Here is a 115,343-nt window from a genome sequence, read left to right as displayed (position 1 = left end):
CGCGTGCGGTAGAAACCCGTGGATCGAGTAAAAGACCTTTGCTTTCGGATCTTCGTGAATCTGGAGCGATTGAGCAGGATGCGGATATTGTTTCCTTTTTATACCGTCCAGAATATTATAAAATTGATGAATGGGATGATGAAGAAGCATCTCCAACGGCTGGACAAGCAGAAATCATGATCGCCAAACATAGAAATGGTGGTATCGAAAACGTTCGTTTGAAATTTATTGGACATTTAGGACGTTTTGATAATCTAGAAGATCATAGTGGTGGTTATGACGATTTACCTTCGAGTATGAACCATGACGAAAATTCGTTTATCACTAAAAATCTTCCTTCGGCAAATGATGCTTTTGGAAGTAATTTTAATAATGATGATGATGATGATATGCCTTTTTAAAATATAAAGAAGCATAACAATTAAATATTTGTTATCTATTTAAAATATTGAAATAAAAGTAGAAAAGGCTGTTTCGCAAGATGTGAAATAGCCTTTTTTGTACTTTGACTGTTTTAGAACTATTAAATCTATTGTTAAGAATAAGGATTTATTATTAATGTGAGATGTTATAAATCGTGTAGTTTTAACTATTTTTGACAGAAAGAAAGTAAATTGGCAGCGTGCAAATAAAAAAAATAAAATGGTTTTGAAGAAGATAGTTTTTATTGTTTTAATCCTAGTTTCGTTTTCAGTCAAGGCTTCTTTTATTTTGTTGCCAATGGATGAAACTACGCAGAAAAATCACCTTAAAGCTTACGGGATTACCTATTGGTGTTTAGCCAAAAATTACAAAGCAAGTTGGTTACTCAATTATCGCGGCGGTTCTTTTTTATTGCCAGATGCTGATGAGATTAGGAAAGAATGTCAAATTCGTGGCGTAAGTTTTGAAGTGCTTTCGGATGCAGAACAAGCCTCAATACTGAATGAAATTGCAAGTCCTTCTCAAAACATGGAAGCTGTAATTTTAGAAAAAGCACCAAAAGTTGCCGTTTATACTCCAAAGGGAAAACAACCGTGGGATGATGCTGTAACGCTGGTTCTGACTTATGCCGAAATTCCGTTTACACCTATATATGATGAAGAAGTTTTAAGTGATCAATTGGTATTGTATGATTGGTTGCATTTGCATCATGAGGATTACACTGGTCAGTATGGAAAGTTTTATGGAGCCTACAAGAATGTTCCTTGGTATATCGATCAAAAACGAGATGCGGAGGCTCTGGCTAAGAAGTTAGGATATGAAAAAGTGTCTCAGGAAAAAGGGGCTGTCGCCAAGAAAATACGTGATTTTGTAATTGGAGGTGGATTTTTGTTTGCGATGTGTTCAGCTACTGATAGTTTTGATATTGCATTGTCAGCAGATGGAGTAGATATTTGTGAAGCGATGTTTGATGGAGATCCTAGTGAGGCCAATTACCAATCCAAATTGAATTTTAATAATACTTTTGCTTTCAAAAATTTTACTTTGGAAAGAAGACCAGAGGAATACGAGTTTTCGAATATCGATATGACCACGAAAAGAAGGATTCCAATGGAAAAAGATTATTTTACACTGATGGAATATTCAGCCAAATGGGATTTTATTCCCAGCATGTTGTGCCAAAATCATACGCAATTAATCAAAGGATTTATGGGGCAAACTACCGCATTTGATTCTGAATTAATAAAATCGAATGTTTTGAAAATGGGTACTTGTGAACTCGATGGTGAAGCTCGCTATATTCATGGTGAAAAAGGAAAAGGAATGTTTACTTTTTATGGAGGCCACGATCCGGAAGATTACCAACATCAGGTTGGGGATCCCGCAACAGTCCTAGACTTGCATCCCAATTCTCCAGGTTATCGTTTGATTTTGAATAATGTTTTGTTTCCTGCTGCTAGAAAGAAAAAGCAAAAAACGTAGGAATTATCTAATTTACTCATTATCTAATTATCTAATTTTTTAATGAGAATTCGACCCAAATCGGAATATGATCTGATATTTTTCGGGCTTCCTTTAGAGTTGTGAATTTTTGATAAAATAAAATAGCGCCTGCATTTTCAATAGTTACTTTTGTAGTATTGTAAAATATATTATCAAATTCCGAAGCTAGACACTCATTCTTTTTGCAGGTTTCTTTCAAAGAAGTTTTTTGATTTTTCAAAATAGGAGAGTAGCCCATTTTCTTTAAAGGTATAAAAACCGAATGCGATTGCGGGCAATTGAAATCTCCTGCAAAGAGCAAATTTAAATCAGGATATATTTGCGGTAAAAATTTGAAATATTTAATCTCAGTTTCGGGCTGTTTGTTTTTTGTGATGGCATGAAAAGAGGCAATCGTAATGGATTTTCCTTTTATTTCAAAAGTAGCAAAATAAGGTTCGCGGTCAATTTCCAAATGATAGTTGCGTTCCAGCCAAGGTTTACCTTTTAATTTTATCGAGTTAGTTTTCCAAAGAAAAGCATATCTTTCGGTTTTATAAGCACTGCTGGATGTGGGTTCACTTATGCGATAATCCCATTTACTTCCTTTTCGATTGAGTTCATCTGCTAATCTCGCGACTGCTTGAGTTCCTCCATTTCCAGCTACTACTTCTTGAATGGTCACAATATCAAAGTCTTTTATCGTATTGGCAATAAATGTAATTTCATTATCAGATTTAGATTTTCCAAAGTTTTCAAGATTCCAGGAAAGGAGTTTGGTTTGAGAATAAAAAGTATTAAAAGAAAATAAAAAGAGAAGGCAGAATATTTTGTTCATTGTTAAAGAATAATTCACAAATATAAAAATTGTGGAAGTAGTATTAGTATTCAAATGGGTTCTTGAAAAATTAGTCAATTAGGATTGCAATTCGATTCCAAGCATTTAATAAATAAATTCGTTGTACGGTTTCTTAGGCGATATAAAACAAGAAACCCAATCTTTCGATTGGGTTTTCTTTATAAGTAAGTAATTCTAAATTGAGTTTATATAACGTTTATTTTACTTTATTAAGTACTGCTTTGAAAGCTTCAGGGTGATTCATTGCTAAATCTGCAAGAACTTTACGGTTCAATTCGATTCCATTAGCTTTTACTTTACCCATGAATTGAGAATAAGACATTCCTTCCAATCTAGCTCCAGCGTTAATACGTTGAATCCATAATGCACGGAAATTTCTTTTATTCACTTTTCTGTCACGGTAAGCGTAGCACATTGCTTTCTCTACCGCATTCTTAGCAACTGTCCAAACGTTTTTACGTCTACCAAAGAAACCTTTGGCTTGCTTCATTATTTTTTTTCTTCTTGCTCTTTTAGCAACTGAATTTACCGATCTTGGCATAATTTTATTGTTTTTTTGTAGCTGGCGTCCTGAATTTAATCAAAGGAACTTAAGGCCATACTCCAAGGTTATTGAATTTGTTTTTAACCTAAAGATTATTTAGTCAAAAGTTTTTAAAGTCTAATGTCGAAAGTCTTTAAGACCTTTGACTTTGAAACTTTAAGACTTAATTAAATAATTCTTAATTGTTGTTTGATACTTTTCATATCTGTTTTGTGAACTAACGCTGAGTGAGTCAAAGCTAATTTACGTTTTTTAGATTTTTTAGTCAAGATGTGACTTTTAAAAGCATGCTTTCTCTTAATCTTTCCAGAACCAGTAACTTTAAAACGTTTCTTGGCGCTAGATTTGGTTTTCATTTTAGGCATTTTTTCCTAGTGTTTTAATTTATTCTTACTTACTTATATTTTTAAAAGCTTTAGGCTTTAGTCTTTAAGCTTTAGGCAAATGTTTAAGAAACTTTTTGCTTAAAACTTAAAGCTTATTGCTTACAGCAAATAATTATTTTTTCTTCTTAGGAGCAATAAACATAATCATTCTCTTTCCTTCAAGAACTGGCATTGCTTCAACTTTTCCGAATTCTTCTAAATCTGTAGCTAATCTTAATAATAAAATTTGCCCTTGATCTTTGTAGATAATAGAACGTCCTTTAAAGAATACGAAAGCTTTTAATTTAGCTCCCTCTTTCAAGAATTTTTCAGCGTTCTTTCTCTTAAATTCGTAATCATGCTCATCAGTTTGAGGACCAAAACGTATTTCTTTTACTACCACTTGAGTAGATTTTGCCTTCAGAATCTTATCACGTTTCTTTTGTTCGTAAACAAATTTCTTGTAATCCATGATTTTACAAACTGGCGGCTCTGCGTTTGGTGAAATCTCAACTAAATCCAATTCAAATTGGTCAGCTAATCTCAAAGCTTCTGCAAGTTTAAAAACTCCAGGCTCTATGTTTTCACCCACAAGTCTTACTTCTTGTACACCACGAATAAAATTGTTTATTCTGTGTGCATCCTTCTTTTCTACGCGAGGTTGGTAACCTCTGTTGCTTCTTATTGCTATGACTTTATAATTTAAGTTAAACTGTAAATACTTTTAATGTTTTTTTGATTTCCTCGTCAACAATCGAAGCAAATTCTTCTATGGTAACGCTGATATTCCCTTTTCCTTCTTGTCCATGACGACGTATTGAAATGGTTCCGTTTTTCTCTTCTTCTTCACCTACAATCAGCATAAACGGGATTTTTTGCATTTCTGCATCTCTAATTTTCTTCCCAATCGTCTCGCTTCTGTTGTCAATTAGGGCGCGAATTTCGTGATTTTCTAGCAGATTTAAAACTTTTTTAGCATAATTTTCATATTTCTCGCTCAAAGATAGTATAATAGCCTGTTCTGGCATCAACCAAAGCGGGAAATTTCCTGCTGTGTGCTCTAATAAAATTGCAATAAAACGTTCCATAGATCCAAAAGGTGCTCTGTGGATCATTACAGGTCTATGTAATTCGTTGTCAGATCCTTTGTAAGTCAATTCAAAACGCTCCGGTAAATTGTAATCCACCTGAATCGTACCTAACTGCCATTGTCTGCCTAAAGCGTCCTTTACCATGAAATCCAGTTTTGGACCGTAGAAAGCAGCCTCTCCGTATTCAACAACTGTGTTTAGTCCTTTGTCTGCTGCTGCATTGATAATAGCATTTTCTGCTTTCTCCCAATTTTCATCAGAACCAATATATTTATCTCTATTCTCCTTGTCTCTTAATGAAATCTGAGCTGTAAAGTTTTCGAATCCTAAAGAACCGAATACATAAAGTACCAAATCAATTACTTTTTTAAACTCTTCATCCAATTGCTCTGGAGTACAAAAAATATGGGCGTCATCCTGAGTAAACCCACGTACACGAGTTAAACCGTGTAATTCACCACTTTGTTCGTATCTGTAAACTGTTCCAAATTCAGCATAACGCTTTGGTAAATCTTTGTATGACCAAGGTCTTACATTATAGATTTCACAGTGGTGAGGGCAGTTCATAGGTTTTAATAAAAACTCTTCTCCTTCAGCAGGAGTATTGATAGGCTGAAAACTGTCTGCTCCGTATTTCGCATAATGACCAGAAGTTACATACAGTTCTTTCTGTCCAATATGTGGGGTTACAACTTGCTCGTAACCTGCTTTTTTCTGTGCTTTCTTCAAAAACTGTTCCAATCTGTCTCTCAAGGCAGCTCCTTTAGGTAGCCATAGTGGCAAACCTGCTCCTACTTTTTGAGAAAAAGCAAACAACTCCAATTCTTTTCCTAGTTTTCTGTGGTCACGACGTTTCGCTTCTTCAAGTAATTCTAGGTATTCAGTTAAGTCTTTTTGTTTTGGAAATGATGTTCCATAAACACGAGTTAATTGTTTGTTTTTTTCATCACCTCTCCAATAAGCACCAGCAACACTCATTACTTTCATTGCTTTGATGATACCAGTATTTGGAATGTGACCTCCACGGCACAAGTCCGTAAAAGTATCATGATCACAAAAAGTGATAGTTCCGTCTTCAAGATTAGTAATTAATTCAGTCTTGTAAACGTTGTTTTTGTATATTTCTAACGCTTCTGCTTTAGTAACAGGACGCAATTTAAATTCATGTTTACCTCTTGAAATTTCAAGAACGCGATCTTCGATTTTCTTGAAGTCAGCATCCGAAATCTTTTGATCACCAAAATCTACATCATAATAGAAACCGTTAGAAATTGCAGGTCCGAGAGTTAATTGTATACCAGGATACATTTCTTCAAGAACTTGTGCCATAACGTGTGAAGTAGAATGCCAAAAAGCTTTCTTACCATCAGCATCATTCCAAGTGTATAATGTAAGACTGCCGTCGGTCGTCAATGGTGTAGATGTTTCAATAGTTGTACCATTAAAGGATGCTGAAATTACATTTCTTGCAAATCCTTCGCTAATGCTTTTTGCTACATCCATCGGAGTTACTTCTGGAGCAAACTCTCTAACTGACCCATCGGGCAAAGTAATCTTAATCATTGTTTTTTATATTTTAAGATTGCAAATATAAAGTATTAACAAAACACATACAATAGGTATATAATGTTTGTTCTATATATAAGTATGAAATCGAATTGAGTGTTGTTGTAAAAGAAGGATCTGAATTTTTAGGAGCTATTTCCTGCTATTCGTTACAATCTTGTGTGCCGAACCCCGGCCCACAAGGATTTCCACTGCTATCAGGACTAGGGCATCAGGTTTTATAATAAAGAAAGTAGAAAACCATACCTTATATATAGTATAGAAGCAACAAAAGAAAAACCCTGTTTCATGCATATACATACAATTCCAACGGAATCCACACTACCACCACCCAAGAACCTCAAGTAATAAAAGAAAAAATCCGTGTAAATCCGCTTGATCCGTAAAATCTGTGGCCTATGCCAAAGTGATACACCCCGCATAAAAACCAAAAAACTGCTTCAAATCCCATTAAAACGTCAAAAAGCGCAATAAAAGGCGGTTCTAAATTACGAACTCATCAAAAAGCACTACCTGTAACCTACGAAAAACCAGTGTATTAAAAAATAAACAAAAAATAGTTGCGAAAAGGTATTGTAGAAACGAATAAACTGACTACTTTTGCACCCGCAACAACTGCTACGCTCTTAGAAACACTGACAAGTTAAAAAATCAAAGTGAAAAAATATTTTCAAAAAAAGATTTAAAAAAGCTTGTGAGATTTAAAAGAGTAGTTTACTTTTGCACCCCGCAAAACACGCAACGTTCCTTGAGATACTGATAAGAAAAAGAGAAGAAATTGAGAATTAAATTTTTCAAAAAAAACTTTAAATTTTCTTGCCAGTTAAAAAGAAATTGCTACTTTTGCACCCGCTTTGAGAAACAAACGAGAGGCGAAAATAATAAAGAAGACACGTTCCTAGACATATTGAATTGACAGCCGTTTTTATCGCAAGATAAGAACAAATAAAATAAGAGTAATAGAATCGTATAGATTTGAATAAATACCGATAGAGACTGAGTCGAATAATAATTAGTTCCGATTTATCGGAACAAACAATATACGATGAAGAGTTTGATCCTGGCTCAGGATGAACGCTAGCGGCAGGCTTAACACATGCAAGTCGAGGGGTATTGTTCTTCGGAATGAGAGACCGGCGCACGGGTGCGTAACGCGTATGCAATCTACCTTTTACAGAGGGATAGCCCAGAGAAATTTGGATTAATACCTCATAGTATTATGACTCGGCATCGAGATATAATTAAAGTCACAACGGTAAAAGATGAGCATGCGTCCCATTAGCTAGTTGGTAAGGTAACGGCTTACCAAGGCTACGATGGGTAGGGGTCCTGAGAGGGAGATCCCCCACACTGGTACTGAGACACGGACCAGACTCCTACGGGAGGCAGCAGTGAGGAATATTGGACAATGGGCGCAAGCCTGATCCAGCCATGCCGCGTGCAGGATGACGGTCCTATGGATTGTAAACTGCTTTTGCACAGGAAGAAACAACATTACGTGTAATGTCTTGACGGTACTGTGAGAATAAGGATCGGCTAACTCCGTGCCAGCAGCCGCGGTAATACGGAGGATCCAAGCGTTATCCGGAATCATTGGGTTTAAAGGGTCCGTAGGCGGTTTAGTAAGTCAGTGGTGAAAGCCCATCGCTCAACGGTGGAACGGCCATTGATACTGCTAGACTTGAATTATTAGGAAGTAACTAGAATATGTAGTGTAGCGGTGAAATGCTTAGAGATTACATGGAATACCAATTGCGAAGGCAGGTTACTACTAATGGATTGACGCTGATGGACGAAAGCGTGGGTAGCGAACAGGATTAGATACCCTGGTAGTCCACGCCGTAAACGATGGATACTAGCTGTTGGAAGCAATTTCAGTGGCTAAGCGAAAGTGATAAGTATCCCACCTGGGGAGTACGTTCGCAAGAATGAAACTCAAAGGAATTGACGGGGGCCCGCACAAGCGGTGGAGCATGTGGTTTAATTCGATGATACGCGAGGAACCTTACCAAGGCTTAAATGTAGATTGACCGGTTTGGAAACAGACTTTTCGCAAGACAATTTACAAGGTGCTGCATGGTTGTCGTCAGCTCGTGCCGTGAGGTGTCAGGTTAAGTCCTATAACGAGCGCAACCCCTGTTGTTAGTTGCCAGCGAGTCATGTCGGGAACTCTAACGAGACTGCCAGTGCAAACTGTGAGGAAGGTGGGGATGACGTCAAATCATCACGGCCCTTACGCCTTGGGCTACACACGTGCTACAATGGCCGGTACAGAGAGCAGCCACTGGGCGACCAGGAGCGAATCTACAAAACCGGTCACAGTTCGGATCGGAGTCTGCAACTCGACTCCGTGAAGCTGGAATCGCTAGTAATCGGATATCAGCCATGATCCGGTGAATACGTTCCCGGGCCTTGTACACACCGCCCGTCAAGCCATGGAAGCTGGGGGTGCCTGAAGTCGGTGACCGCAAGGAGCTGCCTAGGGTAAAACTGGTAACTAGGGCTAAGTCGTAACAAGGTAGCCGTACCGGAAGGTGCGGCTGGAACACCTCCTTTCTAGAGCCTTAGTGTTAGTTGATTTATCAACACGGTAAGGAAAGAAGACGAAGAATTTATGGGTTACAAATTAAAGATTATATTACTCTTGCTGTTAATTTAAAAAAAAAGAATAAATGTATAGACGTTGCATTGCAACGACTGTTACAATTTAAGAATAAAGAGTGTCTCGTAGCTCAGCTGGTTAGAGTACTACACTGATAATGTAGGGGTCGACAGTTCGAGTCTGTCCGAGACAACTATTTAAGCTTAATAAAAAGGAAATTCTAGAGTTGAGAGGTTATGAAACAAGATTCATAATTCATAATTCACAATTCATAATTAAATTGGGGGATTAGCTCAGCTGGCTAGAGCGCCTGCCTTGCACGCAGGAGGTCAACGGTTCGACTCCGTTATTCTCCACAAATCAAAAGTTGATTTGTTTATTTGTTGAATCGGTTAAACGATTAAACAAAAATAGGATTAAACTAGCGATAAAAGTTCATTGACATATTGAGATAAGAAATAATAAAAGTAGAAAGCGTTTTTTACTATTTATAGTAAAAGACAAAAACAACGGTCATAATTGATTTTATGATTGGTACAATAAGCAAAATAAGGGCGTATGGGGGATGCCTTGGCTCTCAGAGGCGATGAAAGGCGTGATAAGCTGCGAAAAGTTACGGGGATTGGCACACACGATACGATCCGTAAATACCTGAATGGGGCAACCCACTATGTTGAAGACATAGTACACCGATAGGTGGGCAAACCCGCTGAACTGAAACATCTAAGTAGGCGGAGGAGAAGAAAACAAAAGTGATTCCGTAAGTAGTGGCGAGCGAACGCGGATTAGCCCAAACCAATGTTGTTACGGCAATGTTGGGGTTGTAGGACCACGATATTTTATGCAAACTGAACAAGAAGTTACTGGAAAGTAGCGCCAAAGAGAGTGATAGCCTCGTATTGGTAAGGGATGTAATAGATAGTGGTATCCTGAGTAGGGCGGGGCACGTGAAACCCTGTCTGAATTTGGCGGGACCATCCGCTAAGGCTAAATACTCCTGAGAGACCGATAGTGAACCAGTACCGTGAGGGAAAGGTGAAAAGAACCGTGAATAACGGAGTGAAATAGATCCTGAAACCATACGCTTACAAGCGGTCGGAGCCCTTTTGTGGGGTGACGGCGTGCCTTTTGCATAATGAGCCTACGAGTTAACGTTGCTGGCAAGGATAAATGGTTAAGCCATGGATCCGTAGCGAAAGCGAGTCTGAATAGGGCGCTTTAGTCAGTAGTGTTAGACGCGAAACCGTGTGATCTACCCATGGGCAGGATGAAGCGCTGGTAACACAGTGTGGAGGTCCGAACCGGTTGACGTTGAAAAGTCTTCGGATGACCTGTGGGTAGGGGTGAAAGGCCAATCAAACTCGGAAATAGCTCGTACTCCCCGAAATGCATTTAGGTGCAGCGCATATTATAAGTTATATAGAGGTAGAGCTACTGATTGGATGCGGGGGCTTCACCGCCTACCAATTCCTGACAAACTCCGAATGCTATATAATGTTTTTATGCAGTGAGGGCTTGGGTGCTAAGGTCCAAGTCCGAGAGGGAAAGAACCCAGACCATCAGCTAAGGTCCCCAAATATATGTTAAGTTGAAAGAACGAGGTTTGTCTGCCCAGACAGCTAGGATGTTGGCTTGGAAGCAGCCATTCATTTAAAGAGTGCGTAACAGCTCACTAGTCGAGCGGACGAGCATGGATAATAATCGGGCATAAACATATTACCGAAGCTATGGATTTGTAATTTATTACAAGTGGTAGGGGAGCATTCTAACAGGGTTGAAGGTGTGTTGTAAAGCATGCTGGACTGGTTAGAAAAGAAAATGTAGGCATAAGTAACGATAATGCGGGCGAGAAACCCGCACACCGAAAGACTAAGGTTTCCACAGCTATGCTAATCAGCTGTGGGTTAGTCGGGACCTAAGGCGAACCCGAAAGGGACAGTCGATGGACCACGGGTTAATATTCCCGTACTACTAATTACTGTGATGGGGTGACGGAGTGATGAAAGCGCCGCGAACTGACGGAATAGTTCGTTGAAGTACCTACCTATAAGCTGCGCAGGCAAATCCACGCGGCTTGGGGAAATACGATAGTACTCGGAGTCTTCGGACAAAGAGATAGTGCGCCTAAGGGCTTCCAAGAAAAACCTCTAAACTTCAGGTAATTAGTACCCGTACCGCAAACCGACACAGGTAGTCGAGGAGAGAATCCTAAGGTGCTCGAGAGATTCATGGCTAAGGAATTAGGCAAAATAGACCCGTAACTTCGGGAGAAGGGTCGCCCCGAGTAATCGGGGCCGCAGTGAAGAGGTCCAGGCGACTGTTTATCAAAAACACAGGGCTCTGCAAAATCGTAAGATGAAGTATAGGGCCTGACACCTGCCCGGTGCTGGAAGGTTAAGAGGAGATGTTATCTTCGGAGAAGCATTGAATTGAAGCCCCAGTAAACGGCGGCCGTAACTATAACGGTCCTAAGGTAGCGAAATTCCTTGTCGGGTAAGTTCCGACCTGCACGAATGGTGTAACGATCTGGACACTGTCTCAGCCATGAGCTCGGTGAAATTGTAGTAACGGTGAAGATGCCGTTTACCCGCAGTGGGACGAAAAGACCCTGTGCACCTTTACTATAGCTTAGTATTGACCTTGGATAAATGATGTGTAGGATAGGTTGGAGACTGTGAAGTGGCGTCGCTAGGCGTTGTGGAGTCATTGTTGAAATACAACCCTTTGTTTATCTGAGGCCTAACCCCATTTTGTGGGGGACATTGCTTGGTGGGTAGTTTGACTGGGGTGGTCGCCTCCAAAAGAGTAACGGAGGCTTCTAAAGGTTCCCTCAGTACGCTTGGTAACCGTGCGTAGAGTGCAATGGCATAAGGGAGCTTGACTGAGAGACATACAGGTCGATCAGGTACGAAAGTAGAGCATAGTGATCCGGTGGTTCCGCATGGAAGGGCCATCGCTCAAAGGATAAAAGGTACGCCGGGGATAACAGGCTGATCTCCCCCAAGAGCTCATATCGACGGGGGGGTTTGGCACCTCGATGTCGGCTCGTCACATCCTGGGGCTGGAGAAGGTCCCAAGGGTTGGGCTGTTCGCCCATTAAAGTGGCACGCGAGCTGGGTTCAGAACGTCGTGAGACAGTTCGGTCTCTATCTACTGTGGGCGCAAGAAATTTGAGTGGATCTGATTCTAGTACGAGAGGACCGAATTGGACTAACCTCTAGTGTATCTGTTGTCCCGCCAGGGGCACCGCAGAGTAGCTACGTTGGGAAGGGATAAGCGCTGAAAGCATATAAGCGCGAAACCCACCACAAGATGAGATTTCTTTTAAGGATCGTGGGAGATGACCACGTTGATAGGCTATAGATGTAAAGGCAGTAATGTCATAGTCGAGTAGTACTAATAATCCGTAAGCTTATGTACACCCTTTTCCCCCGATGCAAATCGGGGGGAGAAACTTTCTAATAAAATACTTTTATATTCTTTATCTCAGTATGTTAAAATATTGGTTTATGGTTGATAGTTGTCGGTTGACAGGCTATCATCAATAAACAAGTTGTCCAAAGCAACTAACAACCTTAAGGTGGTTATTGCGGCGGGGCTCACCTCTTCCCATCCCGAACAGAGTAGTTAAGCCCGCCTGCGCAGATGGTACTGCAGTTATGTGGGAGAGTATGTCGCTGCCTTTTTTTATAAAAACCCTGTTTCAATATGAAACAGGGTTTTTTTGTTTGTAATAGTTTTCAAGAATAGCGTATTTTGTATATAAATCTAATTTAAATGAAAAATAAAAAAGTTGTAGATATGACAAGTGGGCCAATTGCTCCTCAAATTGTTCATTTTACTATGCCATTAATTATTGGTAATTTTTTTGTTCTAACATACAACGCAACAGATTCTATCATTGTGGGACATTATATTGGTGCTAATGCACTAGCCGCATTGGGAGCGGCAAGCCCTGTAATGAATATTATGCTTTTTTTGATTATTGGAATTTGTTTAGGGATGTCAATTCTAATGGGAAATTTTTTTGGCGAAGGTGATATTGCTAAACTTAAACGTGTTATTTCGACTTCATTAATAACAGGTGGAATTTTTACATTAGTTTTGGTAGTATTGGGCTTTTTGTTTTCTAGGAATATACTAGAATTGATGAATACACCTGCCGAAATTTTAGATGATGCAACTTCTTATTTGCAAATAATTTTTGTAGGCTTAATTTTTACTTTTATTTATAATATTTATGCTTCTACATTACGAAGTATGGGGAATTCAAGGGTTTCTCTTTATTTTTTAATTGCTTCTGCTTTATTGAATGTTATAATGGACTTTCTTTTTGTTGTAGAATGGAAACTAGGTGTTGCAGGAGCTGCTTATGCAACTGTTATAGCTGAGGCTTTTGCAGCTTTATTTTGTATTATTTATGTGCGAATTCAAATCCCATTTTTAAGTTTTAAAAGGCATGAGTTTGTTTTCGACAAAGTGTTGTTACGAACAATAGTTAGTTATAGTTCTGTTGCTGCTATGCAACAAATAGCATTGCATATTGGTAAGTTTTTGATACAAGGGGCAGTAAATCCATTGGGTGTTGTAACTATTGCTGCCTTTAATGCTGTTACGCGCATTGATGATTTTGTTATGATTATTCAGCAAAATATTGGTCACGGAACCACTGGATTTTTGGCACAAAATAAAGGTAAAGGTATTTTTGATAGAATACGGAAAGGCTTTTTTGTCGGAGTAAAAATGGAAGCAATTTATACAATTATAGTTTCTGTTATTGTGTTTTTATTTGCAGCGGAGTTGCTTAGTTTGTTTACTGGTAAAGGAGAGATAGCTGTTGTTGAAGCGGGTATTCGTTACTTACGTATTATGTCACTTTTATATCTGTTGCCTGCTTTAACTAATATTATTCAAGCGTATTTTAGAGGAATTGGAAAAATGAAGATCACATTAAATGCAACAATTGTACAAATTATTGGTCGTGTTATTTCTGCTTATTTTATTGCCCCTTACTTCGGTATTGAAGGTTTTGCACTGGCTTGTTTAGTAGGCTGGATTTGTATGCTGTGGTATGAATTTCCTAAATTTTGGAGAAGTTGGAAAAATATTGAAATTTAAGCATAATTTAAATTTATTTTGAACTTAGTAATTTGTTGGTTTGTAATAGAAAACAAAGAAATTTTTTAGAATCTATGAGTGTTATTTTATCTTAAAAAGATGGTATTTTTTCTTTTTTGTGTATATATCGTTTTCGTGAAGGTAAAATAACAACTACATCAGAATATACAGTTGCGTTTTGAAAAGAATTATGAGGGTACTTTAGCAGTATAAAATAATTACTAATTTAAAACGACATTATTATGAAAACGATTTTAAAACTTAGTTTAATAGTATTAATTACTATGGTTAGCATGAAAACTTATGCAAATAATGATGATTTTTTGCTTCATGTAAAAAAAGGAGAAGGTAAAGATATTAGTTTTTCAGTTAATGATATTCAAAAAGCGAGTGTAACGATTTATGGTAAATATCATGATGTGATTTATAATGAAACGGTAACTGGAAAAGTTGGAATAAAAAGAGTATATAATCTTTCTGAATTTCCTGATGGAGTTTATTATTTGGAAGTAGAAACTAATATGAAAAAAGTGACTCATGAGATTGTAGTTACTAATGAAGCTATTATTCTATCCAGAAAATCGATTGCTGCAGTGTATAAAGGTGAGTTGAAAATTAAAAGTCAAAATGTGGCAGAGGCCAATTAATTTTTTTAGATTTTCTAAATTACTTACTTTGGATTTATAAGAAACAGTTCTTTTGGGCTGTTTTTTTTATGTTATTTAATGAATTGTACAAATGGATGTTATGAAACTTGAGTTGCATGAGGGATGGAAATGGCATCCTTTTCTTTTCCTTCTTTAGGAAAAGAAAAGATATAATGGACAGCCCGGCCCTTAGGACATGCCCAAAATAGAATAAATGAAAGAAGTTTAATTCAATTTATTAATTTTATAGTAGGTGCAAATTGTATTAATTGGACATTCTTCACATTTGGGCTTAGGCCTGCAAATTTCTCTTCCTAAAAAAGAAAAAGCCATACCAATTTCGCCCCAAATGGTTTTAGGAAGGATTTGCATGAGTAGTTTTTCGACTTTGATACCGTCTTGAGTTTCTGGGATTAATCCAATTCTGGGTGTCACACGGATTACGTGCAAATCGGCAATAATTCCTTCGGGTGGAACTCCTGCTTCCCGCATAATTACGTTGGAAGATTTTCGTCCGATTCCTTTTAAGGCTGTCAATGTCTCCATTGCCAGGGGAATATTTTTTTCTTCTTGAATTGTTTGTGCGATTTCGATTAACCAATTAGCTTTGGTTGCAAAATTTCGGACTTTTGAAATATGAGGTATAAGATTTTCTACATTTGACGATGCCAATCGTTTCATATTTGGAAAAATTTCAAAAAGCGATGGCGAGATAGCATTAACATTTGCATCCGAATCTTGAGCGGAAAGAACTACCATTACGACCAACTGATATAGATTTTTATATTCTAAAGGATGTTTTCGACCTTTGTATTTTTCAAGAATTGGGGCTAAATTAGTTACCCAATTATTTGTTTCTCCAAATAAATCCATATCGAAATTTTTTTGAGTTATTCCTTTATCTATTTCTCGACGTCTTTTATAAAATCATCATATTCTAAATAGAATATTTCTATTGCATTCATTTTTTCATTGAAAAAATCAAATATTTCATCCCAATATTTACGGTTACTTACGCTAACATTTAATTTTTCAACCCAAATACGGCTAATTGTTTTTCCATTCTCAAGAGTATGATTTTTTTCAAAAACCAAATCTTTGATAAATTCTTCTTCGAGTATATTTTTTAGAGCTACGAGTTTTTCGAAATATTGTAGGCGTAATTCGTTGTTTCTCATTTCGATATCGATATGTACTTGGGCTTTAGTATTTTCGACATAGAATTTAAACGAGAAATCTTTTATTTTAGTGTCATATAAAAGCCATTTTCTTGGGTATTTTTGAGCGAATTCGACCCAAAATTCGTGTTTTAGTTTTTGATTTTCTTCTTTACTATACATATTATTGGGTTTTGAATGTTTAAAATTTGTTTGACACTTTTTTCTAAAGTATATTTAGGTATTCTTTTATTTGCAAAAATAACCTTTGATTATGAATTTTCAAGACTTTTTACAAATTGTTCCTTATTTCGATACAGTAAATCTTCCTGGAGAAGAGGCACACAATATTATGGTTCCTCAGGAGCGTCTTAAAATTACGAAGAGTTTAAATTTTGATCAAATAAAACCAAAAAATGCGGGCGTAATGATGTTGTTTTATCCTAAAGCAGAGAAAACACATTTGGTTCTCATTGTCCGTAATTCCTATGAAGGGGTTCATTCTTCTCAAATTGCTTTTCCCGGAGGAAAGTATGAAAAAGAAGATGTCAACTTAGAACAAACTGCGTTGAGAGAAACCTTTGAGGAAATTGGTGTTCAGTCAGATAAAATTAATGTTGTGAAGGCTTTTACTCATTTGTATATTCCACCAAGTAACTTTATGGTTCACCCTTTTTTGGGAATTTGCAAAGAGGAAATTATTTTTTATCCAGACTCCAATGAGGTAGCGGGTATAATTGAGCTGCCTTTAACTATTTTTTTGAGCGAATCCATTGTTGTTAGTGCAACTATTAATACTTCCTACGCAAAATCGATTGCCGTTCCTGTTTTCAAAATTGATGAGCATCTTGTTTGGGGGGCAACTGCTATGATGTTAAGTGAATTGAAAATTGTTTTGAATTCTATTTTGAATAAAGTTAATTTTTGAACCGATTGTTTTGTTAAAAGCATAGCTCTTTAATATTAAAAAAGGAAAAATAATCGTAATTTTGCATTCCCAAATCGAAAAAATAAACAAGAAATCTTATGGGATTATTTAAACGAAATCCTTTTGGACACATACTATTTATAAAAAAATGGCTGATTCGAATTTTCGGATTTATTAGCCACAGGCGTTATCGTGGATTTAATGAATTGCAAATAGAAGGTTCTGAAATTATTAAAAAACTTCCTGATACAAACGTTCTTTTTATCTCTAATCATCAAACGTATTTTGCAGATGTAACTGCCATGTTTCATGTATTTAATGCTAGTTTAAGTGGACGTGAAGATTCTATTAAGAATGTTTGGTATATGTGGAATCCAAAACTTAATATTTATTATGTGGCTGCCAAAGAGACTATGAGAGCTGGTTTTTTGCCTAGAATTATGTCTTATGCAGGTGCAATTACTGTAGAACGAACTTGGCGTGCTAAAGGGCAGGATGTAACCGAAAAAAAGGATGTGAATCCAAATGATACTGAGAATATTAAGATTGCTTTGGCTGATGGTTGGGTAATTACTTTTCCGCAAGGAACGACCAAATCGTTTAAGCCAGTCCGAAAGGGGACAGCACACATCATAAAACAGCACAGACCAATAGTTGTACCTATAGTAATTGATGGTTTTCGACGCTCATTTTGCAAGAAAGGGTTGTATATGAAAAAGAAGGGAATTCTACAGTCACTTGTTGTAAAAGAGCCTTTGGATATTGATTATGATAATGATACTATTGAAGAAATTGTTGAGAAAGTAGAATATGCTATTGAGCAACATCCTTCTTTCTTAAAAGTAATTCCAGCAGAAGTTTTAAAAGAACAAGAGGAACTGAATAAAACGAGACAATGGGAATATTAAAATAGAAAAGAGGCATTAGCCTCTTTTTTTTATAAATCTATTTTCTTTAATTCTTCGTAGTTATTTTGCAAACGCTTTAATAAAATACCGTAGATTAATTTATAGACCAGCCAGAAAGCAAATGTGAATAGGGCGGTCGCCAAAATCAATACAACAAAGGATATCAAAGCAATATTTAAAGGCATTTCGGCATTGATCGTCCCATTTTTTGAAGCGTTTTCTAAATAGCCTTCATAAAATAAATAGCCACCAAATACTATAAAAAACACAGCAGAAAATGATAAGTTAAACGCGATGTATTGCTTTACTACTTTTCGGGTTTTTAATATCGTAGAAATCAGTTTTTTGGTGTTGTCATCTACCGCAATTTTGCGATACATGGTGTAGAACTTAAAAATAAAGTATAAAATAACAGCATACAACAAAACGGTTGCAGCTATATAATAACCATAAACCCCCAAATGCTTGATTAATTCCACATTTTTTTCGTCGTATTTAGTAAAGGACAAAATCAATCCCAATACCAATCCCAATCCGAGTTCTATGATGCTCACTATAAAAATCCACTTCACTATCGAAGATGATTTTTTATGAATCATTTTATAAATGTCACTTTCCGATACCTGTTCAAAAGAATCTGAGTTCTTTTTCCAGTCTTTTTTTAATAAATCCAACTCTTTCATACGCCTAATGGATTTAATATTTTTTTTAATTTCCCTTTTATCCTATTCATTTTTACCCTTGCATTCACTTCGCTAATTCCTAAAGTTTCCGATATTTCGGTATAATCTTTGTCTTCTAAATACATAAATACCAACGCTTTTTCGATGTCATTTAATTGATAAACTGCCTTGTACATCAATTTCAACTGCTCTTCCTCTTCATAATTGTATTCAATGTCATGCGTAAAATGCTGTCGACCTTCATATTCGACGGTGGCTATACTGCGTTTGTTTTTTCGATATAATGTAATGGCAGTATTCAAGGCGACTCGATACGCCCAAGTCGAAAATTTGCTTTCGCCTCTAAATTTTGGAAAAGCCTTCCATAATTGAATCGTGATTTCCTGAAACAAATCCTTATGCGCATCCTCACCAGCAGTATACAATCGACAAATCTTGTGGATTATATTCTGGTTTTCTTGCAGTTGCTTGACAAAAGAAGGTTCTAGATTTTCACTCATATTCCATTAGTAGGCCGGATGTACATTTTGTTACAATGCTACACTTTTTTTAAAATAATTAGGAGCACAAACTCCCATTTCATGAAAACACTCTTCCCGCTATTCGTTACAATCTTTTTATTTTTAAAGAAAAAATAAAAAGGATTTTCACTGCTATCGGGGCTATTCCAGAAATTTAGTTTTTCATGAGATCTTTTAAAGAAAAAAATATCTTTAACACCACAAATCAACAACTTACAATGGTCTTACTTTATAATAATTCACCATTAAATTCACGAACTTACTGTAACTATCCATGCCATCTTTTTGCTGATTGATTTTCAAAAAACGATCATAAAAAGCATGAAAACCAGTTTCGATTGGAGTTTGGTACTCTTCCCAAAAATCTCGACTTTCTTTATAGTTTTTTAGAATTCCTGGATGAACGGTTTTTAATAATTGATCAAAAGTATTTTCATTTCTAACTTGCCAATTATTTAAACAATAGCGCAGAGCCATGCTGTATCCCGAATATTGAATGTATAAATCATCATTATTTATAGACGACATAAAACCAATAAAATTACATTCACTTTCGCTTGCATATCCCATTTGATGAGCCATTTCATGATTTGTAGTCATCGGAAAACTGTACATTGGACCTAAATCATTTACCTGTGCTTCATTGGTAAAAGGATTTAAATATCCACTAAAACCCATATAAGTCAGAGGCAAACTAAAAAGAGATTTTTTGATGCTCAAATGGGAGTAGGTGAAAAAAGCATATTTTTTGGAAAGGTTTTTATATCCATTTTGATTCATCTCAAAAACTTGGTTTTGCGAATAGGGAAATGTAACTTTCAGGCTATCATTTTTTGTAATCTGACTTTGAATTGTATTTGTTTTAGTTATTAATTTTTTTGTAAACGCTAATAAATCCGCATCAGTATAATCTCTTTCAATATTCATTTTTTCAAACAGAGGTTCGCGGTAATAATTTAAAGCCCAGAGAAAATGAAAGAAAAAATAAAAGACAGATAAAACACTCAAAATGGATAAAATATTGTTTTTCCATTCTAGTGTCCAAGATTTTCTTTTTGTCCAAAACCACTTTAACGCGAAAACAATTAGAATAAAATAAATGCAATCTCCTACTGAAAACGGAATTTTACCTAAAACAATTCTTGAAAATTTAGAGATATAAACATAGATTCCATTGCTGTAAAAAAGTTCAACGTATTCTGGGAAAAACCGAATGATTTTTAAGGCTATGATTTGAACCAAGAAGAGTAGGGGCAGAATGTATTTACGTTTCACAAGTTAGATTTTGGAAATGTAAATATAATATTATTGTCTTTAAATCAGTAAAAGTGTTTATTTAATCTATGGGTTTTTAAGGAATGAAAAGTTTTTGTTTATTGTGATTTCTTGCGTTAGGGATGGCAGTGGAGCTCTTTTTTATCAATTGCCACGGGTTTAAACCCGTGGCAATTGATAAAAAAAGCGGGAACGAACAGCCCGACCTTTAGGGAACGCCCAAAACAATTTTAAAACAAATTTCCTTAGTTAATTACTGCCGAAAAGAATTTAAACTTTGTAACTTTGAAGCTTGTAAATGTTAAACCTCAAACAAAAAATAAATGAGTCAAGAGATAAGAAATCTAGAACCAAAAGCACTTTGGAACAAATTTGCCGATTTGAATGCGGTGCCTCGTCCTTCCAAAAAAGAAGAGCGTGTAATTGAGTTTATGAAAGACTTCGGTACTAATTTGGGGCTTGAAACTTTTGAAGATGAAATCCGAAATGTAATTATCCGTAAACCTGCCACTCCTGGCATGGAAAATAGAAAAGCACTTGTTTTGCAGGGGCATTTGGATATGGTGCATCAAAAAAATACGGATACAGTTTTTGATTTTGATACTCAGGGAATTGATATGTATGTTGATGGAGACTGGGTTCGCGCTAGGGGAACGACTCTTGGTGCCGATAACGGTCTTGGTGTAGCGACTATTATGGCAATTTTGGAAAGCAAAGATATTCCACATCCGGCGATTGAAGCTTTGTTTACGATAGACGAAGAAACTGGAATGACAGGAGCGTTGAATTTACAAGGAGGAATTCTTCGTGGAGATATTTTATTGAATCTGGATACCGAAGAGGATGATGAAATTGGTATTGGATGTGCTGGAGGAATGGATGTTACCGCTACTGCCGAGTATGATGAAGAGGAAACTCCAGAAGGTTCTGTTGGTTATATCATTAAGGTAAAAGGGTTAAATGGAGGACATTCCGGGATGGATATCCACAAAGGTTTGGGTAACGCCAACAAAATTATGAATCGTTTATTATTTGACGGTTTTGATAATTTTGGATTGCAGATTTCTGAAATAAATGGAGGAAGTCTTCGCAATGCAATTCCGCGTGAAAGCACAGCAAAAGTAATTATTGCGGCGGTTTATGATGAGGCTTTTGTTTTTGATATGCAACAAATTGTAAACGAAATCAAAGCGGAGTTTCAAACAACCGAGCCTAATTTGGAAGTGGTTTTTGAAAAATTAGATTCTGTTCCTGCAACTGTAATGCCTACGATTGCTCAGTTTTATTTCGTTCGTTCGATGTACACTGCGCATAATGGCGTTTATAGAATGAGTGCTGATTTTGATAATCTTGTTGAAACTTCCAATAATATTGCCAAAGTTGTGCTAGGTGAAGGGAAACTTTCAGTGCAATGTTTGACGCGTTCTTCAGTAGAATCGTCCAAATTTGATTTGGCAAATGCTTTGCGTTCTGCATTTGAGCTTATGGGTTGTGAAGTGGAATTCTCTGGTTCATATCCAGGATGGACACCAAATCCTAAGTCTGAGATATTGGATGTTTTGGTTTCTGTTTATGAAAAACAAAATGGAGAAAAACCAAACGTAGCGGCTTGTCATGCAGGATTGGAATGCGGAATTCTAGGAACAAATTATCCTGACATGGATATGATTTCTTTTGGGCCAACTATTCACGGTGCACATTCACCAGACGAAAGAGCGAGTATTTCTTCTTCTCAAAAATATTGGAAATTTATATTGGAAATTTTGAAAAATATTCCAGTAAAATAGTATTCAGTGTTCAGTTAAAAAAAAGTGTTCAGTTATGTTTTAACTGAACACTTTTTTTAATACTAAAAAATTAACGGTCAGTTAAGTAAATTGATTACTGAAAACTGGCCACTGCCGACTACTTTTTTAGTCTCTTTTAGGACTGTTTTTCTTTTCTCTCTTCTCTTCCTTTTTTTCTTTTGCGGTTTTAAGAGGCTCTTTTTTGACGGTTTTCTTTGCGTCTTGACTTTTTGCCATGGTAGTATATTTTTAGTTGTTTATTATAAAATTAATCTAGTAAAGTTACTATTTTTATTTCTTCTTTAAAAATAATATGAAACCTAGAACACTCACTATTAAGATTGTTAATGCAGCTAAAACCATTGTCAGGTCGCGAACGTTTTTACCTGCCCAGTCCATAAATAAAAATTTATGAAATATGGCAAAAGAATAACCCTCGGCTACATCTGCATTTTCGATAACTGCTGCTAGTCTGGAGGTGGAAGTCTCTATGAAGTAAGTTGTCTTTTCGGGTGTGTCAAACGCTAGTTTTATTACAGGTAAACGTTTGTTAGCGAAACCATATTCGCGACTTTCGAATTCAGTGATCGCTTTGGTTTCTAATAAAGTTGCTTTTTCAAGACTTGGTTTACTTTCGGTATCGCTGTCCATTTCACAACAACTAGGTTTACCGCCATTGGTATCACTAAAATAGAATGCAAGAAATTTAGCGTATTCTAAATCAAGGTTTGGCGTTACTTTGTTGGTTAAAGAGTTGATGTAAATAATTTCGTTTTTTGGATTTTCTTTTTTGTCCCATTTCGATTTAGAATCTGTTTTGGGAGTGTCATATTTAACTTTGGATTCTGCCAATTGGGCTCTGTAATAGATGCTATCGTTTAAAGTGATAATGCTTAAGTTTTCCAGTCGATTCCAATCTAAATGAATTTTGTTGCTAGATATTGAAAGGTCTTTCGTTTCAAAAATTGGTTCATAGACCATTTTATCTAAAGTATACGGCTCCCATTTTGTGGTGGCATGATAAGCTCCGCTAAAGGCAAATGTCAACGTGAATAATGAAACCCAAATTCCGATTTGGCGATGGTATTTTCGTAATCCTTTTTTAGAAGTCAAACTATCGGTTTTTTTGAATTGCTTCCAAAATAAACCATATATTACAATGCCACTTAGAGCAGAAAAGAATATAATTGAAAGGAATAAAATCATAAAAACGATGCGAATGCTATTATTACTGATAGCATCGACAAAAGACCAATTATGGAAAGTATCGAAAAACCAAATGAACGCTTGTCTTGATTTTGGATTGTAAGTAGCCAATTTACTCGAAGCCGTTTCTACATACACTTCCATTCCGTCAGGACGATTAAAAGAGGTTTTGTAAACCGGTAAATAACGATTGATATATTTGTATTGCGAAGTAAATTCGGTTAGTAAATCAGTTTTTTCAATGGAACTTTTTTGATCGTCTAGAAAATAGCGGGAAAGCCAATGAGCGTATTTTTGATCGCCATTTTCTAGTTTTTTTGCATCTAAAGTGTTGAAATACAAAAGATCGCCTTGTACTGTTTTTACTTGATAAAAAGTTGCGTTTTCAAACGAAACGATTCTGAAATTTTTAAACTCGGTTATATTATTTTTTGCTAAAACTTCTTGAATTGAAAAAGTTAATTGTGCTTTGTCAATTGGTTTTGCTTCAAGGCGTTCATGGGCGATGGTAGGTTTGAAAAAATGCGCCATAAAAGGATGCATTAATCCAGACAATGTCCAAAAAATAACTGGAATTATTGTGATAATTCCAATAGTACGATGCCAAGCATATATTTTTTGTTTTATTTTTTTAACGAACTTGGAATCTTTCTTTTTTGAAGATTTTCCTTCTTTTGGTGTATGACTCATAGTTTCCTTTTTTAGCCCCGGTATCCAATTGCTCTCGCAATTACCTTTTGTGGCGGTGTTCGCCACAAAAGATACAGCGGATGACGGGATTAGCTCCTGATTTTTATTTTCTTAATGAAAAATTATATTGTAAACCGATCAAAAACGTTCTTGGTGCAGCTGCGGTATAACTCGGTTGAGAGCTTGTTGTGTTTGCTCTAGAGACATTATAAGCGTATAATTTATCAGTAATATTGATGATGTTGCCGTAGATTTCAATGCCTTTCCATTCATAACTTGCTCTGAAATTAAAAATATCATAACCTGCATATTTTACGGTATTGATTTGGTCTTGGTAATAATTTCCAACTGATTGCCATTCTAACGATGTTCTAAATTTTGGAAACCAATTTGGATAATAACTGATTTCTGAATTTCCAGACCATCTTGGAGCTTGTGGCATTTCTTTTCCGTCTAGGTTTTGTAAAGCATCGGTTGGATTGTCAGAAACTTTGAAATCAATAAAAGTGTGTTTGGCAAAAGTACCTCCAAATCGGATGTTTAATTGATCGTTTACTATTTTGTAATTACCACCAAATTCAACTCCTTTATGACTGGTTTCTCCAACAGAACGGTAGTCGGTAGAATTGTCTGGTAAACGAACACTCAATAATTCGTTTTTACCTTCCATATAATATACTGCATAGTCAAGGTTTAATTTGCCTTTGAATAATGATAACCAGCCTCCAACTTCATAATTATTGAAGGTTGCTGGCTCTAGGTTGTAATAGAATTCTGCCGGTTTTCCTGTTGTTCCGCCTGTTCCAGGTTTCGCCTTAAAAATATAAGTGATTCCAGGAGGTGAAAAACCTTGGGCATAATTAGCATAAATTCCAGTGAATTGAACTGGATTATAGTTGATACCTGCTTTAAAAGTAGGCTTGTCATACGTTTTTGTTCCTGTTGAGTGATCCAAAGCATTATTATAATCCACTTTCATGTTATCATAACGTGCTCCAGCTGTTACAATTAATTGTTGAATTGGATTGATGCTTACTTGTGCATATCCAGCAGTATTGTAAATGTCAGCAGTGTAATCTGTTAATCTTACGTCAGGGCGCTCGGACGTAATTTCATAATAATTTACGGTTTGTTTCCCAGGAATTCCAGGATTTAGGGTTGCTTTCATTTCTAATAAATAAGCCCAATAGGTTACAGGCGAATAATCGTATAATGCGCCTGCTACAATTTTAGTATTTAGAAAATCGAATTTTTGAGTGTGTTGTCCAATGGCGCCATAGCTTTTGAAATTATTCGAGTTAACTTCACCAGTTGCAGTAGTAGGATTCACTGTTGGACTCCATTTTATTCCATAAGTTGGATTTTGTCCTAATTTATTGTCTCGATAATAGGCAGTAATATAACTACTGGCGTTGTCATTCCAGTCGTGCTCTAAGGTCAATCGTGTTCTTAAAGCATCTGATTTTCGATACGTAAAATCAGTTGTGCTTTTATAGGTTCGGTTATAAAAAGCTTCTTCATTTACACCTCCGCTCATGTCCGAATAATACTTACCCCACATCGTATTACTGATTAATCGTGTTTTAGAGCTGATATTGTAATCAATTCGTGCGTTTAGGTTGTCTTTGTTATAATCGGAATAGGTCATCCAGCCATTTTCTTGTAAACTAGAGATTCCTGCAATATGAAAACCAACTTTACCAATAGTTGTCCCGCCAGCAACTTGAATTCGTCTATAACCAAATTGGTCAGCTTGGATTCCAAATTTGAATTCTGGGTTAATGGAAGGTTTAAGTGAAATTAAATTGATTGTACCCCCAACAGCTTCAGGTCCGTATAAAGAAGAAGCAGGTCCTTTTACCACCTCAATGTTTTGAAGATTGAATTGATTGATTTCTAATAAAGCGTTGTGGTTAAAAATTCCCATTGGTCGAATAGGTAAACCGTCTTCCAGATATAAATAATAGGCATTTGTTGTCATTGGTTGACGAATGGACATCATGTGTTGTTCATTACCTAAATTGACCATCAATACACCAGGTGTTTTATTAATGATTTCATAAGCAGCTACGGCTTTAGTTTCATTAATGGTTTTTGAGGTGATTTTACTGATTGCTACTGGTGTTTCTTTACGTAATGTTGCAGAACGATTGGCGGTTACAAAAACATTTTCCAGTTCTGTAGATTTTATAGTGTCCTTTTCGATTTTATTTTGCGCAACAGTAATTTGTCCTAATAATAGGAAACTAAATAGTATTTTCTTCATTTAATGATTTATATAAATTGTAGATAATAATAATTACTTTATTGGTTTAGTGCCAATAAAATAAGCTTTTCAAGAAGATTGAAAAGTGAAACTAGAATTTATATAAAATAGGAAGGAGGACGAAAATTTGATAAAGCAATCGAGATTGGTTTTTTATCAAAAGTAATGTAGTTTTTTTGTGTTGAAAAATAGGGAATTACAACTGAGTGATTCATTTCAGTATTGTTTTGAACATACACCAATTCTGTTTTTTCTTTAAGATGGTTGTTCATTTTTTTCTCGTTGTCTTCGAATTGCTTTAAACTTTTTTGAAGTTCACAACGTCCATTACAAGTGTTAAATTCTAATTTTTTTTGTACACAAATGGTTTTTGAAATTTCGTCTTGGTTTATTTTAAAATTTGCATAGACTATCATATTACCCAAAGAAGGTAGTAGTAATAGTGTTGAAAGTGCTATGGCAAAAAGAAGTTTCAATGAAAAAATTTTTGCAAATATAGGGAATTTGATTCTAACCAAAACTTTAAAAAGAAAAAATCCCCAACCATTTTCATAGTTGAGGATTTTCAAATATTTAAAACGAAATATTATTCGTTAACAATTACCCATTGTCCTGACGCCAATAAACTTTCAGCTTTTTTGAACTTCATTTCTTGGGTTTGTCCGTTGGCAACATTTTGTATAGTTACGTTGTCATTACGGTTTATTTTTGGCATATCGCGAACAATAGTTTCAGTTACTTGTCGTTGTTGAGTTTCCCCAGCTTCACGATTTGCATTTTCGCTATTTGGAATTTCGTCTTTGCTTAATTTATAATCTTCAACTTGACGCTCGATTCTCGCTTCTTCAATAACAGGAGCGTTTTGAGCAGGAAGATCACCTTTGAACAAGAACGAAATTACTTCTTTGTTCACATTGTCAAGCATACCGCGGAACAAGTTGAACGCTTCTAATTTGTAAATAAGCAATGGATCTTTTTGTTCGTGAACGGCTAATTGAACAGATTGTTTCAACTCGTCCATTTTACGCAAATGTTTTTTCCAAGCTTCATCAACAATAGATAAAGTGATGTTTTTTTCAAAATCAGCTACCAATTGATTTCCTTCTGTTTCGTAGGCTTTCTTTAAATCAGTTACTACGTTAAACATTTTGATACCATCTGTAAATGGAACTACAATACGTTCAAATTGGTTATTTCTGTCTTCGTAAACATTTTTAATGATAGGGAAAGCTTCTCTAGCACTTCTCTCTGTTTTTTGAGTATAAAATTCAAGGGCTGCTTTATATAGTTTTCCTGTAATTTCAATTTCAGTCAGTTTAGAGAAATCTTCTTGTGAAACTGGTGAAGTGAATGAGAAATAACGAATAATTTCAAATTCAAAATCTTTGAAACTATTTTTAGCTTTATTTTCATCAACAATTAGTTCGCAAGTATCGTAAAGCATGTTGGCAATGTCCAGTTTCAAACGCTCACCAAACAAGGCGTGACGACGACGTTTGTAAACTACTTCACGCTGTGCATTCATTACGTCATCATATTCTAATAAACGTTTACGAGTACCAAAGTTATTTTCTTCTACTTTTTTCTGAGCACGTTCGATAGATTTGGTCATCATAGAATGCTGAATTACTTCACCTTCTTGCAATCCCATTCTGTCCATTACTTTTGCAACTCTTTCAGAACCAAATAAACGCATCAAGTTGTCTTCAAGAGAAACATAAAATTGAGAACTTCCTGGGTCACCTTGACGTCCTGCACGACCACGTAACTGACGGTCAACACGACGTGAATCGTGACGCTCCGTACCTACGATTGCTAAACCTCCAGCAGCTTTTACTTCTGGGGTAAGTTTGATATCTGTACCACGACCCGCCATATTGGTTGCAATAGTTACGACTCCTGCTTTACCAGCTTCTTCTACAATTTGAGCCTCTTGTTTGTGCATTTTTGCATTCAATACGTTGTGAGTTACACCACGCATTTTCAACATACGGCTTAATAATTCTGATATCTCAACAGAAGTAGTACCAATAAGAACTGGTCTTCCTGCTTTCGATAATTCGGTTACGTCTTCAATTACTGCATTGAATTTTTCACGAGTAGTTTTGTAGATAAAGTCTTCTTTGTCTATACGAGAGATTCCTCTGTTAGTTGGAATTTCAACAACATCTAGTTTGTAAATTTCCCAAAGTTCTCCAGCTTCAGTTACAGCTGTTCCAGTCATACCTCCCAGTTTGCTATACATTCTGAAATAGTTCTGTAATGTAACCGTTGCAAATGTTTGAGTAGCTGCTTCAATTTTTACATTTTCTTTGGCTTCAATCGCTTGGTGTAAACCGTCTGAGTAACGACGACCATCCATAATACGACCTGTTTGCTCATCAACAATCATGATTTTATTGTCCATGATAACATATTCTACATCTTTTTCAAAAAGAGAATATGCTTTCAAAAGTTGAGTCAAAGTATGGATACGTTCGCTTTTTACTCCAAAATCTTGGAATAATCTTTCTTTTTCTTCTGCTTCGGCATCTTTGTCTAATTTTTTCTTTTCGATAGCAGCAATTTCAGTTCCAATGTCTGGAAGGACAAAAAAGTCAGAATCAGTATCTTTTGAAAGAAAGGCGACACCATTATCAGTTAAACTAACTTGGTTGTTTTTTTCTTCAATTACAAAATACAATGCTTCATCCACTTTCGGCATTTCACGATTGTTATCCTGCATGTAAGAGTTTTCGGTTTTTTGAAGCAATTGTTTAATTCCTTCTTCACTCAAAAATTTAATTAAAGCTTTGTTTTTTGGTAAACTTCTATAAGCTCTCAATAATTGGAAACCACCATCTTTAGTATTTCCTTCTTTGATTAATCTTTTTGCTTCGGTAAGAAAACCATTTGCCAGTTGACGCTGTAAGGCAACCAAATTTTCGATTTTTGGTTTTAACTCATTAAATTCATGACGGTCTCCTTGTGGAACTGGCCCAGAAATGATAAGTGGTGTACGGGCATCATCAATTAATACAGAATCGACCTCATCGACAATTGCATAATTGTGTTTTCTTTGAACTAAATCTTCAGGAGAATGAGACATGTTATCTCTTAGGTAATCAAAACCAAATTCGTTATTCGTACCATAAGTAATGTCTGCATTATAAGCATTTCTTCTTCCTTCAGTACTTGGCTGATGATTGTCAATACAGTCAACAGTCAAGCCGTGAAATTCGAATAAAGGCGCTTTCCATGTACTATCACGTTTTGCTAAGTAATCATTCACAGTTACCAAATGCACACCGTTTCCAGTTAAAGCATTTAAATATAATGGCAAAGTAGCCACCAAAGTTTTACCTTCCCCTGTTTGCATTTCTGCAACTTTACCTTCGTGCAACACCATTCCACCAATTAATTGAACATCATAGTGAATCATGTCCCAAGTAATTTGCTTCCCTGCCGCATTCCAAGTGTTAGCCCAGATTGCATTGTTTCCATCAAGGGTAATATAACTTTTTGAAGCAGAAAGCTCTCTATCTTTTGGAGTAGCAGCTACAGTAATTTGAGTATTATCTTTGAAACGTCTTGCAGTTTCTTTAACTACTGAAAAAGCTTCTGGAAGAATTTCTAGTAATGTTTTTTCAGAGATATCGTAAGCTTCTTTTTCAAGAGCATCAATAGCAATATAAATATCTTCGCGTTTGTCGATGTCTTCAATGCTTTCTACTTCTAGTTTAAGGGAAGCAATTTTAGCATCTTTTTCAGAACGAGCCTGTTTTATTTTTTCTTTAAAAAAAACGGTTCTAGCTCTTAATTCGTCATGTGACAAAGCTTGTAAAGTGCTTTCAAAAGTCTTTATTTTATTTAAATACGGTTGTAAAGCCTTTACATCTTTCTCGGATTTATCTCCAACAAAGATTTTAATAATACTGTTTATGAAACTCATGATCTGTTTTTATTTCTATTTTAATATATCTGCGTAAATTTAAACAAAAAAAAAGCCTCTTTTGAGACTTTTTCTTGGTTTACTTTTTAATATTCATCCTCATTCCAAAGATAATCTTCGTCCGTTGGATAATCTGGCCAAATTTCTTCCATTGATTCATATATCTCGCCTTCATCTTCAATTGATTGAAGGTTTTCTACTACTTCTAATGGAGCTCCAGCTCTAATAGCGTAGTCAATAAGTTCGTCTTTGTTAGCAGGCCACGGCGCATCGCTTAAATATGATGCTAATTCTAATGTCCAATACATATCTGTCGATTTAGTTTTGTGCAAAAATAAATTTTTTACTGAAAAAGACAAGTAAAAAACGATTTATTTTTTATAAAGTTAAGAACGTTTTGTTGATTGCTGATTTTTGATGTTGGATTAACGATTTTTGATTTAAATAAATAATTCTATTGAATATTTAAGTTGTTGATATTTAGTTTTTTAAATATTTTTTTTTATTTTTAATAAATCTGAAATCAAAAATCGTTACTCTTCAATCTGAAATCTATTTCCTCGGTATCCATTTTACTTCATCAGCGTTTAAATCAAATGACAACTTTCGTGCCAATACAAAAAGGTAGTCAGAAAGTCGGTTTAAGTATTTAATTGCTATTTCGGCAACAGGTTCATTATGACTTAAATGCACCGCTAATCGTTCTGCACGACGGCAAACGCATCTTGCTATATGACAATATGACACTGTTTGATGTCCTCCAGGCAATACAAAATGAGTCATTGGCGGAAGTACTTCTTCCATAGTGTCTATTTCTTTTTCTAATAATTCGATATCGGATTCAGTTATACCGAGTTTTTTTAATCGAAGTTCACCATTTTTCATAACTTCTTTTTCAGGAGGAGTTGCTAAAATGGCCCCGATAGTAAATAAACGATCTTGAATTTCGATTAAAATATCTTTGTAATGATTGTTTATTTCTTGGTCACGAATGAGTCCAATATAGGAATTCAATTCGTCAACCGTTCCGTAACTTTCTATGCGAATATGGTCTTTTGGTACTCGGGTGCCTCCAAAAAGGGCTGTAGTTCCTCCGTCACCTGTTTTGGTGTATACTTTCATTTTTGCTGTTTAATCGGTTATTTGTTTAATCGGTTATTTGTTTAATCGGTTATTTGTTTAATCGTTTATTCAATTCAACGATTAAACAAATAAACAGTTAAACTTTACTAGTGTCGCTTTCAATAATTCCATCTCTCAAACGAATTACTCTGTGAGCATAAGCTGCTATTTCTTCTTCGTGAGTTACAAGTATAACAGTGTTTCCGTTTGCATGAATATCACCAAAAAGTTTCATGATTTCTAGAGATGTTTTACTGTCTAGATTTCCTGTTGGTTCATCAGCAAGTATGATAGATGGTTTGTTTACCAATGCTCTGGCTATAGCCACACGTTGGCGTTGTCCTCCAGAAAGTTGATTGGGTTGATGGTCCATTCTATCGCTAAGATTTACTTGAGTTAAAACTTCGGTGGCGCGAATAGTACGTTCTGATTTTGAGTATCCAGCATATATCATAGGTAGTGCTACATTATCAAGTGCTGTTGTTCTTGGTAAAAGATTGAATGTTTGAAAAACAAAACCAATTTCTTTGTTTCTGATTTCGGCCAATTCGTCGTCTTTCATATGGCTTACATTTTTCCCATTCAAAATATAAGTACCAGATGTAGGAGTGTCTAAACAACCTAATAAATTCATTAATGTAGATTTTCCAGATCCTGAAGGTCCCATTAATGCTACATATTCCCCTTTATTAATTTCTAAATCTATGCCTTTGAGTACATAAACGATTTCGTTTCCAAGAACAAAATCTCTTTTGATATTGGTGATTTTTATAAGTGGGTTTTTCATCAGAATTTTATATTGTTGATTTTATTTTAAAAGTACAAAAGACTTTTAATTTATGATAAGTAGTTGTTGCTGGTTTTTTGTTACAATTTAATAAAGCTAATATCATGTAGGAATGGGCTATTATGAATTTATTGGTCAGAAATGGATTTTGAGCGTATAGACGGTTTTGTTATTAAATTGTAGGAATGGAGATTTTTGTTTATTTTGAAACAATAAATTTGTAGTAATAAAAATACAAAAAATAAAAAAGTATGTATTTTGGCGATTTTATATTTATATTAACGATTTATTTTGCTTTATTTTTAATTTCATATTGTACATTTGTATAAATGTAAGGGTTGAAATTATTTTTGGTTAGTTAAATAATAATTTAGCCTATATCATTAGATTAAAATTGGTTATTTGGTTTAAAAAAGGCAGTCATGGGGGTGACTGCCTTTTTTTACGCCAAATTTGTATTAGAAAAAGCTAATGTTTTGCTTTTAAAAGGCAAGAGATATTAGTCTGCTATTGTGTAAATCTGAGTGATATCTTTCAAAATCTCTGTAAAGTTGATTTTCAAGTCAATTAATTGTCCGCTGTGAATATCAAAAATCCATCCGTAAACTTTTAAGTTTCGGTCTTTGAAAGCTCTTTGTACTTCGGCTGTTTTGATAACGTTGATACATTGTTCCTGAACGTTTAATTCTACCAGTTTTTTATATTTTTCTTCTTCGTTCTCTATCTTGTCCAATGTTTTTTGATGAAGTCGGTACACGTCTCGAATGTTTCTCAGCCATGGATTTAAAATCCCTAAATCCGATTGTTGCATAGCCGCAAGAACACCACCACAGCCATAATGACCACAAACGACGATGTGATTTACTTTTAAATGAACAACTGCATAATTAATAACCGACATGGAATTGAGGTCGGTATTAGGAACCATATTAGCAATGTTACGGTGTACGAATACTTTTCCAGGTTCTAAACCCATCAGTTCCTCGGCAGAAACGCGACTATCCGAACAACCGATATAGAGAAATTCTGGTGACTGTCCTTTTCCTAGTTTGTCAAAATACTGATCATCTATTTCGAGTTGTTTGATGATCCAATTTTGGTTGTTTTCAAAAATTTGATTGATATCCATAAGGCTAATTTTAAATCTAAGTTCTTATAATAAAATGTTGTTTGGGTTGTTCGTATCTAAAGAATACCAATCCCCATTGAAAAGTGTCAATACTTACAGTAACTTTTGGATGTTTTTTAATGATTTCCCAAGCTTCTTCCATATCTGCAGACCAATGAATGTCATCAAAAATCCATACAGTTTCGTTGGTAATTGTAGGTAATAATAATTCGAAATAGTCTAAAGTCGCTTTTTTAGAATGGTTGCCGTCGAAGTATATTAGTTGATGGTTGGTGGTTGATAGTTGATGGTTTTTAAAGTAATTATTAAATTCCGTTATTACAGATTCGACATTATTGAAATTGAATTTTTGAAATTGCAATTGTGCTTGTTTTGCTGTTTCTGGACAACCTTCTAAAGTTACAATAGATGCTTTTGGATTTCCTAAAGACAGGGCAGAAGTGGCTAATCCAAGAGATGTTCCAATTTCTAAAATACTTTCAGTCTGAAAATAATTGACAAGTCGAAATAATAATTCAGCACGTTTTGGAGAAATTCCTGCGGTTTTAGCAATCTGAGCAATTTGCCTGGTATTCGATTTAAAAACTCTGGAGCCTGCACCAAAATCCGTTACTTCAATAGTATTTTTATTTTCTAAAAGTGAATTTCTATATTCCTTTAAAATAGTATATTCTGATTTTGATTTTTTATCATAAAAGCATTTGGTAATCAAAGTAAAGACAAATGGCGAATGTACAGCATGTTCGTTTTTGGAATGCCAAAGGAATTTAATATAGGATTTGATTTGGAAGAGCATAGGAATTATTTGGACTTTTAAAAAGAAGCCACGAAGATACGAAAAAGGCGTAATTCTCTTAATTGAATAATTTGCATAAATCTGCGTGAAAATATCAGCACACAGATTTTGCAGATTTGTACAGATTTTTTGAAGTCTGAATAATTTGGAGCAACTTATTACTATTCAGTTTAAACACTATATTTGCACCCTTGGTATTTTTGCTAATGAAAATACTTGTTTTTTATAATGATGATTAAAGAAAAAGAAAATAAAACCGCCATCACTTCGGGAGAAATTGACCGATGTATTGCTATTTTGGCGCAATTAAACACCGATACCGATCAAATTTTTGATATTCCAAAAGAACAACGAACAGCTTTAATTAAGGCTGCGGGTCAATTTTCACGCCCAGATCGTGATGAACTTGCTAAAAGAAAAAAAGACGGAAAGGCCGTTGCCAAGCGCAAACAGGAAAAGAAAGACAGAACTGCTCGTAAGGAAACCGGAATTCGTTCGGCGAGAGAAGCCAGTATTTTTGTTGCCCCAAAATTATTGGCAATGAATGATCTTTCTAATAAAGAACAACTGGAACTGGAAACGCCTAGAAAATGCTATGTATGTAAAACGGAGTTTACTAAAATGCATCATTTTTACGATACGATGTGTTCCGATTGTGGTGATTTTAATTATGCTAAACGTTTTCAAACTGCCGATGTAAAAGGACAAATTGCCGTGATTACAGGTTCTCGCCTAAAAATTGGCTACCATATCACTTTGATGCTTCTAAGGGGTGGGGCTACAGTAATTGCTACAACTCGTTTTCCTGTAGATTCGGCTTTGCGTTTTTCGAAGGAAGAGGGTTTTAATGAGTGGGGACACCGATTAAAAATTCACGGATTGGATTTGCGACATATTCCAAGTGTGGAGATTTTTTGCAATTTTATTGAGCAAAAATACGGTCGATTAGATATACTGATTAATAATGCTGCGCAAACGGTGAGAAGACCAGCAGGATTCTATACGCATTTGATGGAAAACGAAGAACTGCCAATACCTGCATTGCCACAACAAGCGCAAGAATTATTATTGGATCATACTAATTGTTTGGATGAATTAAAAGTATTGACTTCTGGAGCTTCTTCCAACCAGAATATGCCAGTAACTTGGCACGGACCCGAGCCTGGAATTGGTTTAAGGGCTTCCGCCAAATTATCGCAGATTCCATATTCTTTTGATAATGCATTGGTCGCACAAGAAGTTTTTCCGGAAGGAGAACTCGATGCCGATTTACAGCAAGTCGATTTGCGAAAAGTTAACAGCTGGCGATTGAAATTGGGACAAATTGAAACTACCGAGATGATTGAAGTGCAATTAGTGAATTCGGTAGCACCTTTTGTGTTGTGTAATCGGCTTTCGGAAGTGATGAAAAAAGACAATACAGGCAAAAAACATATTATTAATGTTTCAGCGATGGAAGGGAAATTTTACAGAGATTTTAAAGAAGATCGTCACCCGCATACCAATATGGCGAAAGCCGCCTTGAATATGCTTACACATACTGCCGCTGGAACTTTGGCTAAAGACGGGATTTTTATGAATGCCGTTGATACTGGTTGGGTAACCGATGAAGATCCGGCAGAATTAGCAAAAAGAAAACAAGAAGAACAAGATTTTCAGCCACCATTGGATATTGTTGATGGTGCTGCACGCGTTATGGATCCTTTGTTTGATGGTATTAATACTGGAAAACATTGGTGCGGAAAATTCTTGAAAGATTATAATCCAATTGCTTGGTAGTACTTATCATGTTTATAAATTGAAACCACAACAGAGTAAGACTTAGTTGTGGTTTTTGTTTATATATACGATTTGTATAGTTTATATATACACATCGTATAGAACAACTATGTATATCGTATAGTTTATATACACATATCGTATAGTAGAACTATATACATCATATAGAACAACTATATATATCGTATAGTAGAACTATGCAAATCATATAGTAGAACTATACAAATCGTATAGAATAACTATATACATCGTATAGAATAACTATACAAATTGTATACTTTTAAAACAAGAAACCACAACAAAGTAGACTTTGTTGTGGTTTTTTTTGTTCAAAGGAAATTAGTTTTTACCTATTTCTATCTTTTATACTTGCTTTAATTTCTGCAATTCTTTTCTCTGTTAATTCTTCTAAACAAGTGGAATAGATTAAAGGCTGAATACTTCCTCCTTCATATTGAGAGGCTTCAAATTTGCAGTGGGAATCACGAAATTTCACCCAATCTTTTTCAGCTTGAATTAATAATGTTTTTTCATTTTTATCCAAAATAGCCATCAGTTGCTTATAGACTTTATTCAGTTGGGTATCAGCTTTTTTATAATTGGCATTTGCTGTTGCGTTCATTTCTGCTTGTGTTTGGGCAAATGAATTGTTGCAAAAACATAATAAGAATAAAGCGATGAAATAATGTTTTTTTGTCATTTGGATAAAATTTTGGATATGAGATTAGAACGGTGTCGAAGACGTGAGGCTTCTCGGAGTTAGAAATTATCATATGTTTTTCTATTCTTTGATATATTTGTATTTGTATAACTCTAAATCTTTTTTTAATAAATTGATTTTTGCAAATCCTCCTGCTAGACCAAGATATACATATGTGTTCCCAATCGGGGTAATAGAAAATGGGCCTAAACCATACCAGAAAAGGTCTTTGAAAATCAATGTCTTTTCCATTTCTTTATTTATGGTATAAAAGCGATCAAATGTCGCAACAAAAATAGTGTCATCTATTGGATAAACAACTCTTGGAGCGTTGTCGAAATCTATTACTTTAGAAATTAAAAAAGAATCGTTTTGTTGTTCTATTTTATATAAAACTCCTTTATTTGTTCCCATATGTGCTAAAGCGTCCATGAAATAAAGGGAGCCATTAAATGAAAAAACAGACATAATATTACCCCCCATTATGCTTAGCGTACTCTTTGTTAATTTGTTTAAGCTGCTATCAGGGAACCATTTTGTATCCTTTAATTTTCTTTCAACTCCATTAACGGAAAAGCTTTTGTTAATGGTGTCATTAGGTTTGTAATATAATCCTCCACCCCATTCTCCTTTATCAATAGCTATGAGTTTTCCTTCGGGCAAAAGATATTCAAGGATTGGAGAATATGTTCTTTTGGTAACTTGAATATTATCATTATTTGCAATAATAGAAAAACATTTGTTTGAAGAATTTAAAATACGCCATTCGGTACTAAAAACTTTGGGAATTTCAGATTTCTCAAAGTCTTTTATTTCATAAGTTGTTTGGCTGAAACCTGAAAAAGTAAAGAGTAAATTAATTATAAGTAAAGTATTTCTCATAGTAAGTGATTTTAGTAAAGCAATCAACTTGATTTAAATAATTCTTTAAATATAGGATAAAAGTTATATAATTTAAAAATAAAAAAATCCCCAATACTTTCAGACTTTAAATCTAGAAGTATTAGGGATTATAATTATAAAAAAGCAAAGTCTTATCCTTCTAACTTCGCAGAAAGTTCAAACCATCTTTCCTCTTTGTTTTCCATTTTTTTGATGAGGTTTTCGAGTTCTTTGGCTTTCTTTTCAATATCAGCATCGGCTACTTTTCCATCGGCGAATAATTGCTCGATTTTAGATTTGTCTAGTTCCAAATCTTTGATTTCTTTCTCTATTTTCTGAAATTCTTTTTGCTCATTAAAAGTTAAATTTCCTGTTGGATTATTTTGCTTCCACTCTTTCTTTTCGGTTTTATTATCCTCTTTTTGGGCTACATCGTTACTGTCTTCATAAGCTCTAAAATCAGAATAATTTCCAGGGAAAGTTTCAATTTCACCTTGACCTCTAAAAACGAATAACTGATCCACGATTTTGTCCATAAAATAACGGTCGTGCGACACTACAACCAAACAACCTGGGTAATCCAAAAGGAAACTTTCCAACACGTTCAAAGTCACAATATCCAAATCATTCGTAGGCTCATCAAGAATCAGGAAGTTTGGATTCTGAATCAAAACAGTACATAAATACAAACGTTTTAATTCGCCACCGCTCAGTTTTTCAACAAAATCGTATTGTTTTTTAGCATCAAAAAGAAAACGCTCTAACAATTGAGAAGCCGAAATCATACGTCCTTTGGACAAAGGAATAAATTCACCGTATTCCTTAATAATATCAATCACACGCTGACCAGGTTTTGGGTTAATTCCAGTTTGAGTGTAATATCCAATTTTAATGGTTTCGCCTACAACTACTTTTCCGCCATCGAGAGGCAAAGCCCCAGTAAGTAAGTTTAAGAAAGTAGATTTCCCAGTTCCATTTTTACCAATAATTCCAATGCGTTCCCCACGTTGAAAATCATAGCTGAAGTTATCCAGAATTACATGATCTTTAAATTTTTTAGAAATCTTGTGAAGCTCAATAATTTTGCTTCCCATGCGTTCCATATTAATTTCGAGCTCTACGACATTTTCTTTACGACGGCTTTGAGCTTTTTCTTTAATGTCATAAAAATCATCCTGACGTGATTTAGATTTGGTCGTTCTCGCTTTTGGCTGGCGACGCATCCATTCTAATTCTTTTACAAATAAGTTTTGCGCTTTATCGACACTTGCGTTTTCAGAGGCGATACGCTCTTCTTTTTTCTCTAAATAATACGAGTAGTTACCTTTGTATTGGTATATTTTTCCGTTATCTAGTTCGATAATTTCATTACAAACACGTTCCAAAAAGAAACGGTCGTGCGTTACCATAAACAACGTGATATTTTCTTTGGCAAAATAACTCTCCAACCATTCGATCATTTCCAAATCCAAGTGATTCGTTGGTTCATCCAGAATCAATAAATCGGGACGGTTAATCAAAATTATGGCAAGAGACAACCTTTTTTTCTGTCCACCCGAAAGGCTTTTTACTTTCAGTTTGAAGTCTTCTAACTTCAATTTGAACAAAATTTGTTTGTATTGTGTTTCAAAATCCCAAGCATTATGTTGGTCCATTCCGTCAAAAGCTTTTTGGTACGCTTCCTCGTCTTCTGGATTTTCTAATGCTTTTTCATACGCTTCAATTACTTTCAGGCTTTCGTTATCAGATGCAAAAATGCTTTCCTCAATCGTTAATTCATCTTGCAATTTATTGTCTTGTGACAAAAATGCCATTCGGATGCTTTTTCTAAGCACGACTTGTCCACTATCTGGCTCGTCATACCCATTGATGATGCTCATAATGGTGGTTTTTCCCGAACCATTTTTGGCGATAAAAGCGATTTTTTGATCTTTGTTGATTCCAAACGAAATGTCTTTAAAGAGTGTTCGTTCTCCAAAAGATTTTGATATATTTTCTACTGAAAGGTAATTCATGCTTGTAATTGATTGTATTTGCTGAGTTTTTTATTTCTTTTTGAGGCGTAGTCTCTAATAGTTAGGTCTCAAAAAAACTAGCGCAAAGGTAGTTTATTATTATGAAGGTTGAAATTATTTAGACGAAGTGCTTTTTCTGATTCATTTGATTTGAATTGTCTTCTCTATTTTTTTAATTAAGAAGAGTGTCTAATATAAGTTTTGTTCCTTTTATATATTAAGTCTGGTAAAAAGGATGTTGTTTTAATTGTTAGACAATTGAAATATTTGAGTAAATTATTATTGTTTCTGTTTTATTTCCTTAATATCTCTTTTCAGCTCAAGGAACATTTCTTTCACAGTATCAGATTCTGATAGTAAAGTTTTAGTATCATCCCTTCCAATATGACATACATATTCCCAAATTTCCAAAATATCAGAAAGTTTGATTTCGTAGGGACTGTAAATAATATTATCAGCAACTACAGTCAGTGAATTGTCATTTTTATTACCGAGTCGTTTATAGGTTATGCCTTCGCTGGAAGTAATGAATATGTATGTTTTATTCTGCTTTATCTCCCCCAGATTATCCACATATTTCCCAACTACAAACGATTGATTGGTGTGTGGTGGCATAGAATCGCCATTAATAGGGAAAGCTCTCATTTTGCCCAAACCTAAAAACGGCAGTGCTATTTGCTGCAGGTTTTCGATGTATTCAGCATCGGCGTAGCCACTTAAATAGCCCGCTTGCGCTTTGTGTGGAATAATTTCGATGAGGTTGTTGCCATCTTGATCAACAGTTATGGGTAAAACAATTCGGTTGTCATCTAATTGCATCAAATTTTCAATGGAGATTTTCCGTAAATCAACCGTCAAAAGCAAATCGATACTGATATGATAATAACGCGAAATAATCACAAGCGTTTCGGCTGGTGGTGTGTTTTTACCATATTCATATTTCTTATAGCGATCGAGAGGCAAAGTCATTCCGCCTGCCACTTCTTGTTGAGACAAATTACGCTTGCTTCGGAGCCATTTAAGATTGTCAGAAATATACAACATACGTTAAAGGGATTTTAAGTCACTACAAATATATGCTTTATAGTGATTTAACGTCCTATTTTTGTAAAGTATTTTAAAGGTAAGATAATAGGTTAGTTACAAGAACAATAGTCACGTTAGATACTTTATGAAAAAGCAGGAATACGCCATAGTAGATATAGAAACTACAGGAGGCAATGCCAAAGGGAGTCGCATTACAGAAATAGCCATTGTTATTCATGACGGGACAAAGGTAATTGACCGTTGGGAAACGCTTGTAAATCCTCAAAAGGAAATACCACTTCCTATTTTTGCGCTAACAGGGATTGATAATAATATGGTGCGCAATGCTCCCATTTTTGATGATGTTTCCGAAAAAGTCTTGGAGATGCTAACTGACTGTATTTTTGTGGCACATAATGTTAATTTTGATTATTCCTTTGTTCGCCATCAATTAGAAGAAGCTGGATTTAAATGGACGGCAAGAAAACTATGTACGGTTCGTGCCACAAGAAAAATTAAGCCAGGACTAAGTTCGTACAGCTTAGGGAATCTTTGTAATTCGTTAGAAATAAATTTAGAGAATCGACATCGTGCTGGCGGTGATGCCGATGCGACCGCTATATTATTTTCCAAATTGCTAGAATGGGACACAGATGGTGAGATGGATAAAATGATTAAAAAAACAGCACAGGATCAGCAGTTGCCTCCCAATTTACCTCCTCAGGACTTTGAGCAATTGCCTGAAAAAATAGGGGTGTATTATTTTTATAATCAATTGAAACAAGTAATCTATGTTGGAAAAGCGGTTAACTTAAAAAAGCGTGTTGCTTCTCATTTTAGCGGTCATAACGTGAATGCGCAAAGGCAGAATTTCTTAAAAGATATTTACGGAATTTCCTTTGAAGTTTGTGGTACTGAATTGATGGCGCTTCTGTTGGAATGTGATGAGATTAAGAGGCTGTGGCCAATGCATAACAGGGCATTAAAACGCTTTGAATCCAAATTCGGATTGTATGAATATGAAGCCCGAAATGGATATAAGTATTTGGCAATTGGGAAACTAACCAAGTTTCAAAATTGTATTCAGGAATTTAATAGCCAGTATGATGGGATAACGGTTTTGCAAAACCTTGCCCAACAGTTTAAAATAGATCATAGATTCTGTCAATACGGAATGTCAATAGTTGGAGAATTTTTCCAAAAAAATAATTCTGAAAATTTACCTGATGTTGATTGTCACAACGGACAAATAGAAAATGCTATTGCCTTTTTGTTAGACAATAGACCCAATTTTGTTATTATAGATAAAGGTATAGCTATAGAAGAACGCAGTTGTATTTGGGTAGAGAATGGACACTTTTATGGAATGGGGTATATTCCATCAGATGTTGGGTTTACAGAACTTTCGGAGATAAAAGATTGCGTCACACCTTACCGAAGCAATCAATATAGTATGCATCTCATTTATGCGTATGCAGAGAAATATCCCGGAAAAGTGAAACGTTTCGAAACTAAAGAAATAGCAACAATATAATTTAATAGTTTATGATTCTCTTTGAAGATACCGAAATGTTCTCATCAGGTACAGCTGGTAAAAAAATATTTGATGTACCCGATGCCGATTTGATGCTGATTGACAGTTTCTTTACTAAAGAAGAGTCAGATTACTATTATAATATTTTATTGAATAATACAGAGTGGCGCGAATATGATATGCCTATGTATGACAAAATCGTTACAGCGCCCAGAATGATTGCTTGGTATGATGATAGAGATAGTACTTTAGGTAAATCTAATTGGCCAAAGGAATTAAGAACTATTAAAACCAGAGTAGAGAATGAAACTCCAATAAAATTCAATGCTGTTTTACTAAACTTATATAGAAATGGCAAAGATGGAGTTTCCTGGCATAGCGACAAAACACAAAGCGAGAATAAAGATATGAATATTGCATCGGTTACATTTGGCGAAACCCGAATGTTTCGATTGCGTCATAAATTGCTAAAGCAGTTGCCACAAATAGAAATTCCATTACATCATGGTTCTTTTTTATTAATGGCAGGAAAAACAAATAGTTTTTGGGAACATCAAGTTCCTAAAACCGCCAGAGACGTACTCCCGAGAATTAATCTCACGTTTAGGCAGGTGAAAAGTATTCTTGTTTAAGGTTTTAAATAAGGGCTCAAATCGATAGTGTGAATTTGTTGAGGTGTATTAACAAAAGGTTTTCTTGCTGTTGCTTCATTGGTAATATAAAATAATTTACCATCTTTTGTTGCAATTGCTTCGATTTGATGAAATGGGAGTGCAATTTTAATTTTACGGCTGATACACGAGCCAAAATCATTGTTTTTGTAGTCATACAATAAAACCAAAAAAGGCTGAAGCAATTTAGAATACCCGCACAAAACAATACCTTTTTGTGAGGGCAAAGTAGTTGCACCAGTTATTAACCCATCTACATCGAGCGTTTTTTTGAAATGGGCAGTATAGGTGCCTGGCGTTTTTGGCAAGGAATAAATATTGCTTTTCTGAGATGTCCATTGTTTGTTAAATAAAAAAATACTATCGTGTTGTACTACAAAAGCTTCACAATCAAAATCGGTTGTATGAGGTTTTTTTGGAGAAAAATCCGTCTGATTGGGATAAGAAAAAGCAATTGTATCAATGATAGGATTGGTTGTGTAAAATGACTTTTTTTGAATTCTTAATATTCTTAAATTCTTTCTATCACCCCTATAATTGTTTCCAAAGTCACCGATGTAGAGATAAGTACTGTCTTGAGCGACATCTTCCCAATCATTGCATTTCAGTTTTTGGAAGTTGATTTTTTTCTTGATTTTTCCTTCCAAATCCAATCCGTAAAAGGTGGTTTCAGCGTGGTCATTGTGCGTCCATAATAAATTATCAAAAGAAATCAAACCTGAGGTTTCTGATATTGAATCACTAAGTTTTGCAGTAAATTTAGGTTTTACTTTTGCGGAAGCATACACACATTGGCAGTTATTTTTAGTTGCTTTTGGATTAAAATTGGAAGCTAACTTATCAGTACAGCCTGAAATTTGGCTATAGGAAGTTGTTGTAATAAGAAAAAAAAGTGTCAAAAATTTGCCCATTTCATTGTTCAGATAAAAATCAATAGCAAGATATCAAACATAGTTAAGGTTTTAGAATATTTGTTGTCTAAAAGTTTTTTTAATTTTTTATTATCTTTGAAAGACTAACAGAAAATGAACAATAGCGTATTCAGGAATTCTAAAAATTATCATATAAAAAATCTGTAATCTTAGTAATAACAGATTGATAAAGAGATTTGTGGTGATTTTATGAATTTAGATTTTTTTAAATCGTGAATTTGTGACAATCTTTTTCAATACTAAATAAAATCTATGAGTTTCATTAAACATAATTTACTTCTGTTAATCGTTTTGGTTTCTTCATTTTCTTCCTTTTCACAGAAAATAGATTTTAGAAGTGATAGCTTGGATATGAAACATATTCTGAAAAGTATTTTTATAAAAAATGATACTACGAAGAAAAAAGAACCAAGCAAAATTGCATTTTCGTTGATGCCAGCTCCCGATATGAAAAGCTCCGAGGGCGGACTTGTGGTTTCATTTGTGACCACTTTCTATTTGGACAAGAATCATGAAAACACTAAAATGTCCGAAGTATATTTTACGCCAACGACCAGTTTTACGGGACAGTATTCCTTTCCTATCCAGTCCTATATTTATACCAAAGACAACAAATATAATTTTATTGGGGACTACAGGTATATGATTTATCCTCAGTTTACATACGGTTTAGGCGGAAACAGTTCAAAAGAACCACAATCCGAAGTTCATTATCAGCAAATTCGGTTTTATCAATTTGCGACTCGAAAAATAAAAGGGGATTTTGGTTTGGGATTAGGTTTTCAATTAGATAACTATCAAGATATTTCTGAAGATTCAAAAATTTCGGAACCAACCGATTTTAATAAATATCAGCAAGGGGATTACTCTAACGAACTCTCGTCAGGAATCGCTTTTCAGGCTTTGTACGATTCCAGAAAAAATATTTTGAATCCCAAACAAGGTTATTATTTTGAAGCAGATTATAGAATTAACAGTAGTTTTTTTGGTAGTGACACTAATTGGGAATCGATATATATTGACGCCAGAAAGTATATTTCTTTCAGTGATACCCGTCATAAAGTTTTGGCTATGAGAGTGTTTTATTGGTCAGTTTTTGACGGGAAGCCCCATTACTTGGATTTACCAAGCGTTGGTTGGGATCGCTACGGAAAAACAGGTAGAGGATTTACCCGAAACCGTTACCGCAGTAATTCCTTGCTGTACACGGAAGCAGAATATCGCACCGATATTACCAAAAACGGTTTTCTTGGAGCTGTTTTCTATGGCAATCTTTCTTCGGTATCCAATTTAGATACCTACCATTTCGATAATTGGACTCCAGCAGTGGGAACAGGATTAAGAATAAAATGGAATAAAGTCAACGATTGTAATTTAGTATTGGATTATGGTATCAGTAAAGACGATTGGACTTTCAGAGTAGCCCTTTCAGAGAATTTTTAATTGCAAGAATGAAAGGAGAAATTATTTTTTACTATTTAAAAATGTAATGAACACAAAGCTTGCGAATTTTGAATTTTAAGTCTTAAAATATATCTTTGAAAAATGCAATTATCTGTTATTATTCTCAATTATAATGTCCGCTATTTTTTGGAACTCTGTGTACTAAGCGTAGAAAACGCTTTAAAAAACATAGATTCTGAAATCATTGTTGTAGACAATAACTCCCAAGACGGTAGTTGTGAGATGATAAAAACGCGTTTTCCGAATGTAAAACTCATTCAGAATAATCAAAATTCAGGTTTTCCAAAAGGTAATAATATAGGAGTTGCTGAAGCCAAAGGAGAATATCTTTGCATTTTAAATCCAGATACGGTCGTTGCAGAAGATACTTTCGAAAAAGTATTAGCATTTGCTAAGAATAAAAATGACTTAGGTATTGTAGGGGTTAAACTTGTTGATGGAACAGGTAATTTTCTTCCTGAAAGTAAAAGAGGAATTCCAACGCCTTGGGTTGCTTTTACCAAAATCATGAGTTTGTATAAAATATTTCCAAAATCCAATCTCTTTAATAATTATTATGCTCAGCATTTATCTGAAAACCAAACAGGTAAAGTGGAGATATTGGTTGGAGCTTTTATGTTTTTAAAAAAGGAGCTTTATCAGGAAGTAGGTGGTTTTGACGAAGATTGTTTTATGTATTCAGACGATATTGATTTGTCTTATATGGTATTACAAAAGGGAAAAAGCAATTATTATTTTCATGAAACTACTGTTATACATTATAAAGGAGAGAGTACCAATAAAGATGCTGTTTATATGAAGCGATTTCAAGAGGCGATGGAATTTTTCTATAAAAAACACTTTCAGGTTTCTTTTCTTTTTTCAGTATTTATGAAAATTGGAATTGTTTTTTTTTCGATGCTAAAAAGAGTTCAAGGTCGAGCTAAAACCAAAATTCCTCCAGAAAATTATTTGTTAGTATCTGCTTCAAAAACCTTGTCAGAAATAATAAGCTTGGTTGTTCAAAAAAAGGTAGATTTTCTAGATTGGGAAGCAGAAAAAGAGGTAAATTTGCTGTCAAATTCAATAAGAAACGGGTTACATATTATTTTAGATAATGAATTTGTTTCTTTTAAGGAATGTATAGCTATTCACGAAAGATGTAAAAACAAAGGAGTTTTCTTTAGAATAATACCCAAAAATGCAAATTTTAGTATTGGAAGCGATTCTCCTAACGATAGAGGGGAAATTGTGAAATTAAAATAAAATTATATTTAATGTAATTTTTATTTTTAAAATTAATTAATTTCGCAAAATTAAAACCGAAATAATCTTTTAGATTAACAATATGGCAAGATTTGAATTAAAGCTTCCGAAAATGGGAGAAAGTGTTGCGGAAGCAACCATTACAAATTGGTTAAAAGAAGTTGGCGACAAAATAGAGGCGGATGAAGCTGTTTTGGAAATCGCGACTGATAAAGTTGATTCAGAGGTTCCATCGGAGATTGCAGGTATACTTGTTGAGAAATTATTTGGTAAAGATGATTTGATTCAAGTAGGGGAGACTATTGCTATTATTGAAACTGAAAGTGATAATGTTGAGACTCCGATTCAAGATATTCCAGAAGCAATTGTTGAAGAGATTGAAAAAACGATTGAGGTTGCCAAAGAAACAGTTGCGGCTCCAGTTAGTTTTTTTGAAAGCGATAAATTCTTTTCACCATTAGTTAAAAATATTGCAAAAGAAGAAGGGATTTCCTTGGCTGAGTTAGAAAGTATTGCTGGTTCAGGAAAAGAGGGTCGTGTTACTAAAGATGATATTTTAAATTACATACAAAATAGAGGTGTTCAATCAACGGCTATTTCGGTAAAACCAAAAACTGTTGATACTATTGAAGTAGTTGTAGATTCGGCAAAAAGTAATCCAGTACAAACGGTTTCGTCGGTTTCGGTAAACGGAGGTGATGAGATTATAGAAATGGATAGAATGCGCAAGCTGATTTCTGGATATATGATGGCTTCGATCCAGACTTCTGCACATGTTCAATCGTTTATCGAAGTAGATGTAACTAATATTGTAAAATGGAGAGATAAAGTTAAAACCGCTTTCGAAAAAAGAGAAGGGGAGAAATTGACTTTTACTCCAATTTTTATGGAAGCCGTTGCAAAAGCTTTAAGGGATTATCCAGGTATGAATATATCGGTACAAGGCGATTTTATCATAAAAAAGAAAGATATCAATTTAGGAATGGCGGCAGCTTTGCCTAATGGTAATTTAATCGTTCCAGTTATTAGAAATGCAGATCAATTGAACTTGGTTGGTATGGCTAAGGCGGTAAATGATTTAGGAAACCGTGCTAAATTAGGTAAATTAAAACCAGACGACACGCAAGGAGGTACATATACGGTTACTAATGTAGGGACTTTTGGCAGTGTGTTCGGGACTCCAATCATTAATCAGCCACAAGTAGGAATATTAGCTTTAGGTGCTATCCGAAAAGTACCTGCGGTTATCGAAACTCCTGAAGGTGATTTTATAGGAATTCGCCAAAGAATGTTCTTGTCGCATAGCTATGATCATCGTGTTGTAGATGGTGCTTTAGGAGGTAGTTTTGTAAAACGTGTAGCTGAATATCTCGAAGCATTTGATGTAAATAGAGATTATTAAATCAATATAAAATAAAAATAGACCCGGCATTAATTTATAAAATGTCGGGTTTTTTTATTTTTATGGTTTTTAATGTTGACTTTAAAATGAAATCAAGCCCAAATTTTTATATTTGTGCAATTAAATACAAAAAATGGAACTCAAACTCAATAAACCAATTTGCTTTTTTGACCTTGAAACAACAGGAATAGATATTGGAAAAGACAGAATTGTAGAAATATCAGTTTTAAAAGTTTTTCCGAATGGAAATAAAGAAAGCAAAACTTGGCTGGTGAATCCAACGATTGCAATTCCGCCTTCATCAACTGCTATTCATGGAATAAGTGATGAGAAAGTAGCGGATGAACCAACGTTTAAGGAATTGGCTCCTCAAGTCTATAATATGATTAAGGATAGCGATTTGGCTGGATTTAATTCAGATCGCTTTGATATTCCATTACTTGCTGAAGAATTATTGCGTGCTGGAGTTGATTTTGATATGAAAAACAGAGTTTCTGTAGATGTACAGACTATTTTTCATAAAATGGAAGAGCGTACCTTAAGTGCTGCTTTGAAATTTTACTGTGGAAAAGGATTAGAAAATGCACATTCTGCAGAAGCGGATACGATGGCAACTTATGAAATTTTAATGGCGCAATTGGATCGTTATCCTGAATTGGAAAACGACATGAAAGCGTTGTCTGAGTTTACTACTAGAAAAAAAATAGCTGATTTTGCAGGAATGATTGCTTTTGATGCCGATGGAGAAGAGATTTTTAGCTTCGGGAAGCACAAAGGAGTCAAAGTGGATAAAATCTTAGAAACGGAACCAGGTTATTATAGTTGGATACAAAATGCAGATTTTCCTTTATATACGAAGAAGGTTTTAACAGCAATTAAATTAAGAAAATTAAATACGAAATAAGTTGATAGTTGTTTGTTGATAGTTCTTAACTAACAACCAGCAACCAACAACCAACAACTAGAAGTATGAAAATAATCTGTATCGGCAGAAATTATGCCAGTCATATTGAAGAATTAAAGAACGAAAGACCTTCGGAGCCTGTTGTATTTTTGAAACCAGACTCGGCAATTTTATTAAAACAGCATCCTTTTGTGATTCCTGAATTCTCTGAGGATGTTCATCATGAAATTGAGCTTATTGTTAAAATATCCAAAGTTGGAAAATATATAGAACCTAAATTCGCTCATAAATATTATGACGAAATAAGTGTAGGGATTGATTTTACAGCAAGAGATTTACAGGCTAAGTTAAAAGAAAAAGGACTTCCTTGGGAAAAAGCTAAGGCATTTGACGGGTCGGCTGTCATCGGTGAATTTTTGCCTAAAAGCCAATTTCTTTCATTAGAAAATGTTACTTTTGAATTAAAGAACAATAATATTACTGTACAAAAAGGAAATTCTAACAGAATGTTATGGAATATTGATGAGTTGGTGTCGTATGTTTCTCAATTTTTTACGTTAAAAATCGGGGATATTATTTTCACAGGAACACCTGAGGGAGTTGCGGCAATAAAATCAGATGATGTTTTGGAAGGATTTTTAGAAGGACAAAAACTATTTAGAATACAAGTAAAATAATGGCGATAAAATATAATTTGGCAAAAGTGTACGCACTTTCAGATAATGATCCGGAATTTGTAAATGAAGTTTTGAATTTATTTGTAACTGAAGTCCCTGCAGATTTGGCACAAATAGGAGAAGGAATAAAAGGTAAAGATTTTAAACATGCTTATGCTTTTGCACACAAATTAAAACCAACATTAGATTTGCTTGGTTTAAATGTGGCATTTGAAGAGATTTTACAGATAGAAGCTTGGACTAAAAGAGAAGGTAAAAAGAAAGAAATAATAGAAACATATAAAAGCGTTAAATCGCAGGTTAAAGATGCTATTAAAGAGATAAGAAAAGATTTTGATCTTTAATTTTTTGGTTTAATTTTCTATAAAACATAAAAATCTAACAGTTGTATGAGTAAATGCAGCGGTTGGATTTTTTTATTTAATATAGTGCAAAAGTTTTTAAAATATGAAAGCAGCAATAGTTACGATTGGAGATGAGATTTTAATTGGTCAAATTGTAGATACAAATTCTGGTTTTATAGCCAAATCCTTGGATAGAATTGGGGTAGAAGTCTTTGAGATGTTATCAATAAGTGATTCTCGGGAGCATATTTTGAATACGTTTTTAAAGCTTCAGAATACAGTTGATATTGTTATTATTACTGGAGGGTTAGGGCCGACAAAAGATGATATTACGAAGAAAACATTTTGTGATTATTTTGAAGACGAATTGGTGGTTGATACAGTTGTTCTCGCGCATGTAACTGAATTGATTGAAGGTTTTTATAAGCGAGCTATTACCCAGATAAATAAAGATCAGGCTCTTGTTCCTTCAAAATGTACAGTGCTACATAATCAAGTAGGTACGGCTCCGGGATTATGGATGAAAAAGGAAAATACTGTTTTTGTATCACTTCCAGGAGTGCCATTTGAAATGAAATATTTGATAGAAAATGAAATTATTCCCAAGGTAGTTCGGGATTATCATCGTCCATATATTATTCATAAAACGATACTTACTTATGGTCGAGGAGAAAGCGCCGTTGCGGAACAAATAGAAGAATGGGAAAATAATTTGCCCGAATTTATAAAGCTAGCTTATTTGCCTGCGCCAGGAAGAGTGCGATTGAGGCTCTCGGTAAAAGGAACTGATAAACAATTGCTGGAGAAATCTATTGAAGAGAATGTGGCTTCTTTGACTAAAATAATAGGGGATATTATTGTTGGTTTTGAAGATGATGAAACTCTTGAAGTGATTTTGGGGCAAATTTTAACACGACAAAATAAGACCATTTCAACTGCCGAAAGCTGTACTGGAGGAACTATTGCGCAGTTGTTGAGTTCGATTCCCGGGGCTTCCAGTTATTTCAAAGGGAGCGTTGTAGCTTATTCGACGGAAGTAAAGCAAAATGTATTAGGTGTTTCGAAGAATTTGATAGAGGAACATAGCGTTGTGAGTGCTGAAGTCGCAAAAGCTATGGCTTTGAATGTGAAAACATTGCTAAAAACAGATTATGCAATTGCAACGACAGGTAATGCTGGTCCATCCAAAGGAGATGCAAGTGCTGAAGTTGGAACGGTTTATATTGCTTTGGCTACGCCAAATGAAGTGATGGTAGAAAAATTTGATTTTGGCCAACCACGTGAAAAAGTGATAGATAGAGCTTCTGTAAAAGGGCTTGAAATGTTACTGAAAGAAATTTCGAAAAAAGAGCTATAAATATTTTGGTTATAGGTTTATTTTTCTTTTCTTTGCACCCTGATTTTGAATAACGATAAAAGATAAGTATAATGTCAAGAGTTTGTGACCTTACAGGTAAAAGAGCGATGGTAGGAAATAACGTTTCTCACGCTATGAACAAAACTAAGAGAAAATTTTCTGTAAACTTAGTTAAAAAGCGTTTTTATCTTCCAGAAGAAGATAGATGGATTACTCTTAGAGTAGCAGCATCTACGATAAAAACAATTAATAAAAATGGAATCGCTGCAGTTTTGAAAAAAGCGCAGTCAGAAGGATTTATTAAATAATCTTTTCCAAAATAAAAAAATAGCAAGATGGCAAAGAAAGGAAATAGAATCCAGGTAATTTTAGAATGTACTGAACACAAAACTACTGGTGTTGCAGGTACTTCAAGATATATAACTACTAAGAACAAAAAAAATACTCCAGACAGATTAGAGATTAAAAAATTTAATCCAATCTTGAAAAGAGTAACTGTTCATAAAGAAATTAAATAATTAGAGATTTTAATAAAATCTAATAATGCTTGCATTAAAGATTAATTAAAACATAAAAAACATTTGAATCATGGCAAAGAAAACCGTAGCATCGTTACAAACATCTTCTAAGAGATTATCAAAAGCCATCAAAATGGTGAAATCTCCAGTAACTGGCGCATATACATTCGTTGAATCTATTATGGCTCCTGAAGAAGTTGATGAATTCTTGAAAAAGAAATAATCACATTACATTTTATAGATAAGCTACTTTCTTTCGGAAGTAGCTTTTTTATTTTATATATTTACATCAAAATTTGAACAATCTTTGAGAAATCTTTACGTTAATTAGAAGTCGGTTTATTTCTAATTATTTTTGTTTAAGTTGACAAATGTAAATTCCAAATCGTAAAACTCCATTTTAAATGAGCTTTTTTAAAAAAATATTCTCTTCAGAGAAAAAAGACTCTAACCTAAGCGAACAGGCGAAACAATCATTAGATAAAGGTTTAGAGAAAACAAAAAGTACTTTTTTTTCCAAATTAACTAAAGCGGTTGCAGGGAAATCAAAAGTAGATGATGATGTTCTGGATAATCTAGAGGAAATTCTTGTTTCTTCGGATGTAGGAGTGAATACAACCCTTAAAATTATTACTCGAATTGAAAAAAGGGTAGAAGCGGATAAATATCTGGGAACGGATGAACTTAATCAGATTTTGAGAGATGAAATCGCGGGACTATTATCTGAAACCAATACAGGCGAAGGTACTGAGTTTGTTATCCCGGTAAATACCAAACCGTATGTTTTAATGGTTGTTGGTGTAAACGGAGTAGGTAAAACAACAACGATTGGGAAATTAGCCTATCAATTTAAGAAAGCTGGTTTCAATGTGGTTTTGGGTGCGGCTGATACTTTTCGTGCAGCAGCTATCGATCAGTTGCAAATTTGGGCAGACAGAGTTGGAGTTCCTATCGTAAGACAAGAAATGGGAAGTGATCCAGCTTCGGTAGCTTTTGATACGTTGCAATCGGCAGTGGCTCAAAATGCAGATGTTGTTATTATTGATACAGCGGGTCGTTTGCATAATAAAATTAACTTGATGAATGAACTTTCTAAAGTTAAGCGTGTAATGCAAAAAGTAGTTGGCGATGCACCACATGATGTAATGTTGGTTTTGGACGGTTCTACAGGTCAAAATGCGTTTGAGCAAGCGAAACAATTTACCGCTGCAACTGAAGTTACTTCGTTAGCCGTTACTAAATTGGACGGTACTGCCAAAGGAGGTGTTGTTATTGGTATCTCAGATCAATTTCAGATTCCAGTAAAATACATTGGTGTTGGTGAAGGAATTGAAGATTTGCAAGTTTTTAATAAATACGAATTCGTAGATAGTTTTTTTAAATAATAGTTCATGGATTTTTCTTCTATAAAAAATGCCAGTCCAATATTTTTTTATTTTATAAGTATTGGAGCTTTTGTATTAGCCAATGGTATTAGAGAAATCAATATTACATTTTATTATGCATTATTGATTGTTGGTTTGGTTTTTTTCTTTTTAGGATTGATGAGAAGGATAAAGCAAAGACAAAAGTAATTTGTTATTGATATAAAGCACTTATTTTTGTCCAAAGCGTTTCATCAAAATCGGATAGAGCAAGATTGACGCTATCGGCAGCATCTCCCATTCGGATGACTACCATTTTTTTACTTGGTACAACGTAGATTTTTTGGTCGTTTTTCCCCAAAGCCATAAACATATCGTTTGGAGCTGTTGGGATAATACTTCCTTGAAAAGTAGCTTGTGATTGTGGTAAATGATAATTGGCTTTCCCATTTAACCACCATAAATAACCGTACCCTAAGTTAATATTTTGGGAAGTATTCGTGGCTTGATTGAAATAATCTTCATTCAGAATTACGCTATTATCCCATTTTCCTTTATTATACATTAGTAATCCAAAACGTGCCATACTTCGTGTGGTACTCCAGTATACACTATTGTTGTCAAGTTGTATCCAGGTTCCGTTCATTCCTATTTTATCGCTCAATTTGGTATTAAAATAGTTTGTCCATGTTTGTGCTGAAGCTGCTGCGATAACATCTTGTAGTTTTACATAGACATTGTGATACGCCCAACGGGTCCCTGCATCGGCTTTATAAGTTAGGTGTGCTGGATCTACAGCATCGCCATTGGCAATATCTTCAATGCTGGAAGTCATAGTGAGTAAATGTTTGTTGGTAATCAAATTTTCTTTTGCTAATGGCATACTTGTCCAGCCGGTACCTATATAATCAGATACTTTATTGTTGATATTAATAATACCTTCTTGTTGAGCAATTCCTGCCAGGGTTGATGTTAACGTTTTTCCAGCACTTGCCCAATACCAATTGGTAGTGGCGTTATGACCATTGAAATAATTTTCCATTACTATACGGCCGTTGACAAGAATGATAAATCCTTTGGAATGTTTGAGTTCTAGATAATCAAGAAGAGGTTGTACTGCGGAGGATTTCCAACCGAGACTTTCGATAGATTTAGTTTCCCAAGTTGTACCTGTAAGTGGTGGAAAGTATAGTGTTTCTGTTGGTGTAGGAGTGGGAACTGGGTCTGTAGTATCAGATGAGCAATTAATGCAAAACAATGCAGCGAATAACAATAGTATTGATTTTGACATGGTTGCAAATATTGGTTTTGGGTATGATCAAAATTATAGAAAATAGTTTAATGAGATTGCATTTTTTTATTTTCTTTGGATTTTTAAAGATTAACTTTGTTGTGTTAACTAAAGATCTTTATAAACGGGATGCCCTAGCCCTGATAGAAGCGGTATCCTTTTTTATCTCGTTTTTTACGAGATAAAAAAGATACAAGCGGATAGCAGGAAATAGCTCCTTAAAAAAATGATTATTCTATGAAAAAAGTATTCGGTGTTTTACTTGTCGCCCTTTTGTTTGTTGGGTGTAAACAAAAAATAACCCCTGCTGAAGTTGCAAAAATCAACGGTTATTGGGAAATTGAAAAAGTGGTTTTTGATGATGGAAATGAGAAAAAATATGGTGTTAATGAATCCTTTGATTATTTTCAAATTGATAAAAATAACAGTGGTATTCGAAAGAAGGTGATGCCACAATTGGATGGTACTTTTTTGGTGAATGATACGTTCGAAAATGTAAAAGTTCGTTTTAAAGATGATCAAACTTTTTTAGATTATAATACTCCATATATGAAATGGAGTGAGGAAATATTGACTTTGACTCCTACAGAACTGGTTGTCTTAAATGCAGAGAAAAAAGAATATCATTATAAAAAAACAGGGGCAATAAAGCTCGATGACTATGGCAAAAAGACTAAATAATCAAAGTACAATTGGTGATGTTTTAAAGCAAATTATTGAGGTCAATAAATTGCAATCTGGCATGGATGAAATTGATGTGAAAGATGCGTGGCGTAATTTGATGGGGAACGGTGTGAACAGTTATACCAATAATGTGGTTTTGAAAGGTTCTACACTGTATGTTCAGTTAACATCGGCGGTGTTGCGTGAGGAATTGAGTCATGGTAAATCCAAGATTATCAAAATGATTAATGAGGAACTGCGTAGAGATGTGGTGAGGGATGTGGTTTTGAGGTAGGGATTTCAGATTGTTGATTAACGATTTTTGATTTTAGATTGATATAAAAAATCCCGTTTCAATTGAAACGGGATTTTTGTTTTTATAGATTTTTAAATCATAATTCAAAAATCCTTAACTTCAATCATAAATTAAAACTGCTCTCTTCCTGCGAAATGAAAAGCTCCTTCGATAGCAGCATTTTCGTCGCTATCAGAACCGTGAACAGCATTTTCCCCGATAGAAGTTGCGTATGCTTTACGGATAGTTCCTTCAGCAGCTTCAGCTGGGTTAGTAGCACCAATTAAAGTTCTGAAATCTTCAACAGCGTTTTCTTTTTCTAAAATAGCAGCAACAATAGGACCTCTTGACATAAATTCTACTAATTCTCCGTAGAAAGGTCTTGCAGCGTGAACAGCGTAAAATGCTTGAGCGTCTGCAACTGTTAATTGAGTCAATTTCAAAGAAACGATTTTGAATCCACCGTTTGTAATCATTGCTAATATATTTCCGATGTGTCCGTTTTGAACCGCATCAGGCTTAATCATTGTAAAAGTTCTATTAGTAGCCATTTTTCTTTGTTTTAAAATTTTGTGCAAAAATATACTTTTTTTGCCGAATGATTTTAGCAAATTATCAATTTAATACAAGAAAGCTGTTATTACTGTGTTTTTTATTTTTTAAACTTTGAAATACATTTTCTTTTTGTAAAAATAGGCTAACATAACAGACCATATACTTACATACAGAAGAGCAAATACGAGTGAAGCGTTCATTGGATTGCTGAAAAAGGGTTGGACACCAGCGACATAAAGATAGTCCAAAAGATTGATTTGTCCTGTTGCTATTTTTGGGTTTGGAAAAGATATCATCACCATGGCTTGCGGAATAATTTCTGAAAGAAAGAATACAATCATTGGATTCACTCCCCAAATGAGGAATAATTTGGTTCCTTTTTTGTAATCGGCAATATCGATGCAATAGTATAAAACGGATAAAGTAAGTGTCGCTAATCCTGTAGTGTATAAAACGTAAGAACTCGTCCAAAGTGCTTTGTTTATTGGGAAAATTATATTCCAAATTTGCCCTAAGACAATAAGAATAATTCCTGCAATAAGCATTTGCGTTGCTTTTTGAGATCTTATTAATTTTGCATTGTTTAGTAATTGGCCAATTAGTACACCTATAATTCCTTCTGCAATGGCTGGAATGGTGCTTAGTATTCCTTCTGGATCCCAAGTTTTGGTTACTTCCCACATGTGTCCTTTTAATAAAACACTATCTACCCAAGCAGCTAAATTGGTTCCTTTTTCGAGGTTTGTGATTTCGAAACCTGGTGCGGGAACTAATGTAAGTAATGCCCAATAGCCAAATAATATTCCAACAGCAACTAATAATTGAGTGCGTTGATTCGTTTTTAGATATAAAAGTGAAGCAATGAAATAGACAATTCCGATACGTTGAAGTACTCCAGGCAAGCGTACAATCTCGTAGGATTTGATGCCACTATAAGCAAGAATCAAATAAATAATAAAAATTGAAACAGCTAAATAGGTTTTTAGTTTAGCATTAAAATTTCCCATAAGTGCATAGCCAACTATAGCAGTAATTAATAAACGACCAATAACTAAAGGGATTCCTTCTAATCCGAAGAGTTGTATTTTGCCAAAAAAGTTAAAAAATATTCCCAAACATATCATTCGTAAAGAACGAGTGACTATTTTATTGAATGTGGTGTTGTCGTAACTTTTCGTTGGCATTGCAAATGAAATCGCTACTCCCATAATAAAAATAAAGAACGGAAAAACTAAATCAGTAGGAGTGCAGCCATGCCATTCCGAGTGAAGTAATGGAGGATAAACGGTTGACCAACTGCCCGGATTATTGACAATAGTCATAAATAAAATAGTTAATCCTCTAAAAACATCAAGCGAGATAAGGCGGTCTTTGGACATTGGTTTTTTTGTTAAAGTTACTGAGTTGCTGAGATTCTAAGTCTCTGAGTCTTTTTACACTGTTACTTAAATCTTAGTAACTTAGCTTCTTAGAATCTTAGCGACTTAAATAGTAACTATATTGAAATTTTGTTCTAAGGGTTTGAGTTGGCTCATCAATTGGGGAATTAATCGTTCTCCGTTTTCTAAATAAAACTCTGAAAAATTGGTTTGACGTTCCTGTAAACTATGGTTCGGAAACAATTCGTTTTGCAGATCAATAATGCGTTGCAGTTCGTCGTGGAATTTTCTTTTTTGAGCAATAAGAAATCTCTTTTCAAGGTTATTTAATCCTTTGGTTTGTTTTATTTCTTGCGCTTTTACAGCTCCTAAAAACGATTTATCCGTATGATTTGCCAATTCTAAGAGTCTTTCAAATTGTTTTTTTAGAGCTTCTTTTTGTTCGGTGAAATCAATTGGGTAATCAGATAGTTTTTGAGTAATATTGTTGATCAAAACCGTTTGTTTTGAAAATAAATCAGCCCAAGTCAGGTTTAAGTTATCTGCTTTTTTGTTTTGTTTTTCGGTTGCTAAAAGAACTGAATTTCTCAATAATAGAATTGGGAAAGTAACTTTTACGGATGAAAAAAATGATTTTAATTCGAGCCAATACGCAATTTCTCCGCCTCCACCAATGTAGCATAAGTTAGGTAAAATAACTTCCTGATACAACGGACGCATAATCACATTCGGACTGAACTTCTCGGGATTGTTTTCTAATAATTTAAGGATTTCAGTTTCTGTGAATTGAATTTGAGTATGATTTACTTTGTAAATTCCGTTTTCGAAAATGATTCTTTCACGTAAATTATCTTCAATATAAAATAAATTAATCTCCCGCGGATTCACTTGAACGAAATAATCTTTTAATTTTTCAATGGTTTCGGTTACTGCTTTGAAAGAAGTTTGTTGAAGCAATTCTTCTTTTACGTAAGGAATAAATTTGCGTTTCAAATCCTGATGATCTGCGTCTAAAATTACTAAACCAGATTCGCCAAAAAGACTATTTGCCAAATATCTTGTTGCATCGGCTAAGTTGTCGTGTTTGATATAGGAACCTTCAAATAGTTTTTTGAGGACATTTGCATTTGTACTTCCGCCTATTTCCAGAGCGTATATTTCTAGAAAATCGGCTAATCCTTCGGTAGATAATCTTCCAACAGGACCTGTACTTTCTGCATTCCATCTGAATTTTTTTCCATTGAAATTGAAATAATTTATCTCTTCAAAATCATGATCTTCGGTAGCCATCCAATAAATCGGCACAAAATTATAGTTTGGATATTTTGCTTTTAATTCCTTGGTAAGATTAATTGTTGAAATGATTTTGTATAAAAAATACAAGGGACCACTGAAGAGATTTAATTGATGGCCAGTTGTAACTGTAAAAGTGGTCGGGTTGTTTAAAAGTTTAATGTTGTTTAAAACAGCAACAGAAACATCATATTTTGAATATTGTTTTTCTAAAACACTAACTAAAGTTTCTCTTTTAGAATTACCATTGTCATTGCCATTGAAATTGATTTTTTTTTCTTCAATCTGTTTTTCAAAATTTTCTAAAGTTGGAAAATGGTGATATAAGGAGTGTAATTCTTTTTTTTGATTTAAATAATCATTCATCAATGGAGAAAAATATCCGGAATTTTGATAGCTGATACAGTCGGTTGGCATATTTTTTTTATTTGATGCTAAAATACCAAATAATAATGTAAAATCGATTTGGCGGGTTAAAAAGTATTTATGCATTTGTCTAAATATTTAAAGCATTGAATGACGGTATATGAAGAGAGATATTGGAACTTTTGAAAACAAAAAATCTTTCTGCTGATGAAATAGCTGATCAGTTCAATATTTTAAAACCGGGTATTTTCCATCATTTGGATATTTTGAAACATGCTCATTTGATTACTCCAGAAAAATTAGGTTAATTTATACTTTATTCCATCAACGCTACTATATATTGCAGATGTGTTGTAATGGATTTTGACTTTTAAAAAATGATAAGAGGTTTTTAATTAATTAGCATTAATTTTGTTTGTAATTTATTTAGATAATATGAAAAAAGCAGTATTGTTTTTAGTAACAATTTTAGTTTCTTTTAGTGCATTCGCACAAGAAATAACGGGACAATGGAATGGTTTTTTGAAAGTTCCAGGAGGACAATTAGCACTTGTTTTTAATATTAGTAAAAATGAAAATGGGTATACTTCTACAATGGATAGCCCCGATCAAGGAGCAAAGGGAATTCCTGTAACGACCACCAAATTTGAGAATACTACTTTAAAATTAGAAATTCCAAGTGCACGGATTGTTTTTGAAGGAGTTTTGAATCAATATAATGTGATTGTTGGTACTTTTACACAAAGTGGACAAACTTTTCCTCTGAATTTGTCTAGAGAAGTATTAAAAAAAGAGGCTGTAAAGAGACCACAAGAGCCTCTACAACCTTATCCATACTATACAGAGGAAGTTACTTTTGAAAATAAAATCGATAAGAATATTTTGGCTGGGACTTTAAGTTTACCTCGAAAGGAAGGTAAATTTCCTGTGGTTATTTTAATTACTGGAAGCGGAGCACAAAATAGAGATGAAGAAATTTTTGGACATAAACTATTTCTGGTTTTAGCAGATTATTTAACTAAAAAAGGAATTGGAGTATTGCGATTTGATGATAGAGGTGTTGGTAAATCTACAGGTGATTTTAAAACGGCAACTACTTTGGATTTTGCCAATGATGTTAGGGCTGGAGTTGCCTATTTGCAGACCAGAAAAGAAATTGATAAAAACAAGATTGGATTAATAGGTCATAGCGAAGGCGGAATAATTGCTCCAATAGTTGCAGAGAATTCAAAGGAAATAGATTTTATTGTATTATTGGCTGGGCCAGGACTTCGTGGCGATCAATTGATGCTTTTGCAAAAAGAAATGATAGAACGTCAAAAAGGAGTTTCAGAAACTGAAATTCAAAACGGACAAGAAGTTTTTAAAGGGGCTTACGATATTATTGTAAATTCTCCTGCAAATGATGTAAATCTAAAAACTAAAGCGTTTAATTATTTAAAACTGAAATTAGGTACCACTGCCACCGATACTCAAATTAGTGCATTAACTTCTCAAATTATTAGTCCTTGGTTGGTTGGTTTTTTAAAGTTAGATCCTGCAATTGCTTTGGAAAAAGTGAAATGTCCTGTTTTAGCACTTAATGGTGAAAAAGATTTACAAGTTTCTGCCGATCCTAATTTAGAAGCCATTAAAAAAGCACTTGTTAAAGGTGGGAATAAAAATGTTACAACCAAGAAGATACCCAATCTAAATCATTTATTCCAAGAGTGTGAAACTGGTGCTATTGATGAATATGCAACAATTGAGCAAACATGTTCACCAGTCGCTTTAGAGGAAATTTCGAGTTGGATTTTGTTACAAGTGAAATAAATCGAATTCTATTTTGACTGAAAACAAATAGCTACGATTGTTTTTTATAACAATTTATCTTCAAAAAAAGAAAAATATCAAGAATTTGAATGGTTCAAACTACTGTCGAACCTATTTCTTTTATTTGATGATAAAATACCTAATAATATTGGAATTAATCTTTGCAGCTTTCAAAAATAAGGTTGAATTTTACGCGATTTTATAATATAACTTTTTAATAATGAATGCAAATTCTACTAAAACGAATTCATTAAAGCATGTGCTTTTTGGCAGCTTAATTGGTACCACAATCGAATTCTTTGATTTTTATATTTATGCTAATGCTGCGGTATTAGTATTTCCACAATTGTTTTTTCCGAGTTCAGATACAACGATGGCTACTTTAGAATCGTTGGCTACTTTTTCGATAGCATTTTTATCTCGTCCTTTGGGATCTGCATTTTTTGGGCATTATGGCGATAAAATTGGCCGTAAATTCACCTTAGTTGCCGCCTTACTAACTATGGGGATTTCGACTGTGGCTATTGGTTTTTTACCAAGTTATGCCAGTATTGGTGTTGCGGCTCCTTTGTTATTAATGTTGTGTCGATTTGGGCAAGGCGTTGGATTAGGAGGCGAGTGGGGAGGAGCTGTTTTGTTAGCTATCGAAAATGCACCACCCAACAAACGTGCTTGGTACGGGATGTTTCCGCAATTAGGAGCCCCGATTGGTTTGTTGCTTTCGGGAGGGACTTTCTTGTTATTAACGGACTCGATGAATAGCCAAGATTTTATGGATTATGGATGGAGAATTCCTTTTATCGCCAGTTCTCTTTTGGTTGTAGTTGGTTTTTATATCCGAACTAAAATCACAGAAACTCCTTCTTTTGAAAATTCAAAAAAAGAACACGAAGAAGTGAAAATTCCTTTCCTTGCTTTGGTTAAATCGTATAAAAATCAATTGATTTTTGGAACATTGGCCTCGATAACTACTTTCTTGGTATTTTATTTAATGACAGTATTTACACTGAGTTGGGCAACATCTGATTTAGGGTATGAGAAAAGAGATTTCTTATTGATTCAGTTGTTTTCGGTGTTGTTTTTTGCCTTATTTATTCCAATTTCAGCAGGAGTTGCTGATAAAATTGGACGTCGAAAAATGTTAATGATTGCTACAACTGCTATTGCTGTTTTTGGTTTTTTCTTTTCACATTTTATGAATTCAGGAAGTACAATAATGGTGACTTTCTTTTTGTGTACAGGAATGGCTTTGATGGGATTCACATATGGACCTTTAGGAACTTTTTTATCTGAATTATTTCCTACTAACGTTCGTTATTCAGGAGCTTCATTGACGTTCAATATGGCCGGAATTATCGGAGCTGCTTTTGCCCCAATGATTGCCATTTGGTTAGCCTCTACCTATAGTTTAACATATGTAGGTTTCTATCTTACGTTTGCAGCCTGTATTTCTTTATTTGCTTTATTGGTAATTAGTAAAAAGGAACATAAGTTTTAAAAAATAGTTAAGTGTATAAAAAAAGGTCTTCTAAAATTTAGAAGACCTTTTTGTTTTTATCGTTTTATACTGAAATGCCCTTTGTGTTCTGTGCCGTTAGCTCTAGTAACTACAAACCAATAATCGGAGGAAGGAAGATCAATTCCGTTGTATTTTCCGTCCCAAGTATCGTTATTGTTTGCTAATACTTTGACTAGTTTTCCAAAACGATCAAATATGTTTACAGATAAACCTACTTCAAATTCAGATAGTTTAATTTTCCAAGTGTCATTATAACCATCACCGTTAGGAGTAAAGAATTTTGGATACATTAAAAGATAAGCTTTTCCTATAGTTGTACCACAACCAAATTTATCTCTTACATAGATATTATGCTCTCCTTCTAATATGTCGGTAAAAGTATTGCTGTCTTGATAGGTAATGTTGTCTAAAGAATACTCATAATCACCTAAACCAGTTTGGAAAACACTTATTGTATTCTCTGTATGTGACCAGTCTTTAGTGTCAATACTTGTTATTGTTGCAGGATTTGATAAAAAAATGTTGAAATTTTTTGTTGAATTACAGGTTAATGAGCCATGTTTTTCGGTAACATTTACCCAATAATTTCCGTCTTGAACTATGTTTAATGTTTGCGTTATTTCACCATTAGGCCAAAGATAGCTATCATAGCCTGAACCTGCATCAATAACTATATTTTTGCCAACACATAATGGGTATTTGTCTTGCATTTTTATTCTTGGAGAATCTAAAAATGTAAATTTTAAGGATACAACTGTAACGCAGCCATATTGTGAAATTACTTTTACATATACTGTATTGTTAGTATTACTCAGGGAACATGTATTGTAATTTAAAATTTTTGTAGTGTTATCACCTTTTGTAGCTCCCAAAAGAGTAGTGAAATACTCAAATCGATAAGATGCTAGATTTTGTATTAAATTTGAATTATAGGTCGTCAAGTCTATTATTTCAGAACCATCGTTCAAGTTATCACAGAGTGTGATTTCATAATCATTGGCATTAGGTAATGGACGGAAGTAGCTATTAATACTAACAGGCTGCATTTTCGAATTACAAGTTCCTCCTTTTTGAACTATTATTTGGTAATTAGTTCCTCCATTTAAGTTTTTTAGAATTGGATTAGGACTCCAAGTTTGTCCATTATCAAAACTATACAAATCGGCAAGTGTTTTTATTTCTATACTAGCATACGTATTACAACCTGCGTTAGTTATTTGATAAGTCGGATAAATATCTTTGATATCATAGAGATAAGCGTAAGTATTGAAAGAGGTACAGCCTATTTTATTTTTTATTTTAATAACATAACTTCCTGGTGCGAGATTAGACATCGTGTTGGATGTTTGCCATACTGTTCCTCCATCAAAACTATATTCTTCCGCAGGAGTTGTTACTGTGATACTTCCTAAATTTGAACAGTATGGATTCGAAATAGTAAAGTTTGGACTTGGAAGAAAATCCGAATTGAGTTCTACGTTATTGAAATTGGAAATACATCCAAAAGAATCTTTTATTCTAATATGATAACTTCCTGATGCGAGATTATCAAATGTATTGGATGTTGTCCAAGTTACACCATCATCAAAACTATAGTATGATGAGGGTGTTATGATAGTTATACTTCCAGAGTCACCACAGAATTTAGGTGATGTTTTGATATAATTAGGAAAAGGGCTTAAGTATGAAACAATAGTAATTTTGATAGCATAAGATTCACATCCAGCAACTGTTCTAATTTTTACAAAATAAGTTCCTATTGGTACATTTTTTATTTCAGAATCGGTTCCCCATGTTTGTCCATTATCAAAACTATAAGTTGATGCAGGTGAAGTTACTGATATTGTTCCAGTAGTTGAAAAACAATTTGGTTGTGTAATTTTTATTGTAGGTTGAGCGGCAACTAAATTTGGTAAAATTGTTACTTCTCCAGTGGCTTTACACCCGAAAGGATCTGTGACTGTTACTGAATATAATCCCGTTTGAGTTGCATTGATACTTTGTGTTGTCTCACCACTGGCCCATAAATAACTTGCTCCATTTGTAGCGGTCAATAAAGTACTTCCACTACAAATATTTAGAACTCCAGTTATGTTTGCTGATGGGTTCTTTACAATGAGTTTTGCCGCTATTATTTTGTAACAGTTAGCATCTAGTGCGGCTTTTACAAATATAATTGTGCTAGAGCTATCGTAATTTTTAAAATTTGAAATTGGATTTTTATCAGTACTGGCATCGGTAATATTAGTGAAATAAGAAAATGTTATTCCAGTCTGACTTCCGGCAACAAGTGAATTTAAATTTGTAAGATCAAAAAATTCTTTCCCATTTTTATCATCATCACACAAAGTTAAATTAGCAGTTTCTAATGTTAGTGTACATAATGGATCACAATTTAAGAATGTAATATCCCAACCTGGGTTTGCATCATCATCTGTTATTTTATCAAAACTAGTTCCTTTACAAGTATTTTGATCTGCTTCAATATCATAATTTATGGAAGCACTTACATTGTAATTTTCAGTTGTCGTATTAGGAAGTGCTGCTAAATCTAAATCAAAGCAAAATCTTTTGTTTGTCAAATCTAAACTTGATGTTTGTGAAGTAGTATGTATTAATTTGTTTGAAGAATTATAAATTTTTAAGTCTATTGATTTTACTGTTGCTTTGATATTACCTGAATTTGGAATTGTAAAATCACCACATATAGCTATAGGAGATGTCGGACAAGATTGATACATAGGGTCTAACTGAATGCTACCTTGCAGATTCTCATCGGTATGTGACATACAAATATCATCGATGTAGGAGTAACCAAAGTGACCTCCAAGACCACATCTGGTAGTCATAAATTCAATTGTGAAATTTTCATTATTGGGTATTGAAGAAATATCTAAAGTTCCAGATTGCCAATTTTTTGTGTATAAAATAATGCTGTCATATCCTAGTACAGGAGCTTGTGTGTAGATGCAATTTTCAATGTCGCCTGTTAGACAAAATTCACTTACTACAACACCTTTATTGTTTACAATTCGTGCTTTGAAATAGGGTTGTTCATTTAAATGACCACTTCCAGGTATACTTTGTAGAACAGCTTTGTAATTAAATTTTAATACATTTTCATTATCTGTTTTAAATCTTTTTGTTTGAACGAGGGTCATCGTAGAGGAAGATTCTTTATAATTCAATTTGAGACAATATTGATCAAAACCATCTATGTTACCAATAAATTCATCGATATGATTTGAAGGAACAGTGGTTGCCATTAGTCCAGAATTATTTGGATTGTATTGAACAATACCCAAATTTGCAATTGCAGAACTTGATTTACATTGAATTGGATTCAAAGGGCGGTCTACTGTATATTGAAAGTTTTTTAGAACGTTAACTCCATTATCGTTTACAAATTCTTCAAAACCACTATTAGAGCATAATTGAACAGGAACTAGGCTTAATGCAGCTTGACGGCTACTAATTTTGGAATATGCTTCAAGTGCTTTTTTTTGTTTTGCTAAATATTCTAATTGTTCAGAAGGATCAGTAATTAATTTTCCATTTTTATCTTCAAATAAAAATTGATCAGAAGATTTTGGATTAGTTTCTTGAGAAAAAACTAATGTACATTGGTTAATTATAATAAAAAGGAGTAGAGTTTTGAATTTCATTGGCGGAAAAAATTTTGTCTGCTAAATTAAATTAAAAAAATAAGACTTTTAATATAAAATAGTTGAGATTTCATACAGTTAGATTTATTACAGTAATTTATAGTATTTTGAACTGATATTTAAATTAATGTATAGTATCTCTTTGTGAAAAAACACTAAATATCCCTTATTTTTGCACCAAAACAATCTCACTTTTGAAAACTAAACTTTTCCTCATAACGCCCCCTTTTACGCAACTGAATACACCGTATCCAGCAACGGCTTATATCAAAGGGTTTCTGAATACCAAGAATATCGAATCTGTTCAGGCGGATTTGGGTATTGAAGTGATTTTGAAATTGTTTTCGAAAGAAGGATTGAAGGACTTGTTTCAGTCTATCAACCATCAACCAACGACCGACAACTGTAAACGAATTATAGCTTTACAAGACGAATATATCAAAACCATCGATTCGGTTATTACTTTTTTGCAGGGAAAAAATCCAACTTTGGCGCTTCAGATTTGTCAGGAGGATTTCTTGCCCGAAGCGTCTCGTTTTGCACAATTAGAAGAATTGGATTGGGCTTTCGGAACGATGGGAACACACGACAAGGCCAAACATTTGGCCACTTTATACCTCGAAGATATTTCCGATTTTATAGTCGAATGTGTCGATGAAAACTTTGGTTTCAGCCGTTATGCAGAAAGATTAGGACGAAGTGCCAACTCTTTTGATGAATTATACGAAGCTTTACAACAAGAGTCAACTTATATTGACCAAATCTTACTTTCGATTTTAAAAGAAAGAATAGAAAGTATTCAACCGACATTTTTCTTGATTTCGGTTCCGTTTCCAGGGAATTTATACTCCGCTTTTCGCTCTGCGCAATGGGTGAAAAAACACTATCCAAATATCAAGATTTCGATGGGAGGCGGTTTCCCAAATACAGAATTACGTTCTCTTTCGGATGCTCGAGTTTTTGAGTTTTTCGATTATATCACTTTGGATGATGGAGAAACACCAATTGAGGAATTGATTGCCAATATTGAAAATCCAAATCACAATTCATACAAACGAGCTTTCCTTTTGGAAGAAGGAAAAGTAGTTTATAAAAATAATTCACTTAAGCACGATTATAAACAATCGCAAGTGGGAACGCCCGATTATTCGGATTTGCTTCTGGATAAATACATTTCGGTTATCGAAATTGTGAATCCAATGCATCGATTGTGGAGCGATGGCCGTTGGAATAAACTCACTATGGCGCACGGTTGCTACTGGGGAAAATGTACATTTTGCGACATTTCTTTAGATTATATAAAAGTATATGAACCCGTTGCAGCGAATTTGTTGTGCGATCGAATGGAGGAACTAATTGCCCAAACAGGTGAAACCGGTTTTCATTATGTTGATGAAGCAGCACCGCCAGCTTTGATGCGCGCATTAGCTCTTGAAATCCTTCGCAGAAAATTAGCTGTCACGTGGTGGACAAACATTAGATTCGAAAAAAGTTTTACCAAAGATTTGTGCTTATTACTCAAAGCTTCGGGCTGTATAGCCGTTTCGGGAGGATTAGAAGTAGCTTCAGACCGATTATTAAAACTCATCGACAAAGGTGTAACCGTAGAGCAAGTGGCCAAAGTGACTCGTAATTTTACCGAAGCAGGCGTAATGGTTCATGCGTATTTAATGTATGGCTACCCAACCCAAACGATTCAGGAAACGGTAGACAGTCTCGAAATGGTGCGTCAATTATTTGAAGCTGGAGTTTTGCAGTCGGGCTTTTGGCATCAATTTGCGATGACAGCACATAGTCCGGTGGGAATGTTTCCAGAGCAATTTGGAGCTGTAAAAGAAACGGAAGTTATAGGAACTTTTGCTAATAATGATATCAATTACACTGATAAAACAGGAATTGATCACGATAAATTTAGTTTCGGACTCAAGAAATCATTGTTCAATTTTATGCACGGAATTTGTTTTGAATACGAGTTGCAGGATTGGTTTGATTTTAAAATTCCGAAGACCAAAATACATCCCGATTTCATTTTTGATGCTTTACAAGAAGAAACAGATTTCAATATAAAACCAACTGCAAAAATTGTTTGGTTGGGAGGAAAATCTACTGTGGAGCATTTTACAAAATCTAAAAAAGGAAATTCTTGGGAAATGATGTCTTTAACTTTTCATGATAAAAAAGAAAGTTTTACTATTCAAACCAATAAAAATGAAGGTGAATGGCTAGCAGAAATCCTTCAAAAACTCTCAGTTTCGAATACTAAAACCTATTCTTTTCAGGAAGTAAAAATAGATTTTGAAGCCCGATTAGAAGATTTTGAATTGTTTTGGTATTCCAAACCTGTGAATACTTTGAGGGAATTTGGTTTGCTGGTATTGTAATTAACTGGTAAGAAATTTTAAGTAAATACCACGCAAATTTTCGGTTAAAATATTTTTTGAGTTGCATTTTCAACTAAAACTTCACTATTTTTATTGAAAATAATTCGAATATGAAATCATTTTCCAAATCGTTGATGGCATTGCTTGTCCTACTTACCATTTCATGTAATAAGACTAAAAAAGATACAATTATTCTAAAGAAACCTGCCAAGGAAAAAGTGGTAGAGCTTAATATTTCTATAGACAGCAATACAGTTGCTGCTTTTTACCAAAACTATCCGAAGTTAGCTTCTTATCAAACAGAGGTTTTAAGCTTGTATAAAAAGCAAGGTTCGAAACAATTATGGTTGGATAATAAAGGTGTGGTAGAATTTGGAAATACTTTATTCAATAAATACATTGGTTTGCCAGATGAAGGTTTGAAAGCTAATTTTCCATATGATGAAAAAATTGGCCCAATTTTCGAGCGTACTTCTGAGAATAAACTATCACAAATTGATACCGATTTGATGATTACCAATTTATATTTCTACTATGCCGAAAAAGTATTTCATGGAGTTGATGAAAAAACAACCAAATCGTTAGAATGGCTTTTGCCTCGAAAAAAACTAAATTATCAAGTGTTTTCAGATTCTATTTTTAAACATTCTGTCATTAATGATAATAGTAAAAGCAAAATGTTTAGCCAATATTATAAACTGCGCGAGGTACTTAAACATTATAGAGAAATTGAGAAAAATGGTGGATGGAAAGCAATAGAAGTTAGTGACGATTTTAAAAATTTCAAATTAGGAGATTCTGCTATTGGAATTGCCCAAATTAGAGAAAGACTTTATGTGACTGGTGATCTTAAAGAAAACTCTAAAAGTGCTGTCTGCGATACTGTTTTGCTTTCGGCTGTCAAAAATTATGAATTGCATCACGGAAAAACTCCTAAAAATACAATTTTACCAGAACATATTAAAGAATTGAATGTCACTGTTTCGGATAGAATCAAAACAATTATTGCTAATATGGAACGCTGTCGTTGGATTGATCCTAAATTGGAAAAAGACAAAGAATTTATCGAAGTTAATATTCCAGAGTTTAAATTATATCTAATTCGTGATGGTGAAATTAGTTTTACTTCGCCAGTCGTAGTAGGAAAAGCGATGACAAAAACTGTTATTTTTAGTGGAATGATGCAGTATATTGTTTTTAGCCCCTATTGGGTTATTCCTCAAAGTATCATTAATAAAGAGATAAAACCTGGCATGGCTAAGGATAAAGATTATTTGACTAAAAAACAATTAGAATGGAACAATGGACAAGTACGTCAGTTGCCTGGTAAAAACAATTCTTTGGGTTTAGTAAAGTTTTTATTTCCAAACTCTAATAATATTTATTTACACGATACACCTGCAAAAAGTTTGTTTGAAAGAGAAAATAGAGCTTTTAGTCATGGTTGTATTCGTGTGGCAAAACCAAGAGAATTAGCTATCGAATTATTAAAGGGTGATCCTTCTTGGACACCTGAACGTATAGATGCTGCAATGCATGCCGGAAAAGAAAAGTGGTATACGTTGAAAAAGAAAGTTCCAGTTTATATCGGTTATTTTACCGCTTGGGTAGATAGAAGTGGAAACATAAATTTTTATGACGATGTATATCAAAGAGACGAAAGTCTGATTAAATTATTAACTGAAGAATAGTCCAAATTTATTGCTGGAAACACTTAATTCTGAATAATTCTTGAGAACTTGAATTTGAATAATAATTTGGAACAGAAAGATTAGGCTTTTTCAGTAAGCATGGTCCCCGCGATCTATTACAAGCGAAGTTCACTGAACTCCTATAAAAATAAAAGTATAGTGAAGTAATCTTGTGAGCCGAACCCCGGTTCACAAGGATTTTCATTTCTATCGGGGCTAATGGGAAGTATTTTGCATTTTTGCCATGATCCAAAAAAGAAGAAATAGTAATAATATAATTCTGATTTGGAGGTTTTTATCTTGATTTTTTATTTACGAGAACGTTTTCTTTTCATACTTTTATGTTTCTAAAGGAATAAAGTATGAGTGCTAATTACAAAGTGACTGTAAATGATGCTTTCCAATTTGACTTGGAAAAAGAAAATATTTCTCAACTAGATGCAGTGCCAACAAAAGCGAATGCATTCCATATACTGCATCAAAACAGACCTTATAAAACAGAAATTATAAGTTCGGATTTCAATTATAAAAGCTATACAGTTAAGGTAAATAACACTATTTATAAAGTGGTGATTTCAAATCCTTTGGATATTCTTATCAAGGAAATGGGATTTGAAGTGGGGGTGACCAAACAGGTTAACGCCATCAAAGCACCTATGCCAGGATTGATTTTGGAGATTAGTGTGTTGGTTGGACAAGCTGTTAAAGAAAATGATAACTTAATCATTTTGGGTGCGATGAAAATGGAGAACAGTTTTCTTTCGCCACGAGATGGGATAATCAAAAATATTGCAGTGAGTACAGGAGATGCCGTTGAGAAAGGACAGTTGTTAATTGAGTTTGAATAGAGTGCGAGAAGCAAGAAGCAAGAGGAGAAAAAAGGGATAAAGATATTTTATCTTGACTCTTGCAGTGAAGCGGTCTTTCCTCTTTTTTATCTATTAAAATATGAAAAAAATACTAGTTGCCAATAGAGGTGAAATTGCCATTAGGGTGATGAAAACCGCACAAAAAATGGGTATTAAAACCGTTGCCGTTTATTCGACTGTAGATAGAAATGCACCTCATGTAAAGTTTGCCGATGAGGCGGTTTGGATTGGAGAAGCTCCTTCCAATCAATCGTATTTGTTAGGAAGCAAAATCATAGAAGTTGCTAAAAATTTGAATGTTGATGCGATTCATCCTGGATATGGATTTCTGAGCGAAAATGCAGATTTTGCTGTGGAATGTGAAAAAAACGGAATTGTATTTATTGGTCCAAAATCGCATGCCATTAAAATTATGGGAAGTAAATTGGCAGCCAAAGAGGCTGTAAAAGCATACAATATTCCGATGGTTCCCGGTATTGACGAAGCGATTACTGATATCGAAAAAGCAAAACAAGCCGCAACCTCAATTGGTTTTCCTATCTTGATAAAAGCTTCGGCTGGTGGCGGCGGAAAGGGAATGCGTGTGGTGGATAGCGAAGCCGATTTTGAGTCCCAAATGAATCGCGCCATCAGCGAAGCGGTTGCTGCATTTGGCGATGGTTCAGTTTTTATAGAAAAATATGTGGGTTCTCCGCGTCATATCGAAATTCAGGTGATGGCTGATAGTCACGGTACCATTTTATATTTGTTTGAAAGAGAATGTAGTATTCAGCGTCGTCATCAAAAAGTGGTTGAAGAAGCGCCGTCTTCAGTTTTGACTCCTGAATTGCGCAAGAAAATGGGTGAAGCCGCTGTATTAGTTGCTAAATCTTGTGATTACTTGGGGGCGGGAACCGTAGAATTTTTATTGGACGAAAATAATAATTTCTATTTCCTCGAAATGAACACCCGTCTGCAGGTTGAGCATCCAGTTACGGAATTGATTACAGGAACTGATTTGGTTGAACTGCAAATCAGAGTGGCAAGGGGAGAAGCCTTGACAATTACACAAGAAGATTTACAGATAAAAGGTCATGCGTTGGAATTGCGTGTCTATGCCGAAGATCCGCTGAATGATTTCTTGCCAAGTGTAGGTCATTTGGATGTGTATCAATTGCCGGTTGGCGATGGAATTCGTGTCGATAATGGTTTTGAGCAGGGCATGGACATTCCGATTTATTATGACCCAATGTTGGCCAAATTAATCACTTATGGAAAAACGCGTGAAGAAGCAATTCAATTGATGATTAAAGCAATTGAAAATTATCAGGTGGAAGGAGTGCAAACTACTTTGCCGTTCGGAAAATTTGTTTTTGAGCACGAAGCGTTTCGTTCGGGAAAATTTGACACGCATTTTGTTAAGAAATATTACAGTCCCGAAATTCTAAAAGAACAAGCTGGCAAAGAAGCCGAAATCGCAGCTTTGATAGCACTGAAACAATATTTTGAAGATCAAAAAATAGTACGATTGCCGAATTGAAAAATTTATTTGAACTATTAAGGAATTAAGCTTCATCAAGAAAAGCAAAACTTAATTTTCTTAATCTCTTAATGGTTCAAAATTAAGTTGGCTTTAGCCAAAAAAGAAAAGGATACTAAAAACTTAGCGGTTAAAAAATGTATGCAAGACAAAATAAAAACACTAAACGATAAAATTGCAGAAGCTCATTTGGGCGGAGGAATAAAGCGTATTGCCAAACAGCATTCGAACAAAAAACTGACAGCAAGAGAACGCATCGATTATTTGATGGATGAAGGCTCTTTTGAAGAAATCGGAATGTTGGTGACACATCGAACTACTGATTTTGGGATGGAGAAAGAAATGTATTACGGCGATGGAGTCATTACTGGATACGGTACCATCAACGGAAGATTGGTATATGTTTTTGCTCAGGATTTCACGGTTTTTGGCGGTTCATTATCCGAAACGCATGCCGAGAAAATCTGCAAGATTATGGATATGGCTGTCAAAATGGGAGCACCTATGATTGGACTTAACGATTCGGGTGGAGCACGTATTCAGGAAGGCGTTCGTTCGTTAGGTGGATATGCTGATATTTTCTTTAGAAATGTGCAAGCCAGTGGCGTGATTCCGCAAATTTCAGCGATCATGGGGCCTTGCGCGGGTGGAGCTGTTTATTCACCAGCCATGACCGATTTTACGATGATGGTCGAAGAAACCAGCTATATGTTTGTGACAGGCCCGAATGTTGTAAAAACTGTGACCAATGAATCCGTGACTTCGGAGGAATTGGGAGGGGCGAGCACGCACTCTACCAAGTCGGGGGTGGCACACCGCACTGCCGTGAATGGAGTGGTTTGTCTAGAAGATATTAAGTTACTGTTGAGTTATTTACCCCAAAACAACAAAGAAAAACCTCGTAATTTACCTTATGAGCTTAAAGATGAGGTACGCTTGCAATTAGCCAATATTATTCCGGATAATCCGAATAAACCTTACGATATGCACAGCGTAATAGGAGGGATTATTGACGAAGATTCTTTTTTTGAAATTCATAAAAATTATGCAGAAAACATTCTTGTGGGTTTTGCCCGACTCGGAGGCCGAAGCATTGGAATTGTTGCCAACCAACCAATGTTTTTGGCGGGTTGTCTGGATGTGAACAGCTCGAAAAAAGCGGCACGTTTTACCCGTTTCTGTGATGCGTTTAATATTCCGTTATTGGTATTGGTAGATGTTCCGGGTTTTTTGCCGGGAACCGATCAAGAATGGAACGGAATTATTATTCACGGAGCAAAATTACTTTACGCTTTAAGCGAAGCAACGGTTCCAAGAGTTACTGTAATTACCCGAAAAGCGTATGGTGGAGCTTATGATGTGATGAACTCCAAGCACATTGGTGCAGACATGAATTTTGCTTGGCCAACTGCTGAGATTGCCGTAATGGGAGCCAAAGGCGCTTCGGAAATTATATTTAAAAAAGAAATCCACGATGCCGAAGACCACGAAGCTAAACTCCTAGAAAAAGAGGTCGAATATGCCAATTTGTTTGCCAATCCTTACACTGCAGCCCAACGTGGTTTTGTTGATGAGGTGATTTTGCCACAAGATACGAGACGGAAATTGATTAAAGCATTTAGTATGCTTGAGAATAAAGTAAGTGTAACTCCAAATAGAAAACACGGGAATATTCCTTTGTAGTATAAAAAGATAAAAAAAACATTAGATTGATAAAATTAGACAGATAAACTAATGATAAAAAACATAACACAAACAATTTTACTTCTGTTCCTTATTTTTTTATCATTAAATGCTGAAGCAAAAAGGAGAGATTTCCCCTTTGTAGCTGTGGCGGGAAGTGCAGATTTAATTGTCATTGGAGAAATTTACGGAGTAAAAGGTAGGTCATACACATTTAAAATAACTGAAACATTAAAGGGGCAAGTTTATAAAGTTATTTCTGTAAAGATGTTTGACGAATGGACTTGCGATATGAGATTTGATAAACCTAAAATAGGGCAAAAACTTTGTTTATTCTTAAGGAAAAGGGAAAATTTTAGTTGGGAAAATACATTTGGAAGAAAAGGAGAACTCCAATTTAGGAAAATCGTTACTGATTGGGAAATTATAAATGGAAGTGGAGGAGAACTTCAAATCTCAAATAATTTAGTCCATTTAGGTGGTGATGCAAGTATAATGGTAAATCACAAAATTACCAGTAACAGTATTTCTCTCGTGCAATTTAAAAATGGTATTAGAGATTTTTGTAAATGTTATCAATTTATTGGAGAATATGGGAATTGGGATAAGTTGCCTGTAGGTTTTATACAAATATGCAGTGACTTGCAAATTACAAATTTTAAAAACAAAAGTAAATTTTCAAGATGGCTATTTGAAAGTATGGAATGTTCACCACAGAAAATAGTACCCATTGATTATAACACTGTTTTTAAGCCATATATGTTTTTATGGTAAAATAATTTTCTATGCTTCTATTTCATTGCAATACAATATTATAAAATTTTAATAGCCAACTTTTCAACGAGTTGGTTTTTTTTTGGTATTATAAAAAAATAAGTATATTGCGCTACTATTCTTGTTTCTAATGAAGTCGATTATATACAATAAACATGAGTTTAAGTTACCTGAAAACAGTAAGGGCAGCTATGGCAAACGAAGTTTAAATTTTTGAACTAAAATGACAAAATCGAAGTTAATTACATATAAACAATAATTATTAGCTACATATGAAATTAACATTGAGATTTACTACTTATTTTAAGTTAGTGTTGTTGATTGTTGGGATTTCTTCCCTTTTCTTATTATTGTTTAGTTCCCTTTATTTATATACTGTTCAGCAAGAAAATGATGTTTTCAAAGCCAATTCCAATCAGTATAAAACCGAAGTAAATAGGCTGTTTGACTTTAATTCAAAAACTCAAGTGGTTACCATCTTGGATCTTACCTATTGGGACGCTTTAGTCAAATTTACAAATACTAAAGATACGGTTTGGTTTAAAAAATATATCGTAAATGAATTCCCTACTTATGAAGTAAATTATCTTAGTATTTATGGTTTAGATAAAAAGTTTATTGTAAGTACAGCAAAAGGTAATTTTAAATCCAAAGATTTTATACCTAAAAAAGCTATGGAAAATTTGTATAAAACCAAGTTTTCTCGGTTTTATATGAAAGTTCCCGAAGGTGTTGTTGAAATACTTGGGTGTACTATTCATGCTTCAAATGATCCAAAAAAAATACTAACAAAACCGTCTGGATATATGTTCATGGCTCGGTTATTGGATCAGGCTTATTTTAAAAATTTAGAAGAAATCTGTAGTTCGAAAATTCAATTTTTTAACAATGTAGAAACCGATACGATAGGAAATAAAAGAGTAATTTCATTAATAAAATTAAAAGATTACGATAATCACGTAATTGGAGGATTATTGTTTGAAAGACCTTCTTATCTTAATTTTGAAAGAACAAAAGAGTTATTGTTAATCATTGTTATTGCTACATTGATTGGACTCATAGCAGCTATTTATTATTCTAGAAAATGGGTATATAAGCCATTGCGATTGGTAACAAATATATTAGAGACAGATCGCGAGATTTCAATCAGTATGTTGAAAAAAGAACCAGGTGAATTTGGTCACATTGGAAAATTGTTTGATGATCATAGAAAGAATCGATTTCAATTAGAAAAATCGAAAGAAAAGGCAGAAGAAAGCGATAAATTAAAGTCGACTTTCTTGGCTAATTTATCTCATGAAATTAGAACCCCGATGAATGCGATTATAGGATTTTCGGACTTGCTTTTAAATGAAAGTTTAAGCGAATATTTAAAAATGAAGTATTTGAAAATCATCAATAGTAGTGGTAAAAGTTTAGTATCAATTATTGAAGATTTAATTGAAATGTCAAAAATTGATGCCAAACTTATAACACCTAATTATAAAGGTTTGGATATTGAAAAATGTATGTATGATCTGTATAATACACTAAAAGTGACTATTCCAGAAGATAAAGAGATTGATTTTTATATTATTAAAACGACTGATAAATTAGATAATGATATTTTAACGGACGAAGTAAAGTTGAAACAAATAATTGTTAACCTACTTACAAATGCAATAAAATTTACTGATAATGGGCATGTTGCTTTTGGATATGAAATTGATAAGGAGAAACAGTTATTAAAATTTAGGGTTGAAGATACAGGGATCGGAATTAGTAAAAAAGATTTGAAAGCTATTTTTGACCGCTTCCGAAGAGTTGAAGATGATTATTCAATATCGCTAAGCGGATTAGGATTGGGATTGTCTATTTCTAAAGCTTATGTAGAAATGCTTGGTGGAAAAATTAAGGTTAAATCAACTTATGGAAAAGGTTCTGTTTTTAAATTTACAATCCCGTTGATTTACCGTGAACATGTTATTGAAGATAATGCAGTAAAGGAAGAAAGTTCAATTAAAAGCCCTGATACCAAAACTATTTTAGTGGCCGAGGATGATAATATTAATTTTCTATTATTGAAAGCTATATTGGAATTTAAAAATCACGTTGTTTTGAGAGCAAGAAACGGTCAGGAAGTTGTAGATATTAGTGCATCAAACAGAGCTATAGATTTAATTTTTATGGATATTAAAATGCCAATTTTGGATGGTTATGAAGCTTTTGAATTGATTAAAAGAAATAATCCTGGTCAAATTGTTATTGCTCAAACAGCTCATTCTTCTTCCGAAGTGAAAGAAAGAATTATGAAAGCTGGCTTTTCAGAATACATTACAAAACCTTTGGATAAAGAAAAAGTCTATGAAATAATCAGTAAAATATCTTAGTATAATTTCTAATATAGATCTTTTTTGAAACTAAAAAAAACAGGATTCCAATTCGGGATCCTGTTTTTTTATAAATATTCTTGATATTTTGATGTTATCAATTTCAGTTATTATGCAACTGTAAGGTCGTAACTGTAAAGGTAATCTTCTCTTACAAAGCCCATTTTTTGATATAACGCTTGAGCAGCAGTATTCTTTTTGGCTGTTCGTAATCGAATGGTATGGGAACCTATTTCTTTGGCGAATGCGACTGTTTCTAAAATTAATTTTTCTCCAATTCCTTTTTTTCTTGCAGATGAATCTACAAAAAGGTCATTTAGGATTACTATTTTATTGAGTGCCAATGAAGAAAAAGTAACATAGTTTAAAGCAAAACCAATAATTTTATCAGGATTCTCTTCATCGCAAGCTACAAAAATGACGGCTTCATTGTTCTCTAATCTTTCTTTTAGAAAGGCTTGGTGTTTTTCAAAATTGGATGGATTTTTATAAAAAACAACATATTGATCAAATAGATTTGTTAATTGCTGTAAGTCTTGAATGTTTGCTTTTCGTGTCATAATAAGCTGGTTATTTGTTTTGAAAACTAAATATACAAAAATATTCATAATTTATTTTGCTATTATTTTAGTTTTTATTGTTTTTGTGTTAATCTATTGCTTATAAAGTAAAGTTTTAGACTTATATGACTGTTAAAAAATCTTTTTACAGTTGTTGAATCGGTTAACTGTAATAGAATAAAAAATAGAAAAAACATTAGTAATAATTGTTTTGCTTGGGATTTTATGCTTCAATTACCATAAAGTTTATTATATCTTTATTGATAATTTAATTTTCTGTTTTACCATTTTTTAACGTTTAATGAAATTTTAGAATGATATTCAAATCTATAAATCCGTTTACACAGGCAATAATAGGAGAGCATGAAGTCTTAACTAATGCGCAATTGTCTCATAAACTAAAGTTGTCAGAATTGGCTTTTAAGCATTGGCGCACTACTAATTTTCAGGAAAGAGCCGAAAAAATGAGAAAGTTGGCTTTTTTATTAAGAGAAAAAAAGCAAGAACTAGGTTTATTAATCACCAATGAAATGGGGAAAATCCTTTCTGAAGGAATTGCTGAGGTTGAAAAATCAGCTGAAAATTGTGATTTTTATGCTGATAATGCCGAAAAAATGCTCAAAGACCAATATTATGACACACCTTTCAAAAGTATGTCTGTTTATGATCCGCTTGGAGCTGTGTTTGCTATTATGCCTTGGAATTATCCTTTTTGGCAAGTTTTGCGTTATGCTGCACCCACAATTATGGCTGGAAATGTGACTTTATTGAAGCATGCTCCAAATGTTATTGGTTGTGCCAAAGCTATTGAAGGTGCTTTTTTGGAAGCGGGTTTTCCCGAAGGTGTTTTTCAACAAATCAATATTGATATTCCTCAAGTCGAGAGTGTGATTGCATCTGATATTGTTCATGGAATTACTTTGACAGGAAGTGAAATGGCTGGAGCTTCGGTAGCGGCGTTGGCTGGAAAATATATAAAAAAAACAGTAATGGAATTGGGCGGTTCAGATGCATTTGTAGTTTTGGATGATGCCAATTTAGAAAAAGCGGCTACTGTAGCTGCACAATCAAGAATGCTCAATGCGGGTCAGGCTTGTATTTGCGCTAAGCGTTTTATAGTTACGGAAAAAGTAGTTGAAGAATTTGGTTTTCTTTTTGCCCAAAAAATTTCGGCTCTGCAACAAGGTGATCCATTGCAAAGTGATATTCAGATGGGGCCTTTGGCTAGAATTGATTTGGCCGAGAAATTAAGTTATCAATTAGAACATGCTTTGCAGCAAGGAGCTAAATTAATCGTTGGAGGAGAACGCGATCATTGTAATTTTCAACCCACATTAATTGATTTTGTAGATGTTAATAATATAGCCTTTTTGGAAGAAACGTTCGGACCTTTGGCTATACTTATTAGAGCCAAAAATGAAGATGATGCTATCGCAATTGCTAATAATCATAAATATGGATTAGCTTCTGCGATTTGGACAGAAGATAGAGAACGAGGATATACCTTGGGAAGGAAAATAGAAGCAGGAAATGTTTTTGTGAATTCTTTAGTGCGATCAGATTCAAGGGTTCCTTTTGGCGGTATTAAAAAATCTGGTTATGGTAGGGAATTATCCGAAATTGGAATTAAAGAATTTATGAATATTAAGTCGATAATTATAGAGTAAGAACTACATGGATATTTGCAAATATCTAATATAAATATTTTCAACAGGCCGTCCGTTTTAGAGGCTAAATAAAATTGTGGTACACAGATTTTGCAGAATAATTTTAATAAATCTGCTGAAATCTGTGTTTTTTTATTAAGGCTCAAAATGACGAATATTTATATTTTTTATTCATCTTTTACTGATAAGTAGATGGAGGCTTTTGTTTAATTAAAAAAAACAGAATAGTATTTTGTTTTTACTGATTAAAGTTTTTGTTTTATAATGACCCCCTTTATTTATAGGGGGTGTTGTTTTATTTAATGTTTTTTTGGAGTAAAATTTTAAAATATTTTGATTTAAAATAAAAAACTAAGTGTATTTTTTATGGGTTTAGTGAGGAATTGTTATTATTGAATTTGTAAAATAATCGTAAAAAAAAATAGAATATGACCATTATTCCGTGATGATTTTCTGATTTTAATAATTCTTCATGAAAACTTTTAAAAAATTTTTTATGTTAACTAAAAGTTAATAATTTCGTTCTCAAGAAAGATAAAAAATAACTAAAACCTGACTAGGAAGTCACGAATTAAAATTACTAACAAAAAACAATCAAACATGAAAAAAGTATTAGCCATTTTCGTCTTAGCCATGACAACAAGTATTGCATTTGCACAAGATGATGCAAAATCTACTCCATTAGAAATTTCAGGTTCGGGAGATTTATATTATAAATATGATTTTTCAAAAACAGCTAACATTCCAACAAGTTTTGGTACAGACCAGAATTCAGTTTCTTTAGGGATGCTAGATATTGCTTTCAAAAAAACAATAAAAAAGGTATCATTTGTTGGTGAACTTTCTTTTGGTCCAAGAGGACAAAGACAATCAATTCCAAATGAACCAGGCGAAGTATACGATGATAATGGTGATCAAGTTCTTGGAGTATCTACTTCTGGTGATTCATTCCACATCCAGAATTTATATGCGACTTATGCAGTTTCAGATAAATTAAGTTTAACTGCAGGTTACATGGGAACATTTATCGGATATGAGGTAATTTCTCCACTAGGTAATTTCTCTTATTCTACTTCTTATTTGTTTACTAACGGGCCATTCCAAAATGCAGGTCTTAAAGCAAATTATAAAATAACTGATAAATTTGGAGCAATGGTAGGTATCTTTAATGATTCTTGGAATTCATACAAAGCAGATCCAATAAAAGGATTGAATGCTGTTGGAGGTCAATTGTCTTTTGCTACAGATGGAGTTAGTGTTTATTTAAACGCTATGGACGGTTCTGTAAGTGGTACTATTGTTGATTTAACTGCAACATTCCAACTTTCTAAAGAATTTAAATTAGGAGTAAACGCTGCTGATTTTTCAAATACTGGTGATCAAGGTTATACTGGGGCTGCTATATACCCGTCTTATGCTTTTAGCGATGCTTTTGCTTTGGGAATTCGTGGTGAATATTTCAAATATAAAGAAGGTTCTGGGGATACAGGTGTGACAGCTTTTACTTTGTCAGGAAATTATAAAGTAAGCGGTTTAACTGTTATTCCAGAATTCAGACTTGATACTAATTCAGATGAAGTATTTGTTAATTCGGATATGAACCCTACTAAATCTGCTTCTCAAGTTCTTTTGGCTGTAGTTTACGGATTCTAGTCAATAGTTTATTAAGAAGTAAATAAAACATTTTTTTTTTGCTGTCAAAATCCTTAGGGGTTTTGGCAGCTTTTTTTATGTTTAATAGTTAGAAATAATTTAGGCTTTAATTTCAGATTTCTAAAGAATATATTTTAAACAATTTTAGGAGTGTTTTAATTAGAGAAATAATTTTAATAAAACATCGCTAATATGATTTCTATCCGAATCGCTCAAATTTGAGCCTGAAGGTAAACTTAATCCGTTCTCAAACAATGTTGCTGCAATTTCCCCGCCATAGTATGGATAGTTTTCATATAATGGCTGAAGATGCATAGGTTTCCATAATGGCCTGCATTCTATATTGGAATCTAATAATATTAATCGAATAGTTTCTCTATCAATTCCGTTTTTAGTTTCTTTTGGATTTATGAGTATGGAAGTAATCCAATAATTGGCAAAATAGTCTGGATTGGTTGTGGAATGAACAGTAATTCCTGGAATATTTTCAAACAAGCTTACATAAAAGTCATGCATTTCTCTTCTTAAAGCAATGTGTTTGTCTAAAACAGTCATTTGTCCGCGCCCAATACCAGCACAAATATTACTCATTTGATAGTTATATCCTAATTCACTGTGTTGATAATGAGGTGCTTTGTCTTTTGCTTGTGAAGCAATAAATTCAGCTTTTTCCTTTAATTTTGGATTATGTGTTATAAGGGCTCCACCTCCAGAGGTAGTTATTATTTTATTAGCATTGAATGAAAACACACAGACATCTCCAAAAGTGCCGCATTTTTGACCTTTGTAGCTGCTTCCCAAAGCCTCGGCACTATCTTCAAGAATTGGAATGTTATATTTGTTTGCCACAGCTCTTATTTCGTCTATTTTATAGGGTGTACCGTATAGGTGAACAGTGATTATTGCTTTGGGGATTTTACCATTTTGAATTGTTTTTTGAATAGCTGTTTCTAAATTCATAGGACAAATATTCCAAGTTTCGGATTCACTATCTACAAATACAGGAGTTGCTCCTTGATATAAAATTGGATTGGTTGACGCTGAAAATGTCATAGATTGGCAGATAACTACATCTCCAGCTTTGACATCCAAGAGGATTAAACCCAAATGAATTGCTGATGTAGCAGAATTTAATGCAGTTACATAAACGTCTTCAGAGAGGTATTTTTTTAAATCATTTTCAAATTCTGTAACATTAGATCCCATAGGAGCGATCCAATTTGTGTCAAAGGCTTCTTTTATGAAATCTAGTTCTGTGCCACCCATATGAGGAGTTGAAAGGTATATTTTGTGTGGGTTATTCATTTATAGTTTCAATTTTATGATTTTTCAAATTTTGTTGATGAACTCTTTTGATAACAGGTTTTTCTTTAGTTTTAAAATTGCATGAAAAAAGTAAAATTCAACTAAATATCTGATGATTATTAATTAATATGTAGACAAATGTTTAAAATTAAATTAAAATAACGAAAAAACGCTTTCTGAATTGTTCAAAAAGCGTTTTTTGTAAATTTATAATAAGAGAAAGATTATTTTTTATAAACCGAATAGATTGTATTGATTGTCTTTTCATCTAAAACATCATTCACTTCTGTTTGCATAAAATGAAGTTTAAAAGCGATAATAGCAGCCGAAAGATTTTTTGTATTGTATCCTATTACCTGTAATCCTTGTTCGGCATTGAAATCTGGTGGGGGGCAAGGGAGAACATCATCTGGCCAAACCCCAAAATTATTTGTAGCTAAAAGTTTCCAAGGAAATAAAGCGCTTGGATCTTTTTTTCTTGTAGGAGCTATATCAGCATGCCCTATTATGTTTTGTGTCGGAATATTGTAATCTTTTTTTAATTTGGTCAAAAGAGCTAGTAATGTATTGATTTGCAAATCAGAAAAAGGCTCTATTCCATTGTTATCTAATTCAATTCCGATAGAACTGGAGTTGATATCTGTGTCTTTACCCCAAGATCCATTTCCGGCATGCCAAGCTCTTAAGTAATCATTTAGCATGTGAACTACTTTTCCATCTCTCCCAATTACATAATGAGCACTTACATTGGTAGATTTTAACGTAAACGTTTTTAAAGTTTGTTGAATAGAATCCTGTGCAGTATGATGTAGAATAATAAAATTAGGTTTTCTTAAATTAAAATTAACCGTTCCAACCCATTCAGAGACAATCCCGTTTTGTAAAAGCTTACTGTCGATTTTAGAGAGAGTGTCTTTGTAATTAACCAATTGTTTATTGTATCTATAAGCAATACTGTCGATGACAACAACAGGTTCGCTTTGTAAATGTTGAGCTTCTTTTGCGCCAATAGTTTCTTTTAATGTATTTATCTGGTCATTATAGACTTTTTCGCTTGATTTATGTGGATGTGTAGCGCAAGAGGCGATAAAAAGGATTAAAACGAGATAGTAAAAGTGGTTTTTCATGGTTTTGAAATAGTTTTAAAATAGAGGGATAGTAAATTATTTAGTGTTTTCTAGCTTCCATTTTACTTTTTCTATCCTCGACTAAGTTTTTGAATTTCTCTTTTTGATCTTTGTTTAAAATTTGAATTACTTCCATATCGGTCATATCTCCTAGAACTTTAAATTCTTCTTTTTTTTCATCATCGCTAATTTCTTTTTTCATTAGAATTTCTTCTTTTTTTAGCGATTTAATGTAAATATTGGTAACAACAACTTCTTGAAGTGCATCTAGATTGAGTTCTTTTTTATAAAATGCAACTATTTTGCCCGCAGTTTCTTCTACAGGTACAGGTTTTGGTGCGCTCGGTTGACTTCCAGCCATTTGTCCCATTTGGTTTGATCTACCATAGTTACTCCCGCCATAACCGCCGCCGCCGTAACCGTTTCCTCCACCATAACCATTGTTATATTGTGCTGAAATGGTATTGGCCGATAAAAATAAAAAAACTACAAACAATACTGTTTTAAATGTTTTCATAAAATACAATCTTGAATATTAAAAATCTAAACTGGTTCTCCGTATAAATCAAATTCTGTTGCTTCAATAATTTTGATCATGGCAAAATCACCTGTTTTTACATAATGTTTTGTTGCGTCAATCAATACTTCATTATCTACATCTGGGCTGTCAAATTCGGTTCTACCTACAAAATGACCACCTTCTTTTCTGTCGATAATACATCTAAAAGTTTTTCCAACTTTCTCTTGATTCAAATCCCAAGAAATTTGAGATTGTAATTCCATAATTTCGTTAGCACGATCTTGTTTTACATCGGCAGGAACATCATCTTCAAGTAAGAAAGCATGAGTGTTTTCTTCATGAGAATAAGCAAAACAACCCATTCTGTCAAATTTCATTTCTTGAACAAATTCCTTCAAAATATTAAAATCTTCCTGTGTTTCTCCAGGATAACCCACAATCAAAGTAGTTCGAATTGCCATTCCAGGAACTGCTTCTCTAAAGTCTTTTAATAATCGTGTTGTTTTTTCCTGAGTAGTTCCACGACGCATTGATTTCAAAACAGAATCAGCGATATGTTGTAACGGAATATCAATATAATTACAAATCTTAGGTTCGCGTTTCATGATTTCTAGCACATCCATCGGGAAGCCAGTAGGGAAAGCATAGTGCAAACGAATCCATTCAATTCCTTCTACTTTTACTAAGGCTTCCAATAATTCGCCAAGTGCTCTTTTTTTGTATAAATCAAGACCATAATATGTTAAGTCTTGAGCAATTAAAATCAATTCTTTTACGCCATCACGAGCTAATCCTTCGGCTTCTTTAACTAGTTTTTCAATAGTTTGTGAAACGTTTTTTCCTCTCATTAGCGGAATTGCACAAAAACTACAAGGTCTGTCACAACCTTCCGAAATTTTTAAGTACGCATAATTTTTAGGCGTCGTCGTTAAACGTTCTCCTAGTAATTCATGTTTATAATCGGCACCCAAAGCTTTTAATAAAGCTGGCAATTCTGTTGTTCCAAAATATTGGTCTACATTTGGGATTTCTTTTTCTAAATCAGGTCTGTATCTTTCAGATAGACATCCAGTTACGAAGACTTTGTCTACAAGTCCTTTTTCTTTTTTATCAGCATATTCCAATATCATATTTACCGATTCTGCCTTAGCATTGTCAATAAATCCACAGGTATTAATTACAATAATGTTTCCTTCGTCTTCGGCTTTTGCTTCATGAGTCACCTCTTTTCCGCTTGCGCGAAGTTGTCCCATTAACACTTCACTATCATATACATTTTTGGAACACCCTAGCGTGATCACATTTATTTTGTTCTTTTTTAAAGACTTCGTTCTCATAGTATTATATATTCCTGATAATTTAGGAATTTGCAAAATTACAATTTTTTGCCGAAACCTTATTGCTTTACTTTTAAAATGGCTTGTTTTGTTTTCGTTAAAATGATTTGGAGCACAACATTTGATGTATTCAAGACCATTTGTCCCGCTATCCGTTGCAAACGAAGTTCACTGAACTCCAATAAAAATAAAAGTAAAGTGAAGTAATCTTTTTGTTTTTAAAGGAAAAACAAAAAGGATTTTCACTTTTATCGGGGCTAAGTGAGATATTTAGTTTTTTATAACAGCACTTCTTGAAAATTTTTTATGAAAACCAAAAGGAATTATTTTGCATTAAAGGTTTGGTGTATCGCAAGAGGGATGGGAGCTAATGCCATTAAGTTAAGAGATTTTAGATTAATGATTAACGATTTTAGATTTTAGATTTGGTTCAGGCTAAATTTAGATTGTTGGTTTTACGAGGTTTTTTACATCTGAAATCAAAAATCGTTAATCAAAAATCAGCAATCATTTTACTATTAAATCCTTAATTTAATGTCTTGCTCAAGTTCTTCTTAATAAACAAAAACCACTTTTGAAACTTATCAAAAGTGGTTTTCATTGTATGAGAATAGGTGTTTTTACATTTCAAAGGTGAAAGTCATGGTGAAATTGTTTTTGTAGGTATTGATTTGCGCTCTTTCGGTAAATCCTTGTGAGAAAAACTGGTCTTGAGATGTAGAATGACTATGAACATAAGAACAATCAAGTTTTATAAAACCAAAATTATATCCTAAACCACCCGAGAAACTATTCAAATCACCGATGGTTACAGAATCATTATAAGGGCTTCCTTCAAATCGATAACCGCCTCTTAGTTTTAAATTGTGTATTCTGTATTCGGCACCGACTCTTATTTCGTTGGAACTTCCTAGTGCGTTATGCATTGCATTGTTTAAACCTCTGAAATAAACATCGTTTTCAGGACCAAATTGAGTTTGGCTATAATCTTTGTATTTGTAATCCAGACTGATTAAGCCTGTTTTTCCAAAAACATAAGAAAAACTTCCTGTCAAACTTCCTGGAGTTTGCAGGTCATAGGGTGCATAATAATTAATTACAAATGGATCTACTACATCTGGTGCCATTGAGCCTATGCTGTTAGTTCTGACAGAAGAGAGTCTTTGTGAAAATTCATCTCTTAAATTGTACCATGTTGGAGATTCATAAGCAAAGCCTAGGCGTATTTCCTTGGTTAACTTTGCAATAGTTCCTATTTGGAACGAAAAACCAGAACCATAAGTGTGAAGACTATTTGAGAAATTTATATTGCTAACCTCATAGTTTAAATCCAAAGTATTGTTGTTGGATTCATAAAAGTTAGAGTTTTGTACGTAATCTGTAAAATGAGAATTTAAGTTAACTCCAAGATATAAGAAGTCTTTGATTTGTACAGCGCTATTGAAAATTAGTTTTCCATTATAACCATTGGAGTAAACGCTATTTTCTTGGTAGTAATTGCCACCTGAACGAACATTTGAAGTGTATGATGAATTGTTAGGAGTGTTGTTTACGGGGTTAATAATATAGCCTTGGTAGCCTAGATAAGCTTGTTGCGAGCCGTTATCCAATTCAGCATAATTACTGTTTTCTAATAAGTCTAATGGAACGCCATTGGCATAACTTAAAAAATAATTGTCTACTGAATTCCTAGGGCTTATTCCGGCTGAAAATAGAGAGTTATCATAATTATTAGTATTCTCATAATTGATAGACAATGAGAATTTTGTCAAATCACTATTAGGGTTTCGGGATTTAAAAACAAAAACACCACCTGCTTGATTAAGGTCAAAATTACTTTCGCTAGCAGAAGTAGAAGTACCGAAATAATTTGATTTGTTTTTAACGTCATAATTTCCCATAGTTGTGGCAAATTGATTATTGTTAAAAACAGCCGATCCTGCTGGATTAACATTCAAGGATGATAAATCTCCTCCCAATGCTCCAAAAGCACCGCTCATAGAAGTAAAACGGGCAGTTCCCTGCAATTCGCTTTGCGCATAACGCATAGCATCTTTCATTTCTTGTGAGTATGCTGTAGAGAATGTTAATCCAACTACTAAAAATGACAAGAGGTTCTTTTTCATGGGGTGAACTTTAGTTTGGTTAATTTCTTGTTTAGAGTTTTTTATCTTCTTCCGCCGCCGCTAGATGTTCTTCCGCCTCCACCGCCTCCAGACATTCCTCCACCAGACATGCTGCTACCGCTGCTTCTATAAGAACTGCTGCTTGGAGTGTAGCTTGATCTTTGGTAGTTTTGAGTTGGAGTTGTAGTTGTTCTGGTTGGTGTGTAATTATTATTGTAGTTACTACTTCTAGAAGATTGACTTTGTTGGGTGTAGTTTCTAGAGGTTGTAGTAGAATTACTATTTCTGTTTGTGAAAGTAGGAGCTGTTCTATTTACAATATTATTAGTACTATTTCTGCGGGTTGTACTGCTGTTATTGTAGGTGTTATTTCTGCTAGTGGTACTATATCTATTATATGGTGTAGCTCTATTTGTGTAACCACCTCCATAAGCTGATCCTCGTCGGCTATAATTATAAGCATAAGGAGTAGCTACAGGGTAACCATATCCATATACTGGGTATCCGTATCCGGGATAGCCCCAACCATAGCTTGGATAACCCCAACCGTAATATGGATATCCATAGCCGTAACCGTAATAAGGATATCCCCAGCCAAATCCCATGGACCAATAACTATCATTATAAACTGTTACTGTTGTTTCTTGAGGAGAACTTCCCCATGAAGCATATCCAGTAGATGGTGCTTGTATAGAATCGTTTTCTGGATTGTAGTTGCTACCGTAGCTATTTACATCAGTAAATATTTCGCCAGAACTTCCAGTAGTGTTTTGTAGTGAGTTAAAATAGCCTTTGTATTGTACGGAAGCAGCTGTAGGCTGACTGTTGTTTACAACATTTTTCTCGCTATTTGTACTGTAAATACCGTCGCTATCGTAATAAGAGCTGTTTTGATAAGAGCTACAAGATGTTATTATCAAACCTAAAAATCCAATTAAGATACAAAGTGGTGTTTTCCGTGTAATTAATGCATTTGTTTTCATATCGGTGGATTATTTTATTGTTGGTCAATACAAAATTAGTTAGTTTTGCGTAATTATTTAGTTAAATTATTCAGAAACAAATATTATGCCAAATTATTCAAAATGAGCAAGAACCTTACAACAAGAGCAGAAGATTATTCAAAATGGTACAATGAGTTGGTTGTTAAGGCCGATCTAGCAGAAAATTCAGGAGTTAGAGGTTGTATGGTTATTAAACCTTATGGTTATGCTATATGGGAAAAAATGCAAGCTGAACTCGATAGAATGTTTAAAGAAACGGGACACCAAAATGCTTATTTTCCTTTATTTGTTCCCAAAAGTATGTTTGAGGCAGAAGAGAAAAATGCAGAAGGATTTGCAAAAGAATGTGCTATCGTAACTCATTATAGATTAAAGAATGATCCTGATAAACCAGGAAAATTAATGGTAGATCCAAATGCGAAATTAGAAGAGGAATTAATTGTTCGTCCTACCAGTGAAGCTATTATTTGGTCTACTTATAAAGGATGGGTACAATCTTATAGAGATTTACCTTTATTAATTAATCAATGGGCCAATGTGGTGCGTTGGGAAATGAGAACTAGATTGTTTTTAAGAACAGCTGAGTTTTTATGGCAAGAAGGGCATACAGCACATGCAACTAAAGTAGAGGCAATAGAGGAATCAGAGAAAATGATGAATGTGTATGCTGATTTCGTGGAGAATTTTATGGCTATTCCAGTTATAAAAGGATTGAAAACAGAAACAGAACGTTTTGCAGGTGCGGATGAAACGTATTGTATTGAAGCCTTGATGCAGGATGGTAAAGCCTTGCAAGCAGGAACTTCGCATTTCTTAGGACAAAATTTTGCTAAAGCTTTTGATGTGAAGTTTGCTAATGCCGAAGGTAAGCAAGAGCATGTTTGGGGAACTTCTTGGGGGGTTTCTACTCGATTGATGGGGGCGTTAGTAATGACTCACTCTGATGATCAGGGATTAGTGTTGCCGCCTAATTTAGCTCCGATACAAGTTGTTATTGTTCCTATATATAAGAGTGATGAACAATTGGATGCAATTTCGGCTGAAGTAGATGTTTTGGTTAAAGCGTTGAGAAAATTAAATATCTCGGTAAAATTTGATAATAGAACAACTCAGAAACCAGGATTTAAATTTGCTGAATGGGAATTAAAAGGAGTTCCAGTTCGAATTGCTGTTGGTCCAAAAGATTTAGAAAACGGAACTTTTGAAGTAGCAAGAAGAGATACTTTGACAAAAGAAACAGTTTCGAAAGACGGAATCACAACTTACATCAGTGATTTATTGGAGCAAATTCAAAAAGATTTATTTGAAAAAGCATTAAATTATAGAAATACTCATATTACTGAAGTAAATAGTTTTGATGAGTTTAAGACTGTTTTAGATGGTGAAGGAGGCTTTGTTTCAGCACATTGGGATGGAACTGCGGCTACTGAAGAAAAGATCAAAGAATTGACAAAAGCTACGATAAGATGTATTCCTTTGGATAGAGTAGAACAGGCGGGAAGCTGTGTGTTTACTGGGAATCCTTCTGTTGGAAGAGTGCTTTTTGCTAAAGCATATTAAAAAAATAAAAAAAAAATTGTTTAGCTATTGCACAAACAAAAAATAGTTGTATTTTTGCATCCGCATTACAGAAGTAGTGCTGTTGCTAAAACAACGGTCCGTTCGTCTATCGGTTAGGACGCCAGGTTTTCATCCTGGTAAGGGGGGTTCGATTCCCCCACGGACTACAAAAGAATTTAGATTAAAAAAAAGTTCTTAGAATAAAAAAAAAGATTAATGGTCCGTTCGTCTATCGGTTAGGACGCCAGGTTTTCATCCTGGTAAGGGGGGTTCGATTCCCCCACGGACTACAAAATTAGTTGTAAATTAGTTTTATAAAACATTAAGTTCAGTGTCTCGAAGTTATGTTTTATTAGTTAAAACCAAAGTGATTACTATAATAATTGTGGGAGGTTTTTCTTTTTTAACTAAGTATTAATAACCTTACAATTAAATTAAAAAGAAAATGGCAAATCATAAGTCAGCTTTAAAAAGAATTAGAAGCAACGAAAAAAGAAGAGTATTAAATAGATACCAACATAAAACTACTCGTAATGCAATTAAAGCATTAAGATTAGCTACTGACAAAGCAGATGCTTCTGCAAAATTATCAACAGTAATTTCTATGATTGATAAATTAGCTAAGAAAAACATCATTCATGATAACAAAGCTTCTAACTTGAAGTCTAAGTTAACTAAACATGTTGCTAAATTGTAACTAATAAGATTTATATAAAAAAGCTCCTTGAAAAAGGAGCTTTTTTTATGCTTTAATTTTACTTCAAAAATTAAATCTTAGACTTTAAATAATCTAACATTTCAACTGTAATAGGTTTTGATAGGAATTCAATAACATTGTCGTAAGATTTAGCTTTTGTAATGTCATCAGGATCTATAGTGGAAGTCAAAATGATAACTTTAGTATTGTTTGAATGATAATAATTAGAGTTGTTAAATAGATCAAGAAATTCCCAGCCTCCCATTATGGGCATATTTAAGTCTAAAAAAAGTAATTGTGGCTTTGTGTCTTCATTTGTGAGATTGTTGATAAACGTAATGGCTTCCTGGCCATTGGAGGAGCATATTATTTCTTTTGCGAAAGAAGCTTTTTGTGCTACTTTTTTAAATAACATTAATGTAATTGGGTCATCGTCGATACACATGATTAATTCTAACATGTTATAAAGATTTAAATGTTAATATGAATTCAGTTCCTTTATTAACTTCGCTATTAATGCTTATTGTGCCTCCCATAGTTTCTATTTGAGATTTGACTAAAAACAAGCCTAATCCCTTACTTTCTGGGTAATTGTGGAATCTTTGATAGAGTCCGAATATTTTATTTTGGTGTCTTTCTAGGTCAATCCCAATACCGTTGTCTTTGAAATTGATTGAAATTATTTGATCTGTTTGTGAAAGGGTGATATTAATAACTAACTGTTTGTTTGTTGATCTGTATCTGAGGGAATTAGTAAATAGGTTTAATAGGATGCTTTCAAGATAAGATTTGTTGGTATTTATTTTCTCTACATTTCCAAAGTCAATGTTTAACTCAGGTTTTATAGCTTCGATTTTTATTATTAGCTGGTTAAGAACATTTTTAAAAATATCTTGTATTTGTAATTCTTCATTATGTATGTAAGGATTATCCTTTATGGTAATTACTTTGGCTAGATCATTAATAGTTTCATTCAATAAACTTGTAGATGTTTTAAAACCACTTATGATTTCTTTTAAATCCTCGTCTTTAATTGTAACATCGTCTACCAAATTTAATAGACCTGTTAAATTTGATAATGGAGCTCTTAGGTTATGTGATGTGATATAGGAAAATTGTTTTAAATCTTTGTTGTTGCGAGTTAGCTCTTGGATAAGTATTTCTTTTTCTTTTTCTAGTTTTTTCTCTTCTGTTATGTCTCTTTGTATAGAAATCCAGTGAGATAAGTTGTGGTCTAGGTTGTAAACGGGTATAAATGATAGTCTTACCCAGTATTCTGAGTAATCTTTTTTGTAAAGTATAATTTCTGAAAAACATTCAGATCTGTTTTTTATAGCTTGTATTATTTTTTTAATTTCTTTAGTTTCAGAATTTTCTCCCATGAAAAAAATGAGTGATTTTCCTATGATTTCAGCGTGATCATAGCCAGACATTTTGCTGAAAGCGGGATTGGCAAAAACTATCTTTGGAATTGGGTATTCGTCAGAAGTGGCTTGAGTGATAATAATAGAGTCTCTTGCTTCTGTAAAAACAGTTTCAAGCAGTTTTAGTCTGTTTTCTTCTTCTTTTTGCTTGGTAATATCTTGAATGGCTCCAATCATTCGAATAGCTTTGTCATTTTTATCTTTTAAAATAAAACCTCTGTCAAGTACATATTTATAGGTTCCGTCTGCGCATTTAAAGCGGTATTGATCTTGCCATTTTTCTGTCTTTTGTTCAAGAAAAGAATATAGTTTGATGGACATTTTTATGCTGTCTTCTGGATGTATATTGTCGAACCACCATTTAGAATTATTGCTTATTTGATCTTGCTTGTAGCCGTATATTCCTTTGATTCCTTTGTTCCAGGTGAGTTTGTCTTCGGGTATCTTCCAGTCCCAGATGGTGTCACTAGTTGCTTTTGCAACGATATCGTATTTTTCTTTGGACTCTTTTAACTTGTCGTTTGTACTTTTAAGGTTATTGTAGATTTCAGTATTTCTTTTGTCATTTTTGGATAAAATGTATCTAAAGAGAAGACCTGTGATTATAATGAAAAGAATGTCTTTGATAAAACTAAAATTGTAAGCATTTAAATTAGACGGATACATTTTTAAGAATTTAAAGCTAATGATAGCAATAAATAATGCTGAAAGAATGTAAACTAGGGTTATTTGATCGCTTTTATTTTTCATTAATTCAAATATAATTATTTAATAGTAAAGTTAAGAAAAGTAATATGAATTAATTTTGAAATTATAGATTAAGTAAGTTTATAATTATCTATGTGTAAACAAAATAGCAAAGTATTGCATAAAGATTTTTTATATCAAAATAAAGTGTACCTTTGCACCCATTAAAAATCACAGATGGAAGCTATTAGAAACATTGCAATTATTGCCCACGTCGATCACGGTAAAACAACTTTGGTTGATAAAATTATGTATCACTGTCAGTTATTTCGTGACAACGAGAACACAGGTGACTTAATCCTTGATAACAACGACCTAGAGCGTGAAAGAGGTATTACTATTACTTCAAAGAATGTTTCGGTTCAATATAAAGGTACAAAAATTAATATTATTGATACTCCTGGTCACGCCGATTTTGGTGGTGAGGTAGAGCGTGTTTTGAACATGGCTGATGGTGTTTGTCTTTTGGTAGATGCTTTTGAAGGTCCTATGCCACAAACTCGTTTTGTATTACAAAAAGCTATTGATTTAGGATTAAAGCCATGTGTTGTAATCAATAAAGTAGATAAAGAAAACTGTACTCCTGAAGAAGTTCACGAAAAAGTTTTTGACTTAATGTTTGAATTAGGTGCTCAAGAATGGCAGTTGGATTTTCCAACCGTTTATGGTTCAGCTAAAAATAACTGGATGTCAGATCATTGGGAAAACGTAACTGATAATGTTGAAGCATTATTGGATATGGTTGTTGAAAATGTGCCAGCTCCTAAAGTATCTGAAGGAACTCCACAAATGTTGATTACTTCTTTAGATTTCTCTGCATTTACTGGTCGTATTGCTATTGGTCGTTTAGAAAGAGGAGTTTTGAATGAAGGTATGCCAATTTCGCTTGTAAAAAGAGATGGTACTATCACTAAATCACGTATTAAGGAACTTCATACTTTTGAAGGACTTGGTCGTAAAAAAGTACCGCAAGTAATCGCTGGAGATATTTGTGCTATTATTGGAGTTGAAGGATTTGAAATTGGAGATACTATCGCTGATCATGAAAATCCAGAAGCTTTAAAAACTATTGATATCGACGAGCCTACTATGAGTATGTTGTTTACAATTAATGACTCTCCTTTCTTTGGTAAAGAGGGTAAATTTGTAACTTCTCGTCATATTAGAGAGCGTTTGACAAAAGAATTAGAGAAAAACTTAGCAATGAAATTGGGTGAAACTGATTCAGCTGATAAGTTTATGGTTTTTGGTCGTGGTGTACTTCACTTGTCTGTTCTTATTGAAACAATGAGAAGAGAAGGTTACGAATTGCAAATCGGTCAACCACAAGTTATCATCAAAGAAATTGACGGTAAAAAATGTGAGCCAATTGAGGAATTGACAATTGATTTACCAGAAACTCTTTCAGGTAGAGCGGTTGAGTTCGTTACTATGCGTAAAGGTGAAATGTTGAGTATGGAAACTAAAGGTGACCGTATGATTGTAAAATTTAATATTCCATCACGTGGAATTATTGGATTGCGTAATCAATTGCTTACTGCTACTGCTGGTGAGGCTATTATGGCACACCGTTTTATAGGATACGAACCTTACAAAGGAGAAATTGCTGGACGTAACAAAGGTTCATTGATTTCTATGGAAAAAGGAAAAGCTATTCCTTATTCTATCGATAAATTACAAGATCGTGGTAAGTTTTTCGTTGAGCCAAATGCTGAAATTTACGAAGGTCAGGTAATTGGAGAAAACTCTCGTGGTGATGATATGTGTGTAAACGTAACCAAAGAGAAAAAACAATCTAACGTGCGTTCTTCTGGAAATGATGAAAAAGCGAGAATTATTCCTCCGATCATTTTCTCTCTTGAAGAAGCTTTAGAATACATTCAAAAAGATGAATATGTAGAGGTTACTCCAAAATCTATTCGTTTGAGAAAAATCTATTTGACAGAAACTGATAGAAAAAGATTTAAAATCTAATTCTGTTTATTTTATATTAGAAAACCCATTCATTAATTTGAATGGGTTTTTTGTTTTTTGAGTGTTTCCTCATTTTTTTATGTGAACGTTAATTAAGAAAAACTTTAGATAAAAGTAATTGATGCTACACGACTCAATTTTTATCTTTTTAAAGTGAAATGCCCTTTGGCTTCACGTCCATCTTCTAGTTTTATAGTATACCAATAATCATCGGCGGGCATTGGATTACCTATATAGTTACCGTCCCAGCCATTGCCTGAAGCAATAACTTGTTTAAGCAGTTTACCATATCTATCGTAAATGAAAATTTGTGTTTGAGAATTGAGCGTTTCATTAGCTCCTTTGATATTCCAATAATCATTATAGCCATCATTATTTGGAGTGAAAAATTTAGGGATTCCGAGTACTGCTATGGTTTTTTTAAGCGTTCCGCATCCGTTTTTATCATTCACATAGAGGTCATGAATTCCAGGTGATACGTTTTCAAAGAAATTGGAGTCTTGAAAAGGACCATCGGGTAAATCAATGCTGTATTCGTAATTTCCTGATCCAAAAACATTTGCTGTTACGGTATTTGAATCGGATAAATCAGAAATGGATATCGAGGTTAAATGAGCAATATCAGAAGCGGTAACAGTAATATTTCGGGTTCTGTCACATCCTTTTGGAGTGGATACTGTTACAGAGTAATTCCCTTCTTTGTTAATGTCAAGAGAATAATCGTTTTCGTTTGGTATTAATATGCCATCTTTTTTCCAAACATAATTGTAATTTTCGATGGGAGTATTGTCTAAAATTGCAGCATTGAGCGTGATAAAAAAACTTGGTAAATTAAGACATACTATTTCATTATCATTTTGATTCTTGTTAAGATCTATATTCGGTTTTGGGTTTACCACAAGAGTGATGTAAGCTCCTAATCCAAAGCAGGCATTATCTAAATTGCTATCTACTCGTACCCAAATTTCTTGTTGGTTTGGTATTGTATTTCTATAATTGGTAGGGTTTTGAATCGTATTGATTTCTGCTAAAGCATCAGCTTCATTGACATAGAATTTGATACTATAATTTGAAGAAGGGGAAGGTAGTAAGTTTTGTATGTCTGTAGTTACTGAACTAAAATTGAATGTAGCTATACCATCTTTGTCATCATTTGCATTATCAATAAAATCGTCGCAAACTTCAATAGTTCTTTTGAAAGAAGAACTGATTTGTGTGGTAGATACAATTAGTTTTAATTGAGCAACAGTAAAACAACCGTTAGAATTTTCTGCTCTTGTCCAAATAATACTATTGCTTGGACTTGTAAAAGCAGTTGGGTTTGTAATGAGTGTTGCAGCATCCTTTGTATTGGCACCTAATTGAGTAGTGTAATAGGTAAAGGTTTCGTTGGTATAATTAGCAGAAATAAAACTATTTTTTTCGGTTACATTAAAATTTGAAATTCCATCGGTATCATCATCACATTGTACTATTGTAATTGGAGAATTTAATATAGGCAAAGAAAGGACAGTAAGTGTTGCCACTTCGGAGGTTAATCCACAAGAATTATTGGCCTTGTTTAATAAAATGCGGTATTGATAACCATTCATCGCAGGAACCACTTTTGTAATTGCTAATGATCCGGTATTAGTTCCAGAATAAGTTGCATTATTTGTTAGAGTTGTCCAATTGTTTCCTCCATTAATTGAAAGTTGCCATTGAGAAGTATCGGCATTAGATTCAATTATAAAAGTTGCATTCTGTAAATCGCAAATTCCTTGGCTTTGTGGTTGTTTAGTTACAAGAATTGGAACGGCTATTTTGTAATTTGGATTTGGAGTTATTATATAGACATTTGTAGCACTGATTACGATTCCATTTGAATTTACGACAACAGGATTATTTCCTAGTTGACCATCAAAATTAGGGTCCGGAAAACCAGCTTCTATTACGTCATTGCATATATCGTTATCACTATCTAGTTCAGTTTGGTTTTTTATTCCATCGCCATCTGTATCCGCAACAGTGTATTTCAAAATTCCGCTATCTGGACTTGTTTCTAAGTAATCTGCTAGTCCATTGGATCCAAAAGTGGTAGTGTCTATGATTCCATTTTTATCAGCATCTAATGCATTGCTTTCTGATTCAACTAAATCATATATTCCGTCATTATCACTATCTAAATCTAAATAATTAGATATTCCATCATTATCTGTGTCGATTGGATTGCTTGCTGGTTCAAAAATGTTATCCAATCCATCTAGATTGGTGTCGATGTTTGATAGTGGTTTTGGAACGTTTTGATTTTCTATTTGATCTGGAATGCCGTCATTATCGGAGTCTAAATCTAATTGGTCTGGAACGCCATCACCATCACTATCTTTAGGAACACAGGTCGTAATAAGTTTAAAAGTAGCTTTGTTTCCTGTTGCATCAAGTAGGTTTATGTGGGTAATTTTTAATGATTTGGTTTGATAGGATTGAAATGAAAAAGTCCCAGTTCCAGCTGCTAACGGTATGCTTCCATTTAGCCTGAAACGAATTTCGAAGGATGTAAACTGAGTTACGCCACTTTCATAGACCCCATCATAATTAGTGTCAATCAATAATTGATTGGTTGGGTTTAAAACAGTTACGGTTTTATCAATGTCTGAATTAATAATGTATTCGGAATTTATATTCAATAAATCGGTAGGATTTGCTGTTGAAGCATATTCCAAACGTAGGTTTATTGGATTTGCAAAAGTTATATTATAAGCAACAAAATTGCCTTTTCCTGCCAATACTTCGGTCACAAAACTACCATCGGAATTTCCTTGAAATGGAATTGGAGCTGGAGAAGGAGCAGTAATCGTTCCTGAAAAAGAATTAGAATTTACTACACCTGTATTAGGGTTTGAAATATCAATGTTTTGATTCCCATTGGATTCGGTACAGTTTAGTATTCCGTCATTATCGTAATCAATGTCAATATTATCATTGGCAAGATCATTATCATTATTTATTGGACATACACTCACAGGAATTTTATCTGAGTAAATATCGCTAGCACAACCTGAAATACTTCCTCTTACCTGATAAAATCCAGGTTGAGTTGGTGTGTAATTATTGGATATTTCTCCTGGAATTTCAAGATCATCTTTATACCATTTGAAAGTGTCATAAGAAGATAATGTATTTATTTTTAAAGATATATTTGGAATGCAAGAAGAAGTACTAAGATTAATTTTGCTGCTTACAATTTCTGGTTTTAAATCAAAGCCCGAATAATATCCTCCGTAGGTAGCGGCTCCATTAGTTCCAAAATAGGAAACATAAACCTGTTTGCTTGATTTTACAGCAATATTCCCCGATAAATTAGAAACTGTGTATCGCACAAAATTCGGGTTTCCAGTAATAGTAACTGGGGTAGAAGTAATAGGAGTATTGTTTAATGAAACGGTAGCTCCGGATTCGGTAACAATATTTAATATACCATTAAAGGTAGTATCTCCAATGGATTGAATTTGTGGTATATTATCGACAGTATTAGGTGTTGAGCAATTTATTGGTGGAACGAAAAATAAATTTTGATTGGCTGGGTTAGCCGATCCTCCTATGCTTTGATAAGCAAATAAATTTTGGCTTGATGTAATATACATATTACCATCGATGAATTGACTTCCATCTAAGGCTATGTATTCTCCATTATTAAGGGTTGTAAATGGTGTTGAGTTGCCATTAAGAAAAATTTGAGTTTGATCATAATGGGCTACTAGTAAAACACGTTCCAATTCATTAGTTCCAATTGCTTTTACAAAAATATATTCTTTTCCTGTTTTTTCTAAAGAAACTATTTGATCAAAACCGACATCCCTTCCAGTTGGATTTCCCAAATTATTAACAGCTGTACTGTTACTTCCTCCAAACGAACCCGAATTGACCACAACAGGTTTGTCTGACGTCACGAGTGCCCCAATAATTTTTGAACTATTCGAAATGCTACTGCCATCGTTGTAATTTTGTAAAGCCAATACATAACTTTCATTTTTATTGAGAGTAACTGTAATTGGCCCAGTAACAGATGGCCTGTTTAAAAGAGCAGTTCCAAATTGAAGATTTGAAATGACTACTTTGGTTCCGTTTTCAGTTGCAAGTATCGAAGCAAAGTTTAGTAGGGTTGGGTCAAAAAGAGGATTTAGCATGGCACCTAATCTAAATTCCTTTCCAAGTGCGCTATTCCCTTTAGAAACTAATCCGCCTGCATGGTTGTGATTTCCCGCATTTACTCTAATACTCACATAAATCAAATCTTCAGCTTCTACTATGTAGCCTTTATTAGCTATAACTCCAGTTGCTGTTATGGGAGTAAATAATTGAGTATTATCGCCTGTTCCGATGTAATACTCATAGGGATTAGTACTGTTTACCGTACCGTAAATCACATTTCCACCATTGGCTATAATTTTAAAATTTACATTAATAAGACTAGGGGTTGAGATATACAAATATTGGTCTTCGGCTAATCCTGAGGCAGCTACTAACGGAGGGATATAATGAGTTTTGCTAAACTGCGCAAAACAATTTATTGTTAAAAGAATAAAAAATAAATATATTTTTTTCATCAGAGATAAATATTTTAGGGCTATCTTTTTAAAGAGAAATGTCCTTTTATTGTTTTTGTATCTTCGAATGTTATTGTAAACCAATAATCATCAGCAGGTAATTCTTTTCCATCAATACGGCCATTCCAATCACTATTTGTTATGTTTAATTGTTTTAATAATTTTCCATAACGATCAAAGATATTTATATTGAATTTTGGAAGAATGTCCAGATTTTTTATTTTCCAAGTATCATTGTAACCATCATTGTTTGGTGTAAAAAAACGAGGGTAATCGAGTACATAAACTTTAGAAGGTATAGTGCTCCCACAACCATTTTTATCTCTAGCGGTTGCCCAATAGATCCCTGCGTTTAAACCATTGAAAACTGCAGTGTCTTGATAGTTAACTCCGTCTATAGAAAATTCGTAATTTCCATTACCAATATAGGAAATAGAAATCATATTTTCGTCTCCAGCAAAGTTAGTAACTTTTATATCTGTAATTGTTGCTATTCCAGAAGGTTTTATAATAAATTCTTTTGTTTTTTGACAGCCTTTTGGATTCGTAACCGTAACAGAGTATTGTCCAGGTTTTGTAATATTTATGGTATTGGCGTTATCTCCGTTATTCCATGAATAGGAATTATAACCACTCTCGACAGCTAATGTTTTGATAGAATCATCACATAAAAAAGCGTTTGTTTTTTCAAAATTTGGAGGGTCAAAGGTATTGATGATAAGCGTCTCTGGAATGATTTTATAGCAATCAGGACCGTTTACAATTCTGGCATAAATGATTTGTTGGTTTGGAATTGTATTTGTGAATGCATTTGGTAATTGATTCTTTTGAGTAATGGCATCGATTTGAGTTGGGTAATATTCTACCATTAGTCCCGCTGGTAGTCCATTAATTACTTGTGGCGTAACTTTGGCGTTTAAATCAATTTGAGTTATTCCATCTTGTAAATCATCTGTATCACAACTTTCAATCGGATTTTGTGTAGAGATGGTATTGTTAATGTTAGTTACTGCCAAATTTAATTGAGCATATTCGGGACAACCAAATTCATAGCTTACTCGTGCATATAGTGTTTGATTTAGGATGGTATTTTGAAAAGAAGTTGGGTTTAAAATGGGGTTAATTTCTCCTTGTGCATTTGCTAATGAAGTATAATAAGCCAATTTTGTTAGTTTTGGATTATTGTTTTTAATGATGTTATCCATTTTAGTTAAATCGAAAATGGTAATACCGTTACTATCATCATCACATTGGTATAGCGTTGGATTATTTAAAATTATTTGAGGAGCATATTCTATTTTGATTTCGTCCTGAGCAGTACAAACGGATGGAGATAAAACAACTTCAACTTTATAAGTTCCAGCAGCTGTTACATTGAGCGATGGATTTGTTTCTCCTGAAATTTCAATATTATCTTTATACCATTTATAAGAATAAGAAGCAGGAAGTTTGGTATCAATTAGTAAGGTTTCGCCAAAACATAATGGGTTATTACTAGTTGATGTACGATCTGTACCTAAATCTATTTTTGATTTAAAACTACCACCTTCTAGAAAAATAGCAGAATCGAAGTATTCTTCTTTATCATCAGCTATTACTAATTTTATATGATACGTTTTTCCGGCAACAACATCGCTTTGAGCGTTTAATTTAATAGTCTGCCCACTATAGTTTACAGGGCTAGAAGCGGTATTAAATCCATTAAAGTAAGATTGGTTTATTGCTGCACAACCTTGATGGGTAATGTTTTGTGCATCTACAAATGAATTTATAAGAGGGTGAACGTTTTTTGAAGAAACTGGGATGTTAGTTCCTGGAAGAACTGCTAGGTTTTTATAATCATCAGTGCTTCCTTTTTCTTTAATCAAAAATGCAAAACCATCAGAGTATTCACAAGGAAAATAAGCCTGATATTCATTAGACGCAAAAATATAATTGAAACTGATGAAATTGGTTAAGGGTACAAAATCAAATTCAATCATAGTTGCATTAACACTTTTGATACCTAATGCTTTGTCTAAATCGGCATCGCCACCCCATGCACTATTTCCTCCACCATTTTGATTGGCGATATAAGGACCAATTGCACTTTTACTTCTAAAAGTACTTAATATGACCCCTTCACTAAATGGGAAAGCACTGCTTCCAGCATTAAATGATCCATAACTATTTTGACCAGCGGTAAAAGTATCCCCTTTTGCATTTGCACTGGATGCACTCGCACAGCTACTATTTATTAAAACATTATCAACTAATTGTTGTGCTGTTTGTGTATCATTAATATTGATATATTGAGCAGTCGCAACTGTTGTAATGAAATAAATTACTAAAAATAAAATGTTTTTTATACGAATCATCATAGTATACAAATATACTACAAATCTCTGTTTTTTAATATTCTATAGGACAAGAATAAAAAGATGTAAGTCCAAACTAAAACGATAAAAATGGTAGAAAAATGAACACTATAATCTTTAAGATTTTCAACTCCCATTTGAGTTCCAATTGATTTTACAAAAGAAGTCCTAGAGAAAGGTTCAACAATTAAGTTAGACATTGCTTCCAAAGGAAAAAATTGTGTGATGTAGCTTGCAGTTTTTCCTTCTGTAAAAAAACGAAAGGTCAAAATTCCTTTAGCAATTCCTTCAACAATATTCCAAACTAAAAGGAAGCCAAGAGCAAATGCAGATCTTTTTACAAGTATTCCTAAAAATAGACAAAATGAAAAGAAACCAATAAGTTTTACAAAAAAAGCTAGAAGATAGTCTAAATCCGTGAAAATGATACTCAATTCGGTATAAGAGGAAAAACTATAGCCTAAAATTAAGGTCATAATAAAAACAAAAATGGTCGAACAAAGCGAAAAGAATATGATAGTTGCAAATTTTGAGAGTATGAATTCTTTTTTGCTCAAACCATCTATTAGGTTTTGTTTTAACGTGCCATAACTGTATTCATTTGCCATCATTGAAACGATAATGATAGCCAAAAATAGTTTCATAATGGCTGCGATATAGGTGTTAAAATGCCAGATATAGGGAAAATTAAAAATGCCCATTTCGGAAATTTGGAATTTAAGAGGTCCTATATTAAAATTAACAGAGGCTATCAAGGCAATAAAAGAAAGTAGTATAAAGTAAGTCAAAGTCAAAACACGACTGGCTTTGTTTAACCATATTTTTTGTAGTTCTATAGAGAGTAATCGTTTCATTTGAAGATGACTTAGATTGTTAGATTTTTAGATTGTTGGATTTTGATAGACATTGCGATTGATTTTTGCCATTGCCATTGCCATTGAATTTTGCTATTGATTCTTGGTCAACTCTAAAAACTGTTCTTCCAAACTGTTTTTACGTTTAACTAAATGGCTCAAACAAATATTATTAGCAAATAAAAACTGATTCAGTTCCGCTGATTCTAATTTGGATTTTAAATACACTAAAACTTTTGTGTCTGCTACTCTTACTTTATCAATGGCAGGATGATTTTGTAAAACACGAATTAAATTCTCTGTATCATCAGCTTGTATTTCAAAGAATCCTTCATTAGCCGAAACTCCATCAACAGGGCCGGAATAAAGTACTTGTCCTTTTCTTAAAACTAAAACGTGTGTGCATACTTTTTCAACTTCATCTAATAGGTGGGAAGCCAATAAAATGGTTGTTCCTTGGCTCGCAATTTGTTTTATAATATCCCTAATTTGATGAATTCCCTGAGGGTCTAATCCGTTTGTTGGTTCGTCAAGAATCAAAATTTCCGGATCATTGAGTAGAGCAGAAGCAATAGCCAATCGCTGTTTCATCCCCAAAGAGTATGTGCTGAATTTGTTGTCTTTTCTATCATTTAAGCCTACTAATTCTAATTTTTCGGTTATTTTAGAATAATCAATATTTTTTATTTTACAGACTAATTTCAAGTTTTGTTCAGCAGTCATGTAAGGATAAAAGTTAGGTCTTTCAATAATGGCTCCCACTTTTTTCAAGGCTTCATGAGTTTGGAGCTTACCACCAAACCAGCTGTATTCACCAGAAGTTTTGTTAACCACATTAAGAATGATACCCAAAGTGGTAGATTTCCCACTTCCATTAGGACCTAGTAGACCATAAACATTGCCTTTTACTATTTCTAATGAAACATTTTTTAAGGCTTGAAGACCGCCATAACGCTTATTGAGGTTGTGAATTGAAAGAATTGTTTCCAAAGTATATCTTTTTTTAGTGTTGGACGTACTAGATTAGTTTTTGTTACTCTTATAGCTAATTTATTGCATGTCTTATTTCAAAGATATAATTTGTTTGAGTATTTTTTTTATGATTTTAATAAAAGTAATATCTTGAATAAGCAACGCTATTGATGTAAATTTGTGGCAAATCTATTTTAAATGAGCGAAGCACCTTTAATGTTTTTTAAAAAACCATGTTATCCTATTAATAATGCACTTTTGAATTATTTGGAGCGATTTGATTTGGTCTCAAAAGAGCCTATAATATATGATGATCTTTTGCGATTTTCAGGCTCTGTTAGTGTCTTTGATAAAAATGACCAGGACACGTTATGGATTAGAGTGTTTTACAATGAATATGAACGAGAAGAAATCGATTTAAATTTAAAAAAAGTATATTCATTGTTGTATTCCGATGGAAATACGGATATTTTACAATACTTAAATGTCGATGCAATTGACTATTGTACTTTTGGTAATTCGAAGCCCTTTCGAATAAAAGTTAGGAATATCTTAAATGACAACTATACCTATTTTTATGTAAAAAAAGCAGATTCTTCCAGAGTTTACGGATTAGAATTGGAGCATTTATTATCACCGTATAAAATTAATTATTTAGTATTTAAAGATACTTTGATAGAGGAACATATTACCGGAATTCCAGGAGATGTTTTTATGGAAACCTTGCTTGATAAATGTACCGAAACTGAAAAAGCGCAGATAGCCAAAGAATTTGTAAAGTTTAATGAGCGTTGTATGATTCGTTTATTGGGAGATATGAGATCATACAATTATGTAGTTATTCCGATCCATGATTTTGATCAGGTTGTCTATAAAATTAGAGCAATCGATTTTGACCAACAATGTTATGAGGGGAATTTTAAAGTGTATCGTCCTCAATTTTTCAAAGAGAATTATCCTATGATCAAAATTGTTAAGGAAAAACTTCAAGATAGATCGATAGAGCAATACAAAAATGAAGAGCGTGCAGCTCTGGCCAAGCGTATTCACACAGCCGAAAATAGAATTAAGATTCTAATGAAGATCATGGGTAATGACTATATTTCGACAGAAGAAAATCTTACTCAGTTGAAATTGGAATTGTATCGTTATACAAACGATATCAGTTTTAAAAATTCTAAATCAATGGGAAATGTGTTAAGTGCAGCCTTCGAATTTGTCAGCAGAAACTTCAATAATGTCAATTTATTCAAACCCGGATTTTAGCCAAAAATTACAGAGAAGAAAGTTTTTTCCGTGTAAAATGATTCAATAAAGTATCATTTATCTCTTTTAATTCAGGAGTTAATAAACTCTTTTTATCTCGCAAATCATTTGTTAGTTCAACATTACAAACGGTGCATTTGTATTCTTTGAAATGGTTAGTTACATTTCTAGTAGTCACTATTTTGTGTCCAAAAACAGAACATGAAGTTTTTTTATCAGTGAATTTTGACATAAAATCTAAGAAGCTCATAGCGTGGTGTTTATAAATTCGATGCAAACCTATAATAAAATATTTAAGGCGTCAAATAAAACCGATGAAATGCATAATTTTTACTTAAAAGAAGTTTAAATCTTACGTATTAATTTCTCTTTTGTTTTATTTAAATAGTTTTGCGTAGAAAAAAAAGAATCCCCAACTGTCTAAACAGTTGAGGATTATAAAAATATTTTAGTAAGTATTTTGTAAGGATAAATGGTGGTTTATTCTATAATATTACGACTTTTGTTCCTTGTTGAAATATACTAAGTAATAATACATTTGTTTTTCTTCGTCCCAACCTTTTTCAACAAATTTTTCAGCACTTTCGGGATTGATAAAATCCATTTTGATTTGAATGTTAGTATCTAGATTGATTACGTTTTTAATCGATTTTCTAGCATCACTTACAGCAGCATTTGCAATTGGGAAAGAAGTTACATCTTCAATACTGTATTTTTCTCCCTTATCCATTTTGTAATTTTTGAATTCAGGAATCAAATCTGGATTGTCCAGTACTTCATTTAAGAAATTAGTTTCTTCAAATTGATCATTTTTTGCAAAATAATTTACAGAACGATTCATAAACATTACCTCTTCTTTTTTGTCTTCCGCAGGGAAAACAACGTCTTTGGCAAAGTTCTGACAGAATTTCAAGTACTTCTTGGTGATGAAATTTTCATCTTCAAAAGCATCAACTGATAAAAAATGCTCTAACCAGTATCTTGCATCATAACGATTGCTATCAACCGATAGGATTTTGTATCCTTCTTCTTTTTTATAATTGAAAATCAAACAACCTTTATCTAGTTTGTTCAAACTTACACCATGTTGTAAAATCATTTCCAACTGTGTTTCTTTTTCTTCAAATTGCAAAAAGTCAGATTGAATTTCACTTTTGAAAATACCAATAGCATCAACTACATTATTGTCAATACTTAAACCAGTCAAATACGTCACATACACTTCACCATTTTTGATGTGTGGATGGTTTGATTGCTCAAAAAGGTGCTTAGTTATCTTTTTAGAAGCTTCATGTAAACAACCCGGATTTGAGAAAATTTCTGTAGCATATTTAAACATATCATTATAGTCTAAATCTACTTCATGAGCAAATTGAAAATAGTTCTCTTCTTTTTCTTTGAATGATTTAAAGAAAAACTCCTTCATCAAAGGCACAATTTCATCGTTCAATTTAAAAGGTTCTTCCGATAAAAAAAGAGGCTCGTTGCGACTCATGTTTCCTACACGGTGTATAGAAAGCGTTTCAATGTGCGTGTTGTATAAGTTGATCATATTTTCTGAGTTTCTGAGTTTCTTAGTGGCTAAGTTTCTAAGTTTTTTAGTTGCTTTCTTTTATTTTTTTTATGAAAGCAATTAACATTCTTTCTACTTCTCTACTATCCTCATATAAGTTATTAAATTCTTCTTCTTTTAAGAAATGTATGTTTTCGCAATTTCTAATTGTGTCTGCAGTTCAAATAAAGAACCTACCGAAATCTTAAGGAATCTTATAAACTCGTTTTTGCTATCTCTCCCAAAACCTTCGGCAATATTACTTGGAATTGAAATAGCACATCTTCTTAATTGTGATGTTAAGCCGAAAATTTCTTCTTTTGGAAATGTTTTTGTGTTATCATAAATTTTGGTTGTCATAGACATAGCTTTTTGCCAAACCAAAAGTTTTCTAAAGTTGCTCAATTTTTTTAAGTTTCTAAGTTAGTAAGTTTCTAAGCTCCTAAGTTATTATTATTTTTAAATAAAAACTTACAATTTTAAAAACTTAGAATCTTAGCCTCTCAGCAACTTAGCCTCTCAAAAAAATTAATTCCAATTCTCCTCAAAACCATAATCTTCAAAACTATCGTCTCCTTCAAACATATCTAGATCGTCTTCGTCTAAATCGTCTTCAAATTCACCATAGATATCATTGTGCATATCGTCAGCTTCAAAGTTTTTTTCTAAGGCTTCGTCTGGCATTTCACCGTGAGAGAATATAGTTTCTGGGTAGATGTTGCCTACAACTTGTTCTTCAATTGCAGCCAATTCTACAAGAAACGTCCACATATTGATAAAATCGTAAACATATATGATCTTGGTGTTTTGCTCATCTAATATGTCAGATAATTGGTAGTCACTCATGATTTTTTGCTCACCAGGAACGTCACCTGTATCAAACATAGAAATCTCATCTTCCTGATTCCAAGTTTCATCACAAGTGTAGAAAGAAGCTACTTCCATTCCGTCAAAACCAAATGAATTGAAAATAGCATTGTGTAAATCTTCTAAAGTGTCCTCTGCAAGTATTGCTATGTCTCTAAAAATGTCTTCTTCGGCATCTAGAATGACTCTGAATTTATAAACCATAATCTTTGTTTTTATTGAAAGAGCAAATGTAAAGTTTAATTTTAGATTTCAGATTTCAGAATTGGGATTTGTTGAAAAGATTTTGATGGGAGCTGATTTGAGTAATAATAGCAAAACATGCCAAGCCTTTTATTCACCGCAAAGAGCGCAAAGATTTTCATTTCTTTATCTGTATTCCGCAAGGGGCGCAAAGCTTTGCGTTCTTCTCGTTTTTCAAAGGAGAAAAAAATCCTTGTGTCCCTTGCGGTTAAATTGGCTTTGGAATTTATTTCTTTCCAGTTAATCGTTTTCTGATTTTATGATAGTGTTTGTGGTAAGTGCTATGGCTTGGATAGGTTCGGCTTGAAGTCATATTGTTAAAGATTAAAGCCGTGAGTAGCAAAATAAGAACTCCAATCAGAACTGGAGAGAACACATACATATAACCTAAAGCTTTTATTTTATCGGAACCGATGACGGCAATCAGCGCAGTTGCTCCTCCGGGCGGATGCAATGTTTTGGTAATCTGCATTAAAATTATAGAAAAGGAAACGGCTAGGGGAGCGGCAATCCAAATAATATCGGGTACTAATTTGTGAACAGTAACGCCAATTAAGGCCGAAATGACATGCCCACCAACCAAGTTTCGGGGCTGCGAAAACGGACTTTGGATAATACCATAAACCAAAACGCTCGAAGCTCCAAAAGAACCAATTAAATAAACGGCATCGTTTCCTTTAAAATGGATAGATTGGATATAAGCCAGAATTCCAATACCAACAAATGAACCTAGAAAAGACCAAAAATGTTCTTTAAAATCGATTAAGGTTTCTTTATAAAGAATGTATTTTGTTTTGCGATAGCTTCGTTTTATTTTTTGAATTGGCATGCTTTATTTTATTAAACTTGGAGAATAAGAGTATACTGTAAATGGATAAATCATTTTGGCGGTATATTTTGAAATCAAACAAACAACAAGAATTGGAACAAATAAAGTGTAATCATTGGTTAAACCACAAACCAAAAATATAGCTGTAAAAGGAGCATGAATACTAGCGCTTAAAACAGCTGCCATTCCGATAATCATAAAGTTTAGAGGAATTACCTGTGTGTTAAAATAAGTGTTTAAAACGGATGAAAGTAATAATCCTAAAAAGGCACCAATAAAAAGACTAGGGGCAAAAACACCGCCATCGCCACCAGAAACCAAAGTGATTGAAGTTACTATTGGTTTTAGAATTAAAATTCCGATGAAGGTACAAGCTAATGTTATTGTTAAAGGAAGTTGCGTTGAGTTACCAAAAATCATTTTTATAGAATGATACCCTTCTCCATATAATTGTGGAAAAATAAATAACGAAACACTTAATACAATAGAGCCTATTATTATTTTGTAATAATGAGTTTCGATTTTAGCAAATTTAGATTTAAAAAATAAAACACAACGAGTAAGGTAAACTGAATTTATCCCAGCCAGAATTCCTAACAGAATAAAGTAAGGAATCGCTTTTACATGCCAAGTTGTAATAGAAACGGTAAATAAAGGTTCTTCTTTTAATACCGAAAGCAAAGCAAAAGCAATAGAAACAGCTATAACTGTTGAAATAGCATAAGCGCGTGTCACTTTCCTAGAAATCACTTCGACAGCAAACAAAATTCCAGCTATCGGGCTACTAAATAATGCCGTGATTCCGGCAGCAACACCTGCACAAATTAATTCTGTTTTGTATTGACGGAAAATAGTTGATTTTTGCTGTGCTACTGAACCAATTGTCGCAGTGGCAACAACAGTAGAAATCTCAATTCCGGTTGAACCTCCAAAAATAACGGTTAATAATCCATTTATAAAATGGGATGGAATTTTATAAGAAGGCAAATTTTTAGAATTCGATTCGGTGCTTTCAAAAACTTCTTTAATGCCTTTGTTCTCTTTTTTCTTAAAAAGATATTCCCTTAAAAAATAAATGACTGATAATCCAAAAATTGGAAAAATTACTAAATAGGTAGGATTTAAACTTACTTCTCTAAGGAAGATAGCTTCGTAATATTCCGTCATTCTTTTTAGTGTAATTCCTAAAAACGCAGAAAGAAAACCGATTAAAGTGGAAACAATTATTAATTTTCGAAGAACAATGAATTGATGATTTTTTTTGATTTTAGCCGTTTTATTCATCAGTAGTGTTTTTTGTAAAGCGTAAAAAGTTGTACGTTTCGCAAAATTAAAGAATCAATATGGTATTCTCCTAAAAAACACTCCTTTTATTATGTTAAAATTGATAAAATGGCAATTATCGCTCGTAAAATTCAATTGGCGTGTTGTCTGGATCGGACATAAAGAAAAATTTCTTTTCGGTAAATTCATCTATCCGAATTTCCTCAGCAGTACACTCTTTACTTATAATGTATTCTCTAGTTTCCTGAACATTATTTACTTCAAAAGCGAGATGTCGTAATCCTGCTGCTTCAGGTCTGGAGGGACGTTGTGGTGGATTGGGAAACGAAAACAACTCAATAATATAATCTCCATTCAGAGCCAAATCCAGTTTATAGGATTGTCGCTCTTTTCGGTAGATTTCTTGAACAATCGTAAGTCCTAAAATAGACGTATAAAAATGCTTCGACTTTTCGTAATCGGAGCAAAGAATAGCGATATGATGTATTTTGTTTAATGTAATCATTTTAGGTAGGTCATATTTGGTAAATTAGCATTTGGATCTTGTTCCAATGCTTTGGTATGTAACTTATCAATAAGTTTTTTAGTATTCTCAATAGAATTGATTCTAAAAATGAACAATACTTCATTTTCATTATCGGCATTTTGCCAAATATGCTCCAAATACATTTCTTCGGAAGCATGAAAAGCCTTGTCGTTTTCTAAAACTTCTTTGATAGTTTCAAAAGGGACATTTCGGAGTGTTGCTAAGAGGTGTGGCATCTTTTTTAGTTTTTTAGAATTATTGAAAAACTTTTATGGTAGGGGTTTAAAAAAAAAACAGTTTCAGTTATAATGTACAGTATTATTATTGTTTAGGTTCGTTTATACCCTGTAAGAGTGATTTAAATTTAGCTTTAATGTCTTCTTTATTTTCAAATGTATTATTTCTAACGCAGTAATATAAATAACTTAAATGAATTAAGAAGTTTTCGTTCGTTGGAAAGTTCCTGAAATACGCAGTAGTAATGGGTTGTTTGTTTTGCTGGACAACGATGTTGTTTTTAGAATTGATAAAAAGATTCCATTCTAAACTTATATTGTAAATATTTTTACTTCCAATAATATTTTCTTCATCGATTTTTTCTAGTACATATATATTTTCGTCCTCAATACTCATATAAGAAAAGAAGTTATCCAGATTTCTTCCGAACTGCAACAATTTTTCAAGTGAATTAAAATAATGAATTTCAGGATTTCCAATAATAAATAATCTTATACCTATAAAATTTATCAGTTTCAAATTCCTTAAATCAAATTCTTCTAGCGATTCTGAAGTTTTGGAATCTAGATTAAATGATCTTCCTATTTTTAATTTCATAATCGATTTTATTGAATTACTGCTAACTAGTTTATAGACGATGCAAACTTTCGTTGTATAAATCCTTAATTAGGTAAATTGGCGAAAGTTTTTTTCTTTCATTCAAATATAGAAAATAATAGCTACAATTTTGTAAAAAGGAAATTTTGCTTCTTTTGATTGTTTTTGACCTCCGCCAAGTAAAATAGGGCATTGGAAGAAATAATAATAATGCCCAGATGTAAGCTTCTGTCACTTTGTAGTATACTTCTGAATGTCGGATATGGTCTTCGGATTTCCAATTACATTCTTCGAATGGTTTTGAGATATCCTGCATGGTTTTTTTTAATCTTGTATGTATGATAATAGTTTATGAAAATACCTAGTAGGTCTAGAAAAAGACTTTATAGGAACATGAAATGACAAACTTCCATTTAGAATAAAATTTAAACTTATTTTTTCGTTATTTTCTCATGAATCTTTAGGGTTTCCTGTAATGCCGCAGTTCCGTACCAAGGAGTCAATTCGGCTTCGAGCAAGTTGGATTGTATGGCAGGATCTGTAGCAACAAGTGCTTTTGCTTCTTCGATTGTTTCTACATTAAAAATATAAATGCCTCTATAATTCCTGTCGTTTTTCATAAAAGGGCCAGCGAGAACCAGTTTTCCTTCTTTTGCTAGTTTCCCGATGTTCGTCATGTGGCCTTCAAATAATTTTTGAGACTCTTCTTTTGTGGCTGTTGTGTTGTTGCCGGATTTTAAAAGACAAAACACATATTTCTTCATCCCGCGTTCATCGGCATTTAGGGATTTGGCTAATTTTTCATCATATTTCGATTGGGTTTCCTGTGAAAATCCAATGGCTGTAATGCTCAAAAACGCGATCGAAAGGATACTATTTTTCATGAACTGAATTTTTAAACAGATAGATGCTATGTGAAAATTTTCGAAACGTTTTAAAGCAATTTTTTCAAGATGACAATTTGCCCCAAATGATACACATCATGCTGAATAATTCCATGTATGTGTTCGTAAAACGTATGATTGTTTGCTGGATATACTTTTGCTAGATCGGAATCATCAAAATCTTTAAAGAAAGCATTCCATGATTCCTGTGATTTTGCCAGAGTTTGAAGCGATTGTTCCCAAGCAACTTCGGATGGGTCTATAACAGGTACGAAATAATTGTGGTCGGGAGTTACTACTGTTTCTCCCTGCACACGCCTCAGAATGTTTCTCCTCCATTGTATAAGATGATTTACAATCTCCCAAATGGTGTTCAAATTAGGGTTGATTTTCTTGTGAGCCTGTTCTGCACGGACATCTTTTAAAGTATTTGCCAAAGTGACTTCTAGCCACGGATTGCCATTATAAATAGACTGATACAGATTCGAAATTCTTTTACTTTCTGACATATTTCCTCTTTTTATATTAATTTTTTAATTACTTTTTCTGTTTCGGTATTAAAAACCAGTATGCCTTCATTTTGACTGTCCAATTGATCGACCAAGATTCCTTTTTTTGTCCAGACTGCGCTTAAACCAACATTAATAAAAGTATCGCATTCGCCAATACAGTTCGACATTAAAACGGGAATTGCATATTTCTTTGCTACTTCGGGATAATGTACAATTGCTTTATCAATTCCATTTTGTGATTTTGCGACACTGGCAAGATAAATTTCGCCACCTAGTTTAATTGCGTTGTCTGCATGTTCTATTTGTAAACTCTCATAGCAAATTGCAGGAATGACTTTTTTATTTTCAATTGGTATAATTAGTTGTTTATTACCACTTACAAAATAGGGAAACTCATCTTCGTGAAGCTGTTGTTTAGAGTAAGTAGCTCTTGATGCATTGGGTTGAAATACGACCATGCTTATTTGTACTCCATTTTCGCTACGTGTTGGAACTCCAATCCCAATCGTAATATTTTTTAAGTTGCTTATTTCTTGAAACACATCAAACCTCGTGTCCTCTTGAATGGTAGCCAGCTCTTTTGCCAGTTCAGGTTCATATCCTGTTAATGAAAGTTCTGGAAAAAAAATAGAATCAGCTTTTACTGAGTGCGCCAATTCAATACATTGGATATGCTTTTCTATATTAAAGGAAATAGCTCCTTTGAGAGGTTTTATTTGTGCGATACCAATTTTCATTTTACTGAATTTTTAAAGTACAACTTAATAGAAGCTAAGATACAAATAAGTAATTGACAACTCATCCCCGAATTTCTACAATTGGGTTTTTAAATATTTTTTAACTAAAACTGTTAAAATACATTTGCCTCATCAAAACCATAATCATGAAAACCATTTTTTTAGCATTCGTCTCTTTATTTAGTATTACCGTATTATCCCAAAATACTATTTCGGGTAAAATTACCAATGAAAAAGGAAAGCCAATCGCGGGAGCCAATATTTACATTGATGGAACGTATGACGGAGCTACAAGTTCCGAAACAGGAGAATTTTCTTTTGAAACTACAGTAACAGGAAATCAGTTTTTGATAGTGAGTTTTTTAGTTTATGACACTTATAAACAGGAAATCGATGTTACTAATTTTAAAAATCAAACCATTAAACTTAGAGAAAATGTAAATACTCTAGATGCGGTTGTTATCAGTGCAGGAACATTAGAATCTGGAAATAAAGCTAGAGTTTCTGTTCTAAAACCATTAGATATTGTAACTACAGCAGGTTCTGTTGGGAATATTGTAGCTGCTTTGCAAACTTTGCCAGGAACGCAAAATGTAGCTGAAGATGGCCGTTTGTTTGTTCGTGGAGGAGAAGCTAGCGAAACTCAAACTTTTGTTGATGGAATTCGGGTTGCACAGCCTTATAACGCAACCACTAATAATTTGCCAACTCGAGGTCGTTTTTCTCCTTTTTTGTTTAGCGGAATCGCTTTTTCTACTGGAGGATATTCTGCTGAATATGGCGAAGCTTTATCGAGTGTTTTACTTTTGAATACCCAAGACGAACCAGACCAAGATAAAACGGAAATTTCTTTGATGACTGTTGGTTTAGGTATAGGAAATACTCAAAAATGGGGAAAAAATTCGTTGAGTGTCAATACCGCTTATATTAATTTAGCGCCTTATCAGGCGGTAATTCCTCAAAATGTAGAATGGAATAGTCCTTATCAATCACTGTCAGGAGAAACAGTATACCGTTATCATTTTGTAAACGGAATTTTTAAATTATATGCCGCGTTTGATTCTGAAAAATTCGATTTGAATCAAAAGAATGTAAATTTTGTAGAACCTATCAGAACCGATTTAAACAATAATAATTTCTATTTGAATGCTTCGTATAATGGGACTTTTGGAACAGGTTGGAATCTAATTTCTGGAATAAGTTATGGTTACAATACTAATAAAATAAAGTACAATGCAACTGATGTTGTCGCTGATGAAAATGCAGCTCAATTGAAATTGAAGTTAAGAAAGAGTTTTTCTAATTATTTTAAATTGTCTTTTGGTGCAGATTATTTTATTACCAAATATGATGAAAATTTTGATGACAATATTTCGCTTAAAGGTTCAAATGGTTATGATTCGAATATTGCAGCTTTTTATACTGAAGGAGATATTTTATTTTCTAAGAATTTGGCATTAAAAGTTGGTTTGAGACTTTCTAATAACAGTTTATTAAATGAAACCAATCTTGCTCCGAGAGCTTCAGTTGCATATAAAGTTTCTAAAACCAGTCAGTTTTCTTTTGCTTACGGAGATTTTACACAAACTCCAGTTGTTGATTACATCAAATATTCAAAATACCATCAGTTTGAGAGTGAAAAAGCTCAACATTATATATTAAATTATCAATTTACAAAGCCAGGGCAAACTTTTAGAGCTGAGGCATATTACAAAGATTACAGTAATTTGGTTCAATATGATACCAGAGACATTCAGTACAACTCATTCTTTAGTAATAATGGTTCAGGTTATGCAAAAGGGCTGGATTTATTTTGGAGAGACAGCAATTTGTATAAAAACTTAGATTATTGGATTTCGTATTCATACATCGATTCAGAAAGAGATTATAAAAATTTTCCAACTATGGCAACTCCAAATTTTATTGCCAATCATAGTTTGTCTGTAGTGACTAAATATTTTATCACCGACTGGAAATCACAAATTGGGTTCACCAATAGTTTTAGTACAGGAAGACCGTACAACAATCCGAATGAAACAAAATTCATGAACGGAAAAACAAAATCGTATAATAGTTTGAGCTTTAACTGGGCATATTTACTGACCACGCAAAAGATTCTTTATTTCTCAGTTTCGAATATCTTAGGAAGCCAAAATGTTTACGGATACGATTATGCAAAATTGCCAGATGCAAACGGAGTGTATAACAGACAAGCCGTTTTGCCAACCGCAGATCGATTTTTCTTCGTTGGTTTCTTTTGGACGATTAGCCAGAATAAAAATGATAATCAATTGAAGAATTTGTAAAATTTTTCAACCGTAGAGACGTTGCACTGCAACGTCTAAACACAACGTAGAGACAGCGTACACAGACAACGTGTATTACATGTATATTAGATAAACATCGCCAAAGGTATTGTTGTACAGATGTTCGTGTTTGTAGGTTTGCGTTCAGGTATTGCGTTCAGACGTTGCAGTGCAACGTCTCTACGCAATTCATCCATCAAAATCAACAATTG

95 protein-coding genes, 4 tRNA genes and 3 rRNA genes (1 of these 102 only partly in view) are annotated in these 115,343 nt (G+C 33.8%); 48 read left to right on the top strand and 54 right to left on the bottom strand.

Features of this window, described 5'->3' with window-relative positions; all coding sequences use genetic code 11:
• Together dnaB and ACUN3A_RS04065 are read left to right on the top strand one after the other, a co-directional pair.
• Positions 1-401: the 3' portion of a replicative DNA helicase gene (gene dnaB / locus ACUN3A_RS04070; protein ID WP_445550065.1), read on the top strand. Its footprint begins 1,141 nt before the window's first position; only the last 401 of its 1,542 coding nucleotides appear in the window; its start codon lies beyond the left edge, outside the window; its stop codon occupies positions 399-401.
• Positions 402-642: 241 nt separating this feature from the next.
• Positions 643-1,905: an asparagine synthetase B gene (locus ACUN3A_RS04065; RefSeq protein ID WP_445550064.1), complete on the top strand. Its 1,263-nt coding sequence runs from the start codon at positions 643-645 to the stop codon at positions 1,903-1,905.
• Between the two features lie 31 nt (positions 1,906-1,936).
• Here the strand turns inward: ACUN3A_RS04065 and ACUN3A_RS04060 are convergent, their stop codons facing one another.
• The 5 genes from ACUN3A_RS04060 to thrS form a co-directional block, all read right to left on the bottom strand.
• Entirely contained in the window at positions 1,937-2,743 is an 807-nt protein-coding gene (locus ACUN3A_RS04060; RefSeq protein WP_445550063.1) for an endonuclease/exonuclease/phosphatase family protein, read from the bottom strand.
• Positions 2,744-2,960: 217 nt separating this feature from the next.
• A complete protein-coding gene (rplT, locus tag ACUN3A_RS04055) occupies positions 2,961-3,305 on the bottom strand; it encodes a 50S ribosomal protein L20 (protein ID WP_035633036.1) in 345 nt (114 codons plus the stop codon).
• A gap of 170 nt (positions 3,306-3,475) precedes the next feature.
• Positions 3,476-3,673: a 50S ribosomal protein L35 gene (rpmI, locus tag ACUN3A_RS04050; protein WP_022827375.1), complete on the bottom strand. Its 198-nt coding sequence runs from the start codon at positions 3,671-3,673 to the stop codon at positions 3,476-3,478.
• 133 nt (positions 3,674-3,806) lie between these two features.
• On the bottom strand, positions 3,807-4,364 hold the full coding sequence (gene infC / locus ACUN3A_RS04045; RefSeq protein WP_445552809.1) for a translation initiation factor IF-3: 558 nt from the start codon (positions 4,362-4,364) through the stop codon (positions 3,807-3,809).
• Positions 4,365-4,380: 16 nt separating this feature from the next.
• On the bottom strand, positions 4,381-6,327 hold the full coding sequence (thrS, locus tag ACUN3A_RS04040; protein ID WP_445550062.1) for a threonine--tRNA ligase: 1,947 nt from the start codon (positions 6,325-6,327) through the stop codon (positions 4,381-4,383).
• Positions 6,328-7,372: 1,045 nt separating this feature from the next.
• On the opposite strand from thrS, the gene ACUN3A_RS04035 reads away from it, so the two are divergent.
• The 7 genes from ACUN3A_RS04035 (at position 7,373) to ACUN3A_RS04005 (ending at position 14,697) form a co-directional block, all read left to right on the top strand.
• Positions 7,373-8,886, top strand: a 16S ribosomal RNA gene (locus ACUN3A_RS04035).
• Between the two features lie 165 nt (positions 8,887-9,051).
• Positions 9,052-9,125, top strand: a tRNA-Ile gene (locus tag ACUN3A_RS04030).
• Positions 9,126-9,214: 89 nt separating this feature from the next.
• Positions 9,215-9,288: transfer RNA gene (locus ACUN3A_RS04025), tRNA-Ala, on the top strand.
• A gap of 181 nt (positions 9,289-9,469) precedes the next feature.
• Positions 9,470-12,352: ribosomal RNA gene (locus tag ACUN3A_RS04020) — 23S ribosomal RNA — on the top strand.
• A 156-nt stretch (positions 12,353-12,508) separates the two neighbouring features.
• A 5S ribosomal RNA gene (gene rrf / locus ACUN3A_RS04015) occupies positions 12,509-12,618 on the top strand.
• Together the 16S, 23S and 5S rRNA genes with 2 tRNA genes alongside form the textbook arrangement of a ribosomal RNA operon.
• Before the next feature lie 91 nt (positions 12,619-12,709).
• Positions 12,710-14,050 carry an MATE family efflux transporter gene (locus ACUN3A_RS04010; protein WP_445550061.1) on the top strand — a complete coding sequence of 447 codons (1,341 nt, stop codon included), beginning with the start codon at positions 12,710-12,712 and terminating at the stop codon, positions 14,048-14,050.
• A 242-nt stretch (positions 14,051-14,292) separates the two neighbouring features.
• On the top strand, positions 14,293-14,697 hold the full coding sequence (locus ACUN3A_RS04005) for a secretion protein (protein WP_445550060.1): 405 nt from the start codon (positions 14,293-14,295) through the stop codon (positions 14,695-14,697).
• 225 nt (positions 14,698-14,922) lie between these two features.
• Here the strand turns inward: ACUN3A_RS04005 and ACUN3A_RS04000 are convergent, their stop codons facing one another.
• Positions 14,923-15,570 carry an endonuclease III domain-containing protein gene (locus ACUN3A_RS04000; RefSeq protein ID WP_445550059.1) on the bottom strand — a complete coding sequence of 216 codons (648 nt, stop codon included), beginning with the start codon at positions 15,568-15,570 and terminating at the stop codon, positions 14,923-14,925.
• Positions 15,571-15,599: 29 nt separating this feature from the next.
• Positions 15,600-16,037 (bottom strand): DUF4268 domain-containing protein, encoded by a 438-nt coding sequence (locus ACUN3A_RS03995; RefSeq protein WP_445550058.1) that lies wholly within the window; start codon positions 16,035-16,037, stop codon positions 15,600-15,602.
• Between the two features lie 91 nt (positions 16,038-16,128).
• Here ACUN3A_RS03995 and ACUN3A_RS03990 point away from each other — a divergent pair, with 91 nt between their 5' ends.
• The gene (locus ACUN3A_RS03990) at positions 16,129-16,782 is read left to right on the top strand and encodes an NUDIX hydrolase (RefSeq protein WP_445550057.1); all 654 of its coding nucleotides are present in this window, start codon (positions 16,129-16,131) and stop codon (positions 16,780-16,782) included.
• Between the two features lie 98 nt (positions 16,783-16,880).
• Positions 16,881-17,690, top strand: a complete 810-nt coding sequence (locus ACUN3A_RS03985; RefSeq protein ID WP_445550056.1) for a lysophospholipid acyltransferase family protein — start codon at positions 16,881-16,883, stop codon at positions 17,688-17,690.
• A gap of 29 nt (positions 17,691-17,719) precedes the next feature.
• On the opposite strand, the gene ACUN3A_RS03980 is transcribed toward ACUN3A_RS03985, so the two are convergent.
• The 3 genes from ACUN3A_RS03980 to ACUN3A_RS03970 all read right to left on the bottom strand — a co-directional run bounded on the left by ACUN3A_RS03980 (position 17,720) and on the right by ACUN3A_RS03970 (position 20,169).
• A complete protein-coding gene (locus ACUN3A_RS03980; RefSeq protein ID WP_445550055.1) occupies positions 17,720-18,373 on the bottom strand; it encodes a hypothetical protein in 654 nt (217 codons plus the stop codon).
• Entirely contained in the window at positions 18,370-18,873 is a 504-nt protein-coding gene (locus ACUN3A_RS03975; RefSeq protein WP_445550054.1) for an RNA polymerase sigma factor, read from the bottom strand. Before ACUN3A_RS03975 ends, ACUN3A_RS03980 begins: the two co-directional genes overlap by 4 nt.
• 234 nt (positions 18,874-19,107) lie before the next feature.
• Complete coding sequence (locus tag ACUN3A_RS03970; RefSeq protein ID WP_445550053.1) at positions 19,108-20,169, bottom strand: DUF3810 domain-containing protein; 1,062 nt, start codon at positions 20,167-20,169, stop codon at positions 19,108-19,110.
• A gap of 323 nt (positions 20,170-20,492) precedes the next feature.
• Between ACUN3A_RS03970 and ACUN3A_RS03965 the strand changes: the two genes are divergently transcribed.
• Complete coding sequence (locus tag ACUN3A_RS03965; protein ID WP_445550052.1) at positions 20,493-21,956, top strand: aminoacyl-histidine dipeptidase; 1,464 nt, start codon at positions 20,493-20,495, stop codon at positions 21,954-21,956.
• Between the two features lie 291 nt (positions 21,957-22,247).
• On the opposite strand, the gene ACUN3A_RS03960 is transcribed toward ACUN3A_RS03965, so the two are convergent.
• From ACUN3A_RS03960 to ACUN3A_RS03920, 9 genes are all read right to left on the bottom strand, one after another.
• Positions 22,248-23,852: a PepSY-associated TM helix domain-containing protein gene (locus ACUN3A_RS03960; RefSeq protein ID WP_445550051.1), complete on the bottom strand. Its 1,605-nt coding sequence runs from the start codon at positions 23,850-23,852 to the stop codon at positions 22,248-22,250.
• A gap of 103 nt (positions 23,853-23,955) precedes the next feature.
• Positions 23,956-26,118, bottom strand: a complete 2,163-nt coding sequence (locus ACUN3A_RS03955) for a TonB-dependent receptor (protein ID WP_445550050.1) — start codon at positions 26,116-26,118, stop codon at positions 23,956-23,958.
• 98 nt (positions 26,119-26,216) lie between these two features.
• On the bottom strand, positions 26,217-26,594 hold the full coding sequence (locus ACUN3A_RS03950) for a hypothetical protein (protein WP_445550049.1): 378 nt from the start codon (positions 26,592-26,594) through the stop codon (positions 26,217-26,219).
• A gap of 110 nt (positions 26,595-26,704) precedes the next feature.
• Positions 26,705-30,049, bottom strand: a complete 3,345-nt coding sequence (gene secA, locus ACUN3A_RS03945; protein ID WP_445550048.1) for a preprotein translocase subunit SecA — start codon at positions 30,047-30,049, stop codon at positions 26,705-26,707.
• Between the two features lie 86 nt (positions 30,050-30,135).
• The gene (locus ACUN3A_RS03940) at positions 30,136-30,357 is read right to left on the bottom strand and encodes a DUF2795 domain-containing protein (RefSeq protein WP_007138072.1); all 222 of its coding nucleotides are present in this window, start codon (positions 30,355-30,357) and stop codon (positions 30,136-30,138) included.
• A 244-nt stretch (positions 30,358-30,601) separates the two neighbouring features.
• The gene (locus ACUN3A_RS03935; protein WP_445550047.1) at positions 30,602-31,171 is read right to left on the bottom strand and encodes a cob(I)yrinic acid a,c-diamide adenosyltransferase; all 570 of its coding nucleotides are present in this window, start codon (positions 31,169-31,171) and stop codon (positions 30,602-30,604) included.
• A gap of 97 nt (positions 31,172-31,268) precedes the next feature.
• Positions 31,269-31,958 (bottom strand): ABC transporter ATP-binding protein, encoded by a 690-nt coding sequence (locus tag ACUN3A_RS03930; RefSeq protein ID WP_445550046.1) that lies wholly within the window; start codon positions 31,956-31,958, stop codon positions 31,269-31,271.
• A 499-nt stretch (positions 31,959-32,457) separates the two neighbouring features.
• Entirely contained in the window at positions 32,458-33,087 is a 630-nt protein-coding gene (locus ACUN3A_RS03925) for a carbonic anhydrase (RefSeq protein WP_445550045.1), read from the bottom strand.
• A gap of 16 nt (positions 33,088-33,103) precedes the next feature.
• Entirely contained in the window at positions 33,104-33,883 is a 780-nt protein-coding gene (locus ACUN3A_RS03920; protein ID WP_445550044.1) for an O-methyltransferase, read from the bottom strand.
• A 231-nt stretch (positions 33,884-34,114) separates the two neighbouring features.
• On the opposite strand from ACUN3A_RS03920, the gene ACUN3A_RS03915 reads away from it, so the two are divergent.
• On the top strand, positions 34,115-35,662 hold the full coding sequence (locus tag ACUN3A_RS03915) for an SDR family NAD(P)-dependent oxidoreductase (protein ID WP_445552808.1): 1,548 nt from the start codon (positions 34,115-34,117) through the stop codon (positions 35,660-35,662).
• A 346-nt stretch (positions 35,663-36,008) separates the two neighbouring features.
• Here the strand turns inward: ACUN3A_RS03915 and ACUN3A_RS03910 are convergent, their stop codons facing one another.
• The 4 genes from ACUN3A_RS03910 to ACUN3A_RS03895 all read right to left on the bottom strand — a co-directional run bounded on the left by ACUN3A_RS03910 (position 36,009) and on the right by ACUN3A_RS03895 (position 40,303).
• Positions 36,009-36,362 (bottom strand): lysozyme inhibitor LprI family protein, encoded by a 354-nt coding sequence (locus ACUN3A_RS03910; RefSeq protein ID WP_445550043.1) that lies wholly within the window; start codon positions 36,360-36,362, stop codon positions 36,009-36,011.
• Positions 36,363-36,443: 81 nt separating this feature from the next.
• Positions 36,444-37,244 (bottom strand): hypothetical protein, encoded by an 801-nt coding sequence (locus tag ACUN3A_RS03905; protein ID WP_445550042.1) that lies wholly within the window; start codon positions 37,242-37,244, stop codon positions 36,444-36,446.
• A gap of 152 nt (positions 37,245-37,396) precedes the next feature.
• A complete protein-coding gene (locus ACUN3A_RS03900; RefSeq protein ID WP_445550041.1) occupies positions 37,397-39,259 on the bottom strand; it encodes an ABC-F family ATP-binding cassette domain-containing protein in 1,863 nt (620 codons plus the stop codon).
• 279 nt (positions 39,260-39,538) lie between these two features.
• Positions 39,539-40,303, bottom strand: a complete 765-nt coding sequence (locus ACUN3A_RS03895) for an XRE family transcriptional regulator (protein ID WP_445550040.1) — start codon at positions 40,301-40,303, stop codon at positions 39,539-39,541.
• Positions 40,304-40,430: 127 nt separating this feature from the next.
• On the opposite strand from ACUN3A_RS03895, the gene ACUN3A_RS03890 reads away from it, so the two are divergent.
• Both ACUN3A_RS03890 and ACUN3A_RS03885 read left to right on the top strand, forming a co-directional pair.
• Positions 40,431-41,819 carry an exonuclease domain-containing protein gene (locus ACUN3A_RS03890; protein ID WP_445550039.1) on the top strand — a complete coding sequence of 463 codons (1,389 nt, stop codon included), beginning with the start codon at positions 40,431-40,433 and terminating at the stop codon, positions 41,817-41,819.
• Positions 41,820-41,830: 11 nt separating this feature from the next.
• Positions 41,831-42,451, top strand: a complete 621-nt coding sequence (locus ACUN3A_RS03885) for an alpha-ketoglutarate-dependent dioxygenase AlkB family protein (protein WP_445550038.1) — start codon at positions 41,831-41,833, stop codon at positions 42,449-42,451.
• On the opposite strand, the gene ACUN3A_RS03880 is transcribed toward ACUN3A_RS03885, so the two are convergent.
• Entirely contained in the window at positions 42,448-43,389 is a 942-nt protein-coding gene (locus ACUN3A_RS03880) for a T9SS C-terminal target domain-containing protein (protein WP_445550037.1), read from the bottom strand. The genes ACUN3A_RS03885 and ACUN3A_RS03880 overlap by 4 nt on opposite strands.
• A 285-nt stretch (positions 43,390-43,674) precedes the next feature.
• On the opposite strand from ACUN3A_RS03880, the gene ACUN3A_RS03875 reads away from it, so the two are divergent.
• The 12 genes from ACUN3A_RS03875 (at position 43,675) to ACUN3A_RS03820 (ending at position 52,907) form a co-directional block, all read left to right on the top strand.
• Entirely contained in the window at positions 43,675-44,865 is a 1,191-nt protein-coding gene (locus tag ACUN3A_RS03875; RefSeq protein ID WP_445550036.1) for a BamA/TamA family outer membrane protein, read from the top strand.
• Between the two features lie 102 nt (positions 44,866-44,967).
• Positions 44,968-46,131 (top strand): glycosyltransferase family 2 protein, encoded by a 1,164-nt coding sequence (locus ACUN3A_RS03870; RefSeq protein WP_445550035.1) that lies wholly within the window; start codon positions 44,968-44,970, stop codon positions 46,129-46,131.
• An 82-nt stretch (positions 46,132-46,213) separates the two neighbouring features.
• Positions 46,214-47,533 carry a dihydrolipoamide acetyltransferase family protein gene (locus ACUN3A_RS03865; RefSeq protein WP_445550034.1) on the top strand — a complete coding sequence of 440 codons (1,320 nt, stop codon included), beginning with the start codon at positions 46,214-46,216 and terminating at the stop codon, positions 47,531-47,533.
• Positions 47,534-47,666: 133 nt separating this feature from the next.
• Entirely contained in the window at positions 47,667-48,437 is a 771-nt protein-coding gene (locus ACUN3A_RS03860) for an exonuclease domain-containing protein (protein ID WP_445550033.1), read from the top strand.
• Positions 48,438-48,502: 65 nt separating this feature from the next.
• Positions 48,503-49,114 (top strand): fumarylacetoacetate hydrolase family protein, encoded by a 612-nt coding sequence (locus tag ACUN3A_RS03855; RefSeq protein WP_445550032.1) that lies wholly within the window; start codon positions 48,503-48,505, stop codon positions 49,112-49,114.
• Positions 49,114-49,458: an Hpt domain-containing protein gene (locus ACUN3A_RS03850; RefSeq protein WP_445550031.1), complete on the top strand. Its 345-nt coding sequence runs from the start codon at positions 49,114-49,116 to the stop codon at positions 49,456-49,458. The genes ACUN3A_RS03855 and ACUN3A_RS03850 overlap by 1 nt, the downstream gene beginning before the upstream one ends.
• Before the next feature lie 103 nt (positions 49,459-49,561).
• On the top strand, positions 49,562-50,815 hold the full coding sequence (locus ACUN3A_RS03845) for a CinA family nicotinamide mononucleotide deamidase-related protein (protein WP_445550030.1): 1,254 nt from the start codon (positions 49,562-49,564) through the stop codon (positions 50,813-50,815).
• Between the two features lie 71 nt (positions 50,816-50,886).
• The gene (gene rpmB / locus ACUN3A_RS03840) at positions 50,887-51,123 is read left to right on the top strand and encodes a 50S ribosomal protein L28 (RefSeq protein WP_024980263.1); all 237 of its coding nucleotides are present in this window, start codon (positions 50,887-50,889) and stop codon (positions 51,121-51,123) included.
• A 27-nt stretch (positions 51,124-51,150) separates the two neighbouring features.
• Entirely contained in the window at positions 51,151-51,333 is a 183-nt protein-coding gene (rpmG, locus tag ACUN3A_RS03835) for a 50S ribosomal protein L33 (protein ID WP_007805817.1), read from the top strand.
• A 70-nt stretch (positions 51,334-51,403) separates the two neighbouring features.
• Positions 51,404-51,556, top strand: coding sequence for a DUF4295 domain-containing protein (locus ACUN3A_RS03830; protein ID WP_100429907.1), 153 nt, complete (start codon positions 51,404-51,406; stop codon positions 51,554-51,556).
• Positions 51,557-51,737: 181 nt separating this feature from the next.
• The gene (ftsY, locus tag ACUN3A_RS03825; protein WP_445550029.1) at positions 51,738-52,718 is read left to right on the top strand and encodes a signal recognition particle-docking protein FtsY; all 981 of its coding nucleotides are present in this window, start codon (positions 51,738-51,740) and stop codon (positions 52,716-52,718) included.
• A gap of 6 nt (positions 52,719-52,724) precedes the next feature.
• Positions 52,725-52,907, top strand: a complete 183-nt coding sequence (locus tag ACUN3A_RS03820; RefSeq protein WP_445550028.1) for a hypothetical protein — start codon at positions 52,725-52,727, stop codon at positions 52,905-52,907.
• A 4-nt stretch (positions 52,908-52,911) separates the two neighbouring features.
• On the opposite strand, the gene ACUN3A_RS03815 is transcribed toward ACUN3A_RS03820, so the two are convergent.
• Complete coding sequence (locus ACUN3A_RS03815) at positions 52,912-53,988, bottom strand: serine hydrolase domain-containing protein (protein ID WP_445550027.1); 1,077 nt, start codon at positions 53,986-53,988, stop codon at positions 52,912-52,914.
• A 237-nt stretch (positions 53,989-54,225) separates the two neighbouring features.
• Here ACUN3A_RS03815 and ACUN3A_RS03810 point away from each other — a divergent pair, with 237 nt between their 5' ends.
• Together ACUN3A_RS03810 and ACUN3A_RS03805 are read left to right on the top strand one after the other, a co-directional pair.
• A complete protein-coding gene (locus ACUN3A_RS03810) occupies positions 54,226-54,669 on the top strand; it encodes a hypothetical protein (protein ID WP_445550026.1) in 444 nt (147 codons plus the stop codon).
• A complete protein-coding gene (locus ACUN3A_RS03805; protein WP_445550025.1) occupies positions 54,650-54,946 on the top strand; it encodes a DUF721 domain-containing protein in 297 nt (98 codons plus the stop codon). The genes ACUN3A_RS03810 and ACUN3A_RS03805 overlap by 20 nt, the downstream gene beginning before the upstream one ends.
• 131 nt (positions 54,947-55,077) lie before the next feature.
• On the opposite strand, the gene ACUN3A_RS03800 is transcribed toward ACUN3A_RS03805, so the two are convergent.
• From ACUN3A_RS03800 to bshC, 3 genes are all read right to left on the bottom strand, one after another.
• Complete coding sequence (locus tag ACUN3A_RS03800; protein WP_100429911.1) at positions 55,078-55,497, bottom strand: nucleoside-diphosphate kinase; 420 nt, start codon at positions 55,495-55,497, stop codon at positions 55,078-55,080.
• Positions 55,498-55,605: 108 nt separating this feature from the next.
• Complete coding sequence (locus ACUN3A_RS03795) at positions 55,606-56,880, bottom strand: acyltransferase family protein (protein ID WP_445550024.1); 1,275 nt, start codon at positions 56,878-56,880, stop codon at positions 55,606-55,608.
• A 105-nt stretch (positions 56,881-56,985) separates the two neighbouring features.
• Positions 56,986-58,590: a bacillithiol biosynthesis cysteine-adding enzyme BshC gene (gene bshC, locus ACUN3A_RS03790; RefSeq protein ID WP_445552807.1), complete on the bottom strand. Its 1,605-nt coding sequence runs from the start codon at positions 58,588-58,590 to the stop codon at positions 56,986-56,988.
• A gap of 122 nt (positions 58,591-58,712) precedes the next feature.
• Here bshC and ACUN3A_RS03785 point away from each other — a divergent pair, with 122 nt between their 5' ends.
• From ACUN3A_RS03785 to ACUN3A_RS03775, 3 genes are all read left to right on the top strand, one after another.
• Positions 58,713-58,847, top strand: a complete 135-nt coding sequence (locus ACUN3A_RS03785; protein WP_445550023.1) for an ArsR family transcriptional regulator — start codon at positions 58,713-58,715, stop codon at positions 58,845-58,847.
• A gap of 127 nt (positions 58,848-58,974) precedes the next feature.
• Positions 58,975-60,351: an alpha/beta hydrolase family protein gene (locus tag ACUN3A_RS03780; RefSeq protein WP_445550022.1), complete on the top strand. Its 1,377-nt coding sequence runs from the start codon at positions 58,975-58,977 to the stop codon at positions 60,349-60,351.
• A gap of 220 nt (positions 60,352-60,571) precedes the next feature.
• On the top strand, positions 60,572-61,849 hold the full coding sequence (locus ACUN3A_RS03775; protein WP_445550021.1) for an MFS transporter: 1,278 nt from the start codon (positions 60,572-60,574) through the stop codon (positions 61,847-61,849).
• Positions 61,850-61,905: 56 nt separating this feature from the next.
• Here ACUN3A_RS03775 and ACUN3A_RS03770 read toward each other — a convergent pair whose 3' ends face one another.
• Positions 61,906-65,535 carry a T9SS type B sorting domain-containing protein gene (locus tag ACUN3A_RS03770; RefSeq protein ID WP_445550020.1) on the bottom strand — a complete coding sequence of 1,210 codons (3,630 nt, stop codon included), beginning with the start codon at positions 65,533-65,535 and terminating at the stop codon, positions 61,906-61,908.
• 194 nt (positions 65,536-65,729) lie between these two features.
• Here ACUN3A_RS03770 and ACUN3A_RS03765 point away from each other — a divergent pair, with 194 nt between their 5' ends.
• The 7 genes from ACUN3A_RS03765 (at position 65,730) to ACUN3A_RS03735 (ending at position 76,821) form a co-directional block, all read left to right on the top strand.
• Positions 65,730-67,916 carry a B12-binding domain-containing radical SAM protein gene (locus tag ACUN3A_RS03765; RefSeq protein WP_445550019.1) on the top strand — a complete coding sequence of 729 codons (2,187 nt, stop codon included), beginning with the start codon at positions 65,730-65,732 and terminating at the stop codon, positions 67,914-67,916.
• A 110-nt stretch (positions 67,917-68,026) separates the two neighbouring features.
• Positions 68,027-69,607: a L,D-transpeptidase family protein gene (locus ACUN3A_RS03760; RefSeq protein ID WP_445550018.1), complete on the top strand. Its 1,581-nt coding sequence runs from the start codon at positions 68,027-68,029 to the stop codon at positions 69,605-69,607.
• A 362-nt stretch (positions 69,608-69,969) separates the two neighbouring features.
• Positions 69,970-70,455, top strand: coding sequence for an acetyl-CoA carboxylase biotin carboxyl carrier protein subunit (locus tag ACUN3A_RS03755; protein ID WP_445550017.1), 486 nt, complete (start codon positions 69,970-69,972; stop codon positions 70,453-70,455).
• Between the two features lie 100 nt (positions 70,456-70,555).
• Positions 70,556-71,995 carry an acetyl-CoA carboxylase biotin carboxylase subunit gene (gene accC, locus ACUN3A_RS03750; protein WP_445550016.1) on the top strand — a complete coding sequence of 480 codons (1,440 nt, stop codon included), beginning with the start codon at positions 70,556-70,558 and terminating at the stop codon, positions 71,993-71,995.
• Between the two features lie 141 nt (positions 71,996-72,136).
• Complete coding sequence (locus ACUN3A_RS03745; protein ID WP_445550015.1) at positions 72,137-73,678, top strand: acyl-CoA carboxylase subunit beta; 1,542 nt, start codon at positions 72,137-72,139, stop codon at positions 73,676-73,678.
• A 51-nt stretch (positions 73,679-73,729) separates the two neighbouring features.
• On the top strand, positions 73,730-74,452 hold the full coding sequence (locus tag ACUN3A_RS03740; RefSeq protein WP_445550014.1) for a hypothetical protein: 723 nt from the start codon (positions 73,730-73,732) through the stop codon (positions 74,450-74,452).
• A 272-nt stretch (positions 74,453-74,724) separates the two neighbouring features.
• Entirely contained in the window at positions 74,725-76,821 is a 2,097-nt protein-coding gene (locus tag ACUN3A_RS03735) for an ATP-binding protein (RefSeq protein WP_445550013.1), read from the top strand.
• A 110-nt stretch (positions 76,822-76,931) separates the two neighbouring features.
• On the opposite strand, the gene ACUN3A_RS03730 is transcribed toward ACUN3A_RS03735, so the two are convergent.
• A complete protein-coding gene (locus tag ACUN3A_RS03730; RefSeq protein ID WP_445550012.1) occupies positions 76,932-77,381 on the bottom strand; it encodes a GNAT family N-acetyltransferase in 450 nt (149 codons plus the stop codon).
• 314 nt (positions 77,382-77,695) lie between these two features.
• Between ACUN3A_RS03730 and ACUN3A_RS03725 the strand changes: the two genes are divergently transcribed.
• Positions 77,696-79,048, top strand: a complete 1,353-nt coding sequence (locus ACUN3A_RS03725) for an NAD-dependent succinate-semialdehyde dehydrogenase (RefSeq protein ID WP_445550011.1) — start codon at positions 77,696-77,698, stop codon at positions 79,046-79,048.
• Positions 79,049-79,648: 600 nt separating this feature from the next.
• Positions 79,649-80,701: an outer membrane beta-barrel protein gene (locus ACUN3A_RS03720; protein ID WP_445550010.1), complete on the top strand. Its 1,053-nt coding sequence runs from the start codon at positions 79,649-79,651 to the stop codon at positions 80,699-80,701.
• A 159-nt stretch (positions 80,702-80,860) separates the two neighbouring features.
• Here the strand turns inward: ACUN3A_RS03720 and ACUN3A_RS03715 are convergent, their stop codons facing one another.
• From ACUN3A_RS03715 to ACUN3A_RS03690, 6 genes are all read right to left on the bottom strand, one after another.
• The gene (locus tag ACUN3A_RS03715) at positions 80,861-82,006 is read right to left on the bottom strand and encodes a DegT/DnrJ/EryC1/StrS family aminotransferase (RefSeq protein WP_445550009.1); all 1,146 of its coding nucleotides are present in this window, start codon (positions 82,004-82,006) and stop codon (positions 80,861-80,863) included.
• A gap of 224 nt (positions 82,007-82,230) precedes the next feature.
• On the bottom strand, positions 82,231-83,133 hold the full coding sequence (locus ACUN3A_RS03710) for an N-acetylmuramoyl-L-alanine amidase (RefSeq protein WP_445550008.1): 903 nt from the start codon (positions 83,131-83,133) through the stop codon (positions 82,231-82,233).
• A 40-nt stretch (positions 83,134-83,173) separates the two neighbouring features.
• Positions 83,174-83,650, bottom strand: coding sequence for a hypothetical protein (locus ACUN3A_RS03705; protein WP_445550007.1), 477 nt, complete (start codon positions 83,648-83,650; stop codon positions 83,174-83,176).
• A 26-nt stretch (positions 83,651-83,676) separates the two neighbouring features.
• Positions 83,677-84,990: a 30S ribosomal protein S12 methylthiotransferase RimO gene (gene rimO, locus ACUN3A_RS03700; protein ID WP_445550006.1), complete on the bottom strand. Its 1,314-nt coding sequence runs from the start codon at positions 84,988-84,990 to the stop codon at positions 83,677-83,679.
• Positions 84,991-85,610: 620 nt separating this feature from the next.
• A complete protein-coding gene (locus ACUN3A_RS03695; protein ID WP_445550005.1) occupies positions 85,611-87,116 on the bottom strand; it encodes an OmpP1/FadL family transporter in 1,506 nt (501 codons plus the stop codon).
• 41 nt (positions 87,117-87,157) lie between these two features.
• On the bottom strand, positions 87,158-88,099 hold the full coding sequence (locus tag ACUN3A_RS03690; RefSeq protein ID WP_445550004.1) for a hypothetical protein: 942 nt from the start codon (positions 88,097-88,099) through the stop codon (positions 87,158-87,160).
• A 102-nt stretch (positions 88,100-88,201) separates the two neighbouring features.
• Here ACUN3A_RS03690 and proS point away from each other — a divergent pair, with 102 nt between their 5' ends.
• The 4 genes from proS (at position 88,202) to rpsT (ending at position 90,377) form a co-directional block, all read left to right on the top strand.
• Complete coding sequence (proS, locus tag ACUN3A_RS03685) at positions 88,202-89,680, top strand: proline--tRNA ligase (protein ID WP_445550003.1); 1,479 nt, start codon at positions 88,202-88,204, stop codon at positions 89,678-89,680.
• A gap of 95 nt (positions 89,681-89,775) precedes the next feature.
• Positions 89,776-89,847, top strand: a tRNA-Glu gene (locus ACUN3A_RS03680).
• A 51-nt stretch (positions 89,848-89,898) separates the two neighbouring features.
• A tRNA-Glu gene (locus ACUN3A_RS03675) sits at positions 89,899-89,970 on the top strand.
• 155 nt (positions 89,971-90,125) lie between these two features.
• Positions 90,126-90,377: a 30S ribosomal protein S20 gene (gene rpsT / locus ACUN3A_RS03670; RefSeq protein ID WP_115846807.1), complete on the top strand. Its 252-nt coding sequence runs from the start codon at positions 90,126-90,128 to the stop codon at positions 90,375-90,377.
• Between the two features lie 70 nt (positions 90,378-90,447).
• Here rpsT and ACUN3A_RS03665 read toward each other — a convergent pair whose 3' ends face one another.
• Together ACUN3A_RS03665 and ACUN3A_RS03660 are read right to left on the bottom strand one after the other, a co-directional pair.
• The gene (locus ACUN3A_RS03665) at positions 90,448-90,837 is read right to left on the bottom strand and encodes a response regulator (RefSeq protein WP_445550002.1); all 390 of its coding nucleotides are present in this window, start codon (positions 90,835-90,837) and stop codon (positions 90,448-90,450) included.
• Position 90,838: 1 nt separating this feature from the next.
• A complete protein-coding gene (locus ACUN3A_RS03660; protein ID WP_445550001.1) occupies positions 90,839-92,551 on the bottom strand; it encodes a PAS domain-containing sensor histidine kinase in 1,713 nt (570 codons plus the stop codon).
• A 174-nt stretch (positions 92,552-92,725) separates the two neighbouring features.
• Here ACUN3A_RS03660 and typA point away from each other — a divergent pair, with 174 nt between their 5' ends.
• A complete protein-coding gene (gene typA / locus ACUN3A_RS03655; RefSeq protein ID WP_445550000.1) occupies positions 92,726-94,522 on the top strand; it encodes a translational GTPase TypA in 1,797 nt (598 codons plus the stop codon).
• Between the two features lie 140 nt (positions 94,523-94,662).
• On the opposite strand, the gene ACUN3A_RS03650 is transcribed toward typA, so the two are convergent.
• The 4 genes from ACUN3A_RS03650 to ACUN3A_RS03635 all read right to left on the bottom strand — a co-directional run bounded on the left by ACUN3A_RS03650 (position 94,663) and on the right by ACUN3A_RS03635 (position 103,309).
• Positions 94,663-99,108 (bottom strand): T9SS type B sorting domain-containing protein, encoded by a 4,446-nt coding sequence (locus ACUN3A_RS03650; RefSeq protein WP_445549999.1) that lies wholly within the window; start codon positions 99,106-99,108, stop codon positions 94,663-94,665.
• Between the two features lie 20 nt (positions 99,109-99,128).
• Positions 99,129-101,468: a choice-of-anchor L domain-containing protein gene (locus ACUN3A_RS03645; RefSeq protein WP_445549998.1), complete on the bottom strand. Its 2,340-nt coding sequence runs from the start codon at positions 101,466-101,468 to the stop codon at positions 99,129-99,131.
• 14 nt (positions 101,469-101,482) lie between these two features.
• Positions 101,483-102,319: an ABC transporter permease gene (locus ACUN3A_RS03640; RefSeq protein WP_445549997.1), complete on the bottom strand. Its 837-nt coding sequence runs from the start codon at positions 102,317-102,319 to the stop codon at positions 101,483-101,485.
• Positions 102,320-102,412: 93 nt separating this feature from the next.
• Entirely contained in the window at positions 102,413-103,309 is an 897-nt protein-coding gene (locus tag ACUN3A_RS03635; protein WP_445549996.1) for an ABC transporter ATP-binding protein, read from the bottom strand.
• A 180-nt stretch (positions 103,310-103,489) separates the two neighbouring features.
• Here ACUN3A_RS03635 and ACUN3A_RS03630 point away from each other — a divergent pair, with 180 nt between their 5' ends.
• A complete protein-coding gene (locus ACUN3A_RS03630; RefSeq protein ID WP_445549995.1) occupies positions 103,490-104,557 on the top strand; it encodes a hypothetical protein in 1,068 nt (355 codons plus the stop codon).
• Between the two features lie 7 nt (positions 104,558-104,564).
• Here the strand turns inward: ACUN3A_RS03630 and ACUN3A_RS03625 are convergent, their stop codons facing one another.
• The 12 genes from ACUN3A_RS03625 to ACUN3A_RS03570 form a co-directional block, all read right to left on the bottom strand.
• Complete coding sequence (locus ACUN3A_RS03625; RefSeq protein WP_445549994.1) at positions 104,565-104,807, bottom strand: hypothetical protein; 243 nt, start codon at positions 104,805-104,807, stop codon at positions 104,565-104,567.
• Between the two features lie 243 nt (positions 104,808-105,050).
• A complete protein-coding gene (locus ACUN3A_RS03620) occupies positions 105,051-106,109 on the bottom strand; it encodes a nucleoid-associated protein (RefSeq protein WP_445549993.1) in 1,059 nt (352 codons plus the stop codon).
• A gap of 138 nt (positions 106,110-106,247) precedes the next feature.
• Positions 106,248-106,469: a four helix bundle protein gene (locus ACUN3A_RS03615; RefSeq protein WP_445549992.1), complete on the bottom strand. Its 222-nt coding sequence runs from the start codon at positions 106,467-106,469 to the stop codon at positions 106,248-106,250.
• A gap of 168 nt (positions 106,470-106,637) precedes the next feature.
• Positions 106,638-107,180, bottom strand: a complete 543-nt coding sequence (locus tag ACUN3A_RS03610) for an IS1096 element passenger TnpR family protein (RefSeq protein ID WP_445549991.1) — start codon at positions 107,178-107,180, stop codon at positions 106,638-106,640.
• A 265-nt stretch (positions 107,181-107,445) separates the two neighbouring features.
• Entirely contained in the window at positions 107,446-108,048 is a 603-nt protein-coding gene (locus ACUN3A_RS03605; RefSeq protein WP_445549990.1) for an HPP family protein, read from the bottom strand.
• 3 nt (positions 108,049-108,051) lie between these two features.
• Positions 108,052-109,332 (bottom strand): chloride channel protein, encoded by a 1,281-nt coding sequence (locus tag ACUN3A_RS03600; RefSeq protein WP_445549989.1) that lies wholly within the window; start codon positions 109,330-109,332, stop codon positions 108,052-108,054.
• A 115-nt stretch (positions 109,333-109,447) separates the two neighbouring features.
• Entirely contained in the window at positions 109,448-109,837 is a 390-nt protein-coding gene (gene gloA2, locus ACUN3A_RS03595; RefSeq protein WP_445549988.1) for an SMU1112c/YaeR family gloxylase I-like metalloprotein, read from the bottom strand.
• Complete coding sequence (locus ACUN3A_RS03590; protein WP_445549987.1) at positions 109,834-110,094, bottom strand: hypothetical protein; 261 nt, start codon at positions 110,092-110,094, stop codon at positions 109,834-109,836. Before ACUN3A_RS03590 ends, gloA2 begins: the two co-directional genes overlap by 4 nt.
• Positions 110,095-110,179: 85 nt before the next feature.
• Positions 110,180-110,692, bottom strand: coding sequence for a hypothetical protein (locus ACUN3A_RS03585; RefSeq protein WP_445549986.1), 513 nt, complete (start codon positions 110,690-110,692; stop codon positions 110,180-110,182).
• 431 nt (positions 110,693-111,123) lie between these two features.
• The gene (locus ACUN3A_RS03580; RefSeq protein WP_445549985.1) at positions 111,124-111,576 is read right to left on the bottom strand and encodes a YciI family protein; all 453 of its coding nucleotides are present in this window, start codon (positions 111,574-111,576) and stop codon (positions 111,124-111,126) included.
• Positions 111,577-111,626: 50 nt separating this feature from the next.
• On the bottom strand, positions 111,627-112,085 hold the full coding sequence (locus ACUN3A_RS03575; protein ID WP_445549984.1) for a DinB family protein: 459 nt from the start codon (positions 112,083-112,085) through the stop codon (positions 111,627-111,629).
• Positions 112,086-112,096: 11 nt separating this feature from the next.
• A complete protein-coding gene (locus ACUN3A_RS03570; protein WP_445549983.1) occupies positions 112,097-112,825 on the bottom strand; it encodes a carbon-nitrogen hydrolase family protein in 729 nt (242 codons plus the stop codon).
• Between the two features lie 146 nt (positions 112,826-112,971).
• Here ACUN3A_RS03570 and ACUN3A_RS03565 point away from each other — a divergent pair, with 146 nt between their 5' ends.
• On the top strand, positions 112,972-115,131 hold the full coding sequence (locus ACUN3A_RS03565) for a TonB-dependent receptor (RefSeq protein ID WP_445549982.1): 2,160 nt from the start codon (positions 112,972-112,974) through the stop codon (positions 115,129-115,131).
• Positions 115,132-115,343 lie beyond the last annotated feature (212 nt).

Source organism: Flavobacterium sp. WC2509 (assembly GCF_052683105.1).
This window is presented reverse-complemented; position numbering and strand designations above follow the sequence as displayed.

Excerpts from the sequence above, each read along its gene's own strand:
- ACUN3A_RS03855 (WP_445550032.1), top strand. The coding sequence starts at position 48,503 with ATGAAAATAATCTGTATCGGCAGAAATTATGCCAGTCATATTGAAGAA.
- ACUN3A_RS04060 (WP_445550063.1), bottom strand. The coding sequence starts at position 2,743 with ATGAACAAAATATTCTGCCTTCTCTTTTTATTTTCTTTTAATACTTTT.
- proS (WP_445550003.1), top strand. The coding sequence starts at position 88,202 with ATGAGCAAGAACCTTACAACAAGAGCAGAAGATTATTCAAAATGGTAC.
- ACUN3A_RS03895 (WP_445550040.1), bottom strand. The coding sequence starts at position 40,303 with ATGTTGTATATTTCTGACAATCTTAAATGGCTCCGAAGCAAGCGTAAT.
- ACUN3A_RS03740 (WP_445550014.1), top strand. The coding sequence starts at position 73,730 with ATGATAAAAAACATAACACAAACAATTTTACTTCTGTTCCTTATTTTT.
- rpmI (WP_022827375.1), bottom strand. The coding sequence starts at position 3,673 with ATGCCTAAAATGAAAACCAAATCTAGCGCCAAGAAACGTTTTAAAGTT.
- bshC (WP_445552807.1), bottom strand. The coding sequence starts at position 58,590 with ATGCCAACCGACTGTATCAGCTATCAAAATTCCGGATATTTTTCTCCA.
- typA (WP_445550000.1), top strand. The coding sequence starts at position 92,726 with ATGGAAGCTATTAGAAACATTGCAATTATTGCCCACGTCGATCACGGT.
- ACUN3A_RS03630 (WP_445549995.1), top strand. The coding sequence starts at position 103,490 with ATGAGCGAAGCACCTTTAATGTTTTTTAAAAAACCATGTTATCCTATT.
- ACUN3A_RS03615 (WP_445549992.1), bottom strand. The coding sequence starts at position 106,469 with ATGACAACCAAAATTTATGATAACACAAAAACATTTCCAAAAGAAGAA.
- rpsT (WP_115846807.1), top strand. The coding sequence starts at position 90,126 with ATGGCAAATCATAAGTCAGCTTTAAAAAGAATTAGAAGCAACGAAAAA.
- ACUN3A_RS03770 (WP_445550020.1), bottom strand. The coding sequence starts at position 65,535 with ATGAAATTCAAAACTCTACTCCTTTTTATTATAATTAACCAATGTACA.
- ftsY (WP_445550029.1), top strand. The coding sequence starts at position 51,738 with ATGAGCTTTTTTAAAAAAATATTCTCTTCAGAGAAAAAAGACTCTAAC.
- ACUN3A_RS03605 (WP_445549990.1), bottom strand. The coding sequence starts at position 108,048 with ATGCCAATTCAAAAAATAAAACGAAGCTATCGCAAAACAAAATACATT.
- ACUN3A_RS03910 (WP_445550043.1), bottom strand. The coding sequence starts at position 36,362 with ATGACAAAAAAACATTATTTCATCGCTTTATTCTTATTATGTTTTTGC.
- ACUN3A_RS03960 (WP_445550051.1), bottom strand. The coding sequence starts at position 23,852 with ATGAGTCATACACCAAAAGAAGGAAAATCTTCAAAAAAGAAAGATTCC.
- ACUN3A_RS03620 (WP_445549993.1), bottom strand. The coding sequence starts at position 106,109 with ATGATCAACTTATACAACACGCACATTGAAACGCTTTCTATACACCGT.
- ACUN3A_RS03780 (WP_445550022.1), top strand. The coding sequence starts at position 58,975 with ATGAAAAAAGCAGTATTGTTTTTAGTAACAATTTTAGTTTCTTTTAGT.
- ACUN3A_RS03660 (WP_445550001.1), bottom strand. The coding sequence starts at position 92,551 with ATGAAAAATAAAAGCGATCAAATAACCCTAGTTTACATTCTTTCAGCA.
- ACUN3A_RS03730 (WP_445550012.1), bottom strand. The coding sequence starts at position 77,381 with ATGACACGAAAAGCAAACATTCAAGACTTACAGCAATTAACAAATCTA.
- ACUN3A_RS03775 (WP_445550021.1), top strand. The coding sequence starts at position 60,572 with ATGAATGCAAATTCTACTAAAACGAATTCATTAAAGCATGTGCTTTTT.
- ACUN3A_RS04010 (WP_445550061.1), top strand. The coding sequence starts at position 12,710 with ATGAAAAATAAAAAAGTTGTAGATATGACAAGTGGGCCAATTGCTCCT.
- ACUN3A_RS03980 (WP_445550055.1), bottom strand. The coding sequence starts at position 18,373 with ATGAAAGAGTTGGATTTATTAAAAAAAGACTGGAAAAAGAACTCAGAT.
- ACUN3A_RS03745 (WP_445550015.1), top strand. The coding sequence starts at position 72,137 with ATGCAAGACAAAATAAAAACACTAAACGATAAAATTGCAGAAGCTCAT.
- ACUN3A_RS03995 (WP_445550058.1), bottom strand. The coding sequence starts at position 16,037 with ATGTATAGTAAAGAAGAAAATCAAAAACTAAAACACGAATTTTGGGTC.
- ACUN3A_RS03850 (WP_445550031.1), top strand. The coding sequence starts at position 49,114 with ATGGCGATAAAATATAATTTGGCAAAAGTGTACGCACTTTCAGATAAT.
- ACUN3A_RS03975 (WP_445550054.1), bottom strand. The coding sequence starts at position 18,873 with ATGAGTGAAAATCTAGAACCTTCTTTTGTCAAGCAACTGCAAGAAAAC.
- ACUN3A_RS03940 (WP_007138072.1), bottom strand. The coding sequence starts at position 30,357 with ATGTATTGGACATTAGAATTAGCATCATATTTAAGCGATGCGCCGTGG.
- ACUN3A_RS03755 (WP_445550017.1), top strand. The coding sequence starts at position 69,970 with ATGAGTGCTAATTACAAAGTGACTGTAAATGATGCTTTCCAATTTGAC.
- ACUN3A_RS03820 (WP_445550028.1), top strand. The coding sequence starts at position 52,725 with ATGGATTTTTCTTCTATAAAAAATGCCAGTCCAATATTTTTTTATTTT.
- ACUN3A_RS03725 (WP_445550011.1), top strand. The coding sequence starts at position 77,696 with ATGATATTCAAATCTATAAATCCGTTTACACAGGCAATAATAGGAGAG.
- ACUN3A_RS03925 (WP_445550045.1), bottom strand. The coding sequence starts at position 33,087 with ATGGATATCAATCAAATTTTTGAAAACAACCAAAATTGGATCATCAAA.
- ACUN3A_RS03905 (WP_445550042.1), bottom strand. The coding sequence starts at position 37,244 with ATGAGAAATACTTTACTTATAATTAATTTACTCTTTACTTTTTCAGGT.
- ACUN3A_RS04005 (WP_445550060.1), top strand. The coding sequence starts at position 14,293 with ATGAAAACGATTTTAAAACTTAGTTTAATAGTATTAATTACTATGGTT.
- accC (WP_445550016.1), top strand. The coding sequence starts at position 70,556 with ATGAAAAAAATACTAGTTGCCAATAGAGGTGAAATTGCCATTAGGGTG.
- ACUN3A_RS03965 (WP_445550052.1), top strand. The coding sequence starts at position 20,493 with ATGAGTCAAGAGATAAGAAATCTAGAACCAAAAGCACTTTGGAACAAA.
- ACUN3A_RS03665 (WP_445550002.1), bottom strand. The coding sequence starts at position 90,837 with ATGTTAGAATTAATCATGTGTATCGACGATGACCCAATTACATTAATG.
- ACUN3A_RS03875 (WP_445550036.1), top strand. The coding sequence starts at position 43,675 with ATGAGTTTCATTAAACATAATTTACTTCTGTTAATCGTTTTGGTTTCT.
- ACUN3A_RS03890 (WP_445550039.1), top strand. The coding sequence starts at position 40,431 with ATGAAAAAGCAGGAATACGCCATAGTAGATATAGAAACTACAGGAGGC.
- ACUN3A_RS03930 (WP_445550046.1), bottom strand. The coding sequence starts at position 31,958 with ATGAAAAACCCACTTATAAAAATCACCAATATCAAAAGAGATTTTGTT.
- gloA2 (WP_445549988.1), bottom strand. The coding sequence starts at position 109,837 with ATGATTACATTAAACAAAATACATCATATCGCTATTCTTTGCTCCGAT.
- rimO (WP_445550006.1), bottom strand. The coding sequence starts at position 84,990 with ATGAGAACGAAGTCTTTAAAAAAGAACAAAATAAATGTGATCACGCTA.
- ACUN3A_RS03695 (WP_445550005.1), bottom strand. The coding sequence starts at position 87,116 with ATGAAAAAGAACCTCTTGTCATTTTTAGTAGTTGGATTAACATTCTCT.
- rpmB (WP_024980263.1), top strand. The coding sequence starts at position 50,887 with ATGTCAAGAGTTTGTGACCTTACAGGTAAAAGAGCGATGGTAGGAAAT.
- ACUN3A_RS03885 (WP_445550038.1), top strand. The coding sequence starts at position 41,831 with ATGATTCTCTTTGAAGATACCGAAATGTTCTCATCAGGTACAGCTGGT.
- ACUN3A_RS03650 (WP_445549999.1), bottom strand. The coding sequence starts at position 99,108 with ATGAAAAAAATATATTTATTTTTTATTCTTTTAACAATAAATTGTTTT.
- ACUN3A_RS03625 (WP_445549994.1), bottom strand. The coding sequence starts at position 104,807 with ATGAGCTTCTTAGATTTTATGTCAAAATTCACTGATAAAAAAACTTCA.
- ACUN3A_RS03580 (WP_445549985.1), bottom strand. The coding sequence starts at position 111,576 with ATGAAAAATAGTATCCTTTCGATCGCGTTTTTGAGCATTACAGCCATT.
- ACUN3A_RS03865 (WP_445550034.1), top strand. The coding sequence starts at position 46,214 with ATGGCAAGATTTGAATTAAAGCTTCCGAAAATGGGAGAAAGTGTTGCG.
- thrS (WP_445550062.1), bottom strand. The coding sequence starts at position 6,327 with ATGATTAAGATTACTTTGCCCGATGGGTCAGTTAGAGAGTTTGCTCCA.
- ACUN3A_RS03955 (WP_445550050.1), bottom strand. The coding sequence starts at position 26,118 with ATGAAGAAAATACTATTTAGTTTCCTATTATTAGGACAAATTACTGTT.
- ACUN3A_RS03800 (WP_100429911.1), bottom strand. The coding sequence starts at position 55,497 with ATGGCTACTAATAGAACTTTTACAATGATTAAGCCTGATGCGGTTCAA.
- ACUN3A_RS03720 (WP_445550010.1), top strand. The coding sequence starts at position 79,649 with ATGAAAAAAGTATTAGCCATTTTCGTCTTAGCCATGACAACAAGTATT.
- ACUN3A_RS03600 (WP_445549989.1), bottom strand. The coding sequence starts at position 109,332 with ATGAATAAAACGGCTAAAATCAAAAAAAATCATCAATTCATTGTTCTT.
- ACUN3A_RS03935 (WP_445550047.1), bottom strand. The coding sequence starts at position 31,171 with ATGAAAGTATACACCAAAACAGGTGACGGAGGAACTACAGCCCTTTTT.
- ACUN3A_RS03830 (WP_100429907.1), top strand. The coding sequence starts at position 51,404 with ATGGCAAAGAAAACCGTAGCATCGTTACAAACATCTTCTAAGAGATTA.
- ACUN3A_RS03870 (WP_445550035.1), top strand. The coding sequence starts at position 44,968 with ATGCAATTATCTGTTATTATTCTCAATTATAATGTCCGCTATTTTTTG.
- ACUN3A_RS03590 (WP_445549987.1), bottom strand. The coding sequence starts at position 110,094 with ATGCCACACCTCTTAGCAACACTCCGAAATGTCCCTTTTGAAACTATC.
- ACUN3A_RS03795 (WP_445550024.1), bottom strand. The coding sequence starts at position 56,880 with ATGTCCAAAGACCGCCTTATCTCGCTTGATGTTTTTAGAGGATTAACT.
- ACUN3A_RS03810 (WP_445550026.1), top strand. The coding sequence starts at position 54,226 with ATGAAAAAAGTATTCGGTGTTTTACTTGTCGCCCTTTTGTTTGTTGGG.
- ACUN3A_RS03860 (WP_445550033.1), top strand. The coding sequence starts at position 47,667 with ATGGAACTCAAACTCAATAAACCAATTTGCTTTTTTGACCTTGAAACA.
- ACUN3A_RS04065 (WP_445550064.1), top strand. The coding sequence starts at position 643 with ATGGTTTTGAAGAAGATAGTTTTTATTGTTTTAATCCTAGTTTCGTTT.
- ACUN3A_RS03705 (WP_445550007.1), bottom strand. The coding sequence starts at position 83,650 with ATGAAAACATTTAAAACAGTATTGTTTGTAGTTTTTTTATTTTTATCG.
- ACUN3A_RS03990 (WP_445550057.1), top strand. The coding sequence starts at position 16,129 with ATGAATTTTCAAGACTTTTTACAAATTGTTCCTTATTTCGATACAGTA.
- ACUN3A_RS03690 (WP_445550004.1), bottom strand. The coding sequence starts at position 88,099 with ATGAAAACAAATGCATTAATTACACGGAAAACACCACTTTGTATCTTA.
- ACUN3A_RS03565 (WP_445549982.1), top strand. The coding sequence starts at position 112,972 with ATGAAAACCATTTTTTTAGCATTCGTCTCTTTATTTAGTATTACCGTA.
- rplT (WP_035633036.1), bottom strand. The coding sequence starts at position 3,305 with ATGCCAAGATCGGTAAATTCAGTTGCTAAAAGAGCAAGAAGAAAAAAA.
- ACUN3A_RS03815 (WP_445550027.1), bottom strand. The coding sequence starts at position 53,988 with ATGTCAAAATCAATACTATTGTTATTCGCTGCATTGTTTTGCATTAAT.
- ACUN3A_RS03760 (WP_445550018.1), top strand. The coding sequence starts at position 68,027 with ATGAAATCATTTTCCAAATCGTTGATGGCATTGCTTGTCCTACTTACC.
- ACUN3A_RS03570 (WP_445549983.1), bottom strand. The coding sequence starts at position 112,825 with ATGAAAATTGGTATCGCACAAATAAAACCTCTCAAAGGAGCTATTTCC.
- ACUN3A_RS03575 (WP_445549984.1), bottom strand. The coding sequence starts at position 112,085 with ATGTCAGAAAGTAAAAGAATTTCGAATCTGTATCAGTCTATTTATAAT.
- ACUN3A_RS03610 (WP_445549991.1), bottom strand. The coding sequence starts at position 107,180 with ATGGTTTATAAATTCAGAGTCATTCTAGATGCCGAAGAAGACATTTTT.
- ACUN3A_RS03640 (WP_445549997.1), bottom strand. The coding sequence starts at position 102,319 with ATGAAACGATTACTCTCTATAGAACTACAAAAAATATGGTTAAACAAA.
- ACUN3A_RS03920 (WP_445550044.1), bottom strand. The coding sequence starts at position 33,883 with ATGCTCTTCCAAATCAAATCCTATATTAAATTCCTTTGGCATTCCAAA.
- ACUN3A_RS03645 (WP_445549998.1), bottom strand. The coding sequence starts at position 101,468 with ATGATGATTCGTATAAAAAACATTTTATTTTTAGTAATTTATTTCATT.
- ACUN3A_RS03915 (WP_445552808.1), top strand. The coding sequence starts at position 34,115 with ATGATTAAAGAAAAAGAAAATAAAACCGCCATCACTTCGGGAGAAATT.
- ACUN3A_RS03735 (WP_445550013.1), top strand. The coding sequence starts at position 74,725 with ATGAAATTAACATTGAGATTTACTACTTATTTTAAGTTAGTGTTGTTG.
- secA (WP_445550048.1), bottom strand. The coding sequence starts at position 30,049 with ATGAGTTTCATAAACAGTATTATTAAAATCTTTGTTGGAGATAAATCC.
- ACUN3A_RS03585 (WP_445549986.1), bottom strand. The coding sequence starts at position 110,692 with ATGAAATTAAAAATAGGAAGATCATTTAATCTAGATTCCAAAACTTCA.
- rpmG (WP_007805817.1), top strand. The coding sequence starts at position 51,151 with ATGGCAAAGAAAGGAAATAGAATCCAGGTAATTTTAGAATGTACTGAA.
- ACUN3A_RS04000 (WP_445550059.1), bottom strand. The coding sequence starts at position 15,570 with ATGGATTTATTTGGAGAAACAAATAATTGGGTAACTAATTTAGCCCCA.
- ACUN3A_RS03710 (WP_445550008.1), bottom strand. The coding sequence starts at position 83,133 with ATGAAAAACCACTTTTACTATCTCGTTTTAATCCTTTTTATCGCCTCT.
- ACUN3A_RS03985 (WP_445550056.1), top strand. The coding sequence starts at position 16,881 with ATGGGATTATTTAAACGAAATCCTTTTGGACACATACTATTTATAAAA.
- ACUN3A_RS03900 (WP_445550041.1), bottom strand. The coding sequence starts at position 39,259 with ATGAATTACCTTTCAGTAGAAAATATATCAAAATCTTTTGGAGAACGA.
- ACUN3A_RS03845 (WP_445550030.1), top strand. The coding sequence starts at position 49,562 with ATGAAAGCAGCAATAGTTACGATTGGAGATGAGATTTTAATTGGTCAA.
- ACUN3A_RS03715 (WP_445550009.1), bottom strand. The coding sequence starts at position 82,006 with ATGAATAACCCACACAAAATATACCTTTCAACTCCTCATATGGGTGGC.
- ACUN3A_RS03805 (WP_445550025.1), top strand. The coding sequence starts at position 54,650 with ATGGCAAAAAGACTAAATAATCAAAGTACAATTGGTGATGTTTTAAAG.